The 111,965-nt window shown below is 58.4% G+C and carries 112 protein-coding genes and 5 pseudogenes (1 of these 117 running past the window's edge); 57 read left to right on the top strand and 60 right to left on the bottom strand.

What is annotated here, in order from left to right; genetic code table 11:
* The 6 genes in view from trbL to ACQZ5H_RS26205 are tightly spaced (at most 42 nt apart) and all read left to right on the top strand, a layout consistent with a single transcriptional unit that may run on beyond the window.
* Positions 1–260, top strand: the final stretch of a protein-coding gene (gene trbL / locus ACQZ5H_RS26230) for a P-type conjugative transfer protein TrbL (protein ID WP_449099406.1). The gene continues 922 nt to the left of window position 1, outside the view; only the last 260 of its 1,182 coding nucleotides appear in the window; the start codon falls outside the window, past its left edge; its stop codon occupies positions 258–260.
* A gap of 21 nt (positions 261–281) precedes the next feature.
* Positions 282–944 carry a conjugal transfer protein TrbF gene (locus ACQZ5H_RS26225; RefSeq protein WP_449099405.1) on the top strand — a complete coding sequence of 221 codons (663 nt, stop codon included), beginning with the start codon at positions 282–284 and terminating at the stop codon, positions 942–944.
* A 14-nt stretch (positions 945–958) separates the two neighbouring features.
* Positions 959–1,789: a P-type conjugative transfer protein TrbG gene (gene trbG, locus ACQZ5H_RS26220; RefSeq protein WP_449099404.1), complete on the top strand. Its 831-nt coding sequence runs from the start codon at positions 959–961 to the stop codon at positions 1,787–1,789.
* A gap of 3 nt (positions 1,790–1,792) precedes the next feature.
* The gene (gene trbH / locus ACQZ5H_RS26215) at positions 1,793–2,239 is read left to right on the top strand and encodes a conjugal transfer protein TrbH (protein WP_449099403.1); all 447 of its coding nucleotides are present in this window, start codon (positions 1,793–1,795) and stop codon (positions 2,237–2,239) included.
* A gap of 15 nt (positions 2,240–2,254) precedes the next feature.
* Positions 2,255–3,553, top strand: coding sequence for an IncP-type conjugal transfer protein TrbI (gene trbI, locus ACQZ5H_RS26210; protein ID WP_449099402.1), 1,299 nt, complete (start codon positions 2,255–2,257; stop codon positions 3,551–3,553).
* Positions 3,554–3,595: 42 nt separating this feature from the next.
* Positions 3,596–3,865 (top strand): hypothetical protein, encoded by a 270-nt coding sequence (locus ACQZ5H_RS26205; RefSeq protein ID WP_449099401.1) that lies wholly within the window; start codon positions 3,596–3,598, stop codon positions 3,863–3,865.
* A gap of 38 nt (positions 3,866–3,903) precedes the next feature.
* Here the strand turns inward: ACQZ5H_RS26205 and ACQZ5H_RS26200 are convergent, their stop codons facing one another.
* A complete protein-coding gene (locus tag ACQZ5H_RS26200; RefSeq protein ID WP_449099400.1) occupies positions 3,904–4,140 on the bottom strand; it encodes a hypothetical protein in 237 nt (78 codons plus the stop codon).
* Between the two features lie 531 nt (positions 4,141–4,671).
* Between ACQZ5H_RS26200 and ACQZ5H_RS26195 the strand changes: the two genes are divergently transcribed.
* Positions 4,672–4,968 (top strand): transcriptional repressor TraM, encoded by a 297-nt coding sequence (locus ACQZ5H_RS26195; RefSeq protein ID WP_449099399.1) that lies wholly within the window; start codon positions 4,672–4,674, stop codon positions 4,966–4,968.
* Here the strand turns inward: ACQZ5H_RS26195 and ACQZ5H_RS26190 are convergent, their stop codons facing one another.
* The gene (locus ACQZ5H_RS26190) at positions 4,969–5,673 is read right to left on the bottom strand and encodes an autoinducer binding domain-containing protein (protein WP_449099398.1); all 705 of its coding nucleotides are present in this window, start codon (positions 5,671–5,673) and stop codon (positions 4,969–4,971) included.
* 266 nt (positions 5,674–5,939) lie between these two features.
* Here ACQZ5H_RS26190 and ACQZ5H_RS26185 point away from each other — a divergent pair, with 266 nt between their 5' ends.
* From ACQZ5H_RS26185 to ACQZ5H_RS26170, 4 genes are all read left to right on the top strand, one after another.
* Positions 5,940–7,565 carry an RcgA family putative transporter gene (locus ACQZ5H_RS26185; RefSeq protein WP_449099397.1) on the top strand — a complete coding sequence of 542 codons (1,626 nt, stop codon included), beginning with the start codon at positions 5,940–5,942 and terminating at the stop codon, positions 7,563–7,565.
* The gene (locus ACQZ5H_RS26180; protein ID WP_449099396.1) at positions 7,555–8,550 is read left to right on the top strand and encodes an RcgR family putative quorum lactone hydrolase; all 996 of its coding nucleotides are present in this window, start codon (positions 7,555–7,557) and stop codon (positions 8,548–8,550) included. The genes ACQZ5H_RS26185 and ACQZ5H_RS26180 overlap by 11 nt, the downstream gene beginning before the upstream one ends.
* Before the next feature lie 146 nt (positions 8,551–8,696).
* The gene (locus tag ACQZ5H_RS26175) at positions 8,697–8,876 is read left to right on the top strand and encodes a hypothetical protein (protein WP_174000954.1); all 180 of its coding nucleotides are present in this window, start codon (positions 8,697–8,699) and stop codon (positions 8,874–8,876) included.
* A complete protein-coding gene (locus ACQZ5H_RS26170) occupies positions 8,873–9,496 on the top strand; it encodes a hypothetical protein (protein WP_449099395.1) in 624 nt (207 codons plus the stop codon). Before ACQZ5H_RS26175 ends, ACQZ5H_RS26170 begins: the two co-directional genes overlap by 4 nt.
* A gap of 17 nt (positions 9,497–9,513) precedes the next feature.
* On the opposite strand, the gene ACQZ5H_RS26165 is transcribed toward ACQZ5H_RS26170, so the two are convergent.
* From ACQZ5H_RS26165 to traA, 4 genes are read right to left on the bottom strand one after another with little or no spacing between them, the layout of a single operon-like run.
* Positions 9,514–10,131, bottom strand: coding sequence for a TraH family protein (locus tag ACQZ5H_RS26165; protein ID WP_449099394.1), 618 nt, complete (start codon positions 10,129–10,131; stop codon positions 9,514–9,516).
* 17 nt (positions 10,132–10,148) lie between these two features.
* Complete coding sequence (locus ACQZ5H_RS26160; protein ID WP_449099393.1) at positions 10,149–11,315, bottom strand: conjugal transfer protein TraB; 1,167 nt, start codon at positions 11,313–11,315, stop codon at positions 10,149–10,151.
* Positions 11,305–11,871, bottom strand: coding sequence for a conjugative transfer signal peptidase TraF (traF, locus tag ACQZ5H_RS26155; RefSeq protein ID WP_449099392.1), 567 nt, complete (start codon positions 11,869–11,871; stop codon positions 11,305–11,307). The genes ACQZ5H_RS26160 and traF overlap by 11 nt, the downstream gene beginning before the upstream one ends.
* Entirely contained in the window at positions 11,868–15,443 is a 3,576-nt protein-coding gene (gene traA / locus ACQZ5H_RS26150) for a Ti-type conjugative transfer relaxase TraA (protein WP_449099391.1), read from the bottom strand. Before traA ends, traF begins: the two co-directional genes overlap by 4 nt.
* Positions 15,444–15,694: 251 nt before the next feature.
* On the opposite strand from traA, the gene traC reads away from it, so the two are divergent.
* The 6 genes from traC (at position 15,695) to ACQZ5H_RS26120 (ending at position 19,295) form a co-directional block, all read left to right on the top strand.
* Positions 15,695–15,967 (top strand): conjugal transfer protein TraC, encoded by a 273-nt coding sequence (traC, locus tag ACQZ5H_RS26145; RefSeq protein WP_449099390.1) that lies wholly within the window; start codon positions 15,695–15,697, stop codon positions 15,965–15,967.
* Between the two features lie 4 nt (positions 15,968–15,971).
* Complete coding sequence (gene traD / locus ACQZ5H_RS26140; RefSeq protein ID WP_132280347.1) at positions 15,972–16,184, top strand: type IV conjugative transfer system coupling protein TraD; 213 nt, start codon at positions 15,972–15,974, stop codon at positions 16,182–16,184.
* Positions 16,174–18,126, top strand: coding sequence for a Ti-type conjugative transfer system protein TraG (traG, locus tag ACQZ5H_RS26135; protein ID WP_449099389.1), 1,953 nt, complete (start codon positions 16,174–16,176; stop codon positions 18,124–18,126). The genes traD and traG overlap by 11 nt, the downstream gene beginning before the upstream one ends.
* Positions 18,127–18,143: 17 nt before the next feature.
* Complete coding sequence (locus tag ACQZ5H_RS26130; RefSeq protein ID WP_449099388.1) at positions 18,144–18,341, top strand: hypothetical protein; 198 nt, start codon at positions 18,144–18,146, stop codon at positions 18,339–18,341.
* A 208-nt stretch (positions 18,342–18,549) separates the two neighbouring features.
* Positions 18,550–18,858 carry a WGR domain-containing protein gene (locus ACQZ5H_RS26125; RefSeq protein ID WP_449099387.1) on the top strand — a complete coding sequence of 103 codons (309 nt, stop codon included), beginning with the start codon at positions 18,550–18,552 and terminating at the stop codon, positions 18,856–18,858.
* Positions 18,855–19,295 (top strand): thermonuclease family protein, encoded by a 441-nt coding sequence (locus ACQZ5H_RS26120; RefSeq protein ID WP_449099386.1) that lies wholly within the window; start codon positions 18,855–18,857, stop codon positions 19,293–19,295. The genes ACQZ5H_RS26125 and ACQZ5H_RS26120 overlap by 4 nt, the downstream gene beginning before the upstream one ends.
* Before the next feature lie 46 nt (positions 19,296–19,341).
* Here ACQZ5H_RS26120 and ACQZ5H_RS26115 read toward each other — a convergent pair whose 3' ends face one another.
* The 3 genes from ACQZ5H_RS26115 to ACQZ5H_RS26105 all read right to left on the bottom strand — a co-directional run bounded on the left by ACQZ5H_RS26115 (position 19,342) and on the right by ACQZ5H_RS26105 (position 20,620).
* Positions 19,342–19,515 (bottom strand): hypothetical protein, encoded by a 174-nt coding sequence (locus ACQZ5H_RS26115; RefSeq protein ID WP_449099385.1) that lies wholly within the window; start codon positions 19,513–19,515, stop codon positions 19,342–19,344.
* A 305-nt stretch (positions 19,516–19,820) separates the two neighbouring features.
* Positions 19,821–19,991, bottom strand: a complete 171-nt coding sequence (locus tag ACQZ5H_RS26110; RefSeq protein ID WP_449099384.1) for a hypothetical protein — start codon at positions 19,989–19,991, stop codon at positions 19,821–19,823.
* Between the two features lie 317 nt (positions 19,992–20,308).
* Positions 20,309–20,620, bottom strand: coding sequence for a DUF736 domain-containing protein (locus ACQZ5H_RS26105; RefSeq protein ID WP_011654735.1), 312 nt, complete (start codon positions 20,618–20,620; stop codon positions 20,309–20,311).
* Between the two features lie 446 nt (positions 20,621–21,066).
* Between ACQZ5H_RS26105 and ACQZ5H_RS26100 the strand changes: the two genes are divergently transcribed.
* Entirely contained in the window at positions 21,067–21,243 is a 177-nt protein-coding gene (locus ACQZ5H_RS26100) for a hypothetical protein (protein ID WP_449099383.1), read from the top strand.
* Positions 21,244–21,265: 22 nt separating this feature from the next.
* Here ACQZ5H_RS26100 and ACQZ5H_RS26095 read toward each other — a convergent pair.
* From ACQZ5H_RS26095 to dsbD, 15 genes and pseudogenes are all read right to left on the bottom strand, one after another.
* Positions 21,266–21,943 (bottom strand): annotated as a pseudogene (locus ACQZ5H_RS26095) (ArdC family protein); the annotation flags it as partial.
* A gap of 73 nt (positions 21,944–22,016) precedes the next feature.
* Positions 22,017–23,708: a group II intron reverse transcriptase/maturase gene (gene ltrA, locus ACQZ5H_RS26090; RefSeq protein ID WP_312223675.1), complete on the bottom strand. Its 1,692-nt coding sequence runs from the start codon at positions 23,706–23,708 to the stop codon at positions 22,017–22,019.
* 576 nt (positions 23,709–24,284) lie between these two features.
* Positions 24,285–24,512 (bottom strand): annotated as a pseudogene (locus ACQZ5H_RS26085) (ArdC-like ssDNA-binding domain-containing protein); the annotation flags it as partial.
* A 219-nt stretch (positions 24,513–24,731) separates the two neighbouring features.
* Positions 24,732–25,796, bottom strand: coding sequence for a Fic/DOC family protein (locus ACQZ5H_RS26080; RefSeq protein WP_449099382.1), 1,065 nt, complete (start codon positions 25,794–25,796; stop codon positions 24,732–24,734).
* A gap of 65 nt (positions 25,797–25,861) precedes the next feature.
* Positions 25,862–26,068, bottom strand: coding sequence for an antitoxin VbhA family protein (locus tag ACQZ5H_RS26075; protein WP_113460381.1), 207 nt, complete (start codon positions 26,066–26,068; stop codon positions 25,862–25,864).
* Between the two features lie 119 nt (positions 26,069–26,187).
* Positions 26,188–26,520 (bottom strand): DUF736 family protein, encoded by a 333-nt coding sequence (locus ACQZ5H_RS26070; RefSeq protein WP_149740632.1) that lies wholly within the window; start codon positions 26,518–26,520, stop codon positions 26,188–26,190.
* A gap of 394 nt (positions 26,521–26,914) precedes the next feature.
* Complete coding sequence (locus ACQZ5H_RS26065) at positions 26,915–27,418, bottom strand: thermonuclease family protein (protein WP_449099441.1); 504 nt, start codon at positions 27,416–27,418, stop codon at positions 26,915–26,917.
* Positions 27,418–28,698, bottom strand: coding sequence for a plasmid replication protein RepC (gene repC / locus ACQZ5H_RS26060; protein WP_449099381.1), 1,281 nt, complete (start codon positions 28,696–28,698; stop codon positions 27,418–27,420). The genes ACQZ5H_RS26065 and repC (ACQZ5H_RS26060) overlap by 1 nt, the downstream gene beginning before the upstream one ends.
* 582 nt (positions 28,699–29,280) lie before the next feature.
* Entirely contained in the window at positions 29,281–29,460 is a 180-nt protein-coding gene (locus ACQZ5H_RS26055; RefSeq protein WP_102022169.1) for a hypothetical protein, read from the bottom strand.
* 68 nt (positions 29,461–29,528) lie between these two features.
* Positions 29,529–31,457: a ParB/RepB/Spo0J family partition protein gene (locus ACQZ5H_RS26050; protein WP_449099380.1), complete on the bottom strand. Its 1,929-nt coding sequence runs from the start codon at positions 31,455–31,457 to the stop codon at positions 29,529–29,531.
* A 928-nt stretch (positions 31,458–32,385) separates the two neighbouring features.
* Positions 32,386–33,144, bottom strand: a complete 759-nt coding sequence (locus ACQZ5H_RS26045) for a L,D-transpeptidase (protein ID WP_077549660.1) — start codon at positions 33,142–33,144, stop codon at positions 32,386–32,388.
* A 104-nt stretch (positions 33,145–33,248) separates the two neighbouring features.
* Positions 33,249–33,860: a DsbA family protein gene (locus ACQZ5H_RS26040; protein WP_077549659.1), complete on the bottom strand. Its 612-nt coding sequence runs from the start codon at positions 33,858–33,860 to the stop codon at positions 33,249–33,251.
* Complete coding sequence (locus ACQZ5H_RS26035) at positions 33,861–34,556, bottom strand: L,D-transpeptidase (protein ID WP_097142929.1); 696 nt, start codon at positions 34,554–34,556, stop codon at positions 33,861–33,863.
* Entirely contained in the window at positions 34,553–35,368 is an 816-nt protein-coding gene (locus ACQZ5H_RS26030) for a TlpA disulfide reductase family protein (RefSeq protein WP_077549658.1), read from the bottom strand. Before ACQZ5H_RS26030 ends, ACQZ5H_RS26035 begins: the two co-directional genes overlap by 4 nt.
* Positions 35,365–37,209, bottom strand: a complete 1,845-nt coding sequence (gene dsbD / locus ACQZ5H_RS26025; RefSeq protein ID WP_097142928.1) for a protein-disulfide reductase DsbD — start codon at positions 37,207–37,209, stop codon at positions 35,365–35,367. Before dsbD ends, ACQZ5H_RS26030 begins: the two co-directional genes overlap by 4 nt.
* Positions 37,210–37,313: 104 nt before the next feature.
* Between dsbD and ACQZ5H_RS26020 the strand changes: the two genes are divergently transcribed.
* Together ACQZ5H_RS26020 and ACQZ5H_RS26015 are read left to right on the top strand one after the other, a co-directional pair.
* Positions 37,314–37,976, top strand: a complete 663-nt coding sequence (locus ACQZ5H_RS26020) for a response regulator (RefSeq protein ID WP_077549657.1) — start codon at positions 37,314–37,316, stop codon at positions 37,974–37,976.
* Positions 37,973–39,340: an ATP-binding protein gene (locus ACQZ5H_RS26015; protein WP_077549656.1), complete on the top strand. Its 1,368-nt coding sequence runs from the start codon at positions 37,973–37,975 to the stop codon at positions 39,338–39,340. The genes ACQZ5H_RS26020 and ACQZ5H_RS26015 overlap by 4 nt, the downstream gene beginning before the upstream one ends.
* A gap of 31 nt (positions 39,341–39,371) precedes the next feature.
* Here ACQZ5H_RS26015 and ACQZ5H_RS26010 read toward each other — a convergent pair.
* Positions 39,372–39,820 (bottom strand): annotated as a pseudogene (locus tag ACQZ5H_RS26010) (hypothetical protein).
* Between the two features lie 119 nt (positions 39,821–39,939).
* Here ACQZ5H_RS26010 and blh point away from each other — a divergent pair.
* The 6 genes from blh to dsbG all read left to right on the top strand — a co-directional run bounded on the left by blh (position 39,940) and on the right by dsbG (position 44,194).
* Positions 39,940–41,238 (top strand): bifunctional sulfur transferase/dioxygenase Blh, encoded by a 1,299-nt coding sequence (blh, locus tag ACQZ5H_RS26005; protein ID WP_109707831.1) that lies wholly within the window; start codon positions 39,940–39,942, stop codon positions 41,236–41,238.
* The gene (gene bigR / locus ACQZ5H_RS26000; protein ID WP_097142925.1) at positions 41,229–41,576 is read left to right on the top strand and encodes a sulfite-sensing transcriptional repressor BigR; all 348 of its coding nucleotides are present in this window, start codon (positions 41,229–41,231) and stop codon (positions 41,574–41,576) included. Before blh ends, bigR begins: the two co-directional genes overlap by 10 nt.
* Positions 41,573–41,983 (top strand): YeeE/YedE family protein, encoded by a 411-nt coding sequence (locus ACQZ5H_RS25995; protein WP_077549654.1) that lies wholly within the window; start codon positions 41,573–41,575, stop codon positions 41,981–41,983. Before bigR ends, ACQZ5H_RS25995 begins: the two co-directional genes overlap by 4 nt.
* Positions 41,980–42,411 (top strand): YeeE/YedE family protein, encoded by a 432-nt coding sequence (locus ACQZ5H_RS25990; RefSeq protein ID WP_077549653.1) that lies wholly within the window; start codon positions 41,980–41,982, stop codon positions 42,409–42,411. The genes ACQZ5H_RS25995 and ACQZ5H_RS25990 overlap by 4 nt, the downstream gene beginning before the upstream one ends.
* On the top strand, positions 42,393–43,190 hold the full coding sequence (locus ACQZ5H_RS25985; RefSeq protein WP_077549652.1) for a sulfite exporter TauE/SafE family protein: 798 nt from the start codon (positions 42,393–42,395) through the stop codon (positions 43,188–43,190). The genes ACQZ5H_RS25990 and ACQZ5H_RS25985 overlap by 19 nt, the downstream gene beginning before the upstream one ends.
* A 200-nt stretch (positions 43,191–43,390) precedes the next feature.
* Positions 43,391–44,194 carry a thiol:disulfide interchange protein DsbG gene (gene dsbG, locus ACQZ5H_RS25980; RefSeq protein WP_077549651.1) on the top strand — a complete coding sequence of 268 codons (804 nt, stop codon included), beginning with the start codon at positions 43,391–43,393 and terminating at the stop codon, positions 44,192–44,194.
* A gap of 222 nt (positions 44,195–44,416) precedes the next feature.
* Here the strand turns inward: dsbG and ACQZ5H_RS25975 are convergent, their stop codons facing one another.
* From ACQZ5H_RS25975 to ACQZ5H_RS25965, 3 genes and pseudogenes are all read right to left on the bottom strand, one after another.
* Positions 44,417–44,614 (bottom strand): hypothetical protein, encoded by a 198-nt coding sequence (locus ACQZ5H_RS25975; protein ID WP_449099379.1) that lies wholly within the window; start codon positions 44,612–44,614, stop codon positions 44,417–44,419.
* Between the two features lie 459 nt (positions 44,615–45,073).
* Positions 45,074–46,096 carry an alpha/beta fold hydrolase gene (locus tag ACQZ5H_RS25970; protein WP_449099378.1) on the bottom strand — a complete coding sequence of 341 codons (1,023 nt, stop codon included), beginning with the start codon at positions 46,094–46,096 and terminating at the stop codon, positions 45,074–45,076.
* Positions 46,086–47,697 (bottom strand): annotated as a pseudogene (locus tag ACQZ5H_RS25965) (RcgA family putative transporter). The gene ACQZ5H_RS25970 and the pseudogene ACQZ5H_RS25965 overlap by 11 nt, the downstream one beginning before the upstream one ends.
* A 312-nt stretch (positions 47,698–48,009) precedes the next feature.
* On the opposite strand from ACQZ5H_RS25965, the gene ACQZ5H_RS25960 reads away from it, so the two are divergent.
* On the top strand, positions 48,010–48,162 hold the full coding sequence (locus ACQZ5H_RS25960) for a hypothetical protein (RefSeq protein WP_449099377.1): 153 nt from the start codon (positions 48,010–48,012) through the stop codon (positions 48,160–48,162).
* A gap of 180 nt (positions 48,163–48,342) precedes the next feature.
* Here ACQZ5H_RS25960 and ACQZ5H_RS25955 read toward each other — a convergent pair whose 3' ends face one another.
* The 4 genes from ACQZ5H_RS25955 to ACQZ5H_RS25940 form a co-directional block, all read right to left on the bottom strand.
* Positions 48,343–48,648, bottom strand: a complete 306-nt coding sequence (locus ACQZ5H_RS25955) for a hypothetical protein (RefSeq protein WP_449099376.1) — start codon at positions 48,646–48,648, stop codon at positions 48,343–48,345.
* 292 nt (positions 48,649–48,940) lie between these two features.
* Complete coding sequence (locus ACQZ5H_RS25950; protein ID WP_113465165.1) at positions 48,941–49,387, bottom strand: hypothetical protein; 447 nt, start codon at positions 49,385–49,387, stop codon at positions 48,941–48,943.
* A 27-nt stretch (positions 49,388–49,414) separates the two neighbouring features.
* Positions 49,415–49,930, bottom strand: a complete 516-nt coding sequence (locus tag ACQZ5H_RS25945; protein ID WP_449099375.1) for a hypothetical protein — start codon at positions 49,928–49,930, stop codon at positions 49,415–49,417.
* Positions 49,927–50,382: a DUF3846 domain-containing protein gene (locus ACQZ5H_RS25940; protein ID WP_449099374.1), complete on the bottom strand. Its 456-nt coding sequence runs from the start codon at positions 50,380–50,382 to the stop codon at positions 49,927–49,929. Before ACQZ5H_RS25940 ends, ACQZ5H_RS25945 begins: the two co-directional genes overlap by 4 nt.
* A gap of 727 nt (positions 50,383–51,109) precedes the next feature.
* On the opposite strand from ACQZ5H_RS25940, the gene ACQZ5H_RS25935 reads away from it, so the two are divergent.
* Both ACQZ5H_RS25935 and ACQZ5H_RS25930 read left to right on the top strand, forming a co-directional pair.
* Positions 51,110–51,598, top strand: coding sequence for a helix-turn-helix domain-containing protein (locus ACQZ5H_RS25935; protein ID WP_449099373.1), 489 nt, complete (start codon positions 51,110–51,112; stop codon positions 51,596–51,598).
* Positions 51,599–51,965: 367 nt separating this feature from the next.
* The gene (locus ACQZ5H_RS25930; RefSeq protein ID WP_449099372.1) at positions 51,966–52,307 is read left to right on the top strand and encodes a hypothetical protein; all 342 of its coding nucleotides are present in this window, start codon (positions 51,966–51,968) and stop codon (positions 52,305–52,307) included.
* On the opposite strand, the gene ACQZ5H_RS25925 is transcribed toward ACQZ5H_RS25930, so the two are convergent.
* Positions 52,301–52,648, bottom strand: a complete 348-nt coding sequence (locus ACQZ5H_RS25925; RefSeq protein ID WP_449099371.1) for a hypothetical protein — start codon at positions 52,646–52,648, stop codon at positions 52,301–52,303. The genes ACQZ5H_RS25930 and ACQZ5H_RS25925 overlap by 7 nt on opposite strands.
* A 177-nt stretch (positions 52,649–52,825) precedes the next feature.
* Between ACQZ5H_RS25925 and ACQZ5H_RS25920 the strand changes: the two genes are divergently transcribed.
* Positions 52,826–53,257: a LexA family protein gene (locus ACQZ5H_RS25920; protein WP_225246477.1), complete on the top strand. Its 432-nt coding sequence runs from the start codon at positions 52,826–52,828 to the stop codon at positions 53,255–53,257.
* Positions 53,254–54,525, top strand: a complete 1,272-nt coding sequence (locus ACQZ5H_RS25915; protein WP_449099370.1) for a Y-family DNA polymerase — start codon at positions 53,254–53,256, stop codon at positions 54,523–54,525. The genes ACQZ5H_RS25920 and ACQZ5H_RS25915 overlap by 4 nt, the downstream gene beginning before the upstream one ends.
* 27 nt (positions 54,526–54,552) lie before the next feature.
* Here the strand turns inward: ACQZ5H_RS25915 and ACQZ5H_RS25910 are convergent, their stop codons facing one another.
* From ACQZ5H_RS25910 to ACQZ5H_RS25890, 5 genes are all read right to left on the bottom strand, one after another.
* On the bottom strand, positions 54,553–54,717 hold the full coding sequence (locus ACQZ5H_RS25910) for a hypothetical protein (protein ID WP_449099369.1): 165 nt from the start codon (positions 54,715–54,717) through the stop codon (positions 54,553–54,555).
* Positions 54,718–55,304: 587 nt separating this feature from the next.
* Positions 55,305–58,565: a DEAD/DEAH box helicase family protein gene (locus ACQZ5H_RS25905; RefSeq protein WP_449099368.1), complete on the bottom strand. Its 3,261-nt coding sequence runs from the start codon at positions 58,563–58,565 to the stop codon at positions 55,305–55,307.
* Complete coding sequence (locus tag ACQZ5H_RS25900) at positions 58,565–61,975, bottom strand: DNA methyltransferase (protein WP_449099367.1); 3,411 nt, start codon at positions 61,973–61,975, stop codon at positions 58,565–58,567. Before ACQZ5H_RS25900 ends, ACQZ5H_RS25905 begins: the two co-directional genes overlap by 1 nt.
* A 39-nt stretch (positions 61,976–62,014) precedes the next feature.
* Positions 62,015–64,903 carry an SNF2-related protein gene (locus tag ACQZ5H_RS25895; protein WP_449099366.1) on the bottom strand — a complete coding sequence of 963 codons (2,889 nt, stop codon included), beginning with the start codon at positions 64,901–64,903 and terminating at the stop codon, positions 62,015–62,017.
* Complete coding sequence (locus ACQZ5H_RS25890) at positions 64,900–65,106, bottom strand: type II toxin-antitoxin system Phd/YefM family antitoxin (protein WP_449099365.1); 207 nt, start codon at positions 65,104–65,106, stop codon at positions 64,900–64,902. Before ACQZ5H_RS25890 ends, ACQZ5H_RS25895 begins: the two co-directional genes overlap by 4 nt.
* Before the next feature lie 297 nt (positions 65,107–65,403).
* Between ACQZ5H_RS25890 and ACQZ5H_RS25885 the strand changes: the two genes are divergently transcribed.
* Positions 65,404–65,958 (top strand): recombinase family protein, encoded by a 555-nt coding sequence (locus ACQZ5H_RS25885; RefSeq protein ID WP_092938736.1) that lies wholly within the window; start codon positions 65,404–65,406, stop codon positions 65,956–65,958.
* 128 nt (positions 65,959–66,086) lie between these two features.
* On the opposite strand, the gene ACQZ5H_RS25880 is transcribed toward ACQZ5H_RS25885, so the two are convergent.
* Positions 66,087–67,163 carry an FAD-binding protein gene (locus ACQZ5H_RS25880; RefSeq protein ID WP_449099364.1) on the bottom strand — a complete coding sequence of 359 codons (1,077 nt, stop codon included), beginning with the start codon at positions 67,161–67,163 and terminating at the stop codon, positions 66,087–66,089.
* Here ACQZ5H_RS25880 and ACQZ5H_RS25875 point away from each other — a divergent pair.
* Positions 67,135–68,313, top strand: a pseudogene (locus ACQZ5H_RS25875) (amidohydrolase family protein); the annotation flags it as partial. The gene ACQZ5H_RS25880 and the pseudogene ACQZ5H_RS25875 sit on opposite strands and share 29 nt — an antisense overlap.
* A gap of 181 nt (positions 68,314–68,494) precedes the next feature.
* Here the strand turns inward: ACQZ5H_RS25875 and ACQZ5H_RS25870 are convergent.
* The 5 genes from ACQZ5H_RS25870 to ACQZ5H_RS25850 form a co-directional block, all read right to left on the bottom strand.
* Positions 68,495–69,520, bottom strand: a complete 1,026-nt coding sequence (locus tag ACQZ5H_RS25870) for a LacI family DNA-binding transcriptional regulator (RefSeq protein WP_449099363.1) — start codon at positions 69,518–69,520, stop codon at positions 68,495–68,497.
* 113 nt (positions 69,521–69,633) lie between these two features.
* Entirely contained in the window at positions 69,634–70,524 is an 891-nt protein-coding gene (locus ACQZ5H_RS25865; RefSeq protein WP_449099362.1) for an NAD-dependent epimerase/dehydratase family protein, read from the bottom strand.
* A gap of 33 nt (positions 70,525–70,557) precedes the next feature.
* A complete protein-coding gene (locus ACQZ5H_RS25860) occupies positions 70,558–72,060 on the bottom strand; it encodes a sugar ABC transporter ATP-binding protein (protein ID WP_449099361.1) in 1,503 nt (500 codons plus the stop codon).
* An 80-nt stretch (positions 72,061–72,140) separates the two neighbouring features.
* Positions 72,141–73,085, bottom strand: a complete 945-nt coding sequence (locus tag ACQZ5H_RS25855) for a sugar-binding protein (RefSeq protein WP_449099360.1) — start codon at positions 73,083–73,085, stop codon at positions 72,141–72,143.
* 64 nt (positions 73,086–73,149) lie between these two features.
* Positions 73,150–74,157 carry an ABC transporter permease gene (locus ACQZ5H_RS25850; RefSeq protein WP_449099359.1) on the bottom strand — a complete coding sequence of 336 codons (1,008 nt, stop codon included), beginning with the start codon at positions 74,155–74,157 and terminating at the stop codon, positions 73,150–73,152.
* 342 nt (positions 74,158–74,499) lie between these two features.
* On the opposite strand from ACQZ5H_RS25850, the gene ACQZ5H_RS25845 reads away from it, so the two are divergent.
* Positions 74,500–75,561, top strand: coding sequence for an aldo/keto reductase (locus tag ACQZ5H_RS25845; protein WP_449099358.1), 1,062 nt, complete (start codon positions 74,500–74,502; stop codon positions 75,559–75,561).
* 311 nt (positions 75,562–75,872) lie between these two features.
* Here the strand turns inward: ACQZ5H_RS25845 and otnI are convergent, their stop codons facing one another.
* Entirely contained in the window at positions 75,873–76,649 is a 777-nt protein-coding gene (gene otnI, locus ACQZ5H_RS25840; RefSeq protein ID WP_449099357.1) for a 2-oxo-tetronate isomerase, read from the bottom strand.
* Positions 76,650–76,653: 4 nt separating this feature from the next.
* A complete protein-coding gene (ltnD, locus tag ACQZ5H_RS25835) occupies positions 76,654–77,571 on the bottom strand; it encodes an L-threonate dehydrogenase (RefSeq protein ID WP_449099356.1) in 918 nt (305 codons plus the stop codon).
* 192 nt (positions 77,572–77,763) lie between these two features.
* On the opposite strand from ltnD, the gene otnK reads away from it, so the two are divergent.
* From otnK to ACQZ5H_RS25815, 4 genes are read left to right on the top strand one after another with little or no spacing between them, the layout of a single operon-like run.
* Entirely contained in the window at positions 77,764–79,038 is a 1,275-nt protein-coding gene (gene otnK, locus ACQZ5H_RS25830; RefSeq protein ID WP_449099355.1) for a 3-oxo-tetronate kinase, read from the top strand.
* 1 nt (position 79,039) lies between these two features.
* A complete protein-coding gene (gene otnC / locus ACQZ5H_RS25825; protein WP_449099354.1) occupies positions 79,040–79,681 on the top strand; it encodes a 3-oxo-tetronate 4-phosphate decarboxylase in 642 nt (213 codons plus the stop codon).
* Positions 79,682–79,720: 39 nt separating this feature from the next.
* The gene (locus tag ACQZ5H_RS25820; RefSeq protein WP_449099353.1) at positions 79,721–80,617 is read left to right on the top strand and encodes an NAD(P)-dependent oxidoreductase; all 897 of its coding nucleotides are present in this window, start codon (positions 79,721–79,723) and stop codon (positions 80,615–80,617) included.
* 22 nt (positions 80,618–80,639) lie between these two features.
* Positions 80,640–81,332 (top strand): aspartate/glutamate racemase family protein, encoded by a 693-nt coding sequence (locus tag ACQZ5H_RS25815; protein WP_449099352.1) that lies wholly within the window; start codon positions 80,640–80,642, stop codon positions 81,330–81,332.
* A 323-nt stretch (positions 81,333–81,655) separates the two neighbouring features.
* Here ACQZ5H_RS25815 and ACQZ5H_RS25810 read toward each other — a convergent pair whose 3' ends face one another.
* A complete protein-coding gene (locus ACQZ5H_RS25810) occupies positions 81,656–82,708 on the bottom strand; it encodes an IS110 family RNA-guided transposase (protein ID WP_449099351.1) in 1,053 nt (350 codons plus the stop codon).
* Between the two features lie 427 nt (positions 82,709–83,135).
* Between ACQZ5H_RS25810 and ACQZ5H_RS25805 the strand changes: the two genes are divergently transcribed.
* Together ACQZ5H_RS25805 and ACQZ5H_RS25800 are read left to right on the top strand one after the other, a co-directional pair.
* Positions 83,136–84,284, top strand: coding sequence for a tyrosine-type recombinase/integrase (locus ACQZ5H_RS25805; protein WP_449099350.1), 1,149 nt, complete (start codon positions 83,136–83,138; stop codon positions 84,282–84,284).
* A gap of 304 nt (positions 84,285–84,588) precedes the next feature.
* Positions 84,589–84,870: a hypothetical protein gene (locus ACQZ5H_RS25800; protein ID WP_230175186.1), complete on the top strand. Its 282-nt coding sequence runs from the start codon at positions 84,589–84,591 to the stop codon at positions 84,868–84,870.
* Positions 84,871–84,896: 26 nt separating this feature from the next.
* Here ACQZ5H_RS25800 and ACQZ5H_RS25795 read toward each other — a convergent pair whose 3' ends face one another.
* The 6 genes from ACQZ5H_RS25795 to ACQZ5H_RS25770 form a co-directional block, all read right to left on the bottom strand.
* The gene (locus tag ACQZ5H_RS25795; RefSeq protein ID WP_449099349.1) at positions 84,897–85,319 is read right to left on the bottom strand and encodes a hypothetical protein; all 423 of its coding nucleotides are present in this window, start codon (positions 85,317–85,319) and stop codon (positions 84,897–84,899) included.
* A 9-nt stretch (positions 85,320–85,328) separates the two neighbouring features.
* Positions 85,329–85,916 carry a hypothetical protein gene (locus tag ACQZ5H_RS25790; protein WP_449099348.1) on the bottom strand — a complete coding sequence of 196 codons (588 nt, stop codon included), beginning with the start codon at positions 85,914–85,916 and terminating at the stop codon, positions 85,329–85,331.
* Between the two features lie 148 nt (positions 85,917–86,064).
* Positions 86,065–86,268, bottom strand: a complete 204-nt coding sequence (locus ACQZ5H_RS25785) for a hypothetical protein (RefSeq protein ID WP_449099347.1) — start codon at positions 86,266–86,268, stop codon at positions 86,065–86,067.
* Between the two features lie 54 nt (positions 86,269–86,322).
* On the bottom strand, positions 86,323–87,027 hold the full coding sequence (locus tag ACQZ5H_RS25780; protein ID WP_449099346.1) for a thermonuclease family protein: 705 nt from the start codon (positions 87,025–87,027) through the stop codon (positions 86,323–86,325).
* Positions 87,024–87,560, bottom strand: coding sequence for a thermonuclease family protein (locus ACQZ5H_RS25775; protein ID WP_449099345.1), 537 nt, complete (start codon positions 87,558–87,560; stop codon positions 87,024–87,026). The genes ACQZ5H_RS25780 and ACQZ5H_RS25775 overlap by 4 nt, the downstream gene beginning before the upstream one ends.
* Positions 87,557–88,165, bottom strand: a complete 609-nt coding sequence (locus ACQZ5H_RS25770; protein WP_449099344.1) for a hypothetical protein — start codon at positions 88,163–88,165, stop codon at positions 87,557–87,559. The genes ACQZ5H_RS25775 and ACQZ5H_RS25770 overlap by 4 nt, the downstream gene beginning before the upstream one ends.
* A 159-nt stretch (positions 88,166–88,324) precedes the next feature.
* On the opposite strand from ACQZ5H_RS25770, the gene ACQZ5H_RS25765 reads away from it, so the two are divergent.
* From ACQZ5H_RS25765 to ACQZ5H_RS25705, 13 genes are read left to right on the top strand one after another with little or no spacing between them, the layout of a single operon-like run.
* Positions 88,325–89,299, top strand: coding sequence for a lytic transglycosylase domain-containing protein (locus ACQZ5H_RS25765; protein ID WP_449099343.1), 975 nt, complete (start codon positions 88,325–88,327; stop codon positions 89,297–89,299).
* Between the two features lie 10 nt (positions 89,300–89,309).
* Positions 89,310–89,657, top strand: coding sequence for a TrbC/VirB2 family protein (locus tag ACQZ5H_RS25760; protein WP_449099342.1), 348 nt, complete (start codon positions 89,310–89,312; stop codon positions 89,655–89,657).
* Complete coding sequence (locus ACQZ5H_RS25755) at positions 89,657–89,956, top strand: VirB3 family type IV secretion system protein (protein WP_081950740.1); 300 nt, start codon at positions 89,657–89,659, stop codon at positions 89,954–89,956. Before ACQZ5H_RS25760 ends, ACQZ5H_RS25755 begins: the two co-directional genes overlap by 1 nt.
* Before the next feature lie 3 nt (positions 89,957–89,959).
* Complete coding sequence (locus ACQZ5H_RS25750) at positions 89,960–92,419, top strand: VirB4 family type IV secretion/conjugal transfer ATPase (RefSeq protein WP_449099341.1); 2,460 nt, start codon at positions 89,960–89,962, stop codon at positions 92,417–92,419.
* Positions 92,416–93,507, top strand: a complete 1,092-nt coding sequence (locus ACQZ5H_RS25745; RefSeq protein ID WP_449099340.1) for a lytic transglycosylase domain-containing protein — start codon at positions 92,416–92,418, stop codon at positions 93,505–93,507. The genes ACQZ5H_RS25750 and ACQZ5H_RS25745 overlap by 4 nt, the downstream gene beginning before the upstream one ends.
* A gap of 14 nt (positions 93,508–93,521) precedes the next feature.
* On the top strand, positions 93,522–94,220 hold the full coding sequence (locus tag ACQZ5H_RS25740) for a type IV secretion system protein (RefSeq protein ID WP_449099339.1): 699 nt from the start codon (positions 93,522–93,524) through the stop codon (positions 94,218–94,220).
* Positions 94,213–94,449 (top strand): hypothetical protein, encoded by a 237-nt coding sequence (locus tag ACQZ5H_RS25735; protein ID WP_449099338.1) that lies wholly within the window; start codon positions 94,213–94,215, stop codon positions 94,447–94,449. The genes ACQZ5H_RS25740 and ACQZ5H_RS25735 overlap by 8 nt, the downstream gene beginning before the upstream one ends.
* A 4-nt stretch (positions 94,450–94,453) precedes the next feature.
* A complete protein-coding gene (locus ACQZ5H_RS25730; protein ID WP_449099337.1) occupies positions 94,454–95,482 on the top strand; it encodes a type IV secretion system protein in 1,029 nt (342 codons plus the stop codon).
* 33 nt (positions 95,483–95,515) lie between these two features.
* Positions 95,516–96,208: a VirB8 family type IV secretion system protein gene (locus ACQZ5H_RS25725; RefSeq protein ID WP_037093755.1), complete on the top strand. Its 693-nt coding sequence runs from the start codon at positions 95,516–95,518 to the stop codon at positions 96,206–96,208.
* Positions 96,205–97,017, top strand: a complete 813-nt coding sequence (virB9, locus tag ACQZ5H_RS25720; RefSeq protein ID WP_449099336.1) for a P-type conjugative transfer protein VirB9 — start codon at positions 96,205–96,207, stop codon at positions 97,015–97,017. Before ACQZ5H_RS25725 ends, virB9 begins: the two co-directional genes overlap by 4 nt.
* A complete protein-coding gene (virB10, locus tag ACQZ5H_RS25715; RefSeq protein ID WP_449099335.1) occupies positions 97,017–98,228 on the top strand; it encodes a type IV secretion system protein VirB10 in 1,212 nt (403 codons plus the stop codon). Before virB9 ends, virB10 begins: the two co-directional genes overlap by 1 nt.
* Complete coding sequence (virB11, locus tag ACQZ5H_RS25710) at positions 98,209–99,231, top strand: P-type DNA transfer ATPase VirB11 (RefSeq protein WP_449099334.1); 1,023 nt, start codon at positions 98,209–98,211, stop codon at positions 99,229–99,231. Before virB10 ends, virB11 begins: the two co-directional genes overlap by 20 nt.
* Positions 99,228–101,315, top strand: coding sequence for a type IV secretory system conjugative DNA transfer family protein (locus ACQZ5H_RS25705; protein WP_449099333.1), 2,088 nt, complete (start codon positions 99,228–99,230; stop codon positions 101,313–101,315). The genes virB11 and ACQZ5H_RS25705 overlap by 4 nt, the downstream gene beginning before the upstream one ends.
* Before the next feature lie 7 nt (positions 101,316–101,322).
* Here ACQZ5H_RS25705 and ACQZ5H_RS25700 read toward each other — a convergent pair whose 3' ends face one another.
* From ACQZ5H_RS25700 to ACQZ5H_RS25690, 3 genes are read right to left on the bottom strand one after another with little or no spacing between them, the layout of a single operon-like run.
* The gene (locus ACQZ5H_RS25700; RefSeq protein WP_052642558.1) at positions 101,323–101,535 is read right to left on the bottom strand and encodes a hypothetical protein; all 213 of its coding nucleotides are present in this window, start codon (positions 101,533–101,535) and stop codon (positions 101,323–101,325) included.
* Between the two features lie 7 nt (positions 101,536–101,542).
* Entirely contained in the window at positions 101,543–104,020 is a 2,478-nt protein-coding gene (locus tag ACQZ5H_RS25695; RefSeq protein WP_449099332.1) for a relaxase/mobilization nuclease domain-containing protein, read from the bottom strand.
* Between the two features lie 3 nt (positions 104,021–104,023).
* Entirely contained in the window at positions 104,024–104,428 is a 405-nt protein-coding gene (locus ACQZ5H_RS25690) for a DUF6290 family protein (RefSeq protein ID WP_449099331.1), read from the bottom strand.
* A gap of 544 nt (positions 104,429–104,972) precedes the next feature.
* On the opposite strand from ACQZ5H_RS25690, the gene ACQZ5H_RS25685 reads away from it, so the two are divergent.
* The 4 genes from ACQZ5H_RS25685 to ACQZ5H_RS25670 all read left to right on the top strand — a co-directional run bounded on the left by ACQZ5H_RS25685 (position 104,973) and on the right by ACQZ5H_RS25670 (position 107,341).
* Positions 104,973–105,677, top strand: a complete 705-nt coding sequence (locus ACQZ5H_RS25685; RefSeq protein WP_449099330.1) for a ParA family protein — start codon at positions 104,973–104,975, stop codon at positions 105,675–105,677.
* Positions 105,678–105,753: 76 nt separating this feature from the next.
* Entirely contained in the window at positions 105,754–106,125 is a 372-nt protein-coding gene (locus tag ACQZ5H_RS25680; protein ID WP_244618125.1) for a hypothetical protein, read from the top strand.
* The gene (locus tag ACQZ5H_RS25675) at positions 106,122–106,544 is read left to right on the top strand and encodes a hypothetical protein (RefSeq protein ID WP_313293282.1); all 423 of its coding nucleotides are present in this window, start codon (positions 106,122–106,124) and stop codon (positions 106,542–106,544) included. Before ACQZ5H_RS25680 ends, ACQZ5H_RS25675 begins: the two co-directional genes overlap by 4 nt.
* Positions 106,545–106,798: 254 nt before the next feature.
* Entirely contained in the window at positions 106,799–107,341 is a 543-nt protein-coding gene (locus ACQZ5H_RS25670; RefSeq protein ID WP_245408071.1) for a helix-turn-helix domain-containing protein, read from the top strand.
* A gap of 49 nt (positions 107,342–107,390) precedes the next feature.
* Here ACQZ5H_RS25670 and repC (ACQZ5H_RS25665) read toward each other — a convergent pair whose 3' ends face one another.
* From repC (ACQZ5H_RS25665) to ACQZ5H_RS25650, 4 genes are all read right to left on the bottom strand, one after another.
* Positions 107,391–108,629 carry a plasmid replication protein RepC gene (gene repC, locus ACQZ5H_RS25665; protein WP_449099329.1) on the bottom strand — a complete coding sequence of 413 codons (1,239 nt, stop codon included), beginning with the start codon at positions 108,627–108,629 and terminating at the stop codon, positions 107,391–107,393.
* 191 nt (positions 108,630–108,820) lie between these two features.
* On the bottom strand, positions 108,821–109,834 hold the full coding sequence (repB, locus tag ACQZ5H_RS25660) for a plasmid partitioning protein RepB (protein ID WP_449099328.1): 1,014 nt from the start codon (positions 109,832–109,834) through the stop codon (positions 108,821–108,823).
* The gene (gene repA, locus ACQZ5H_RS25655) at positions 109,831–111,045 is read right to left on the bottom strand and encodes a plasmid partitioning protein RepA (RefSeq protein WP_102022175.1); all 1,215 of its coding nucleotides are present in this window, start codon (positions 111,043–111,045) and stop codon (positions 109,831–109,833) included. Before repA ends, repB begins: the two co-directional genes overlap by 4 nt.
* A 180-nt stretch (positions 111,046–111,225) precedes the next feature.
* Positions 111,226–111,965 (bottom strand): ArdC family protein (locus ACQZ5H_RS25650; protein WP_449099327.1); only part of this gene is annotated, 740 nt, incomplete at its 5' end.

Raw genomic sequence — 111,965 nt, 5'->3', positions numbered from 1 at the left:
GTGCGGTCGGAGCTGGTTTTGCCGCCGCGCAGGCAGCGCGAGCCGGTGGATCCTCGGCCGCAGGCTCCGTGCTCAAAGGTATGGGCGCAAGTTTGAGCTCCGGCGCCATGGCTGCCGGATCCGCCGCCAGGGAGAAGGCGATCGGATCGCCCGGTGCCTATGCTGGCTCGCTTCTCGGTTTGGCCAACGCCAAGCTCGATCAGTCAAGGGGCAATCCGCCCACTCCAACGCCGCCCCCGGAAAGACCGGACAAACCATAGTTCACGGACAGGATCACACACATGGCAGGGCATCCCGCACCTGAGAACCCGTACCTTGCCGCAAGGCAGGAATGGTCGGAACGCTACGGCTCCTACCTCAAGGCGGCCTCCGCCTGGCGGGCCGTTGGCATTTTGAGCCTGGGATTGGCCGTTATCGGCGTCAGCTACGCGCTCTATCTCAGCACACAGGTCAAGCTTGTTCCTTACATCGTCGAGGTCGACAAACTCGGGAACACGGTTTCCGGCGGCTTCCCGCAGCAGATCGAATACGCCGACACGCGGGTCGTTCGCGCGACCCTTGGGAATTTCGTGACCAGCTTCCGTTCGATCACGCCGGATGCGGTGGTCCAGAAGCAATATATCGACCGCACCTATGCCCTGCTGCGGACGAGCGATGCCTCGACGCAAAAGGTCAACGCCTGGTTTCGCGGCAACTCGCCGTTCGAAAAGGCGGTCAACGCGACAGTGGCGATCGAGGTGAACAACATCGTCGCGCTTTCGAACCAGACTTATCAGATCGACTGGACCGAGTACGAGCGTGATCGCAAAGGCAAGGAGGTCGCAACCCGGCGCTTCCGCGGAATCGCGACCGTGTCGATCACGTCACCACAGGACGAAGCAACAATCCGGCTCAATCCGATCGGCGTCTATGTGACCGATTTCGACTGGACCGCGCAACTTTAAGGGCAGGATCTGCAATGAGGATCAAACACAAACACGCCGCTCTTCGCTGCATGCTGGCGCTTGCCTTATCAGCCGCGGTTTCGACGACGGCTATTGCTCAAAATCTGACGGGCAATGAGGTGAAGGGGACGAACCTTTCCGGAAAATGGCGGGGACAGGCCGGGCTGGTGACACGCGGACCGGACGGTAAGGTGATCTTTCTCTTCGGTGAGACGCAGCCGTCTGTCGTCTGCTCGCCCTTGCAGGTCTGCGATATCGAGCTGCAGGGCGGTGAAATCGTCCGCGACGTGCTGGTTGGCGATACTGTTCGGTGGAAGGTCGAACCGGCAACCTCTGGCGCCGCAGGCGGTCAGGCGATCCACCTGATCGTCAAGCCGTCCGAGCCGGGGCTTGTCACGTCCATGGTGGTGACCACCTCTCGCCGGACCTATCATATCCAGCTGAAGTCACATCCCACGCAATACATGGCCCGCGTCGGGTTCGAGTATCCCGAGGATGCCGCCACAAAGCTCTCCGACATCAACGCCCGCCTCCAGGCCATGACTGGGCCGGAGGGCGGTGTCGCTCCCGAACAGCTGGCATTCTCCTATGCCTTGAGCGGAAGCGCTCCCTGGCGCCCCAAGCGCGTCTATTCCGATGGGCAAAAGACCTACATTCAGTTCCCCCGTGCAATCTCCGGTCAAGATGCACCGGTCCTGTTCGTCGTCTCGGGCGGCCAGAACCGCATCGTCAATTACCGGATGAAGAACGACATGATGATCGTCGACTACAATATCGACAAGGCGGTACTGATATCAGGGGTCGGCTGGAAACAGCAGAAGATCACGATCCGGCGGGGAGGATGAACCATGCAGCTCCACCGCCTGATTCCGATTGCAATCGCTTTCGCCCTAACTGGATGCCAGACGGCAACCGACGGGCTCTCCACAGCTGCTGCACCCGCCGAAATCACCGGGCCTGCCGCTGGCGCTATTGCCGGCGACATGGCAGGACGGTTCGCCGAGCAAGCCGGATCGACGACCACTCCCATCAAACTGCACAAGGACACGTCTGAATACTCCGTTGCGCTCGAGGCGGCGTTGAAGGGTTGGGGCTTTGCAGTCGTTACGGATGACAAGAGCGCGGGCGCGAAGGATTCAAACAAGCCGGTAGAGCTGGCCTATTCGATTGCTGCGGTAGACGGGCAGGTCCTCGCGCGCCTGTCGACGGACACCATGTCGCTCGGCCGGGCATATTCAGTCAGCAATGGTATTGCGACGCCGGCAAGCCCTCTTTCCCTCATGAAGCGAAACTGACAGGCGGAGACGATCATGGTCCAATCGCTGCAACTGGGAACGTCAAATCAATCGGCTGACGACAAAGGGATGAAGCGCCTCAACCGCGTGCCTCTATTTATCGGCCTCGCGATCCTGGTGCTGTTCCTCGCCGTACTCGTTTACGGCCTTTCCTCGCGTGGGCTGAGGTTTGGTCAGCACGACCCGAACGACGGTGCTTCTGGCACGCCGGCTTCGACCTTCGCCGATCAGCTGAAGCGAGGTGTCAAAGACGGAATTATCGGCGATCGAGAGGAACAGCCGCCGGTGTTTCAGCCAACGCCGGTCCCTCAGCAACAGGCCGCCGCCCAGCCGGCGGAGGCAGCGCCAAGGGTCGAACCACGGGAGCCGCGCAGGTCTCGCATGGAATCGGACGAAGAATGGAATGCGCGGATGCTTCGTGAGCAGCGAGAGCAGATCTTTCGCGAACAGCAGCGGCAGCGCATGGCGAGCCTACAGGCGAGGGGGGCGGCTCTCGATTCGCCGTTAAAGGTCGACATATCAGAGGTCTCGGCCGAAGTGCCGAGGGCCGCATCTACCGGAGCGCGTCAATCGAACACCTCGCCGAGCGGCGCGCAGGATCTTTATGCAGCAGCGTTGAGAGCGGGCGCGGCCGGTCAAGTCGATCAGAACGGACAAACATCCAAGGAAGATTTCTTCAACGCTGATATCAAGGAGCTGGGCTATTTGCCCAATCAAGTCGTGCCTCAGCAGTCACCTTATGAACTGAAACGTGGGTCCGTAATCCCCGCGATACTGATATCAGGCATAAACTCAGACCTGCCGGGCCGCATCACCGCCCAGATCAGCCAGAACGTTTATGACAGTGCGACTGGCCACTATAAACTTATACCTCAGGGCACGAAGCTTCTTGGTCGTTACGATAGCAAAGTGTCTTTCGGCCAGAACCGTGTCCTCGTTGTCTGGACCGACGTCATCTTCCCGAATGGCTCCACACTTCAGATCGGCGGTATGGCCGGGACCGACTCTGAGGGTTACGGCGGCTTCAACGACAAGGTCGACAACCACTATATCAGGACCTTCGGCTCAGCTGCGCTCGTCGCGCTCATCGGGACTGGGATCGACATGTCGATGCCTGAGAGTTCAACGCTTGCCACACAGGACACGGCCTCGGACGCGGCGCGTCGGAATTTTGCCGAGACTTTTGGGAGGGTCGCCGAGCAGACCATCTCGAAAAACCTTAATGTCCAGCCGACGATCAAGATCAGACCCGGATACCGGTTCAATGTGCTCGTAGATCAGGACATCATTTTCCCGGGCAACTACGGGGGGTAAAGTGCCAGTCCGACGGGGTTTACACGAAGGAGGAGATAGTCGATGGCCGACAGGATGTCAGAGCGTGCGAAAGACGCTCTCGATCGTATAATACGACAACTCTACGCTATCGCGCCCGAAGTCGATACGATTGCCACAGACTGCGCGAATGCGCTGCAGTCAAACGGTAATGCTGACGGCGACTACATCTCAAAGCGGACCATGAAGGCGTTGTCTGAAATTCGAGAGGCAATTGCGGAACTCTATGCGGCAGGCCACGCCGTCATGGAGGAGCGGAACCGTTTTTTCGGAAGGCCTAGGGTAAGGCGATAATCTGCTAGTCTTCTCGTTCGCAGTTTCTCTAGCGAACGCTATTGCTTTCCGGCCAAGAAAGTTTTCGCTTCGTCGGTCAGGATCAATGCCGGGCTTCCGCCGAAGGCGACCTCGCGAACAAGGTCTTGCTGCTCCAACCGTTCAATCGTCTTGGTCGTGACCCGACGGTCTCCGATAAGCCAAACTCGACCCAAGCGCTTTTGATGCCTAAACCTGGCAATGGCAGCCAATACATCTAGCGAAGTCTTCGTGATGGATGTCGCGTCAGGTTTCATTACACCGATCCGTTTCCATAGTATCACGTAGGAGTCAGCCTGTTCACCTTCAAGATGGTGACCTTCCCGTGTAAGGCCTCGGGATGTTAGACCGGAAGAACGAGTCGCGGGGGAACAGCATGCCGTTTTACAGAGTGACTTCGCACACCTTGCTTATCGAAGCCGGCAATCCCACCGATGCAGCGATGACTGCTTACCGGATGTTCGAAGATCGAACGCCCACAGATTTTGAGGTTGTCGGTCCAGACACGGAGGTCAACGAGGTCCGCCTAACCTCGGAGCAACAAGACGAGGCCATCACAATCGCATTCACGAGGCGATCTGCGTCTTAGAACTCAGCAGAGCTGTCGAAGCTGCGCGGCGAACTTCATCATCACATGAAACATCGCATAGTCCATCCTGCAAAACTGCAGTGGAAGTGCCATCAGCCAGTCGCTAAAATTAACTCTCAAGACAGTACGCGCTATGTTGCTCGATTCTCATACGAGCAACCTGTTAGCGCAAAGCAGTGCGTGGATTTTGGGAGAAACTATGGATCGCGAGAGAAACGACATTACCGCGGAAATCGACTTGCGGCCGATTGTCGGACTGCTCTCGAATGAGCCCGACCAAGTTATCGAAATCCTGACGATCGATGCGATCAAGAAACATCGCATGTTGGTTGATCGCGCAGAAAGACTGTTCCAAATCGCCCAAGGAGGTGACAGTGACGCCAAGGAGCCGCGTGAAGCACATATAGCGTATCTGGAGGCGACGATCGAGATGCACGCTCAGATGTCGGCGCTCACAACACTTCTCACCATTTTGGGCCGAACGCCGAAGGTTTAATCAAATCAAGCCGCGGCGGATCGCCAGGGCCACGAGCTGCGTGTTGTTGCAGAGGTCATAACGGCGCCTTGCCTCTGCGAGCGCAATGCGGACGGTATTGTATTTGACGTGCTCAATTTCCGCCGTGTCTTCTACCGTTTTGCCCAGCGAGAGCCATCGTGTGTAGGTCGCCTCCTTTGGCGAAAGATAAAACGGCTCCTGGATCGAGGGAGTTACCTTCAGTTGCTCGATGCGGGCATGGAGCTGCCCGACTGCAGAAGATGCAGCGATAGGATCGATCTCGTCCCAGGCGCTCAAAGCTGCCTTTGGTGAGACGAAGCTGAGTACTGAAATACCACCATTAGAAATCGCAATGGGCATGGTAACGCCTGAGCGGATTCCGAATTGCGATGCTGTTTCATAAAATGTCTGATCCTCCTCCAGCGTAGTCCCGCTTTCTGAAGCCCCTGACCAGATGAAGGCGCGACGGGATTGTTGAGCTCTCTTCATGATCGGGTGTCGTCGTTCGAGGTCCAACTTTCTGCTACGTTTCAGCCAATCTGAAGACAGGTTTGATATCACGTAAAAGTCGCCTGGCAGCAGTTTGGCGTAGTCATAGCCCGTAAATTCGAACCGTTCTGCCAAATCTGCCAATGCGGTCTTCAGCGTTGCTTCATCGTGTGCGACAGCGCCGATCTCCAAGAGCCCCGCGACGAGTTGGTTCATCTCAATCCCCTCCATTCAGTGCTCATCCCCAGACACCGCGCCTCATCGCGGTACCGGTGGAGCCTGGATGTTACTGCCCAACCCTTTGCTATCATCAACGAGCGCCGACAGCTCCAGGTTGATTCATTTGGTAACGCATGTCGATCACCCGCTATGCGTTTATGGAAAATTTATCCAACCTGAATTCGGTAATAGGTGATTGAGTGATTTGGCACGATGTAATATGAAGTGCAGCGAAACGAAACGAAATCAGAACTGGTAATCGATTGTTTCAGAACGGAAAATTATTTCTACCACCGCCGAATGATGGCAGTGATTGGAAGGAATTGTTCAAGAAACTGGCTGCAGCAGGGGCAGGCAGGACAGTCGGTGAAGACGGATTTCCTGCGGGCCCGTGGACGCCAGAGCTGCTTGCAGAGGCGATCTCACAGATCGATTCAAACCGCGCTGGGGTTGATTTGCGAACCGTTCAACTTTGGTTTCAGGAGAACGACCGGGGAATTAGCGCGGCCAACATCCGTTGGCTTGCCAGGGTTTTCGGGTGTGATGATCCGGAGGCCACGGCTGCATGGCAGGTCGAGCTGAGTGGCGCTCAGACGCGGCTTCAGGCCAAGCGACGCGAGGCGAAAAAGGCAGACGACCGTGCGACAGATCGGCCAGAGCCTCCACCGGAACCCGAAGGTTACGTTGAGCAGTCGTCGGCGGTTGAGACCGCACCGGATGCCGAACCCGTACGGAACGCCGATCGGAAGATGCAGCGGATCGGGTTAGCGCGAAGATCGGAGATGCTTTTTAACGGCGGTTCGCCGTTGAACCTGCCCGCGGTAATCTTTGCCGGGGCAACCGCACTCGGTTTTCTATCCTACATCTTGGGGATCCACAGCGCCGTGTACCTCCGGGCGGACAATGTTGCGAAACAGGTTGGGTTTCTCTGGGCACCGAATTGGACGTTCCTATTCATGGTGCTCTTGCCGCTGTTTTTTGCACTGGTCACCGAACTGCTCGCCTTTTGGACGAGGGAGGGGCGCTTAAAGCTGTGCGCAAAGAGCGATAGGACAACTGGCCACCACAACTGGTCGCAAGCTGTGGAGGGCTCCTCCTTTTCATATTGGGCAGTTTTCGTGATCTGTGTGTTGTTCGCTGGTATTCTTCAATGGATCGGCGTCTGCCTGATCCCACTGCTGAAAGGCGGAGCAGACTACGCGACAAGCTGGGGCACGCTGGCAATTGTGCGACCGGAGGTCATTTCGGTCCCGGTGTCGATCGGATTCACCGCTCTCGCTTATCTCTATATGTGCCTTTGCTTTTACCTGTTTTTCGCCGGGCTCATATTGCTCCACACGATGATCCACGATCTCAGGAGGATGGGTCTGGATACAACCGTCGTTCAGAAAGGTGGATCTCAAGGCGAGGCCTATGAGCTGTGCTTGAAATTAATGCGCGGGATATTTCGTTGCACAATTCTAGGCCTTCTGGTCGCGCTGTGCATGAAGGCTCAAAGCTCGTATCTGACATCGAACGCCAGAGACATCCTCGACTGGTTGGCCGGGGATTTGACTTCAGCTCTGTCCGGACGTAATGGCGCCAGCAATGGGTTCCACTATCGGATGCCTACCCATTATAGCAGCCTGCTTGTTGCGCTCTCGACGATCGTCGTTTTTGTCTATGGCTCGATCTGCCTGCGAGGCATCGGCTCGCGATTTAACAAACCTCTCTGGAAGATGGCAGCGGTCGTGACATTGCTGTTTGCCGCTTACCTATTGATTGATGCGTTCGTCGGGTTCTCCATCTTGTTGGGCATCAGTATGTTCGTCGCGGTGTTAAGCCTGGTTGACCCCCGCCTAGGCAGCCGGCGGTCCAACGACATAGGAAGCAGACAAATTGTATCTTAGCTGGCTCGATCGGTGGGATGAACAGCGCGCGCGACGCGGAGAGGACGGGAAGGAAACGACGAGTTTCGTCCTCGATGCAGACCGTGCGTTTCCGGGAGAGAGAATCGCCACCTTCCGCGAGTTTTGTAACCGAGCCGAGGAAGCGTCGACGGATCGGTCGTTTTTTGACGAGCAGAGCAGCGGCGATCAACGCTTCGACGTAAGCGATCATCGGATCAAGTTCCCATCGGGCATTTACACCGATGTCGCAGAGAACAATATCGTCTGGGCGAAAATCACAGAGAGCGGAAATCGGAACAAGGCACTGGTGATTTTTCACCATTGGAACGCTCGCGGCCGCAACGTTCAAATTGCCAGCTTCTTGTCACGACGAGGCATCACAGTCATCGAGATCGCGATGCCTTACCACTTCGAGCGTAGCCGACCCGGCTCATTGCACGCGGATTATATGCTGAGCGCCAACCTTGGTCGAACAATCCAGGCCGTGAGGCAGGCCGTCTGTGATGGAAGAAGACTCATCCGTTGGCTGAAAGGCAAGGGCTATCGAGAAGTCTCGGTGCTCGGCATGAGCCTTGGTTCCTGGGTCGCAGGATTGATTGCCGCGCATGATGCGAACGTTTCGAAGGTTTCGCTATTTCTGACGGGTGGGAGCCTCGCGGATATGGTGTGGACCGGTCGGGCGACACGATCAATCCGTAGGAGCCTCGAGCCCGAGATCGACCTGACTGATCTCAGACGGGCATGGAGCCCACTCAATCTCGAGAACTATGTGCATCGTTTGGCTCGGCGAGATCTCGAGATTCAGATGGTATTGGCCAAAAGAGACACGGTGGTATTGCCTGAGCTATCGGAGAGCCTGATACGCGGTTTGACGAACGCTGGCGGCCGACCGCAAATTCTGAAGCTAAACTGTGGACACTATTCCCTCGGTAAATTGCCATACATTGTATCCGCAGGCTTGAGTCTGAAGCGGTTTCTGTCCTGATCTGTTCGGCCATCGTATAGGCGGAAATGAATGTTCGCAGCGTGTCGGCGTTACGATCTCACGCTTGTTGCCCAAGCTCCGAGGTTTGCGCTTTAGCGGGAATCCGTGTAATAAACGGCAAGAGTTGGCTCAGGAGGGCCTCGACGATGACAGACATCCAGCTGGAGGCGCTTATCGCGCTCATGGAAAAGCGTGCAGAAGACGCCGCCAAGTCTCCAGAGGATGCACGCCGTCATCTGATGGACGCCGGCATTGTGTCTGCCGATGGCAAGCTCGCTCCGGAATACGCGCGCGACGACGACGCTGAGGAAGCGGCCGCCGCTTGAGTTCCAATTATCCCGCTTACGTGCTCGGCTACCACGGTTGCGACAAGGCTGTTGGCATGGCTGCGCTAACTGGCGCATCGCCCCTCCGTCCGAGCGAAAAAGCGTACGACTGGCTCGGCTCCGGCATCTATTTTTGGGAAAATGATCCTGAACGTGCCCTCGAATGGGCGACGCAAAAAGCCGAATCCGGCGCGTATGAAGAGCCATTCGTGGTCGGCGCGATCATCGATCTCGGCAACTGCCTGGACCTCATCACACGCAAATACGTTCCGCTGATTCAGACCAGCTACCGCATGCTGAAAAGCCAGATCCAGGCCACCGGCGGAACCATGCCGGTGAATTCCGATGCCAGAGGCGATAAGAATTCCGACAAACTGGTTCGGAAGCTGGATTGCGCTGTTATCAACTACGTTCACCAGCTCGCCCAGGAAGCCGCCCTTCCAGCATTCGACACGGTTCGAGGGCTGTTTCCAGAAGGAGACGAAATCTACGATGGCGCTCGCTTTCACGAGCGTACCCATACGCAGATCGCCGTTCGCAACGACGCGTGCATCAAAGGGTTTTTCCTTCCGCGGGGAGACGCGCCGGCGCTGACTTTTCCGGTTTCGCCACAGCGTTAACTCATTTCCACCGCTCGTTATTTTTGTCCGCCTATCCTTGAGAGATCGATCCTAATTCCTGCCTCGGTGGCCTTACCCGGCTCGGCTGATTGGGACCTATCTTCACTCTCGGGAGAAGATGCTGTAGCTTCACCATCGTCAGCCGGCTTTTCTGAGCTTCTATTCATGAAGGTCGGACCACCGGGATCGTTGGCTCGGAACACGTTGTCGCCCTCGAAGGTTCCTGTCTTCCAAGCGTAGATCGTATCATCGACCAACTGCGGAAGGAGCTCGCTGTTCGTGGGACGGCCATACCACTTGGTGACGATGCGGGCGACCTTCGCAAATATGCCTGTCCCCGTTCGCAAGTTCGCGCAAGTGTCGAACATGTCTGGCTGAAGCTGTGACGGGTCGCCAACGCCAACGCCCGCGGGAAACTGTGTGATGCCGACGCGAACGATTGCATGACCGACATAGTCCTTGACCACAGCCATCGCCTCGTCGGGAGAGCGAGGTTTGGGAATGAGAACAAGCCGACCATCCGCCTTCACGGTTACGGCCAGTGGATCGTCGGAACCGACGGCCGAGATGAACTGTTCGACGATAGCAGGGGCAAGGCTTGGGTCGGCGCATTTCGCGATAATGGCAGCGTCCATGACGATGGCTCCAAGGATCAGGTGTTGAAAGACATCACGAAAGGCTTGCCGAACAGCCGTGCCCAGGCTTCTGTGCTGGCACGCTGGATGGCGATGATCGAGGTTTCTTTGGTCCACCAGCCATTCCCGATTGCTATGATGAGATCAGGATCATGAAACATCGACTGCAGGATGGGCCAAGTGACCAGCTGCTCGTAGCAGATGAGTGGGGCCAAGCGCTGGCCGCCAACTGATACGATCGGATTTGCAAAGAAGTCCGCTCGGGCTCCGCCGCTCCTTCCAATCAGAGGCAACCAGGGCTGCCACATCGAGCCAGGCACTGGCATACGTTCGCGGTAGAGGATCTCGCCTTCGGTGGCCGAGACGTGTACTAACACATTTTCATAGCCTTCCGGATCGACAACGGCCGCGCCGGCGATGACGTCCACATCAGTCCCCGTGAGCTGCTGTTGCCACAGGCGATCGACCGATGGCGTCCAGAATCCGAGGGCGCTTTCAGGCAGGAGCATGTGGGCAGCGCTGGGCCTGCGTTGTGCGCGCAGCGTTGCAGCAAGGTCACTATGCCTGGCAAGACTGATATTGCGACCCAGACTATCTGCGAGCTGCAAGTCGACACCCTGCCAGCCACGCCCTATGTCCGGTGCGGTCCAGAATGCGGCGGACCAGAGCCAGAAGCTTACGAGGGCTATGGCTGCAGCCGGTCTATATCGCGTCGTCATGATCGCAAGACCGGCTGCCACTGCCCCCAGTCCGGCCCAACCCCATGCAGGGAAAAGTACGCCGGCCGCCGTTACTGGATGCGCCCACCCGACAATCCCGAACGGTGGAACCGCCATGAGGGCCATCGCGATCGTGTATCGCAGGGCTTTCCACCCCCCTGAATGGGCCGACCACAGGGCGGTGTGAACGAGAACGAAGCCGCTTGACGCGACAAGCCACAAGATCAACCCCGGCCAGATGTCGGAATGGTAGAAGGCAGCCACGCCTTGCGGGAGACCGCGCGACGCCGCCAGAAAGTAGGCAGCGGCAACGGCGCTTGCGGCGCGACGATTGCGTGCCATTGACCAAAGCGCCGGGAACACGATTGCCGCAGGCAGGGCCAAGACGTGTCCACTCCAGGCGATATAGCCCGTCGCCGCTGAAGCGAGGACGAGGGAAAGGGGCTGGAGCCAATCACGGCGCATAGGTGAGCACCTGTTTTGCGAGGCCAAGGACACCGGAGGCAGGGACCGGCCCGAAGTATCGCGAGTCCCAGGATCCCGGAAATGGCGAGTGGAGGAACAGGAATCCGGCGGGGACCGTTCCTCCTTCGTATGGGTACAATGGCCGTCCGCGTCCGTCCCAAGAAACGAGGTTCGAGCCTGCGATCTGTCGCCCATCGATCGTGAGGCCTCCAGCAACTTCGATGCGCGCTCCGGCAACTGCAGCCACCGTCTTGATTAGGGGACCAAAGCCGCCTGGGCAAAGGCCCGAACGCAGGTAGCCTCGCTCAATCCCCTCTGAAATGGCGTCCGTCTGTGGCGGGCAGACAAACACCATGTCGCCGACCTGAACCGGACGATCGAGGGGCGCGACACGCCACAATCCGAGCGGTTCGCTGGGTGTGGTGTTGATCCGCAGGCCGCCTATGGTGCCGCTGATAATCACCACCAGGGCAGCACCGGTTGACGTTGCGAGAAGGGCGAGAGCCAGGCGCCTTTGGCGTGCGACGGCAGGGGTAAAGAAAATATAAGACCTCATTTCAGCGACAACCCTTTCGTCTGGCTCAGCCGCATGGCTTCCGCCTGTTTCAGCGCCACAGCTGTCCGTTCATGCGCGGCCAATTGCTGAACAGTCCGGATCGTGTCCCAAGCCGACCGCAGCTCTTGTCTCTGCGCTGGCTGCATGCCCGCAGACGCTGCCTCGAATGCCATCCCGTCCGCGGTCTTCGCCGCAAGCGGCAGGAAGGTTCGTTCTCCGAAGCGCCCCGACACGGCCTTGGCAAACCCTTCAAGCTCAGCCTTCACCATCTTGTCTGCCAAGGCGAACTCGAGACCGGCAGGGACATCGTTTCGATCGATCGCATCGCGCACCCGCTCGAGGACTTGCTTCGCCGATGCGGAGAGTGCTGGAATGTCAAGCGAGAGCTTGGTGCGGACCGCGCGTTCCTCGTCCTCATAGCGGCTGGCCGCCTCTGAGCGTTGCGCGATGAAGCCCTCCAGGTCGCGGGCAAGGGCTGGCGCGTTGACAAGTGCAGTATCGCGCGCCTGCTTCTCGGCGCTGCCGGCGAACAGCCCCGTCTTCCCCTTCAACGCGCCGAAGCTTTCCGGCTGCTCTGCAATCCGCATAAGCGTCGTTGCGGCAACCGATCCATTCGCCAGCATGGCATCGACATTGACTGCCTTGAAGGCGGCCTGCGGATCCGCAAAGACGTGATGGAAGCGAGCGGAAACCTCCTGCCAGCTATCCTTCAGGCCAGCGTCGGCCGAGAGCCTGTCTTCAACCGCCTGACCGATCGATCTGGGGAAGGTCTTTGTACCTGAGACCATGGGTTTTGCCTCCTTGATTGCAGATGATGTCGATGCCTTCGTTCGACCAAGACCGAGCTTCACTGCGGCGGCGGCAAGGCGCGTGCCGAGCTCGGCGAGTTTCGATGATTGACGGACGGTCCATTGGATCTGATCGTGCGCGATCGTGCGGGCCACGTTCATGAGGTGGAGGCCCCGCGCCTCGGCGAACCGAAGCGCAGCGCGATAGTGCGAGGCGTCCTGATAGTCGAGCGTCGTTTCCTTCGATCCGACACGCGCGAGCCGCTCATGAAGGCGGGCCATCGCCAGCTCCTCGATCGGCACAACCTTCCAGGAATTCCTGTCGACTTCTGTTCCGTCGGGAAGCGTGACCCGCTGCGATCCGATGTGCTTCAGGCCGATGCGATCACCGATTTCGGCTTTCGATTCATTCATCGCCCGCGCGAGATCGACGCCCCAGACGGTGCGCTCCTGGCCATCAGAGTAACCGAGCGTCACATAATAGCTGTCCCGGTTGCCCGGCTTGTGCTCGTAGGGCGCTTTGCCGTGGTCTATCAGCACGCCGCCGCGCCGTTGCGCGAATTCCTCCAGCCCGACATAGAGCTCTGCCGTCTCGCGGTGGCGGGTCATGGCGACATAGGAGAGATGCCGATCGAGGGTGTTCGACGCCAGCATCTTGACGCGGTCGACGGTGGCGCCCTGACTCTTGTGGACCGTGGTGGCGTAACCGTGATCGACATTGGCGTAGAAGCGCTGTTCGACGACGACCTGGCGTCTATCTTCGCCGCTGCCAATCTCAGCAACGATCCGCCCTGGCTGGGCCCCGACAACGCGCGCCAACATGCCGTTCTTGACGCCGAGCGATCCTTCATTCTTCAGGAAGACGATCTGATCGCCGGCAGCAAACTGCCTCGTCCCGTCTTCCGTCTTGAACGCATGACCGGCCTCGATCACGCCCCGGTCGACCAGCGTGCCACGTGCCATCTCGTTCAACAGCCGCACATCGACACGGCGATGGGCAAGGATCAGGGTCGCCTTGGCCGGATCGTAGTCGTGGTCCCAGTCGGCAATCAAAGAGGTTATCGCCTCGTCCCTGGTCCAAGCAGTCCGCACCATATCGCGATCCGCGTAAGCGTCGAGCGCAGCCGACACGTTTCCTCGCGCCAGATCGAGTGAGGCATCGCGCATCCATTGTTCGCGCTGGCGGTAGATGGTCCCGAGTTCCGCATAGCCGATCAGCTCGGAGATGGCGCGAAAAGCAGCACCGGCTTCGATTGGCTGCAACTGCTCGGGATCTCCGACCAAGACGAGTTTAGCCCCTCTCTCTGTGACAGCATCAACGAAGCGCGCCATCTGCCGGGACGAGACCATGCCCGCCTCGTCGAGGACGAAGACGGTCTTCTCATCGAGCCGGTCTCGCTGCTGATCCCATCTCAGTTCCCAGGCCGATAGCGTGCGGGAGGCGATGCCGGCTTCTTTCTCCAGTCCTTCCGCCGCCTTGCCCGCCAATGCACCGCCAACGACGCGGTATCCGGCCGCTTCCCAGGCTTCGCGCGCCGCCTTCATCATCGTCGTCTTGCCGGCGCCGGCGCGGCCGATCACGGCGGCAATCCGCTGCGGACCGGCGACATGCTCGATCGCAGTCTTCTGCTCGTCGGACAGGCGGTGATGGCGAGAGAATACGCCGTTCAGGACCGCTGGTTTGACGGCATGAGGCGATCGCTGCGAAAGCCAGATCGCCTGGTTGGCCATCTGCGCTTCAACACGGATCAGCTCCCGCGTCGTAAACTTCGCCGCTGCCCTGACGCCGGTGGTGAGATTCGTGCGCTCACGGTCGAGCCGCAGCGTCTGCGGGCTCTGAAGGATCCGCGCCATCAGGTTCTGGAACAGCGCCGCATCGTCGATATAGCGATAGAGTACCTTGGCGACATCGCGCTCTTCGAAGACGCTCTTTTCGCGGCTGATGAGGTCCAGCACGATCTCCGGATTGCGCTGAATCCGCCGCGCGTTTTCAACGCGGCGTCCCTCCTGCAGCTCCAGCCGCTCGAGCGCGACCGTCTCCTCCGCAGCGTCGCCCTTCCGCTCGATCGCCTTCGTCCCGACGCCGAGATGGATGGTCGGTGTCAGCTCGATCCCTTGCTTTTCGAAGGACCGTCCATCGATACGGATATCGAGGCCCGCCAGCGCCAGATGCTGATTTTGGATCGCAAACCATCCGTCGCGAAAGGCGTTGAAGTCGTCGGCTCCGCCGGCCCAAAGCTCGTAGACGATCTTGCCGACATCGTTACGGACAGGATGGCCGTCCAGTGCCAAAACCGCGACCTTCTTGGCGCCGAACCCTTCCTCGGTCAGCGGCCGCAAAGTCGTCATCAAATGGATGTGCGGGTTGCCCGGGGCATCGTGAAACACCCAGTCGGCAACCATACCCTTGGCAATGATATGCCGCTCGACAAAATCCCTGACCAGCGCGATGTTCTGATCTGCGGAAAGCTCGATCGGCAGGGCGATGGTCACATCCTTGGCGAGCTGTGCGTCGCTCCGTTTCTCGAATGCCTCGACCTTGTTCCAAAAGGCCTCAGAGGCACCAGAGACCGAACGATCGGCAATCATCGCCTGCAGCCATTCCGGTGCATCCTCGGGAACGACGAACTCCTCATGCAGCAGCCCCTGCTTGCGGCTGTAGTCGATCGTGCGGGCTTCCCGCTCGAACTCCATCTTGGCGCAATGCCGATAGGCCGCCGACAGCACGGCGCTGCGGCCGGAGCCGCGAGCAACGATGCTGACTGAAAAATGCGGCACGGCCACGCTTAGAATTCCCTCTTACATCAACGAATCCAACCGCTTCGGAGATCGCTGCGGCCCCGCCAGGCCGCTCTTTCGAGCACGTCGCGTCAGCGACGTATAATTGCGCCCTTGGATCCGCTTCTTCGAAACGGCGGGATCATTCGCCAAAAGCTGGCGCTTTGGCGAGGTGCAACATTGCACCTTTCCAGTGGGAGAAAATTCGGGGCAGGTTTCGTCTTCATCGAACCATCAGCAATGAGGAAGCCACGCCCATGAAGAAGCCAACTGCCAAAATCCGGGAAGAAATTGCTCGCCTGCAGGAGAAGTTGAAGGAAGCGGAAACACGTGACGCTGAGAGGATCGGTCGGATCGCAATACGTGCAGGGCTCGGAGAGATCGAGATCGAAGAGGCTGACCTTCTGTCGGCATTCGAGGAGGTTGCCAGCCGGTTTCGAGACGACACGAAATCGGCTCCGGGACGCAAGCCCACGACCGCGGCGCCGAACGGCGCTGGCGAGGCTGCGGGCCAATCTGCTGAGGCTTGAGCGCATGCAGAAGATGACAGCGACCGAAGCCCGCAAGAAGGACGCGCGGGAGAAAATCGAACTCGGCGGCCTGATCGTCAAGGCAGGTCTGCGCTACGAGAAGCGTGCGCTGTTGCTCGGGCTCCTGATCGATGCCGGCGCGCGGATCAAATCCGACGAGGCGGAGCGAAGCCGCCTGAGTGAACTCGGTGCGAAGGCTTTTGCCGATGACGCCTAGGAAGGTCCTTGTCGCAAGCATTCCGGCCATTGCCATGATTGTCATTTGCTTGAGCCTGCCCGGCATCGAACGGTGGCTCTCGGCGTTCGGTACGACCGATCAGGCAAAGCTGACGCTCGGGCGGAGCGGGCTGGCGTTGCCCTATGTGCTCGCCGGCGCCTGCGGTCTCCTGTTTCTCTTCGGAACCAAGGGGTCGATCAATGTCAAGGCGGCTGGTTGGAGCGTCGCCGCGGGCGGCGCCGGCGTGGTCGTCGTCGCAGCGATCAGGGAGGCGTCGCGCCTGCTGGCGTTTGCCGAGCAGGTCCCGACGGGAAGGACGCTTGTGTCCTATGCCGATCCTTCGACCATCACAGGAGCGGGCGCGGCATTGCTCACCACCGTCTTCGCCCTGCGCGTCGCGAGGATGGGCAATGCGGCCTTTTCGCGAAGCGAGCCGCGACGCATCCGTGGCAAACGCGCCCTTCATGGAGAGGCAGACTGGATGACGATGCAGGAGGCTGAGAAGCTCTTTGCGGAAACAGGCGGTATCGTCATTGGCGAGCGATATCGTGTGGACCGGGACGATCCGGCGGCGACGGCATTTCGACCGGGTGAGCGAACAACCTGGGGCAAGGGTGGCTCTGCACCGCTGTTGTGTTTCGACGGCTCATTCGGTTCCTCGCACGGGATTGTCTTCGCCGGTTCGGGCGGTTTCAAGACCACCTCCGTTACGGTTCCGACCGCACTCAAATGGGGCGGCTCGCTCATCGTCCTCGATCCATCCAATGAGGTGGCACCGATGGTGATGGAGCACCGGCGCAAGGCGGGCCGGCGCGTCATCGTCCTCGACCCGAAAAAAACAGGCTCCGGCTTCAATGCGCTCGACTGGATCGGTCGCCATGGCGGCACCAAGGAAGAGGATATCGCCGCCGTGGCGTCATGGATCATGAGCGACAGCGGTCGCGCGACTGGCGTCCGCGACGACTTCTTCCGTGCATCGGGTCTTCAGCTTCTGACGGCGATGATCGCCGACGTCTGCCTTTCCGGACATACGGACGCGAAGCACCAGACTTTGCGGCAGGTCCGCGCCAATTTGTCGGAGCCGGAGCCAAAGCTCCGCGCACGCCTGCAGGAGATCTACGATAATTCCGGATCCGCCTTCGTGAAGGAGAATGTCGCCGCCTTCGTCAACATGACGCCGGAAACATTCAGCGGGGTCTACGCCAATGCGATCAAGGAGACGCACTGGCTGAGCTACATGAACTACGGCGCGCTGGTGTCGGGATCGAGCTTCTCCACCGATGCGTTGGCGGATGGCGAGACCGACGTGTTTATCAATATCGACCTCAAGACCTTGGAGACCCATGCCGGGCTGGCGCGCGTCATGATCGGCTCCTTCCTCAACGCGATCTACAACCGGGATGGAGCGATCAAAGGCCGGGCATTGTTTCTCCTCGATGAGGTCGCAAGGCTCGGTTATATGCGGGTGCTGGAAACGGCGCGTGATGCCGGCAGAAAGTACGGCATCACGCTGACGATGATCTATCAGTCGATCGGCCAGCTGCGGGAAACCTATGGTGGGCGCGACGCGTCCAGCAAGTGGTTCGAGAGCGCCAGCTGGATCTCATTCGCCGCGATCAACGACCCTGAAACAGCCGACTATATCTCGCGCCGGTGCGGCACGACCACGGTCGAAATCGACCAGGTCAGCCGCAGTTTCCAGTCGCGCGGATCATCGCGGACACGTTCGAAACAACTTGCCTCACGCCAGTTGATCCAGCCCCACGAGGTTCTACGGATGCGCGCAGACGAGCAGATCGTCTTCACGGCGGGCAATGCTCCGCTGCGATGCGGTCGCGCGATCTGGTTCCGTCGTCCGGACATGACCTCGTGCGTGGCGGAGAACAGGTTTCAGCAACGCGAAGCAGGTGTCGATGACCCTGTTTCTCCCGAAACAATCTGAGCGCAGGAGCATCGTCGATGCGATATTGGGAAGCCTGCGAGGCACAGGTTACGGCAGACGAGGCCATTGAGGAATGCCGCATCCACGAAGTTGCGGCTACGGTCCGCGGCGACGATAAGGCATTGGTCGATGAAGCCACTGGCGAGGTCATCGCTCATGCCGACGAAGAGGGTGAATATTATGGCGAGGATATCCTCGGATACCTTGGGTATTGAAGGCTGCCGCAGTGCCCGCGAGAGGATCGTGACCCGAATGGGCGAAGACCGCTTGCGGGCTTCGTTCGCCTCGGCGAATAGAGCCGTACGCCGAAGGCGGATCGCCCAACATCTCCCTCTTAGAATGCTTCACCGGATTGAATCGATCATGCGAGACCGATTCATAATTGTCGTTGGACCGCAGATTCGAAACGCGCGAGTCTCGGTCATGATCGCACAGCCCTATCAGCTCTATGTGGAACGGAAGGATCGCGCCAGGAACATGGCCCGCTTCTACTCGATGTCGATAGATGCCAATCTCTTCGGAGAGCTCTGCCTCACACGGCGGTGGGGCAGGATCGGCGCCAAAGGCCAGACCTTGATCCACCATTTCGAGCGGGAACAGGATGCCGTTACCCTGTTCCTGGATCTGACCCGACAGAAACGAGCTCGAGGGTACCGAACCAAATCGTCGACGGCTCATGACTGTGATAGAGCGACGCATTCAACCGAAATCGAACTTGGGACAGTCCGTTGAAACGAACCCCGACGGGCCTCACAGCCGTCGCGATCATTCTCTCTGCAGTATCGCTTGTCCCTGCTGTCGAGGCAGCGCAATCCAGCGTCACCACGAAGTTTGTAAAGTGCTCCACCGGTGTCCGGAAAAACTGCGTCGTGGACGGTGATACGCTTTGGATCAATGGTGAGAAGGTGCGGGTTGCCGATATCGACGCTCCTGAGATCAGCACGCCGAAATGCTCCTCGGAGCTGGCGCTCGGGAACGAAGCCACACGCCGCCTGATCGAGCTCGTCAACGAGGGACCTTTTCAACTTCAGGCGTGGCCAGGCCGCGATATGGATCGCTATGGCCGTAAACTCCGGGTGCTCGTCCGCGATGGCCAAAGTCTCGGCGACCTTCTTGTCAGAGAAGGCCTCGCGCGAACTTGGTCAGGCCGCCGCCAACCCTGGTGCTGAGGAACCGGCCCGCCGGAGCGGGCCAGATCCTCAGCGGTGTGGCGCTTTACGGGCGCCGGTTCCAGTCGGTCTCGAAGTTGACCTCGATGTCGACGAAGAAGGGGATCTTGATCGCGAGCTTGAAGCCGAGCTTCCCTTTGCGGAAGAAGTGACCGACGACTTTGCCGAGAGTGCGCAGACGACGGCCGGTGGCGGTAAGGAACTTGGCGAGCTGTTGCATGGTGGTTTCTCCTGTTGATTGCGTTTCATCGCGGGGATGAAGAGCAGACCGGGAAAGGAGCGCCGTACCGGGACGGCCGAAGCGAAAGCGGAGGACCTGGAGGCAGCTGAATTTTGTTTCGCGAGGAAGCTGAAGGCTGGGGAAAATTCTGATGCCGGAAGGTTGCGGCGTGACGACCGGGTTGCACCATCCCTGATGTCGATGAAATGGGATCAACAGAAGAAACGTTGCTGAGAGCCAAAGGCGTTGCCGCCACTGCAGTCTCAATTTGAGACTTGATTTGCAGGTATGTGGATCGGCACCTCTCAGGAAGGCGGTTCTTCCGAAAGCATGGCGTCAAGCTCTGCGTTGGCAAAGGCGAGCTCCTGCCTTGAGCCGGCCAAGGCCGCTTCGATCTGAAGGCGCTCGTCCCAGTCCGCGCAATTCGCAAGCTCGGCCCGCAGTTCTTCGATGTGCTGTTCCAGGGAAAACGTCATCGTCTCATCTCCTTGAGTTTGTGAAAGACGAGGCCACCAGCCGGGAGGGGATGGCGGTGTCAGGGATCGCGAATGCGACCGGCAGGGCCGGGGAGTGGGGGAGCCGATTTTCGGAAGGCGCCACGGGCGGCTGGAGAAAATTGGGGGAACCGCTCATCCTTGAAGCCGGTATGCGCGAGCGGCACACTCCAGGTTCCTGAGCAGCTATCCCTCCCTCTCGTGTGCCACCAAAAAAGCCGGACCAGGCTCAATGCCTGATCCGGCTTTCGATCTTCGCTGAAGGAATGACCCCGCCCTTTCGGGCGGGGCCGGGCTTCTTAGTCCCGATTCGGGCGGGACCAGATCAGCTGGTAGCCATCTTCACCTTCGACCTCGGAGAGCGTCGCGTAGATGGGAGCTGGGAAGCTCGGGTCGTCGAGCTTGACCGAGAGGTAGTCGCGGTCGGTCTGTTCCGAGCGCTTCTGCCAGGCGGCGCCGAGTTCAACGGCTCCCGCGAAGATGCGGAACTGCGGGCCCTTGTCGGAGGGATTTTCGATGCGGGCAATGCGGGCCTTTACGTTGAGGGCCAGGGTGCGGATCGAGCCGGTGAAGCCGTTTTCGGTGGAGGTGAAGGTGCCGATGGTAGCCATTGTCGTATTCCTTTTCGCTGTTTCGGGCCGCTCCATTGCGGCCTCGATGGCAGTCGCAAAGGCCGGGGACGATCGGACCGCACCCATCGGGCCGAAACATCGTGGAGGGCGGCGTGGAGAGACTTTCTTGTTTCGCGAGGAATGACGGCTTGAGCCGGCAGGGGATGAAAGTCTCGCAGCGCCGTTGCGGGAGTACGAGCGAGGCGAAGCCGTTCTCCGGCCAGACATGCCTCATCGAGCCCGCGAATGGAGCCCTGTCGTCAAGGGAAAGGGATATGGCAATGGCGTCCGACAACACCATACCCCGATTGAATGCCCTACTGGGTCGGCCTGATCACTGAGTTCACTGCTTAGGCACCTCATATTCGCGATCTCCCGGCCAACCAGGCTTGCGGCTCCAATCCTTCTCGGTAGAGTTTCCGGGCGATTCGTCGCCTGGAGGATTTATGGCAAAGCAGACGAAACCGTTCATCGTCGAAATCAAGCAGTCCCGGAAAGTGAAGACCGGCGTTCAAAAACCGTCGATCTGGGGTTCGCTGGACCTGCGGATGGCCGATGATCGATTAGCCGAGGTGGACCAGACAGACGAGCCGGCCGCCATCGTCGCTGGCGACCGGTCCTAGCGCATCTGTTCAGACAAGCCGATCACGCTGCATCCCTGATTTCGGATCCGGTGGCCTGAAGACCATGCAGGAATGTGACCGCGCGTTGCGCGTGGGCCGCCGCCTGGAAAATCGCCCGCTTGTCGTCAGCCAGCACCGACAGCCAGGACTGTAGGTACGCAGCGTGATCCGGCCGGGGCTCGAGCTCGGGAACGAGACCGAGATCGGCACACAAAAAGCAACTTCCGAGTTCGGCGATCAACTCTTCCCGTGCCCTCTCGCTGCGGTCCTTGCTGTACCGCGACAGGTCACGCCCGACCCGATCTTTTGGCGAAGTCCAATGGGTCGTTTCATGGCTCAGGGTCGCGTAATAGCTGGCCGCGTCCTTGAAGGCCTGAAGCGGTGGCATCTGAATGAAATCCGATCCCGGTGCGTAGAAGGCCTGATTGCCGCCGTGGCGGATGATCGCGCCGGTATTCCGGAAGAAGTGCTCGGCAGCGTCAATCCGTTCGACCGGATCGAGATCGGGCGTTGGCCGGTCATGGAAATGGTCGGGCAAACCGTCGATTTGCTCGATATTGAAGACTGAGTAGGCCTTGAGGAACGGAATTTCCCGATCGATGGCGCCTCCATTTCCATCCGCCTCGGACTTCGTGAACCGACTGGCAAAGACAACCGTCGAGCCTGTTTCGCCCTTGCGGACAGCGGCCCCCAACTCGAGGTCGGGTAGCGGGGCAGCGTCGCCGCTGCCCCGCCCCCTCAGAACCGTGCTTGCGAGTTTCCCCGCACACGGCTCAAGCAAACCGCTTGCGATCCCGTACACTCCTCTCCGCAGCAAGAGCCTGGAGATGGCAGTAGAGGTGCATGAGGCGCTGATTATCGAGCGTGCGTTTCCCACCAAGGCGAGGTGCCGTGATGTGGTGAACGCACAGGGCCTCGTCGTTGTGCAGGGTCTCACCGCAGCGGAAGCACATGCCTCCTTGTTCTTTGGCGAGAGCCTGTTGCCGACCGGAAAGCTCGGCATGCTGACGCGATCTTCGCCGCACCCAATAGTCTCGGAGGGCTGGATCATCTGGCGATGCGCCCCCTTTCACAAGGATATGTCGAACGATCGGGGTCCACGCAAACTTGATGAGACGACCGCCGTCTCCGGCAGCATCGCCGAAGACCCAGTAGTCCATTCTCTTGGGGTGTAACTTACCCCAGTATTTGCGCGTGACCCAGTACCATGGCTTTTGCGGATGTGTCTTCCGCGCCCAACGGACCTCTTTGCCAAAGATCCAGCTGTCGAGTTGGGCGAATAGCCGTTTCGATACCACGCTCCGGTAATAGTTGCTCCAGCCTCGAATGATCGGGTTTAGCCGAGTAAGGACGGTGACTATGTTCTGACCGTCCAGTCCTCGCCATTCCCGTATCATCCTGGCTTTAAGCGATTTCACCGATTTCCGGGAAGGCTTGATCAACAGCTTCCAGCCCCATCGGGTTTCCGGACTCCGATATTGGCGGATGTTGAAGCCGAGGAAGTCGAACCCATCGGATAGATGCACTATCCGCGTCTTCTCGTCTGAGAGGACAAGGCCCCGCGCTGCCAGCCAGGCGGATAGTTCCACCCGAGCCTGACACGCATCTTCTTCGCTATCGCAGAAGACGACAAAATCGTCTGCGTAGCGGATCAAACACCGCTTGCCGACATTGTCGCCGCGGGTGATGTATTTCACACCAACCGCGGCCTCCATGCCGTGCAGGGCGATATTGGCGAGCAGAGGACTGATCACGCCACCTTGCGGCGTACCACTATCGCTGTCGTGAAAGACCCCGCGCTCCATGTACCCCGCTTTCAGCCACTGACGAATGAGCTCCTTTGCAGGGAACCCTTCGATGGCGTTGAGCAGGAATTCATGGTCGATGTTATCGAACGCCCCTTTGATGTCAGCATCGAGAACCCATCGGCGGCGGCGCACTGGTGCGGCGACATTGTAGATTCTCGCTATGGCATCGTGGCATCCCCGTCCCGGCCTGAACCCATAGCTGCAAGGCTCGAAGCGTGCCTCCCAGAAGGGTTCGAGCGCGTTTTTCACCCGCGCCTGCAAAGCTCGGTCACGGATGATTGGGATTCCAAGGGGGCGCAGTTTCCCGCCTGCCTTCGGAATATACACCCTACGCGCTGGCGCTGCTTGCCACGGCTGAACCGACATGAGGCTGTCGGCCAACTCGTTGCGAGCCTCGACGGTCGTCGTGACGACGCCGTCTACGCCAGCAGTGTATTTTCCCTTGTTCTCCTGAGTGACCTGTCGCACGCTTTTCAGCGTGTTTGAGTAACTCCGAAGCATCAGGTTCTGTAAAGAACGCACCTTGGCAAGGTCGTTCTCACGGGACGCCCGGAAGATGCGCTGTCTCAGATTGCGGACGCGCCGATTGACTTGCCGCCAGTTGACGGCATTCCAGTCGGTCTGTCCCTTGGTTCCGTTTGCAGAAGAATTCCGCACCTAACTTTTCCCTCGGTTAGCAATCATCACAACGTCTTCGGGCGGTTCACCAAACCCACGTCAGCAGCCTTTCGGCTTGAGCATTGCTCTATCCGGCAGGTTATGGATTCCCTTGATCTTTCGATCTGCCGGCATTCGCTTCTTGGGTCTTCCTGTTCCCGCTGGGCATTCAGCTTCCCTTGCGGTCGGCCTACCGGCGTTGCCACCGGTTCCCATCGGGGTTTCCGTGTTCCACATGAAGGAGATGCGGTCGGGGCGGGCGCTCTCAGTACGCCGGGGCGCGGTGTTCGCGGTGGGGCCAAGCTCACCCCAGTTCGCATTTGCCCAGCTCGGCCGTGTCAACCAACGGTTACGGCCTTACTACCTCACGGCGCGTTTCGATGAGAATTCACTCGCGTTCGCCCTTCCGACCTTCGCCTCGCCCGACAAAATGCGTTGGCTGCATTTCCATCTTGGGCTTTCATTCCCGCTTCACACCACGCCGTTACCGACGTCGCATGGGGAATGTGGCGACAGAGTTGAACACTACTCATGGACCCATGGGGTCACTCCTTTCATGCGACTTTCACGTCGCACAGCCTGCCGGTACGTCATCCATGTGTTTTCGTCGTAGCCTGCGAGTTGCCCGGAAAGCCACAGCATGACCACGTTGATGCCGCGATAGCTTTCGCCGGAGGCGCGCAGCGGCATAACCGACCTGCGACTGTTGCCGCGCCACGGCCGGATCCAAGGCTTGGTGCCGGCCTCGAGCTGCTGGATGATGGTGTCGGTGATCCGCTGGTAGGTGTCCTTTACGCTCTGCATTGCCGTCTCCTGTTCGTTGGTTGACGGCAAAGATTCGAAGATAGCGAAACGAGCCCATGCACCCGTAGGGCCGCAACGGAGTGTAGGACCGCGCAAGCGGTTGAATGGGTGAGGGGCTATCGTAGTTTGTCCGTCAAACCATCCAACGGACAGAAGAGGGCCCTGAGCGTTGGCACCCCGGCCGACGACACGGGCCTCACTGCAGCGACAAGGCCCAGATCAGCGCTCTCGGTCGTCGTGGTCGCGGTTTCGCTGGCGATCGGCAAGCTGCTGCGCTTCGATAGCCTTAAACTCGGCATTGATGTGCTGCGACTGAGGCTCTTGGGCCTTTTGCTGACCTGGTTGCGAATGGGCATCTTGGACCTGTTCCGGCCGACCCAGAGTCTTGAAATCAGATCTTGCGGTGAACTTAAACTCCTCGTCGTCAGGAGGCATCCGCTCGGGAAGGTCAGCGCGGTCAACGGCCACGATCCCTCTGTCGGTCACGAGGCTCGCCACGCGATTGTCATGCCCAAGAACCTGCCCTTCGATCACTTCGCCCGGGCGGGCCGTGCGGATGTTGTGCTCGAACGGTTTCTCGCCAGCCTGCTCAAGATCTGACATGGCACTGCGGATCGCCTCGCGGCGGTTAGGCTCCATCGCATCCTGGATGAGGTGCTTCATCGCCGGACTGGACGGATCGTTCGTGGTCTCAATGGATGCCTCGATCATGCGAGGCTTGGTGATGACGGTAAGATCAATGTCATGACCGTAGGTGCGGCCCAATGAGACCACCAGCGCTTCGTTTGCCCTTCCGTTGCCTTCACGAAAGGCATGAACGTAGTTCAGCTCAGATAGGACGTGAGCGGCCTTCTCGGCGAATTGCTCAGGTGTGGCGGCTCGCAAGCCCTGAACGTCTTTGGTGGGCCGCAGTGCCTCGTTGAGCCCCATTTCGATCCGCGATCCGGGCAGGAAGGTCGTGTCACCCTTCGAAAGCCCCCCTACCGGCTCTACCCGCTGTCCATCGACGACAGGACTTTCGTTGCGCGTATGTCCTGCCCATTCATAGACATCTTGGAAGATGTAGCCGTGCAGAGCCTTCAGATGCGCTGCATCGTGATTACCGACCGGGCCTTTTCCCTCGGCCAGCTCCGTTTGCCTCAAAGCTGTGAATGCGTATTCGGCTTCACGCAGCGCAGATTGGCTCCTGATATCAAGCTTGTTCTTCAGAACATCCTTGAAATCCTTATCCTCTGACGTGTTGGGATAGGTGTAGGAGCCTTTGGCTTCATCGTCGCGCGCCAAGCAAAACCTCATGCAAAAAAGCCGCCTGAGATCACAGGCGGCCGCTACAAATCTCTAGGCGATGATCAAGCCCGCTTAAAGCGTGCCAGAAGCTCTTGGCGCATTTCGTCGGAGGTGATGTCTCCGGCAACGTAACGGCTGTTTGCTTCTTCCAAAACCGGATCGCCGGTGTAACCCTGCCGCATATTGGCGGCACGAGCCTGATCGACGGCTTTCTTTCGGGCAGCAACAGCTTCCGGAGAGCGATCGGGGCGGGGGGCATGAACGTTCATTGGCAGAGCCTCCAGTTACTATTCAACGTAGCACAAAAGGAGCCAAATATCCAGCGAATGCGGGGTAGTCGGCTCTTTTATGGTGGGAGCCCGATCAGAGATCGGGCCTCCCAGAGCGATCAATCGCGGGGTTCCCATTCAATGATGGCCTGCAGCGCCAGGTCATCTTGGCCGGGGTAGCGGCCCAAGTTGGCGTTGAAGCCGAGGCGTTTTATAGAGAGCGTGTAATACGGCTTCCCTTCTCCGCTAGTCTTTTTCCAGATGCCGCCAACTTCGATGTCGTGGCCGCGAGGTGACTTGGCATAGACGCGATGCGTCGGAGCCTTTTCGTTGGCGGAGTCGAACGGTGTGACCTTGATGTCCAGGTCCCGGTCGATGGTGGAGATGAGGCCGGTTCCCTTGGCGTTGTCGATGTCGTCTTTGTCGAACTGGATGAAGTTGGTCATGCTCATGTTAATCACTCCTCTTTGGTGGTTGCGATGATCGTTCATAGGGCACGGGGATAAGCGGTGCGCACCGTAGGCCGGAGCGCAGCAAAGGAGGCTGGATGGGGACAAATTTTGCTTCGCGAGGAAGCCGAAGGCGGGGAAAATTTGGAGACGAACAGCTTTGCGCCAACCGCGTCGCCGTGCGAACGGGCATCAAGAGCAACCACTTTGGAGGTGTGGGGCCTGAGCGCTTGCAGCAACACGTCACCTCGACAAATGAGACATCGGCACAGGTCAAGGGCGCGATCGTGCGGAATGCAACCGAACCGACACCCCGAAACAAGTGGCTGGGGGAACCGAGAGTTCCGCAAAACGTGAGATCTCGCCATCTGTTGCCCACAGCAGCGCCGGTAGTCGTTCAGTTGCCGGAATGGCTGCGGCGATAGGAGGAGGGCGTTTCGACATTGGCACCCCACAAGCCTTGGCCGAGCTGTCGGGCTAGATTCTCGGCGCGGCGGTACTGGCTCAGGTCGATCGGGTGGGATGTTGGCAGATATCGCAACAAGAGGGTGGCTTGGCCCGCCTTCACCATCTCGAGGCCAATATCCGAGTTCTCGACAAAGCACTGGCCGACAAGGCGTTTGTACTGGTCTCGATCGACTTCAATGCAGCGGACATGCTTGCCATCGATCATGCGGGCGAGGAAGCGACGTGCCTCAATCCCGCAATTCCATGTCACACCGTTTTTGGAGCCGGTCTGGTCCCGCTCACAGGCGTCAATGGCCGCGATACGGATCCTCTGTTGGCGAATGCTGAAGGTGTCACCGTCGATCACTCGCGCTCGGCCTGAATAGTCGGCCGCTGCAGAAGACGCGGTGAACAGAAGCGCGGCCAGCGCGGCTCCAATTGAGCGATTTTCTATCACGAGTGTGCCTCCATTGAGTTGCGGGCTACCAGCCCAAATACCGAGCGGTTTAGATGAAGCTCTCCCCTCGCGGCACGGTCTGTCATGGCCCGCAAATAGCCGCCCGGCGAGCTGATTTCGGCGCGCGTGTATTTCTCAAAGGTAAGAGCGATCGCAACGGCAGCCGCCTGCTGGCCCATTCGGTCTACGGCGCGCTGGCGCGCATCCTCGGACACGCCGGCGATGCGGCAAAGTTTGGGAGCGATCCGGTCCAGGTCCGCCCAACTGCGCGGGGGGTGGTAGCCATATTCGGCAAGGCTTGGCGTAGCCCGCCACACATCCTCCAGCGCCACAAGTGAAGGCCGCACTTGCAATTGCTTATTGCTTTGGCTCGAACGGCTGCCCAGGCTTTTCTCAAAAGCCCTCTTGCTGGCGGAGCCAGCTCCTCGTGAACTGACTTGTTCGGCGTTAGCCGAACGCCGTTCATCATTACGAGGTCCAAAAGGTTTCGTGGTTGTAATCTGTATGTGCATGTCGTTCTCGACATCCGTGCATGTCATATTTGTATCTATGTCGGACCCTTGGGGTGCCCGATTCACGTTGCGCAGGCGGTCTGCAAGCCACTCCAAAAGCATTGTTGCCTTCCGGAGGACGTGGGCCGATGCGTGCCTGGCTGATCCAATGAAGGCTGCGACCCTTTCAACACGGGACGCGATCCGCCCAAGAATGACTTCGCCGCGATCGGTCGAGGACACGAGAGCATACCTCGCGGCACGCAGAGCGTCCCGGAAGCGACGCGCCGCGTTGTCGCGAACTCGAATCTCTTCCCGCTTCTGGCGCACCAGCTGATCAAGCTCGTGGTACCGAGCGATCAGGACGCGCAGATCAATGCCGCAGGCGTCGGCAATATCTCCTTCGCCATCGCGGATCGGATAGCGCTTGAAATTCGCACTGTCCTGCATGGTGACAAGGCCGAGGTCGTACAATCGGGAGAGAATTCGGCTTACGCGTCCCGGTGACTTGTTGATGTCGTACCCCAGCTGTCGGTTCGACTTGTAGACGATCGGGCGCCCGCCTTTGTCAAAGGCATCGGCCTTGGCGGTCGTTATGATAGCCTCGAGCAACGCATATTCTGAGGTCGTGATCATTCCGATCGTCATCAGATTCTTAGCGAGCACCGCAAGCTGGCCACGCGTCACCGCTCCGATTTCCGTTGACTGCGCCAGTCGCCGAAATTCGGCTCGCTCCTTCGTCATTCTGCGACCAGTCGGTCGCTTGTATTGGGTGGGTTCCCCCATCGTCCGTCTCCTGTCAGAGGCCAGACAAAGCTCCGCCGTTCACCGAAAAGGCGTTTTGATTATTGACATCGGAGGGGAGGTCTGCGAGAACGATGGTGCTTTTATATTTTCGAACTGCAGACCGCTTCCGGATTTTTCGGGAGCGGTTTTTCTTTTCTGGGCCGGTTGCTATCTCCACAAACTGTTAGAATGTGTGAGTCGGAATCGGTTGTGGCTCCGCTCATTGCGATTTGTAGCCTGAGATACCAATTTGATGCAAGTTGTCACATTTCTGCGCTGCTGCGTCGGCTCAGCCGGCATATAAAAAGCGCTATTTTTCCAGTATTTTAGAGCTGCACTCTGCTTCTAACCCCGCTTCACGTTCAAGACCGGGACGTTTCCAGACGATGATATACCCCCCGTTATTGTTGGATAAATTCAACGGGTGGGGAGGAGAGTTTGAGAGGAGGGGGCTAGGGCCTCCTCTCAACAAGCGGCCTGATCTGCCGTCCCCCGATACGTTTCTGCCTCCCACGCACCTGCGAAAGCGCCCGCATTGGCTCGATGCCAAGGCGGGCGCTAAAGTGCGATCTTGAAGCAGGCTCAGCCGCGCTGAGCAGCATCCTCAAGATAGGTCGGCGGTAGATCGAAGGCCTTTAGCGCTGTATCGAGTGCTTTTTGCACTTCATCCCAATCAACATGCTCCGGGTCGCTCAGATAGGCGTTGATTAGCTGACAGCAGCTTTCGGCGGCAAGGGTCGGATCAGGATCGGAAGCGAGCACGGCTTATCCTCGGGAATAGTGGAGCCGGTCACGCTGGAGGACGTGACCGGGGACAAGCAGCGGCGGGATTATTCCGCTGCCATCGGGAACGAGTGTTCGCTCTTTTCCTCAGAGGTTTCAGTCTCACCCTCTGCGTCGGGGTCAGACGCGATCCGAACGTGAGGCGGAAGCCAACCGCTGTCCTTAATGGATTTGGCGGCATACTCCGCAGCCTCGCCCTTCTTCATGTTGCCGACACCAGCGGCGAAATCCTCGCCGCGCACCTCGGCAACAACGGCTTGGATGGTTGGTCTGTTGACGTGGCTGAAATAGCTTTCCGCCGTGGTCTCGAACCAATCCCGCATATCGACATTCAATGCGCGGCCCATTTGGTCGGCATGTGCCAGCGCATGGCTCCGACTGCTGAACTTCTTCTCAACTGCATTGACGGAATGGGCGGCGGCATAGGCCAGAAGCTGCAACAACTCGCTCTGCGATTGATCCATCAGCCATTCCCAAAGGTCAGCAGGATCGCCGGGAAGCCGGTGCCCGTAGTTTTCCTCAAGGCTTCCCCACGCCTCAAGGGCCTTGTTCTCGGCGGGACGCTTCATCGAACCGTCCAGCACTTCATGAGTGACAGAGATTTCAAGCGCGCTCTGGTGGCCGGGAATGCCCCATGCGGTCCGATACTGCACTTTGAGCAACATCGCATGGACGACTGCGACAAGCGCGATTTCGGGATTGTTCGCCAGCTCGACTCGAAGCGCCGCCGTCTTCTGAGCGGTCAGGTCCTCGATCAAAGCCGCTGAGTGAGTAAGCGCCGTAGATTTCAAAGCGCCGTCAGCGTCCTCGGTCGTCCCGCCTTGCTTTCCTTCTGTGGCTTCGGCCTTCTTCTTGTCCTCGTCTCGGACAAGGCCTCTCAGCACCGATACCTTGCCCCAATGGTCGATGGTAACAATTGCCCCTGCAATCGCGAGGTCTTCGCTCCGATAGGCTTCTTCACGCTTCTGCAGGACGGCGATTTCCTGCTCGACGGCGGACAAGGCGGCCTCTGCACCTTCATCCTTCTGATCCGCATCGATCTGCGCCGCCAGTTCGTGATAACGCTCGGTCAGAGCGTCCAGCTTGGCTTGATCCTCGTCGCTGAGGTCCACGCGCTGCGGGTAAACCCGGGCCATCTGATAGATATTATCCGGCTGCTGAGCGCACCACTCGAGCCATTTCCAGCCTTCGGCCTTCACGGCTTCCGCCTCGACCTCCAACTTCTCGGCAACCAGCTTTTCAAGCAACCCGCTATCGCATGCAAAGCCTCCTCCCTGCTCGGCAAACAGGTCGCGGCGCACTGGACCGCCAGCCGCTTCATAAACCTCCAACCCGCCGATCAGCGCGAGCCGCTTGTCGCTTGCAGGGACTTCATCCACGGCGAGACGGCGCTTGATTGTGTTGGCGCTACGATCCCATGAGGGGAGGGCATTCCAAACCTCTTCCTGTCGAGCGTGATCGTCGGTGATGGTGAAGGCGGCAAGCTGCTCAAAGGTCATATTCTCGGCGCGGAACGCCGCGAACAGGACAGGGGAAACCTTCGCCAGCGCAAGACGGCGGTTGACGATGATTTCGGTTGTCCCGAACCGGGCGGCGATGTCCTTGATGGACTTGCCCTCATCGAACAACGCCCTGAATGCCTCGAACTGGTCGGCGGGGTGCATGGCCTCGCGCATCACGTTCTCGGTCAGGCTTAACTCTGTTGCGTCACCCGCCTCCCGGACAATGACGTTCACGGCGTAGTCGGCCCCGATCTCGCCCCGTTCGACCAGAAGATTGAGGGCTGCGAGGCGGCGACCGCCAGCCGTCACGAGGTATCGGCCTTTGGTTGCTTTGCGCACCACAAGGTTTTGAATGACGCCATTGGCGAGAATGGACGCCGACAGGCTCTCGATGCTCGTCTTGATGTAGGTCTTGCGGACGTTCTTGGGGTCTGCGTCCAGCTTGTTAAGTGCTACCGCGATGATGTCGCTCATGGTTCCTTGCTCCAGTTTTTCCCGTTTCCCTTGGGAGCAAGCCCCGCTAGTGGGCGAAGCCTCTGCCTTCGTTCTCGAAGGATGTGCCCCCACATCCGGCGGAACGAAGGGGGAGGGCTTGAGCCCGCTCCCGTTAGGACGCCGATCGGGTCATGGGGCGGGAGGAAGGAAAAAAGGAAGGTTTGCCGGCCCGACGGCGAAAGCCGTTTTTCCTGACGAGCGACAGCGCTTGCGCGCTTGCCCATTGGCGCGATCGGCGACCTATCGTAAGAGCGGTACAGGGCAGGGTAGATGGGCGGCCGATCCTGGCCGCTCCTTGCGGATGTGAACCGGCGACGCCGGTTCTCCGTCTTCTGATCCAGGTTATAACACGATGGATCTGCCCGCTGCGCTCCGAGTGATGAGCGCTCCGCTCCTCGGGAAGATCTCCATTTCAACTTGATTCAACGTGTCGATAGCGGCAGCAGCGGCTCAGCTCGGATCGATCGGCGCCAGTCCGAGATCCGAGAAGGACAATGAAGAACATCGGAGCTTTCAGCATAGCGCCGCCCCTCCTTAAAGGGCGGGAAAGCGGGAATTCTCGACACGGTTTTGAAGGATAAAGGGAAGCCGCAGGAGGCTTAGCATAGCGCCGCGAAGCGGAAGCCGGGACCGACTTCCCCCGGCAAAACCGTTCCGTGCTTCTACAGCCTGGGCGTTGCGTTCATGATGTAGTGGGCGATCTGAAACAGCTGCTCAACAGTCGCAGCCAGACTTCAGTTCATCTGGGACAGCTCGCATCTGGCCGCTTTGCGCCAACAGCGGACATTGCAGTCCAGCGCATACGGCTGCGTTGCGGCAATTTCTAAAGCGAGCCGAACGCGGCGATTCCTGCCCCAGGATCACAGGTTGACCCGCTGGTGATGTGACACGCGGGTCAACCTGAAGTTCATCCCACAAGCAGATGGCTCATCGCCGGGTCGGGAATGACGACGATGCGGCTGCCATCTCTTGCCTCGTCGTGAAGATGGATCACATCCTGATTGATGAGCCGAATGCAACCTGAGGAAACGGCCTTCCCGATGCTGAACGCCTCAGGCGTGCCGTGTATCCGATACAGCGTGTCCTTCCCGTTTTCATGGATATAGAGGGCGCGAGCACCGAGTGGATTTTTGAGTCCGGGATCCATGCCTCCATTTGCAATGCTGTAGGGCTCCAGCCCTGGCTGCCGCGCAACCATTGAATCAGGCGGTGTCCAGCGCGGCCATTCCCGCCTGTAAGCCATTATGGCCTCCCCAGCCCAGGCGAACCCCTCCCGTCCTACTCCGATTCCATAGCGGGTCGCGCGGCCACCTGCCTTAACGTGGTAGAGATATTTGGCTGGCGTATCGACGACGAGGGTGCCTGGCTTCTCGTTCGTCGGATAGTCCACCTCGGTTCGCCAGAACTGCGGCGGTAGCTGGCTGATGTCGACCTCCGGGATCGGAAACCTCTCATTGGGCATTGCATAGTACATCGGCGGCACCACCGGCGCAGGCGCTGGCGGAGGTTCGGCGATCGTCACGACGGGCGGCGGTTGGGTCGATACACAGCCAGAGACGGCGATCGCCCCTACACCAAGGATGAAGGAGCGCCTTGGCAAGCCTGCACCCACCCACCGTCCATTTGAGCTGCTCGTTCTCTCTTCAGTCTGACTGTCATAGGCCATGTCGGTACTCTCTGTTAATCTCGCGGGCTGCTTCCAAGCCTGCCCGCCTTAGGGCAACCTTAAGTGACGAATGGCGGAGGCCAGTGCGCCGTGGAGCCACCCGCTCAGGCCGCGCGGGCCTCTGCGATCGCCTTCTTCAGCCCCTTCTCATCCAGCACACCTGCGAACGTGGTCCGGCCGATGACGAAGGAAGGCGTACCTGCGAAGTTGAAGGCGAGCGCCTGGCTGTAGTTGCGGTCGAGCAGCCCCGAGATCTTGGTGCTGTGCTTGTTCACGGCGGCAGCAATTTCCTTCATCGTGAGGCCGGTGCTCGTGAGCGCCTTCTCCACGGCTTCTTCAGTCAGTTTGCCCGTCGTCTTCATCAGCGCCTCCATTGCAGGCTCGTACTTGCCGATCTGGGCGGCTCCGAGAACTGCCTGGGCAGCAAAGATCGAGGCACCGCCGAAGACGGGCCAGTCCTTCAGCACCAGCCGGACATTGCCGTCCTCGCGAACGACCTTCTCGAGCATGGGATGGATCTTCTTGCAGTAGGGGCACTGGTAATCGAAGAATTCGACGACCGTGACGTCCCCTTTGGGATTGCCGAGAACTGGTGCGTCCGGATCATGGAAGACGGTCTTTTCGGTGATCTCCTGGCCGAACGCCAGGCGCGGGAGGACGGCAGCCACTGCGGCAGTGCCCGCGGTGACGGCGAGCAGGTTTCTGCGGGTAATCATTCATACTTCTCCTTTTCGCGATTCTTCAGGTCCGAGCACGACGACCTTGGAGCCCTTCGGCACGCGGCGATGCAGGTCGATGATGTCGTGGTTCAGCAGCCGGATGCAGCCGGACGAGACCGACTTGCCGATGCTCCAGGGTTCATTGGTCCCGTGGATTCGATAGAGCGTGTCCTTGCCGCCCTGGTAGAGGTACAGGGCACGTGCTCCCAGAGGGTTCTTGATGCCACCCTCCAGGCCCGATGCTAAAGGGCCGTAGCGCTCCGGATTGCGCTTGATCATGTTCTGGGTGGGCACCCAGCCCGGCCACTGCGCCTTACGGGCGATATCGGCCTCGCCCTCGAATTCCATGCCGGCCTTGGCGACGCCGACGCCGTAGCGCATCGCCTTGCCACCCTCCATGACGAGGTAAAGAAAACGGGAGTGGGGATCGACCACGATAGTGCCTGCCGGATAGCCGGTCTTGTAGTCCACAACCTGGCGGACATTCTTCGGATCCATCTTGGAGACGTCGACGCCGGGGATGGTTTCGTCTCCATCCTTGATCGGCGCATACATACTGGCCAACGACGGGTCCGCTTTCGGGGCTTCGACCTTTGCGGGCTCCGCGGCGGTCTGCGCGCAGGCCGACAACCCCATGACGAAAAGCGAGGCGGTCAACGGTCGCCACAGATCGGCCGCTCGGGCAGGGATCATTCGGATATTCCTTCTTCAGATTTGAGTTCCTGGATCTTCTGCGCGAGAACCTCGCGGGAAATCTCGCCGAGGTGAGAGCCGGCCAGCGTGCCGTCGGCTGCTAAGAAGAGTGTTGCGGGCAGACCGACCGCCGAATAGTGGCGGCTGAGCAGAAGCTGCGGATCGAGCACCGCCTGCGGCAGATCGAGGTTCGCACTCCGGAGGTAGTCAGCGATCTTGGCCGCCTGCTCGCCCTGGTTTGCAAAGACGAAGTCGACATCGGCCATGTTGGCAGCGAGTTCCGCCATCATCGGCAGTTCGCGGCGGCAAGGCGGGCACCACGTCGCCCACAGGTTCAGAACCGTAGGACGACCGTTGGCACCGATCCCTCTTTCGGCACCATCAAGTGTCCGGAAGCTGGAGGTGACGGGCGCTAGCTGCGGGTCAGAATAGGTCAACGCCAGCGTCGCCGCTGTCGCAACCATGCCAGCGGCAAGGCTAGCCACGGCCCATCCGACAAGCTTTCGGCTCTTCAGGAACAGCAGGACCAGCACCACGGCGACGCCTGCGGCCCCTCCGCTCCAGGAGAACCCGCCTTGCCACACCGCAAGGATCCGCCAAGGCTCCGAAGCGAAGCTCCCGGCATGCTGCAGAACATGCCCCAGGCGCGCCGCCGCCAGTCCGACCAGAGCCGTCCAAGACGACCAGCGTCCGAGCCTGTCGTCGACCCGGTGGGCAAGAACGGACGCTGCAGCGAGAAACACGACCATGCCCACGATGGCAGCGAAGCGCTCGGCGTCGAACGCGAAGGGACCGAAGGAGACGGCGTTCATCGAAGGGCGCTCTTGGCTGCTGATGCAGACGTCGTAACGGTGTCTGCACTGATCTCTCCCACCAGCCTGCTGTCGGCAATCTCATCGTTGTTGCCGTCGAGGAACAGCATTGTCGGGGGCCCGACGACCTGAAGGTCCTTCATCAGCGACTGGTTGGCCTCGGTGATCTCACTGAGATCCACCGAGATCAGGCGGATGCCGTCCAGCGCGTTCACCACCGTCGGGTCCGGAAAAACGGATCGCTCGATCACCCGGCAGGTGACGCACCAGTCGGCCGTGAAGTAGACAAGCGAGGGGGTGTCTCCCGCGTCGGCTGCCAGCAGCGAGGACAGTTCGGAGGAGGAGGCAGCGAACTGGAAGGAATCCTTGTCAATCGCTTTCGTTGGTGTTGCGTCTCCGGAGCGCGCGACAGTGATGGGCGCGAGAGGCTTCAGAGGATCGGTTGCGCCCGAAAGGCCGCCAATCGCTAGCATGACGCCGTAGAGAGCGGCCAACATGCCAGCAGATTTGGCAAATCGTGCAGCGCTGCCGGCCTCAGGTCTCATCTGATCGAAGGCTCCGATGAAAACCCCGAAGGTGATCGCCAGGATAGACCACAACAGAAGACCAGTTCCGGCAGGCAGCAGACGGTCCACGAGCCAGACCGCGGTGGCGAGGAACAGGAAGCCGAAGACCTGCCGGACCCGTTCCATCCATTGTCCTGCACGCGGAAGCAGGCCCGACCCGAAGGTCCCCATCAGGATCAAGGGGATGCCCTTGCCGATGCCGAGCGCGAACAAGGCCGTCGCGCCGAGGACGACGTCTCCGGTCTGCGCAATGTAGAGAAGCGCGCCGGCGAGCGGAGCCGTAACGCAAGGTCCGATCACCAGAGCGGATGAGAATCCGAGCGCTGCCGAAGACGCCAGTGAACCTCCTGAATCGCGGCGTGGGGCGAGCCGGTTCCTGAGAAAGGAGGGAAGCTGGAGTTCGAATATCCCGAAGCTTGAAAGTGCCAGAGCCACGAAGATGGCTGCAACGACGAGTGTGGCAGCGGAAGACTGGAGCGCGATCTGGAAGCTCTGACCCCACCATGCAGCGACCACGCCGAAGAGACTGAAGGCAGCCGCCAAAGAAAGGACGTAGGTTGACGACAATACAAATCCACGTCCAGCCGACAGGCTCTCGCCCTCCCTCGAAAGGGTCGCGGCGAGGATAGGGTACATGGGAAACACGCATGGCGTGAAGGCCAGCAGGACGCCGAGCCCCATGAAGCCGGCGACCAGCAACAGCACTCCACCGCGATCGAGCAGAGATCCCACGAGTCCGTTGGAGGACTGGTCAGAGATACGGATTGCAGCCGTGTCGGCGGGTTCCGGCGCGGCTTTGGACACCAGAGGAAAGGCTGCCTGTGACTGAAGCGCAGTCTGAAGACCAGCCGGTTTTTTGCTGGCTACAGGCGTCAACGCAGCAGGGTCGAGATCGACCGTGGTCGGAGGATAGCAGAGACCGCCATCCTGGCAGCCCTGGTAGGTGACCTTGACGAAACCAGTGACCGGTCCGGCGATCGTTGCCGTAGCCGTCCCATAATAAACCTCGGTGCTTCCGTATCCGGGATCCTCCTTGATGACGCCCGGCGGGGTTGTCATTTCGAGAGGTCTGCCGTCGGCGTCTTTCACACTCAGGTATTCTCGGTAGAGATAGTAGCCGTCTTCAAGCTGCCATCTTAATGCGATGTCAGGACCGTCGCGTCCTGCCTCCATGCGAAAGGCCTGATCCATTGGAAGCGGCGGTTCGATAGCTGACGCCACCGCCGAGACGGCTAAGGCCACGATGAAAGATGAAACCGACAGGAAGAAACGCAAGGTCCGCTCCGTTGCTTGGGTTGGAGCGGCGGTCTCTCCTCCCAACCTTAAGGCAGCCTTAAGGTAGCCGGCGCAGGGAGGACGCGAAGTCAGATGAGGATGTGATGCGCCTGCTGGTCGTGGAAGATGACGAGATCCTGTTGGACGGCCTGAAGGTCGGGCTGCAGATGTGCGGCTTCACGGTCGACGCCGTGACATCGGTTGCCGATGCCGACGCTGCGATCGAGGCCGACAGATTTGATGCCGTCATCCTGGACCTGATGCTCCCGGACGGAACTGGCCTCGATGTACTGGCAAGGATGCGACGGTCCGGCGACCGCACCCCTGTTCTCCTGCTGACTGCGAAGGACGAAGTTGCCGATCGAATAGCAGGGCTGGACTCGGGAGCCGACGACTATCTCGGAAAACCTTTCGATCTCGACGAGGTCGCTGCCCGGCTCCGTGCCATCGTCCGTCGTGGACACGGCAGGGCCACAGGGCTTCTCGAATGGAAGGACGTGAGCCTCGACCCGGCGCGCATGTCCGCATCGCGTGACGGCATGGCGATCTCCCTCTCGCGGCGGGAGTTCGTCATCCTGCAGGCGCTGATGGAGACGCCCGGCGTCATCCTGTCCCGGTCTAATCTCGAGGAGAAGCTTTATGGATGGCAGGAGGAGATCGAGAGCAATACGGTGGAAGTTCACGTCCACAAGCTCCGATCCAAGCTGGGCGCGAGCTTCATCGAGACCGTTCGGGGCGCAGGCTATCGATTGAGGGCGGCACAATGAACTCCATACGGATCCGGCTGTTTGCAATCCTGATTGCCACGACCGGCGCGGTGTGGCTCTTCGCTGCCGCCTGGATCTATGCGAGCACGCAAGCCGAAGTCGAGCGCGTACTGGACGCGCGCCTGATGGAAGCGGCACGCATGGTGAGTTCGCTGATCACGGATCACCAGATCGATCCCTCCGCGGCAGCCAATGCGGCAACTGCCGATACTCCCCCTCCGCCATTTAAGGAAGCCGGCGGCGGCTATAGCCGTCAACTTTCCTGCCAGATCTGGTCGCTTCAGGGCAGCCTCGTCAGCCGCTCTGAAAGCGCGCCTGCAACCTCGCTGGCGAGCCATACAGATGGCTTCGAAGAAACGGAGATCGAAGGAGAACGGTGGCGGGTCTACGCCGTCGTCAATCCCACGCTTGGCGTCCGTGTGCTGGTCGGTGACAGTCTTGAGATCCGAGACCGGCTGATCGGCGACGTCATCAAGGGACTGCTTCTCCCCGGGATCGTCATTCTCCCCGTCCTGGCAGCGTTGATCTGGTTGAGCGTCGGGCGTGGCCTTGCTCCACTGACGCGTATTGCCGAAGGGCTTGCCGGCCGTTCTGCATCCGAACTCCACCCGGTGGATGCGGGATCGGTTCCGCGGGAGGTTCGGCCGGTCATCCGGGCGCTGAACAGCCTGTTCGGTCGCGTGGCTGAAGCGCGCGACCGCGAACGGAGCTTCACCGCCTATGCAGCGCATGAACTGAAGACGCCGCTCGCAGGTCTCAAGACCCAGGCGCAGGTGGCCCTTCGAACCGACGAACCGAGCGTCCAGCGTGACGCGCTGTCTCGCATCTCCACCAGCGTCGACCGAACCAGCCGGATGGTCAGGCAGCTTATCGATCTTGCCGCCGTAGATGCGTCGCAGGACGTCACGAGCGATGAGGAGGTCGATATCGCAGTCCTTGTCGGGGAAGTGGCCTGGGAGTTGGAGAACCAGCTCGCAGCGAACGACGTCCATGTGGCGATGGAACTTTCAGACCAGGCTCAGCCACCCACCGTCATCCGGGGCGACAGGATCCTTGTTCGTCTGGTCCTCCGCAATCTGCTTGAAAATGCCATCCAGCATTCCCCAAAGGCCGGCGAAGTCAGGTGCCGCGTCCTGGCGAGGACAAACGAAGTCTGCGTTGAAATCCTGGACCAGGGACCGGGAATTAAGCAGGAGGACGAAAAGCGCGTCACGGAACGCTTCTTCCGGGGATCAAAGGCGCATGGTCATGGTAGCGGGCTTGGATTGTCGATCGTCCAGATGGCGCTCGCCCGTCTAGGCGGAAGCCTGACCTTCGAGAGAGGTGCTCGCTGGTTTGTTGCGAGGGCGTCGTTTCCGATCTGAGCCCTTGGCGGCTGGCCCTGTCCTGTTGCGCTTATGGACCCCGTCTGACCCCGACGGCTCGTAGCGCAGCATCGAGCCTGTTGCCGCCCTTGGCGTCGAAGTCACCTCTGAGCGCTTTCAACGCATATCGCTCCTGGTTGATTTCCTCCGCCGTCCGAAACCCCATGCGGCGCAATACCGGCAGGGGCGGACACCAGCCTTGGATGGCGTGCTGGAACAGGAAGCCGGTTACGATTGCCGGCAATGCAGCCATCGTTTGTCTACTGTCGCCGCCAAAATGGTCCCTGTGAATGCCAAAGAGGAGGCATTTGCTTCGAGCGTCCGCTCGATGTCCCACTCCCGATCAAGTTCCGCGAGCCTCGCTGCGATCTGGTCGGGGTGGGCTTCGTAGTAGGCGAGCCTCTCTTCCATCTGCCAGCGAAGGCGGTTGTTGATCTCGTCGGATGTCTGGGCGCTGACCCGGTTCGCTGTCGTGGCCATGGTTTTGATCTCCTTTGCGCGGGAACCCCAGGGGAAGCACAAAGTTCCGTGACCGGCCTTGAAGGTAACTCACTATATAATATATTAGAACGTATAACGATATTTACGCGGAGCTAGTTATGCCTGTCACCAGTGTATCCGAGAAGCTTTCGGTCTCGTCTCAGCCAAGCGTCGAAGACATCCGTTCGCTGCGCGCGAACGGGTTCAAGACACTTATCAATAATCGCCCGGATGGCGAGGAGCCCGGACAGCCGGGAACCGAAGCCGAAGCGCAGGAAGCAAAGCACTGCAACCTGTCCTATGCGTTCATTCCAGTCACCGGAGCCACCATCACCGAGGCGGACGTGCGCGCCTTCCAGCGCGCGATCGATGAATCTGAGGGCCCCGTCTTCGCCCATTGCAAGACCGGCACCCGGTCGCTGAACCTCTATGTGATCGGAGAGGTCCTCGACGGCCGCCTGCGTGCCGACCAGGTCATGGACTTCGGACGTGAACGCGGCTTCGACACAAGGGGCGCTGCAGCCTGGCTGGAGAAGCAGGCCCCCCGCCGACCGCAGGTCAAGGGCTTCTTCGACAAGCGCACCTGGAGCGTCCAGTATGTCGTCTCCGATCCGGAGACGGGCAAGTGCGCCATTGTCGACCCGGTTCTCGACTTCGATGAGAAGGCAGGTGCGACGGCGACGCTCAATGCCGACGCCATCCTCGACTACGTCCGCGCCCAAGGACTGACGGTCGAGTGGATCCTGGACACCCATCCGCATGCCGACCACTTCTCGGCCGCCCAGTACCTGAAGGAGAAGACCGGCGCGCGCACCGCCATCGGCGAGCGCGTCGTGGACGTGCAGAAGCTGTGGAAGGGTATCTACAACTGGCCCGAGCTTGCCACCGACGGATCGCAATGGGACCAACTGTTCGCCCACGGCGATACGTTCAAGGTCGGGTCTATCGATGCGAAGGTGATGTTCTCGCCCGGACATACGCTCGCCTCCATCACCTATGTGATCGGCGACGCAGCCTTCGTCCACGACACGCTGTTCATGCCCGACAGCGGCACGGCGCGTGCCGACTTCCCCGGTGGTGATGCACGGGTGCTGTGGAGGTCGATACAGGACATCCTCGCGCTCCCGGACGAGACGCGGATCTTCACGGGCCACGACTATCAGCCGGATGATCGGGCGCCTCGGTGGGAAAGCACCGTGGCCGAGCAGAAGAAATCCAACCCGCATCTTGCCGGCGTGAGCGAGGAGGAGTTCGTCGCTCTCAGAACCAAGCGTGACAAGACGCTGCCTATGCCAAAGCTCATCCTGCATGCCCTGCAGGTGAACATCCGCGGCGGGCGTCTGCCGGAGCCGGAAGCCAACGGCAAGCGCTACCTCAAGTTCCCGCTCGATGCATTGCAGGGGGCGGCATGGGAATGAGCACCGACCTGAAGGCAATGTTGAAGGCAGGGCTTTCCCCGGTCGAAATGGCGAGCCGCGCCGAAGAGGTGGCAAACCTCCTCAAGACGCTGTCCCATCCGGCGCGGCTGATGATCGTCTGCACGCTGGTGGAGGGAGAATACTCGGTCGGCGAGCTTGAAGAGAAGCTCGATCTGCATCAGCCACATTTGTCGCAGCACCTCACGGTGCTGCGTGGCTCCGGCATCGTCGAGACACGGCGGGACGGCAAGCAGATCTTCTATTCCCTGACCGAGGAGAAGGCGGCCCAGCTGGTCGCCGCCCTCTATGACATCTTCTGCGTGAAGGACCACACATGAGCCAGTATCTCCCATCATTGACCGGCGGCATGCTGATCGGCCTGTCAGCGGTCATGCTGCTGCTCCTCAACGGCCGGATCGCCGGGATCAGCGGCATCGTCGGCCGTCTTGCCCAGGGTGTCGGCCTGACCACCAACCTGGCCTTCGTGCTCGGCCTGCTGCTCGGGCCATTGGCCTACCTCGTCATGTTCGATGGTTGGCCAGAGGTCGAGATCACTGCAGGCTGGCCGCTGATCATCGTCGCCGGGTTGCTGGTAGGATTCGGCTCGCGGATGGGATCCGGCTGCACCAGCGGGCATGGCGTCCTCGGGCTGGCCCGCCTGTCGCCGCGCTCGATGGTGGCTGTCGCCACCTTCCTGACAGCCGGCGTGGTTGCCGTTACCCTTCTGCGAGGTCTTGGATCATGAACCGGAATATCTACCAGTTCGCTGCCGCGCTCGCATCAGGCATCGTCTTCGGTTTCGGCCTGTCCCTCTCCGGGATGCTGAACCCGGCACGCGTCCAAGGCTTCCTCGACATCTTCGGCACGTGGGATCCAAGTCTTGCCTTTGTTCTCGGCGGTGCCGTCGTCGTCGCCTTCATCGGTGTTCAGGTGATGAAGCGGATGCGACACCCGGCCTTCGGCGACAGCTTCCATGTCCCGACCAATCGGCAGATCGACCCGCCGCTCATCATCGGATCCGCCCTGTTCGGCCTCGGCTGGGGGATCGGTGGCTTTTGTCCCGGCCCGGCGGTCGCGTCGCTGCCCATCGGCATCCCCCAGACGGTACTGTTCGTCATCGCCATGCTGGTGGGCATGACCTTGCACGACCGAGTATGGAGCAGACGGACGTGACCACCTCAATTCTTGCGGCAGTCGGCTCCGGCGGGATCGTCGGCTTCATGCTCGGCCTGCTCGGCGGCGGTGGGTCGATCCTGGCGACGCCGCTCCTCCTCTACGTCGTCGGCGTCACGCAGCCGCATGTTGCCATTGGAACGGGCGCGCTTGCGGTTGCCGTGAACGCCTTTGCCAACTTTGTGAGCCACGCGATCAAGGGGCATGTCTGGTGGCGGTGCGCGGCCGTCTTCTCCGCGCTTGGCGTGGTTGGCGCGCTTGCCGGCTCAAGCCTCGGCAAGGCGATGGACGGAGACCGACTGATCTTCCTGTTCGGCATCCTGATGGTGGTTGTGGGCGCTCTGATGCTCAAGCCCAGGAAGGCAGTTGCGGTCGAATGCCGTCCTGTCGACCTCCGGATGTGCCTCGCCACCGCGGCCGTCGCATTGGCCGCGGGCGCGGCATCCGGCTTCTTCGGCATCGGCGGAGGCTTCCTGATCGTTCCCGGCCTGATGCTGGCGACCGGCATGCCGATGATCAACGCGATCGGTACCTCGCTCCTCTCCGTCGGCGTGTTCGGGCTGGCGACCGCCTTGAACTACGCCAGCTCCGGTCTGGTGGATTGGTGGCTTGCCGCCGAGTTCATTGGTGGTGGCATCATCGGCGGCGTGCTCGGAATGCTCCTCGCCACACGCCTCAGCGCCTACAAGAACATCCTCAACCGCCTGTTTGCCGCGCTGATCTTCGTGGTCGCAGCCTACATCCTCTATCGCAACTGGGGGACGTCGATGATTGGCTGAGGGCGGCCAATCTCAATGTGGCGACCTCCTGGCGCCTCATAGCGGTGCCGGCGCCGAGTGAACGTCTATTCAGGACGCCGTTAACAAAGCGACACTTACTCGGACAGAAGCAAGGACCGGCGCTGCCACATGCACAGGGGCCGCTCCTTAAGGCTGCCTTAAGGTGAGCAGGTCAAGCGACAGCTTTTGAAGGAACTCCAATGCGCCTCTTCATTGTCACCAATCTCAGACCCACCCTGATGCTGTTCACAGCGCTGCTGTTCGGTTCTGCACCACAGATCGCCGCAGCCGAGGATGTCCCGCAGCCCCAAGAGTATCCCCGGATCCTGAAGGCGATCGAGCAGCAGGGACTGACAATCCTTGGAGAGATGAAGGTGCCAGGCGGTCTGAGAGCATTCGCCGCAAAAGCTGGCGCTCAACCTCTGGCACTTTACCTCACCCCGGATGGCGAACATGTGGTCGTTGGCACACTTGTCGACGCAGCAGGACAGGACATGGCGGAGACCCAACTCAAGGAGATGGTAGAAGCGCCGATCTCGGAAGAGGGCTGGCAAAAGCTTGAGCGATCCACATGGGTGAAGGACGGAAGCCCAAACGCGCCAAGGATCGTCTACGTGTTTACCGATCCAAACTGTCCCTACTGCCACCAATTCTGGAAGTCTGCCAGACCATGGGTCGAAGCGGGCAAGGTGCAGTTGCGGCATGTCATGGTCGGCGTGATCAGACAGGATTCGCCTGCCAAGGCGGCTGCCATTCTTGAGGCTAAGTCTCCTGAGGAGGCATTGGCCGAAAACGAACACAAGTACGAGGACGGCGGCATCGCCCCTTTGGAAACGGTCAGCCCCGCAATGGCGGAAAAGCTTGAGCACAATGCCACCCTGATGACCGAGCTTGGCTTTTCCGGCACCCCTGCGATTGTCTTCAGGAAGGCAGATGGCAGCATCGGACAGATGGCTGGTCTGCCTCAGGATGCCGCGCTCGAGATGATCTTGGGTTCGAGATAGCTTAACCCGCTCCGCTCTTCTATGTCTGCAATGGGCCGAAGGCTGACTACGCTCGTTAGCGTGTCATTTCGCCCTCAGCCCGAACCGACCCCAACCTCCTCTGACGGAAGATAAGGCGCCGCTGCGAAGCGGCCGCCTGAGAGCTCGCGCCCCTGAACAAGGCCGCAGGTTCGGGATCACGACGGATAGGCCGCACCCTGCAGGGCAGGGTGCGGCCGCACTTCAATGAGGCTTGTTGTCGTTTCCAGCCTTGCTGTTGAGCTCGACTTGATAGCTGAACTCGACCTTGGCGAGGAGCGGAAGCATCACGGCGATGGAGAACCGAAGTTGGCCCTTATGGGACAACTTCGCGATTTGCCGGTTGATGAACTGGCGGAGGCGACGGCCGGTTTTCTGGCAGAAGGTTACGAGCGTTTTCATCAGAGGTTCCTCCTTAGTGGTTGTGCGTAATCGCGAAGCTCGAATACGGCTGGAACCGCCGAGTGCATCGCGTAGTGATCGCAACGGAGCGACGCGGAGAGGAGAACCCTTTAGGGTTGCACGCTAAGGCGGGGCCTGCCGTATCGTGCGCAGCATTAGATTGCGTACGGCCACTAAGGAGCGGCCTGAAAACGCGGCCTTCGTAGCCCCGGCCGTCGTCTTTGTCGTCAACCGGCAAATCGTGATCCGGCCGCCAGGTCGGATCTCCATCCCCGTGATGCTGCAGCAGTGGTTGCGCTCGCGTCGACGCTCCTGGCCGGAAACGACAACAAGCCTCAGTGAGCCGTCCCGCTTGCGGGGCGCGCCCGTCGTGAGGGGGAAGGGGAGTTTGAGGGGAGGGGCCGAAGGGGGCTCCCCTCATTGCGGTTGGGTGCCGCTCGATGCGGCGCTCAAGCGCTCCTAAGCCTGGGCGGCCTCGCGCTTACGCAACAAAAACCGCTTCAGGCTCCATCCGGCTCCCAAGATGTAGGGTGGCCGTCCAAGAGAGTAGTGCCCGCAATTCAGCCGCAGCACGCTCACTGTGGCTCCGGCATTCTTCAGCCGTTCTAGCAGGCGTTCTGACACGTCCGGCAAAACAACCGTGTCCCTCGATGCCAGAATGACATGAAGTTCGAGGCCTGGCCGCGCCAGCCTGTCCGCATGGTTTTCGAGGCTGAGTGGTGCCCACGCTCTTTGCAGCTGGGCAAGCGTAAGATACGGCTCGAGGCTCTTTCGGATCGATCGGGTTGCGCGCCCGGTCCATACCATTTCGGCAAGGCTTCCTGCCGTGAGGAAGAGCGACGCCCGAGAAACGGCGGGCTCATGTGCCGCGACCAGTCCGGCTATCCATGAACCAAGGCTCATCCCGAGAACGGAAACATCCCGATATCCCTCGCGCTTCAGCCAACGAGTGAGCTTGCGCCCATCCCATACAGCCTGTCTGACGGCTTGCACCGTGCGGCCGAGATTGGCGCTGAGCATGTAATCGGCATAGAGCGAGCCGGGCCGCTTGCGCTCCAAGTGGTATGGCATGGCGATCTCGATGACCGTGATCCCTTGCCAGGAGAGGAACCCGGCAATCTGCCGGTTCCGACTGGTCGCGTTCCAGTGATGGAAAATCACCACCGCCTGATCGCGTTTTCCGCTTTCGGTGATCCTGGCCCACACGATGTTGTTTTCGGCAACATCGGTTGCAACGTCTGAAGGGAATTTCAGCCAGCCATCCCGCAGCTCGAAGCTATGATCGCTCGCATCAGGCGGCTCAAAAAAGTCCGGATCAGCGGCGGCCGTTTCCCCGAGAACGCAAAACTCCTCCACCGTTTCAGCCGCCCCCGTGCTTGGGAATGCACGATGCGCGTCCAGAATGAGGTCCGTGATCTTCTTGGCCTCTTCGCCGCGCTGTGCGCGATCCTCGTCCCAACGATCAAGCCATTCATGAAACATGGCTGTCGCCTCCTATCTGACGGGTGCGCCAAACTGGCCTGAACGCCGGATCGAACAGACCATAGGTTGCGATCAGACCGGCAACGAGCAGCAAGACCGAGAAGCCATCGAATGCGTCGATCGACATGTATGAGACGAACAACAGACCGATCACAGCGGACATCTTCCACAGTGGCGCCCGGAGATGGTGATCATCACCCAAGCGGATGGCCCCATAGAGAAAGACGCTGCAGGTCGAAAGCACGACGAGCAGGCTGCTGTAGTGGGTGGGCATGATGTAATCGAAGCTTCGATCTCCATCGTCGTAATTTGCCAGCGCAGCCCAGACATCGCGAACCAGCCATGTAACAAAATCGGGGCCTTGCGAAGCGAGATAAGCGCTCTGTGCCTTCATGCAGATGGCGGCAAGGACGACGAGGACGGCATCTGAAGACCCCCCGCATGATCCGCAAACCGATTTCACTGACATCTGGCCCGTGACCCTGCTCGCCCCGAAGCGTAGTTTCGCGTTTGAGCTTCCATAAATCATGGAGGATTGTGTGCAGCAGGATCAGGCCGGCGAAGAGAAGATAAAAGCTGACGGACATGTAGAGATAGGCAAGGGCGGTAAACACGATTGCCGCCGGCGTCGACAGGATATCGGGTCTGGTGATCCCGATCGTTCCCCAGCTTGGGGCAAAATCCTGTCTTTGCTCAAGCAGCGGGATGAGCTGCACGCCGATCCATTGCACCACGCCCGCGAACAGAACGCAGATGACGAACACCGCCCAATAGGTGTGGGAGTTGGCCTGCAGATTTCGCGTCCAGGCTTCGCCGCTTTTCGGGCGATCAACCTCTGTCAGGAGCCGGAGGCGGCCATCATGCTTCCAGAAAACCAGAAGCTCGATGACGATGGCAAAGAACAGCGGCAGCAGCACCATGAACAGGAAGGTCCAGTTCGGTGCCCAGAGGAAGCCAACCTGCTTTTCGATGCCGTCTTCCCGCATGTAGGTGATGCTGTGGATGCCGAGGATGTAGGACAAGAACCCCAAGGCAGAAGAGCCAGCAAATATCGAAGCCGGCAAGTTCAGATCCGACCGTTCAGCAAAAATCGCTTCCGTCTTGATTGCCAGACCCGATCGCTCCGCCGGCATCGGTTGGAGGTCGACGGATAGCAGTGGCGTCACCTGCACCGAGTCATCGACTAAATCTGGTGGTGGCATGTCGGGCACGCGAAGGGCAGCGACATTGCCGGTTTTCTTCTGCTCGCGTCGCTTGGCCGCCAGGCGCGCTTGGGCTGCAGTGAGCTCTTTCAGCCACTCATTCGTTGCCTCACGATCGTCGCAACCGAAGATGCGGGCAAGCCAGCGAATGTTGGCCGGGCTAATGCCTTTGTCGTTCTCCTGAAACCAGAGCTGGACCGTGCGAAGATCCACCCCGACACGGTTGGCGTCGATCTTTGAGATCGCCTCCGCCAGCAGCTCCGGGGTCCACGGGCCTTGGGGAAAACCGTCTTCACCCAACAGGCGTCCTGCACCCGCAGCAGCCATTTTCTTGAACAGTTCCTTGAAATCGCTTGCATCAGCAGGGGGCGGAACAAAAATCTTACCGTTTTTTTCCAATGACTTACAGCCCAAGATTTCGTCTTGTTTCGTATCCTATCGTGCGTTGTGGACGATTTGATGGTCTGAGACGATCCCCAATGCAACTAGATCGGTGAGGCATCCGCCATGCTACTGTCGTCATCCAGTTCGCGTTCGTCCCCCGAAACAGTTGCGGCTCGATGCAACAAACCGACACGGGTATTACCGACGCCCAGGAAAGCGGGAACGGAGGTCGCAGTCAGTGCGACAAGAGAAGGACCCTCGCTTCGTGAGTTGATCGATCAGCATGCAGCCGCGCTTCAAGGGGGGAAAAAGGCGAAAGCACGTCGCATGGCAATCCTCAATTATCAGCCGAAAGACGACGGAGAAGCGAAGCTGAAGCTGACCTATCTTGCGGCCTATCTGATCGCGACGAGAGGCACGCTCACGGCTCAGGAAATGCAGTCGATCTCACACACCACCAACAACGGGTCAAACGTTTGACGTCCAGATCCTGCCCCTTCGTCTGCGGTAGCAATCGGGCGGGAGGGGAGCCGAGGGAGGGGAATGGGCTCCCTTCGGGCGAACCGCAGTCCGCTCGATGCGGCCAGGTTCGCAACGGCCAAAACGATGACGGGGCCGGCTCTTTCGAACCGGCCCCGCAACAAAAGCGTCAGACTATTGTCAGCGTAATAAGCCCAATCGATCGCCAAGGCTAAGCGGCGTCGGCGTGCCCGCCTCCTTTGTCATGGCGATGATGGCGTTCTGTGACAGCCCTTCGATCTCATAGCCAAAACGGCGCGCGCTCTCGATGATCGATTCAAGGCTTGGGTGCTGATCAAGAAGCGTCCCGAACCACAGCGCGTATTCGTCGGTTTCCTCATCGGGAAACGCCTGCAGAAAGAAGGTGCGCAACGGCGGATCATAGCCGATTACGGCATTCTCGTCAGTTTCTCCGTCGGTCTTCACGGTCACGGTGTAGCGGCTCAATGGTGTCCCTCCTGATGTCGGGCCGCCTCGAAATGCGGCCCAGGTCCTATTTGAACAGCGGCATTGACCGCTTGTTGGTCAGGCTGGCGCATTCGGTGTCAAAGCGGTAGCCGTCCCAATCCTTCCAGGCTTCCCAACCTGTCGCGGCGGCGCGTCCACACCAGACGCGACCCTGACCTTATCGTCTCCAAGGTTCTCGACAACCTCAACCGTGTGGCTCCCCCCTAAACCGGAGGGCGTGTCGAACACCTCGACGCTTCGGCGCTGGCCTTTGCTTTTCATGCTTCGCCTCCTATAGCCGGAAATGTGCAACCAAGCCCTGATTGGCTCGGTGGCTTGCCAGCGCGTAAGCGCAAGCCTGGGCCAGCAGGTCGGGGTTCGCGGTCATGCCCGATTTTGCGCGCCCCTTGATGTCGGCTTTCAAGTCGTCATCACTCGTCCCGACGTGCATGTTTCCGACAATCCAGCGCAGTTGCGCATAGGGGATCTCATCGACGCGCCGAACAGGCAGGGCAGAGATCAGGCCCTTGCGCTGGCTGGCCGCCTCTCCGGCTTCACTCGCTTCCTCCTTGGTCGGGAAATAGGCTTTCACCAGCTGGCGGCGCTGCGCGTCGGCGGCGCTCATGAAAGCGTTTGAGCCGTCTTCTTGGGTGTATAGGCTCCAATCGGCGGCACTACCGCCGAACATGGCATCGCCTCTGCCGGAAAACTCCATGACTGTAAAAATCTGCTCATTCATGTGGGGAACCTCTTTTTCCGGGGCTGATCAAGCGGCGCTGTCGCCGCTGATCGATTTCAAAACTAGACTTGCCGCATAGCGTCCGGCCTCGTTCAAGTTGCGCTGCCAAGCCCCCTGCGACGGCGACCAGCGGAACCCGTGAGATTTCAGGGTGCGCCGCGTCTGTTCGTCCGGCTTGCCGGGAAACAGCAACTGAATGCGGGCCATGTCGGTATTTTCCTTGACCGTGACGGCTCCTGCCTCCGTCTCGACGTCATCGGCGCGGTCACCGCGCTTCTTCATCGCAGCAAGCGAAGCGAGGCGGGTTTGCATGCGGCGCAGCTCGGCGCGGGTGTTGGTGGTGGAAAAGCCGCGTCGGTTCTGCCAAGGGGCAAGGGTGACGCCACGCGATGCCCTATCCTCGTCCATGCGGGTTTCCGCAATCACTTGGGCCAGAATTTCGGCTTCGCTCGCCTGATCCTTCTCCATTCGGCGAATGATGACATTCGCCCGTTTCATCCGGTCGATGGACAGGGTGCGGTCCTCGACAACAGCGATGATCATCGGACTACCCCCGCCATGACGGTTGGCTGTGTGCGGGTGATGCGAGTCTGAAACCCGATCAAAGCGCCGCCTAGAATAACCCCATGGGAAGAATCCTCGTCCGCCTTGGCAAAGACCGGATCAAGAACCGGCTTGCAGACGTTCAGGCGGGCTGCTGCTTCTTCAATACTGATCTGCGGCGGTAGGACATGCGAGCCGTCCAGACTGGCAAGAACGATCTTTCCGGCCAATGGCTGCGGGTAGCCGTCAAAGACAGTGAAAGCGGTCAAGCCGTCGCGCAAACCCTCCTCATCGACGATAAGAACGTGGTTCGTGTCGAATGGCACCACCTCGACAAGCTGGCATCCAATCAGCCCGTAGGTCTGAGAGAACGCGCTCGGTGCTGCGACCTGTGCGGCTTGAATGGTCCCGGCTTCTGGGTCCAGCAGGTAAACGGTTGCGGTTGTAGTCATAGTTCTCACCCTTTCTCCATTTCCGCGAAGCGGTCTTCTCATGCCCCTCGTGGGCAGGAGCCCCGCTCCTGTTCCCGAGTTCGCGCGGAGCAGCGGGGGAGAGGGTGGCAAGGGGATAAAAACGGAGGGGGTTCGCCCGCCCGAGGCAAAGCCGAAGGGGCGTCGCGTCAGCGGCGCTCCTGCACAAAGCGCTGCCCCAAGGCTGCGCGAAGGAAGGACGGGGAGACCGTTTTTTCCCCTTGTGAGGGAGAGGGGACAGCGCTCCTCTTTCCCTCATCAAAGAAACAGACAGGACGCCTCCGGCGTCACTGCTTTATCCTGGCCGAGACCCGGCAAACCGTGCTGATGCGGATGACTTTGAAGAGCAGTAGGGGAGGGGAAAGGCCGCCCCGATACGAGGCAGGGCGGCCTCCGTAGGCACATGACAGAAAAGGGCTAGAGATCTGCCACGACCTGACCTGATAAGCGGGCAATATGTGTCGATTGCGGAAAGCTGTAAATGTTCCGAACCGATTTTTGCCCAAGATGCATGGGATTGAAAGCGAAGCCGCAGCGCAACCGATCGTTACCCGAATGGGCGGAGACAGCGGCTGCTGGCTCCGTGCCGAAGGCATAGAGCGGGGTCGCCAAGCGATGCGCCAAAGCAGCCATTCAGGGTAGACTTTCGAGGCGCCATCTTTAATTGTCCCGGAGGAACAACGATGAAATTCCAGTGTGGTTGGTGGCAATGGCAGGTTTCGGACTCGAGCAGTGGGTAGGCCATCTCGGACTTGAACGCGTTGACGACCCGAACAAAGATCATCCGATCTATCGCAAACGGCTCGACGGAAAGATCATCGACCTCAAGGAACTGGATCAGCTTGTCGCTCAAAGGCTCCGTGAGCTGCGAACCGACCGACAAATTGCGCAAGCGAAAGTCGCGACCCTCCTGGGCCTAAAGGAGGCAACCTATGCCCGATATGAAAACGCCTCATCCTTGATGACCGTCGGACGCCTGCTCCACGTGTTCGAGGTCCTCGATATTACTCCGGAAGAGTTCTTCGATCCTTTCATCAAAGAACGGCCCCCTCAATCCGAAGGCAACTCACAGGAAGCAGAGAGAAACAAGCTGATGGGAGAAACGGTCGACCACCTGCAGAAGCTCGACGATACGACCTTGAAGATGGTCCATGACCTGGTGATCGCCATGGAGCCCCGGACGATCGGAAGGCAGTAAACGAATGGCGCGGCGAAAGCCGCGCCATGACACTCAGCGGGTTGGGTTTGGTTTCCACCGCGCGCCGGCCGCCTTTGGCGAACAGCCGGCGCTCATGCAGCGTCCTTTCCGGCCCCTCTGGCGAAGCCATCGCTCGGATCGATCGGCGCAAGTCCGAGATCCGAGGAAGACAATGAAGAACATCGGAGCTTTCAGCATAGCGCCGCCCCTCCTTCAAGGGCGGGAAAGCGGGAATTCTCGACACGGTTTTGACGGAAGAAGGGAAGCCGCAGGAGGCTTAGCATAGCGCCGCGAAGCGGAAGCCGGGACCGACTTCCCCCGGCAAAACCGTTCCGCTAAATTCGACAGTGACAGAAAAGGTGATGCAATGACCAATGCTTTTGACCAGGCACTGCAAAAGGCAACCGGCGGCTACCCAGTCGATACGTTGATCGTAACCAAAAATGAAGATGGCGAACCCGAAGTGTCCATGTTCGTCCTCGATGCGGACAATCAGCTGCTTCACGTTTCCTATGACCCAGAGGGCGGTATCATATTCAAAACCGCTCAACAGGACGAGCTGCTATTCTCGCGCCAACTCCTTGAGACCATCGCGAAGATGCAGGTTTCGGCGGACAGAAGATGGAAAAAGCTTCAGCGTCATTGGGTGGACGACAAGGCGACCTGGGAGGGCTTTGAACATCTTCTCGATACACCAAATATTCAGTGAAGCGAGCGCGTCGGCTCCGGCAGCAGCTTTACCATCTGCTTTACGACTGTTCGCAATTTCCTCCAGTCTCGCAGATCGCCTTCGTTCACGCGCTCCTGGATCGCCGTTAGGATCCATCCAACGCAGGCGATATCGTCCGCAGCGCGATATTTGTCTGACCTGTGGAAGCACGCGACGATACGAGGCCGCGCGCCTTCCTCGGTCTTTGGAATGTGCGAAACCAGATCCTGCGCTTCTCGATAGGCATTTGCCACACGTTTGAGGTCGTCTGGCCCGGCTTGGGTGATCATGCCGACGGTCCACATCAGCGTGTTTGACAGGTGTTCCGTTTCGTCAGTCATGGCGATCCCTATTCCTCTCCATTGTGACAACGCCTCAAAAAGTTAACACCACGCGGACACTCGCGTCAGGTGCAAATCTGCAGATTAGGCTCGCGTCATGTTCCATCTTGACTTTTAGCGGCCCATGCGTTCCCTGTTTGTTCCTTTCATTCCGTATCACGAAAGGACCAGTTTGAAATGCTCGCCGGCCTGAAAATCGAGGCAGAAGTCTACGTGCCTCTCATGCTCCACGGGTTATGCGCCGGCTTTCCATCACCCGCTGATGACTACATCGAAGAATCGATTGACCTCACAAAGCTCCTGATCCGGAACCCGCCGGCGACGTTCTTGTGGAAGGTCGACGGAAATTCGATGCGAGACGCGGGAATCTTCCACGGGGATTTGATCGTGGTCGACCGCAGCCTGCGCCCGGTCGACGGCGATATTGTCGTAGCGACCGTTCATGGCGAGCGGTCGTTGAAGCGGCTGCGCATGACGGGTGGTCGCCCGCGGCTGATGTTCGAGAATTCGGACATGCCGCTGTTCGACCTTCCGGAGATTGCAGAAGTCGAGATCTGGGGCGTGGCACTCTGCAACGTTCATTGGCTGCGACCGAGGAGCAAGGGATGACTTCCTTCGCACTGATTGACGGCAACTCGTTCTATTGCTCGTGCGAGCGCGTTTTTGACCCTTCCATTGCAAGGCGCCCGGTGATTGTCCTGTCCAACAATGACGGTTGTGCAGTTGCCAGGACGTCGGAGGCCAAGGCGCTCGGAATTGGCATGGGCGAACCATACTTCAAGATCCGTGACCTCTGTCGCGATAACGGCGTGGCGGTCTACTCCAGCAACTACACCCTTTATGGCGACATGAGCGCTAGGCTGAATGCGATCTATCGGCAATGGTCTCCGGATGTTGAGGTCTATTCGATCGATGAAAGCTTTCTGGATATGACCGACATCAGGCCCGCCGATCGCGTTACTTTCGGCCGCGATCTTCGGTCCACGGTTCAGCAATGGACCGGGATCCCGACATGTGTCGGCATTGGCCCGAGCAAGACACTGGCGAAGTTCGCAAACCACGTTGCAAAGAAGAACCCGGAGCTTGGCGGCGTCTGCGATCTGACAGATGCAGCCGTTCGGCAAAGCTGGCTCGATCGCGTCGAGGTGGGGGAGGTTTGGGGCGTTGGATCGGCATCAGAGCGAAAACTATTCGGCCTGGGCATTGAGACAGCCGGCGACCTGGCCCGCGTTGATGCGCGGCTTGCTCGCAATCTCCTGAGCGTGGTGGGCGAAAGGACGGTTCTGGAGCTGCAGGGCATTTCATGTCTTCCGCTCGAAGATGTACCGCCACAACGGAAGGGCTGCGCCGTAACCCGATCCTTCGGATCGCCGGTTACGGATCTGGCCGGAATGCTCGAGGCGGTCGCGGCCTATGCGATGAGGGCAGGAGAGAAGCTGCGCCGGCATGGTCTCGAGGCAACACATATGGCGGTCTTCATGCACACGTCGCGCTTCAATCAGAAGGACAAACCTCACTCGGCACAAACGACAGTCCATTTCCCCGAGGCTTCCAACGACACTTTTGACTTGATCCGGGCCGCTCAGAGCGGAGCGCGCAAGATCTTCAGGGACGGCCATCGTTACACGAAGGCCGGCATCATTATGAATGATCTGGTGCTGGCCGCATCACAGCCGCGGCCCCTGTTCGACGCGCGGGACCGTGACCAGTCGGAACGGCTGATGACGGCGCTGGATGCGGTCAATGGGAAATTTGGGCGTGGTTCGCTTATCCCGGCCTCGGCCGGCGTCAAGCGCGATTGGCAAACCAAGTTTGACCGCCGATCGCCGCGATACACAACCAATATAAAGGAGCTGCCAGTCGCGCTGGCAAGATGAGGTCGAGGCCATGAATGAGAAACCGCCCTAGTGGGGCGGCTCGTCGCTGATCAGCGCTTCGAAAGCAGCATCCTCTTCGGCAAGCTTCGCTTCGGCCAACGCTAGCTCCGCTGCGATCTGCTGGCGCTCGGCCTGGTCGATGGACGCTGCAAGTTCGGCGCGCAGTTCGTTGATGTGGTCGTAAGTGGTCATCGTCGGCTCCTTTGAATGAAAACAAAGGTGCCGGACCGATAAGGGGGGGGTGGGTCAATGACCGCCGAAGGCGGCCTACGGGGCGTGGGGGAGCCGATTTCGTTGCGCAGCAGCGAAATTGGGGGAACCGCGTATCATTGACGCGAGTCCTCCCTTGTCGGTGTAATTGGCCAATGTTGAGAGAGAAAATTCCTGTCCGTTGTTGGTTGCTTTCCCTTCCTCCCCACAGTCTCGACTTAATTCCTATCGAGAAGGCCTGCCCGAAGCTTAAAGTTGTCTTCCGCGCCAAAGCCGAACGGATAGGAGGGTTTGTGGAACACCGTCTGAGAGATCGTCACCCGGTTCTAATCGCAAGAATACGCCAACTACTTCAAATCATGCGGAAATGACCTCGAGTAAAGCGCACGCCCTCTAGGCCGACCGCCGGCTGCGGCTTACGACCGCGCCTACCAGGCGCGGCTTGCCAACAAAATCCAACGCCTGCGACCCGGCGCGGGACTGAAAAGGGCGCTGGACTATGCCTGGCTACGCAATCAGGCGCAGGCTTGCTCGGACGCGATCAGCAGTGCTTCTGCAGCATGTTCGTTTCAGCTGAGACCTACCGGCGCCGAAGCTATCTGCTCCATCATCTTGCCGACGTAGGTCGTCTTGTCTTCCTCTTGGAAGAGGATGTTCCGTGCCTCCATCGCTGGCTTGTCGACACCCCATTGCAGTCTCATGACGTGCGAGGGCGTGTTCGACACAATGAAGCTGCTTAACTTCACGGAAGGCTCACCAAGTCGTCGCTCGATATCCTTGATGGTCTGAAAGAACTGAATTTTGGGATCATTGAACCCGATGTTCCGAATTCCTTTAGGATCGACGAAGGCGATGAACTGCTTGCTGCCTGAAATCAGCCAGAGGATAAAATCCGGATGAAAGTTGCCGGCTTCGAAAAAGCCAACGCCTCTACCCTTACTCAAATTGCGCAGCAGATAGAGCTCTTTGTCAGCGAAAAACGCTGGCGTCTTGTCATGGAATGACTTCACGTCCTCGATCAGATTTCGCTCGCCTTTGTTGAGCGGGACTGGACTGACTTCGACCACGTTCTGATCGAGATAAAGAAGCGGTTCATAGAGATGCCGCCCGAACCAGACCGCCTTCATGCCGCTGAATTCCCACGGCTTCAAATCACCTTTCTCGATCAGGTCCTTCAGCTCAGTGAGCTTCGTCACAATCTCTTCCTGCGACCGGTCGAGTAGGATGCGGTAGTATCCTTCGCCGTCTTCATCTCGGCCCTTGGGGAAGTTCGGATCGTTTTCCGTCAGTTCCTGAAATTCGAGATGCGGCAACTCCCATTCACGCTTGCGGAACGTGTAGTAGCGCTCCGTGAACTTCTTCAGCAGCGACAGGGCGATTTCTTCCCAAAGTCGAACTTTCTCGAAAGAGTCACACGCCAGTTCTTCGGCCGGGATGAGCAGCTGATACCAGCTCTGATCAGCAAGCAGATCGGCAATGCCCTCTGCAGACAGGTTGAGATTGTACCAGCCGCGCTCGGCCTTGAACCGCTCAAGCTCGAAGTAGAGCCGGTCAAGGTCAAGGAACGCGATATGCCTTGTGTTAAGATGGGCCGGGTTTGGTGCTGCCTCGACATCCCCGCCGGAGACGCCGCCCGATTTCATGGCCTGTATTTTCGGATACCAGTTCAGGACGACTTGGTTCTTCTGAAGGTATTCGGTAGCCTCTTCCTTGGCAGGATCTGGCTTCGACAGCGTGGGAATTGGCCCCAATCGCCGAAACGCATCTCCGAACTCGGTGCTGACGCCGTTGATCGTATTCTTAAGGCGGATCATCTTGAGCTTCTGGGTTCCCAGGTTCTTGATGATCGGCAGCATGAACTCGATACGGTCATCGTTGACCGGCAGCCCTTCCTCTTCAAGGAAGTCGCGGAATTGGGACATGTAGTCAGCTCGAATCCCGAAGATAGAAAGTGTCTCCAGCAGTCCGATGTGCTTGGGGCGCTCGATCTCGTCGGGCAACTGCGCCTTGCCGCTGCGCTTGAGGCTCGCACCATAACCCTTGAGCCGCACGCCGCGGCCGAAGAGCTGGATGATCTGCGAGCCTTCGGTCTGACCGACATTCATCAGACCCATTGTACTCACGCGCCAGCTGTTCCAGCCTTCGGTGAACTTCTTTGAGCCGATTAGTAGGTTGACGGTCGACTGCGGCGTGTTGATCCCATGGAAGAGGGAGCCCGCGAACTCGCTGTCCTGGGTCGATATCCCATTGTCTTCACACAGCTTGACCAGCTTGGTGTCGTCGCCAACGTTGATCACACCGAAGGGTTCATTGTCGCCGACACGCAGTGCGATCTCGCCAGTTGCGCCCTTCAGGTTCTCGACATGGAGAGCGCCGCCACCTGTGGCGTTGAACAGGATCGCCAGCGTTTCGTCGAAAACCTGTGCGGAGGAGAGGCCGAGCGTGTTCAGATAGGTGAAGCGACCTGCGAACAGATTCTTCCCGCCTGCGGTGACAAGGCCCTGATTGAGGACGCGCTCGATCCGTTCAATACTTGTAGAGCGGTTGGATAGGTATCGGGAGAGGAACTTCAGGATCTCGATGATATCGGAGGCATCTCGCGAGGCCAGCGTTTTGGTTACGCTGCCACCGACAAAAATCCAAAGCGGCTTCTCAATGTTGAACGGGCGGAACGCAGAGCTCTGCTCCTTGAAAAGCCGCTGCTGCTGAAAGAACGCCAAGAGGCACGCGACCAGATAGGCGTCGAGATGGTTGGCCTGCGTGCCCTCGTCGAGGTTGAGGATCTGGTAGTCTTTTCCGAACCCGTCGCCGTAGAAATAGCGGTATGAGTAATCGAACAGGATGCTCTTGGCGTAGGTGTCTGTGAGCGCCCGATTGCCCTTCACCGCCTGCCCGAAGGTGGCGGAGTATTCGAACGAGAATCCCTTTTCGCAGAGCGCATTGCGGAAGCGCATCCATGCACCTTCCTCCCCACCTGATGCGCCGCGGTGACCCTCATCGACCAGCACCAGGTTGTTGCCCTCGAAGGCGTCGATGGCGATGGTCTTGTCGCCCATTTCGTCCTTGAGTTTGTGGATGTCGAGGATCTCGATTCGCTGGCCGGCGAAGAGCCCGGTACCATCCTTCCGGAACAGTTCGGCCGCGAGCCCCGCTGCCTCGAACTCCCGCAAATGTTGCTGGCTTAGCCCCTCGTTCGGTGTAAGCAGGATGATCCGGTTCAGCTCGCGGCGTCGGCCATGCTTGTCGAGATAGAACTGGTATTGAAGGATGTTGGCATGCATTAGCAGCGTCTTGCCGCTGCCCGTCGCGCTCCAATAGGCAATCTTATTGATCTGTGACCATGCCTCGCCGTCTTCCTTGAAAGGCGCTATGTGGTCTACCTCTGCCTTGTCCGCATTGCACGCGGCGACCTGCTCGTTGATCGCGCTCAATAGCGCGGTCGGATCGCTGAAATAGCGATCAAGATAGATCTCGGTGAAGAGCAGCGTCAGGTACTGGAAGTATTTCCAGACGATCGGCGGTTCGCCGCGCGTGATGCGCCGCTCGTTTAGGCGCTGGGTGTGCTTGACGATGTTCTGGTCGTATTCCAGCAGGAGCTCGGTCGGCAGCTTGGTTAAATTGAAAAGCTGCGCCGTTAGGGCATGGTGAAAGTGATGGACGTTGTTCTCGTCCATGCCTTCCAGCTTCTCGTTGCGCAGATGCTCCGCCAGCTGCTCGAACCGCTTCACTTCGAACAGCGATAGCAGCCACTGGTTCAGAGCCAGCTTGTGAACAAACTTGATTTGGGGCTTGCCAACGCGCGGCTTTGATTTGGTCGCGGTGCGGGCCATCACAGGCCCTCCGCGTCGAACATCAGCCGGTGAAAGTCCTCTTCGATCAGGCGGACCTTCCATCTGTCATCAGCCGCCTTCAGGTTCTCTAGATTGTTGTCGCCGTTGACGTAGATGAGGCCGAACTCGCTGTCCTTGGCGGAATAGCCGGCGCGCGTGAACCAGGTGTCGAGCATGAGGTTGTCCTGCTGGGGATTGCCGGTGAGCTTGCGCCAAATGATCAGCGCGCGGTGCCCTTCCGGTGTGGTGCCGGTCACGGTGCGGAACCACCATGGACCGGCTGCATCTTGGCGCAACCGCCCCTTAATGTTGAGCCGGCCCTCCGTGTCGCGCTCGAACTCAGCCGTGAAGGACTGCGGCGCTGCGACGCCCTGCACAGTGAGGCCGATTAGCCAATTGAACGTCTCCAGAAGATCGACGTTCACCTCCCGGCTTTCGTCTGATCCCGGACGCTTGACCTTCAGCTTGTAAGCAGTCGGATCGGCAAAGGCCTTCACATTCAGAAGCGACTGACTGCCGCGCGTCTCCACGTCGAGCATGTAGCGGAGCATATACTGCTCCTTCAGGCGATCGGCGCCCTGCGCTTCGGCGGATGCCAAGAGATCATCCTGTTGCGGCAAGCGCTGCGGGGCCAGATTGTTGAGGGCGTCTTCGTAGGATTCGAGACGCACAACCTTGTAAATGGCGCTCACACCGTCCCCGGACCGGGGCATACCATCCTTCCAATCGCTAGCATATGTCGCCTTGAGAATGCGTGGCTTGGTAAGCGTGTCAAAATGCAGGCCCATCTCAACGGTCAAGAATTTCCGGCGCCCGCCATCTTCGCGGTTCGCTTGAATGACGGCATGAGCCGAACTCCCGCTTCCACCGAAGAAATCGGAGAACCAACTATCTGGCTTGGTGGATTGGAGAACGAATTTCTTGACGAATTTTGAGCTCTTTGGCGAAAGAAAGAGTCCCGATTCACCAAATAAATTATTCAACTCAGCTTCACCGTCATTGTATTCATAAAAGACGCTTGTTCCAATGTTGGTCTCTACCTCATGTAGAAACCCTTTTGTCTGTGGGATTTTTGTCTCGTCGTCGCCCCAGGCTATACGCTTCTCAGCCTCAAGGGTTTCGAATGATCGGCGATCGCCGTTGTTTTTGTCTGGCTTCGCAGGAAATTTCCATCCTGTCAGTGGATGCGGGCAAGGCTTGCCTGTCGCAGGATGAATTGGCTTATAGTATCGGTAGTTGGGGTGGTTGGGGTCCTTGGTGGTCGGCGACTGTTTGGAAGCAGGCGCTCCGGTCGGCATTTCGCGCCAAACCCATAGCTTCGCTTTGCGCTGCCGAGCCTCCTCTTCCTGGACATAGACACCGGAAGCGTCGCGATACTCCGCGCGATTGTAAGGGTACAGCCCGCGCCAAGGGTCTTGCCGCTTGGCGTCGGCGTCCCACTCCTGTCCGTTCGCCTCGACTTCGGCTCTATACTCTTGCCTGTGCTTCTCGAAGAGCTCCTGTATCGCCTTCGACACATCGCTCAGCGACGGATAATCGGCATCCAATGCAGCGATCAGTTCCATCACCTCGGAGAACCCTGGCTTAGGTTCACGGAACATGGCTTTGTCGGCCTCCACGGATGTGCGGTCCCTGGCATAGACCTCAACGTATTCGTGGTTGGTGGAATAGTTAGGAAGCTGACTATTGGCGGTCGCCTGCGTCCAAATAAGTTCTTCAATGTGGTTCTCAGCGCCAAAAACATCATCAAGAGCGTGCTCAAGAATAGTTCGCTCGGTCTTATCGATGCTAACAAAAATTGCCCCATCCTGCCTTAGGAGTGGATGGCAGGCGGCAATTCGGTCTCTCATCAAAGTCGCAAACGAGGAGTGCTTGTAGTTGTTCTTGTAGGGGATCGAGCTGCTGGCAGTGTTGTATGGAGGGTCGATGTATATGGATTTGACAACGTCACTAAAACGCCGGTTCGCCAGCGTTAGTGCGTGAAAATTGTCCGAGTGGACCAAAATTCCACTCAACATAGCATCGATTGCATCTTGCAGGACAACGATGCTTTCTACGAAAGCGGCATCGAAGAAGGAGGTATCCAGAACAAGAGAAGTATTTTGCTTAAGAAACTCGACAGATAGGGGAATTGAAAAACCGTCCTTGTTTCTGATCCCGAACAGCCGCACCCACTCCTCGCGCTGTGCGTCGTTGGCGGCGATCTCCGGGTAAAACTCCTCCGGAATCCGATCCAGCGTGATGCAATAGTTCGTCTCGACAACGAACTTTTTCTTCAGCCACAGCTTCTTCTGGAAATCCTCAAGCTGTGCGATGAAGTTGATGACCTTGCCCGCAATCCGGCGAATCACCTTGATCTTTGAAAGATATTGCTCGACGCGCGGCGCAGTATCGCTCTCGATGTCGTCGAGATGCATCACCTCGTTCTTGACGTAAAAATCCAGCTCGCGTCGCAGGAAGCCGCCCAGATCCTTGTGGATGAAATAGTCGAAGGTGTTACGGGCGGTGTATCGCTTCAGATGCCCCTCAACGCGCGAGTGGCCGGGCGCTTCACCGTTCAGGTTCACATGCGGCTTGGCGAGTTCGGCAATCCACGACGTAAAGGCGGCATCGGTGACCTTCAGGATGCGGCTCACGGCTGACGACGTGAGGTCCTTCTGCGCCGGCGGCTTCTTCTTGCCCTCGCGCTCGGTCTCCGGCCAATCTGTCAGGGTCGCCGGACGATAAGCAAAGCGCAGAACCAGATCGCCGTCTTCCTCGGCGATGAAATCCTCGGCCGCCAGGATGAAGACGCGGTCCTTGCCCTCAGCAGCCTTGATGTTACCGTGCTCACCCTCCGCGGCATCCACCAGCCGGAAATGGACACGCATGGGATTGGTCACATCGTCCGGCTTCAGACGGAAGGCGTAGTCGCGCAGATATTCGCTTGTCTTGATGTAAAACTGGTCGCGGTTGGCCCAATGGAGTTTGACCTCCTCGCCCTCATATGGGATCGCGTAGACGCCCGGCCGATAGACGCGCTTGGCCAGAAAATCACCCTCGGAATAGTAGCGGCGAAAGAAGCTGTAGAGATGGTCGTAGACCTCGTTCTCAAGCACGCCGATATCGACCGCGTCGTTGGCCAGCTTGGCGCGCAGGTCCTTGACCTTCGGCAGCGTCTCGGGATCGGCGCCGAGGCTCTGCGCCTGCTCGATCGCCTTGGCAAGTTCCTTCTCAAGTTCCGCCTTGTCGGCCGTCTTGTAAAGGCCGAACGCTTGGCGGACCTGCGGTAGCAGGTCCTTGTCGAGGAACTGCGTCACCTCGGCGCTCTTGGCGTGCATGATCCGGTAAAGGCCGAAATCCAGGTCGGGCTGATCGAGCTGGAACAGCTCCTTCAGCAGGGTTTTCAGCTTCTCAAATTTCTGACTCATACGCGTCTCATCTCTTGTTCAAATTGCATTCGCGGCGGATCAAACGACCCGCCAGCGGATGGTGAAAAGATCTTCGGTCTCTGTCCGCTGGGCGAGCCGGCGCTCAAGCTGGTCGATCAACATATCCCGCTTCTCTACGATCTCGTCTTCCACCGTAAAAATGTCCTGCCGCTGACGGCGCTGCTGGCGTTCTAGCTTCTGGATTTTCTCCTGGATAGAGTGCTGCTCCTCAAGCGTCACGGCCTGGCGCGCCTGGCGGCGCAGCACCTTGATCTGCTCTTTAGTGTCGGCCAGCGCCTTTTCGGCCGAAAGCACCATGTCGTCAGCCCATTTTTCGAGCTTATCGCGCGCCTGATTGAAGTGGGCGCTGTTCTGCTCAAGAGAGAGGCTGATCGTCGCCTTGGCATGGCGCTGCGCTTCAGCCTGAAGCCGGCTGGCGACCGCGTCGGGGATGTCTATCAACGCATCGACGTGGCCCGAGCAGCCAAACAGCTTCTCCATGGTTTCCTGATCCAGCATCGCGCCATCGTCGTCAACGCCGGAAAACAGGAGATACTCCTCCCGCTCATATGACTCGATCTTCAACCGCGTCAGAACGAGATGGCCGGATTTGCCGCGGAGTGCTTCGACGACGTGGAGGCGCGTGGCGTGGTTCGTGACGTCGAAAGTGATGACGGCCGTGGGCGCTTCGAGAGATTTTCCGCCTTGAACCACCTTTTCTCCGAGAGGGTGCGACAGGCGATAGAGGAAACGGCTCGGTTCCTCGCTCCGATCATGTCCGGGCTCCGGCTGAGATTTCGAAATGAGATGATATCGGCCCGGCGAAATCTCGGGGCTCGGCGGGACCGTGAGATCGAACGCAAGCGCATCATCATCGAAGCGGGCACGATCCGCCAGAATGAATCGCGTCAGCGACCAGAAGCGCTGGCCGACCCGGTCGAGCTGAGCTTTAGCGTCGGCAAGCCGAATTCGCAGCCGCTGGTGAACATCGTCATCAAAACGCTCGAAGAGCTTGCGGCGCGTATCATCCATGCGGGCACGGATGCTCTCGTCCATCTCCGCCTGGAGTTTCTGGAATGCCGCTTCGATCTCGCCCGAGGTCCGGCATTCCTGATAGATCGCCAAGATGCGCTTCTCGAAATCGACACCGGATTCGATACTGCCCAGCACGTCGTCCGATGCACCGAATACACCATTGAAGAGGTTGAACTTCTCGCCGAGAAGTTCGAGGACACGGCGATCAGCCTCGTTGCGCTCGTTTAGGAAATTGATCACGACGACGTCGTGCTTCTGCCCATAGCGATGGCATCGGCCGATTCGTTGTTCGATCCTCTGCGGGTTCCAGGGCAAATCGTAGTTGACGACTAGCGAGCAGAACTGAAGGTTTATGCCCTCGGCTGCTGCCTCGGTCGCGAGCAGGATCGTCGCACTATCGCGAAAGTGCTCGACCAATGCGGCGCGCACGTCAATAGCGCGCGAACCCGAGGAGCGGCCGGTTAGCCTGTTCTTTGCAAGCCAGGATTCATAGATCTGCGTCGCTTCCGGACTGGTGTTGGTCCCATTGAAGACGACGACCTTGTCCTTGTAGCCGTGGCTTTCCAGGAAGCTCTTGAGGTAGTCCTGCGTCCTGCGGGATTCGGTGAAAAGGACGGCTTTCCTCGCAGCGCCTGTTTCAGCCATCTGCGCAAAGCCAATGTCCAAAGCCTTGAGAAGCGTCTCGGTCTTCGTGTCGACAGGAATACTCCGCGCCCGCGCACTCAGGCGTTCCAAGAGTTCGATTTCTTCCTTCAGCTTCGCACGGTCGATCGGCCCGGCGACGGGTTCGGATGGATCTTTATCGGCGTCATCTGCGAGGATGTCGTCGAGCAGCTCGTCTTCGATCTCTTCTGCTTCGATAAGCCGTTCGGCAAATTCCGGATCATCCTTGATCTGCTCGTCGCGGAGCGTTTCCAATCTCGCGCGCAAGGTGTCGAGCGTGCCGGCGATGGCCAGCGACGACGAGGCCAGCAACTTCCTCAGGATAAGAGCCGTAAGGTGTCTCTGGCGCTGTGGGAGTGCGTAGCTGTTGGGGCGCTGCAAGAAGGCTGAAACCGCCTCATATAACGAATGTTCGGCGTCGCTCGATGTGAAGGGGCGCGTGATGGCACGCCGCTCGGTATAACGAACGTATTCAACGACCTGGTTGCGCAGCGTCCTTTTGCAGAACGTCGCAAGCCGTTGTCGCAAGTCGGTCATGCTGCTTCCGGCGCTGGCATAACGCGCTCGGAACGCATTGATGTCGCCGAACAGGTGATCATCGATGAGCGTCGAGAGCCCATAGAGCTCAACCAGCGAGTTCTGTAGCGGCGTCGCCGTCAACAGCAGTTTCCGGCAGTCCTCTGTGGCCCAGCGGATACTCTGACCGACCTTGTTGCTGGGACGGTAGGCGTTACGGAGCTTATGGGCCTCATCGATGACAACCAGGTCCCATGCAATTGCTTTGATCTCATCACGCAAAGCACTGGCATAATTGAACGAGACGATGAGAACACCCTTCTCGTTCAGTGGCGCACGGCCGAGCCGGAGTTCATCCCGATAGGTCTTCGCATCTAGAACCCGGGACGGAAGATTGAACTTCTCGGAAAGCTCCAAGGCCCATTGCTTCCTGAGCGAAGCCGGGCAGATTACCAGCAGCCGACGCTTTCGCTCGGCCCAAAATTGGCAGAGGACAATTCCCGCCTCGATCGTCTTCCCCAGGCCGACCTCGTCAGCGAGCAAGACGCCCTTTGAAAGAGGCGATTCAAGCGCGAACAAAGCCGCCTCGATCTGGTGAGGGTTCAGATCGACAGCTGCGTCGAAGAGCGACATCGAAAGCCGATCCAAACCATTGACGGCTCGGCGGGTCAGATCGTGGGCGAAATATTTTGCGTGGTAAGCAGTGAGCGTCATTGCTCACCTTTCGCCGGACGGCCCACAAGCTTCACGTCTCGTCCTTTCGCGTCCTCATGTCCGACTAAGCGTTCATATTCTTCGAACGCGATCACAACCACGACCGCTCGCCCATGTTTTTCGATTGTGACGGGCTCCGCACGCGCCATGTCGATTAGGCGCCCGAACCCGTTCTTCGCTTCACGTGCCGAGATACGTTGCATTGTTAGCCCCTAGAATTGGAGCCATTATAGCTATTTTAGTTGCAGCCGGAACCCCGCGCTTTGCTTATCCACGTTCGTCGCGGTTCGGTCTGCAATCGTACGCTGATCGACGTCCGCAGACAGCCGAGACACCGGGCATCGTCAACTGAACGGCAACGAGCGCAGGACCTACCTCGCCTCTTTAGGGTATACCTCTTGAGACAACCTCGGTGAGACGCCAATCAGTGTATCATTTGGGTTGATTTTGCTTTTATGAGACGCTACTCATTGAAGGTCTAGAACCTATTGAGACGTTTCATGGCTGTTTACGGGTATGCGCGGGTCAGCACGATCGATCAGGATCTTGCTATTCAAGAGGCGGCTCTGAAGGAGGCCGGGTGCACGGTCATCCGGGCGGAAAAGAAATCTGGATCGACCAAACAGGATCGGAAGGAGCTCAATACGCTCCTGGAATTCATGCGCGACGGAGACAGCCTGGTCGTGACGCGGGTCGATCGGTTAGCGCGGTCAGTTGGGGATCTGCAGGACATCGTACGGCTGCTCAAGCAAAAAGGGGTGACGCTAAAAGCGACCGAACAGCCGATCGACACCAGCTCAGCGGCCGGCAAAGCTTTCCTTGATATGCTCGGCGTGTTTGCTGAGTTCGAGACGAACCTTCGCAGAGAGCGACAGATGGAAGGCATCGCTGCTGCCAAGCACAGAGGGGTCTATAAAGGAAGGAAGCCCCACGTCGATGTTGCCGAGATCTGCCGTCTTAGATCCGAAGGAATCGGGCCAACAGATATTGCAAAGAGGCTGAGCATAGGCCGGGCGAGCGTGTATCGTGCGCTTAGAGAAGTCGCATCCTCCTAGTCGCGGGCGACATCGCCCCAGCAAGGCGTCGCATCTACACCGCATCGTTAATATGTTCTGATATAACATATTGCATAATCAGAATTATGGAACCCGGCGGAGCTGGCGGCGGAGTGCATGATACGCCGTTACTGCACCGGCTCGTGAGCGGCGAGAAAGCGGGCAATCCGCCAGCCGAAGACGATGGCCGGTCCGAGGGTTGTTCCAGGTCCCGGATAGGTGCCGCGAAAAATCGAAGTCATGTCGTTACCGCAGGCATAAAGCCCCGGAATGGGCCGCCCTTCCTCGTTCAGAACATGGCCATTCGTGTCGCCACGCAATCCGCCGGAGCTGGCGAGGTCGGCAGGCCACACCGCGACAGCATAGAACGGGCCTGGCCCGACTGGACGAAGGCAGGGGTTGGGCTTGTTGCTGGCGTCGCCGTTGAACCTGTTCACCACGGTGGAGCCGCGGCCGAACGCAAGGCCGGTCGCATCCACGCCGATCTTCTGCGCGAGTTCGTCAAGCGTCTTTGCTTCGATGGCATAGCCGGCCTTAACCATCTGTCGCAAAGCGCGCGCGCCGGGAAAGACCAGACCGACGCCGTAATCCTTCATGAAGCTCGCATCGCAGATCAGGTAAGCCGGCACCGTCGGCACCGTTTTGTTACTTTCCAGCATGCCCATCACGAAATCATGGTAGGAGTTGGCCTCGTTGACGAAACGTTTGCCGGCCTTGTTCACGGCGAGAAGTCCGGGCTTTGCCCGGTCCAGAATGATATGCGGCCAGCGCGACGTTGAGCCGTCCGGATGCTTCAGGATCGATGTCGGCATCCACAGCGCCGCGCTGTCATGACCCTCGTCGACGACTGCGCCGACCTGTTCGGCGATCCGTGCACCGTCGCCCGTATTGCCTTCGGGCGCCAGCGAATGCGGCCTGGCGGCTTCCGGAAACAGGCGAGCGCGCAGTTCCCGGTTATGCGCGATCCCTCCGGTTGCCAAAACGACGCCACGGCGCGCCCGGATCGTGCGCCGGCCGGAAGGACCTTGGACCACGGCGCCGACGACGGCGCCATTTTCCATGATGAGTTCGGCAAGCCCTGTCTCAAAGAAAACCGGCACCTTGTTGCGGCGCAGGCTGTAAAACAGCCGGGCGGCAAGCGCATTGCCCACGACAAGCCGCGTCCCGCGCTTGTAGCATCTCGACCAGCCCTCTGGAGAAGGCATCGTGATGGCGGATGACTTCGACAGCGGGACTCAATCGGCCGCGATCGGCGGCAATAGCACGGTTCTCTCATTCTGCATGCAGGAGAAGGGCCAGTCTCTGCGCGAGGCGCTGAAAGTCTATCACGCCAAGGCGGAGGGCAAGTGCCATGTCGACGTGTACTTCCATCTCGTCATCACCGACCCGACCGCCGAAGTGCTGGGCCAAGAATTGCCTGCGCTCGTCGAGGACGGCTACACGTCGCTGAAGGTCTTCATGACGTATGAGGGCTTGCGGCTCCGTGACGACGAAATTTTGGCGACTCCGGATACGGCGCGGCGCACGGGCGCACTCGTTATGGTTCATTGCGAGAATGAAGACGCGATTCGCTACCTGGTCGGTCGGCACGAGGAAGGCGGCAAGTTTGCGCCAAAATACCACGCTTCGACCCGGCCCATCGCCGCTGAACGGGAAGCGACCCACCGCGCCCTCTCGCTCGCCGAAATCGTCGACGTTCCCATTGTCATCGTCCATGTATCCAACCGCGAGGCAATGGAAGAGATCCGCCGCGCCCGCCAACGCGGCCAGAAGATCGCTGGCGAAACCTGCCCGCAATATTTAATGCTGACTGCCGACGACCTCGATCTGGAGGGGCTAGAGGACGCCAAATATGTTTGCTCGCCGCCCCCACGCGACAAGGCAAGCCAGGATGCCTGCTGGGAAGGCATTGAGCAGCGTGTGTTTCGAACTCTTCTCCTCCGATCACTGCCCTTTCCGCTTCGATGATCTCGAGGGCAAGTTGAACGAAAAGGGCAAGCGGCATTTCCGATGGATTCCGAACGGTATACCGGGGGTCGCCACCCCAAGCTCTACGGGCTCTATCCGCAGAAGGGGACAATTGCGATCGGGTCAGACGCCGACATCGCGCTTTGGGACCCGGCAGCAAAGGTGACGCTGACCAACCATATGCTCCCTCACGGAGCCGATTACACGCCTTATGAGGGGCTGGACGTGAAAGGCTGGCCGGTGCGCCTTTTGGCGCGCGGCAGGACCATAACACAGCGGGGCGTTCTCGTGGATAAAGCTCAAGGCAGATACCAGCGCCGCTCAATCTCCAACCTTAGAGCAAGCGACGCAAATGGCGTGAAATCCGGTTTGAACGACAGCTATTAGGTCCATCGCGCTAGTAACGATTTCCGACCTGAGACATGGGTGACGTTTTTGCACCGGAGAAATGGGTAACACTTTCCGTTTCGGGGAGGTGTTGATGCCGTGGAGAGAGACTTCGGTGATGGATGAGCGTATACGCTTTGTTGTGCGTCTTTTGGAAGGCGAAAGGATGAGCGATGGAACCCTAAGCAGTCGCGCCTTCGAAAATCTCAAAGCCTGTATCAATGCGCACTGGCTCTTTACCGCGCTCATCGCTTTCGAACGCCTTTTCAATGGAAATCTTGCCAATCATAAACCGATTGGACCTTACGGTCGAAAGCGGAAGAGGCAGAGCACGTCCGATGTCGAGCCCGTTGAATCCGAAGATTGCCATTTCATCGGGGATTTTTATGCCAGCTTCCAAGCAATGAAAGACGCCGCCGACGGCCATGTCGTCGTTCGAATAGATGACAACATCCGCTTGGCCGGGCAAACTGCATAACTTGGCAGTCAGTTCCTTGCCCAGCCCTATCGAACTCGGACGGTCGTCAATTGCATGCGCCATAATGCCCAGACCTGCTTCCCTCAGGGCATCGCTCAATCCCTCATAGCGTAACCGGGCTCGCCGGTCGGCCTTCCAGTCATGCCCGACATAGCCGAACCGCTGATAACCCTTTTGAATGAGGTGCCGCCCTGTTTCATAGCCGGCACCGCGATGGGACATGCCGACCGCGATATCGATAGGCGTGCTATCGATATCCATCATTTCAACCACCCGCACGCCGCTTTCTTCAAGCATGCGCGTGGTGGCGCGGGTATGGTCGAAGCCGGCGATCAGGATAACCGCCGGTTTCCAGGATAAAAGACCGCGCACGGTGTTTTCCTCCACGTCCTTATCATAGTCGGTGATACTGATGACAGGCTGATAGTCAGTGCCCTTGAGTGCGGCATTCACGCCCTGCAGAACTTCAGGAAAGACGATGTTGGAGAGCGACGGAACGATCACGCCAATAAGCCGAGAATCGAGCGAGGCAAGCGATCCGGCAATTCGATTCGGCACGTATCCGGTTTCCTGCACGGCTTCCATCACCCGCGCACGCGTTTCCTCGGCAACCGGTCCCTTGTTTCGCATGATGCGCGAAACCGTCGATTCACCGACGCCGGCCCGCGATGCAACGTCGCGAACGGTTACCTTGGCCTTCTTGGATGGCAGTCGTTTCTTTTGATGCATCGATTTCTCACCTTCACCGTGTGATAGCGGTGAAACACTCCAATGCCAAGTGCAGGACGCCCGCGCACGGCGGGCATCCAATGTTGCGCCTTTGGAGGATGCCGAGCCCTTGTCTACTTCACATATTTGCGCCAGCTGTGCTGCGGCCTGAAGCCTAGAACCTCGCGCGTCTTGCGGTTCGACAGAAGTGTTTCAAACTCCCCTATTTCGCCCTTGATCGGCGTCCCGGGATAGAAGCGGTCAACCAGTTCGCGGCTCGGCAGGTCGGAAGATGTCTCGTCATTGGCGGCGTTGAAGATCTGGAAGCCGAGGCCGTCGCGCTCCACGCCGAGATGAACGATCTGACCCAGGTCGCGCGCATCGATGTAGCTCCATGCGATACGCTTGCGGAAGCCGGGATCTGCAAACCATTTTGGAAAAAGCTCGTACTCGTGCGGCTCAATGACATTGCCGATGCGGATGGGATAGATGTCGATGCCGCTGCGCAATGCGAAAGCCTGCGCCGTCTTTTCATTGCAGATCTTTGACAGCGCGTAGCTGTCCATCGGATCGACGGGATACTCTTCGTCGAGCGGGAAATAGACGGGGCTGCGCGGCTCGTTGGCAAAGACCAGGCCATAGGTCGTTTCCGACGAAGCTATAATAACCTTCTTGATCCCAAGCTTCACCGCCGCTTCTATGACATTGTAGGTCCCCATCGTATTGATACGGAAAACCTCGTTGTCCGGGGTGATCATGATACGCGGAATAGCGGCGAAATGGACTACCGCATCGACCGGCTGGGCACGAAGCGATGGATCGAACTCATGCAGACCCATGTAGCTCGAAAAGGCGTTGAAGACCTGTCCGCTATCGGTAATGTCCGTGATCAGCGTGCGGACCTTGGGATTGTCGAGCGGCTTCGTATCGATGTTGAGAACCTGATGCCCCTGTTCAACCAGATAGTTCACGACATGCTTGCCGGCCTTGCCGCTACCGCCCGTGAACATAATTCTCTTGCCCATGGCAAACTCCTTTACTGTTGATCTTGAAATATGTCAGCCGGTTGCCGCCAGCATCACTTTTTCCTGCGTGGCCTCGCTCCGGTCGAAATCGCCGGTGATGCGTCCTTGCTTGAGAACGATCAGACGGTCCGAAATCGCCAACGCTTCGGGCAGGTCGGACGAAACGACGACAACCGAAACACCCTCGCTTGCGAGCCGATTTAGCAAGGCATGCACTTCGGCCTTGGCGCCAATGTCGATACCGCGGGTCGGCTCGTCGACAATCAATACCCTGGGCCGGCGCGCCACCCATTTGGCGATCACAACCTTCTGCTGGTTGCCGCCGGAAAGATTGACGACCTTCTGCTCGGTTCCGGGCGTCTTGATGCCGAGGGTCTTGATGAATTCCCCACACCGCGTGCGTTCGCGGCCACGGTCCACGAAATCGAACCGGCAGTAGTCGGCCAGATGCGTCAGACTGAAATTCTCGCGCACAGTCATGCCGAGCACCAGGCCCTGTTCCTTTCGGTCTTCGGTTACAAAGCCAATGCCCGCCTTGATGGCGTCGGCTGGCGCGTGGATCGCGGCCTTCCTTCCCTCAATCCAGATTTCTCCCTTCGACGGTCGGCACCCGAAAATCATTTCCATGATCTCTGTGCGCCCGGCTCCGACGAGGCCGAAAAAGCCGAGGATTTCGCCCTTGTGCAGCGTGAAATTGACATTCTCGACACCGGCGCCATGTTCATCGCGTCGCGACATTGAAAGATTGCGGACTTCCATCATCACGTCGGGCCTGACGTAGCTTTCCTCACGGCCGAACAGTTGTGACATTTCGCGGTCGACCATCTTGCGCACCAGAAGATCGCGGGTCATCTCGCTTGCCGGGCGCGTGTCGACGGTTTGGCCGTCGCGCAACACCGTGATCCTGTCGGCGATCTCGAAAATCTCGTCGAGTTTGTGGGAAATATAGACGACCCCGATTCCCTGTGCGGCGAGCTTCTTGACCAGCCCGAGCAGAACCGTGGCCTCGTGATGGCTCAACGACGCGGTCGGCTCGTCCATCACGATGATCTGCGATTTGTAGGAAATGGCACGCGCGATCTCGACGAGCTGCTTCTGACCGACGCTCAATGTGCCGACCCGTGTCGCAGGATCGATCTTGAAATCAAGCTCGGCGAGAACGTCTCTAGCATCCGCCACCATCTTGCGGCTGTCGATAAGCCCGGCCGAGGTCAGTGGTTCGCGCGCCAGAAAAATGTTTTCGGCAATGGTCAGATTATCGAGAACCGAGAGTTCCTGATAGATGATCGTGATTCCGAGATCGCGTGCATGCAGGGGATTGCGGATCGAGACAAGCTGCCCGTCGATGCGTATTTCGCCGCCGTGATCCGCCCGATAAACGCCCGTCATGACCTTCATCAGCGTTGATTTGCCGGCGCCGTTCTCACCCGCCAAAACGTGAATTTCACCGCGCTCGAGCGTGAGTTCGACATTGTCGAGCGCCTTTACGCCCGGAAACGCCTTCGAAATATTGCGCATTTCAAGAAACGCGGTCACGCGACTTCCTCCGCGGCTGGATAAATCGGGGATGCGGCCCTGACCGCATGGATCCGGCTTCGCATCCCCCTTCTCGCATTTTACTTGGTGTAGCTTCCGAGGTTGGAAGCATTGACGACGGTAACGCCCGTGTCGATGTCCTTCGGATGCTCTTCCTTGCCGGTGATCTGGGCGACCAGGTGCTCGACGGCGAGCTTGCCCATCGTGACCGGGCGCTGGACCATGATGCCGGTGATCATGCCATCCTTGACACCCTTGATGGTGTCGGGAAGATCGTCGAATGCGAATACGGCGAGCTTACCCTTACGATCGGCAAATTCCTTTTCTGCCAGAACCTTGGCTACGGCCGGGCCACCGACCTGGCTGATGCCGAACACGCCCTTGAGATCGGGATTTGCGCGCAGAATTGCCTCAGTGACCGATACACCCTTGGCCAGATCGTCTTCCGTGCCTTCGGTCGCGACGATCTTGATCTTCGGATACTTGGCAAGCGCCTTCTTCACGCCGGCGATGCGCTCATTGAGGTTGGACGCGCCGAGCTGACCGGTCACAATGGCAACCTTGCCTTCGTCGGCGATGGCTTTGGCCATTGATTCGCCCATCGTCACGCCAGCCTGCTCGTTGATCGTACCGATATACATACTGCGGCCGCTGTTGGCGCTGTCGCTGTCAAAGGTCAGAACCTTGATACCCGCCTTGACGGCCCGCTTGATAACACCTTCTACCGACTTCGGCTCGTTGACCGAGATCGCAATGCCGTCAACATGGCGTGCCATCAAGTCTTCAATGATCTTGACCTGGGTGGAACCCTGCGTATTCTGCGGAACAACCCACTGATACTTGACACCGAGCGCCTGTGCCTCCTTCTGGGCGCCGGTATTGCAGTCGTCAAAAAACGGAACTGCAACCTTCGGCACAACAGCGACAGTAATGTTGGCCAGATCCTTGGCGAGCGCTCCTCCCGCCATGACCACGGTCGCCGCACCCAGCAGGGCTGCCGCAACAGAATTCTTCAAGAAATTCATGCCATTCTCCTCCGTTTATGGGCCAATCGGGCCCGGTTCCAATACACTTCGGGCGACCATTGGTTCAGGCGCGGCCACCGAAGAATTTGTTGCGCAGAACGTCCATGCTCACCGCGATCAGAATGACGCCGCCGGTGATTGCCTGTTGCGCATAGGTGTTGATGTTCAAAAGAACGACGCCGTTGCCGATGACGCCGACCAAAGCCGCACCGATGACCGCGCCGGAGACGCTGCCGATGCCGCCTGACAGGCTCGCCCCACCGATCGCTGCGGCCGCGATCACGTCAAGCTCGGACCCGAACCCGGAAGCCGGTTCAGCCGACAGGTAACGTGAAAAGCCGATGACGCCGGCAAGTGCGGCAATCGTCGACGAGATCATATAGACCGAAAGCTTGATGGCGTTGACTTTGACGCCGCTCAAACGCGCTGCATTTTCGTTTCCGCCCGTCGCATAGATGTAGCGCCCGAAACGGGTGCGTCGCATTATGATGGCAAAAGCCACCATGAGGACCAGCATGATGACGACCGGCACCGGCACCAGCCCGATATAACCCTGCCCAAGAACTGCAAAGCTGTCCGGCGTGTCAGGGGTGACGGGAACACCATGCGTGATCATGTACATCATGCCGCGGCCAATGCTGAGCGTGCCGAGGGTAGCGATGAATGGCGGCAGCCCGATCACGGTGATCAGCACGCCGTTCGTCAGGCCGAAAAGCAGACCAACAAAAAGACCGGCGGCAATGGCGACCGGCATTGGCAGATTGGCGGCGAAGCACAGCGCCGTTATCAGCGAGGAAAGCCCCATGGCAGAACCGACCGAAAGGTCAATTCCGCCGGTGATGATGACCAGAACCATTCCAATGCTCATGATCGCCGTCAGTGAGAAGGCCCGGAAAACGCCCATAAGGTTGTCGGTCGTGAAAAAGTACGGCGTGAACATGCTGATGCCGATGCCGACTGCAACCAGGGCGAGAAGAACGTTAAATTCCCGAATCTGGAAAAGCGCCTTCAATTCGGTTGTCAGCCACGATCCACTCGCGGGCATCGATTTGTTTTGTTCCACCACAGCCATTCTCTCCTCCTCGGTGACAACCCAGTCGCTACGGCTCGTCACAGCTGCGCCCGTCCATAAAGCCTCGGACAACTCTTTTGTGGCAGCGTTGTCATTTCATGATTGCAAAATCTCAGAATGTCAATCGGGACGTTGTCGGATTTTTTCAAATGAACGGCAACATTCTGAACTATTTTGCTTATTATCAATAGTTTAGATAGGAAATATCGTTTGATTTTGCCTGCCTCGTGATCATAAAAGGAACGACTGATTATTGCGGCAGCGTTTTCATACGTCTATAAGACCGCCGACGGGACGGTCCAATTCAGGATTCACCGCATAACGGTTTTAGGGACGCTGACTATGAAATACAGGACACTCGGACGATCGGGGCTGAAGGTCTCCGAAATTGGCATGGGAACCTTCTCCTTCGGAGGCAAAGGCGATTTCGGCATGATTGCCCAGCAGGATGTCACCGCGGCCAAGCGATTGATCGATGTCTGCGTGGAGCGCGGCGTCAACCTCTTCGACACCGCCAACATGTATTCACGGGGACTGTCTGAAGAAATCGTCGGAGAAGCGCTGGGGTCCAATCGCCAACGGGTCGTCCTGACCTCAAAGGTGCGCATGAAGATGGGCGACGGCCCGAATGACGAGGGCATTTCGCGCTATCATCTGATCAGGGAATGCGAAAACAGCCTGCGCCGGCTGAAGACCGACCATATTGACGTCTATTTCGTCCACGAATGGGACGGCACGACGCCGGTCGAGGAGATGGTTTCCGCCCTCGACACACTGGTTCGGCAAGGCAAGGTGCGCTATGTCGGCTGCTCGAATTTCTCGGGCTGGCACATCATGAAAGCGCTGTCGGCCGCGGACAAATCGAACAGCGAGCGCTTTGTAACCCAGCAAATTCATTACACTTTGGAGGCGCGCGAGGCCGAATACGAATTGTTGCCGATCTCAGTCGACCAAGGCTTGGGCGTCATGGTCTGGAGCCCGTTGGCGTCGGGCCTCTTGACCGGCAAGTACAATCGCAACAAATCGCCGGAAGGCACGCGCTTTGCCCGCGGATGGAGCGAACCGCCGATTCGTGACCGCGAGCGGCTTTGGGATATCGTCGATGTTCTTGATTCAGTTGCGCAGGACCGAGGCGCAACAGCCGGCCAAGTGGCACTGGCATGGGCACTGACGCGCCCTGCCGTCAGTTCGCTGATCGTTGGCGGAACCAGCACTGAACAGTTCGAGCAGAATATTGCCGCCGTCGATCTTACGCTGAGCTCGGAAGAAATCGAACGGCTCAATCAGGTCAGCCGCCCGCCCTATATCTATCCCTATTGGCACCAGCACAATTTCGCAGCCGAGCGTTTTTCAGACGCCGATTGGGCGCTGCATGCCAATTACAGGGACGTCGGCAAGGTCTGATACAGGTCAAGCTCTCTCGGATTCGATAGGGCTTGACGAACATGCATCATTTTAAGGTCTTGTAGCCTCGCCTGCGCGTTCATTTGAACGCGCAGCGCTGTTACCGCGTTGCCTACCAGCACGCAAGACCGATTTTTTCAATTTAAGTCAGTACGTTAAATATCTGTCGCCGCATCTCCAGGTGGCATTTCACACGCCAGAGAACAAAAAAGGCCGCGGGGAAGATGCGGCCTAATTTACTTGGGGAAGGTGGTTGAAGCGCTCCGTCCTTTTAGGGAAAATACCATCGGCAAGCAGTCCGGTGAGACCGGTCACTTGCCGGATAATTCTGAAATCCACGTAAGCCCGGCATCCGTTTCTCCGGCCGGATTATATTCGCAGCCGACATAGCCGTGATAGCCGAGCCGATCCAGTTCGCCGAGAATACGCCTGTCGTCCAATTCTCCGGTCAACGGCTCGTGACGTTCGGGCACCGAGGCAATCTGCACATGCCCGACAATGGGCATGAACTGCCGCAACCCCATGATGACGTCGCCGTGGATAATCTGACGATGGTAGATGTCATATTGAAGCTTGACGTTAGCGTGGCCAAAGCTGCCGATGATGTCGGCCGCAAAGTTGAAATCATTGAGAAAATAACCCGGCATGTCGCGCGAATTGATGGGCTCGATCATGATTTCGATGCCGGCACTCCCTGCAGCTTCGGCGGCGTAATCAAGCGCATCGCGGTATTTCGCGCGCGTCGCTGAAACTGATCTGTCTGCAATTCCGGCCATCATATGCAGTTTGCGAACACCGGTTGCAGCCGCATATTCGAGCGCAAGGGCTACGGACTTGCGAAAGGTTTCGTCGGCGCCGTGCAATGCTGCCAGGCCACGGTCACCGCTGTCCCAATTGCCGGGCGGCAGGTTGAAAAGCGCCGGCTCCAACCCGTTTTGCTGCAGCGAATCTGCAATCACCGAGACCGGATAATCATACGGAAACAGGAATTCAACAGCCCCGAACCCGGCAGCCCGAGCAGCCGCAAAACGTTGCAGGAAGTCATGTTCCTTGTACATCATTGAAAGGTTTGCAGCCAATCTTGCCATAAGTTCAATCCTTTGCGGCAGATGGCAGCTCGAGGCCGGCGATGTTGGCCAATAGGCGTGCAACAGAGGAGTCATCATCATGACCCATTCCGGATGCGGCCGTCATGATGAACATCTGAAGCGCCGTGGAGGCGACCGGCAGCGGGAAATTCAGGCTGCGACCGAGATCCGAGACGATACCGAGATCCTTGGTGAAGATGTTGACCGAGCTGTGGGGTGTATAGTCGCCGGCAATGATGTGCGGCACACGGTTTTCAAACATCCACGAATTGCCCGCCGATGCGGTAATAACATCGTAGACCTTGGCGATATCAAGCCCGAGCGCCTTGGCGAAAGCAACCGCCTCACAGGCCGCAGCGATGTGCACGCCTGCCAGCAACTGATTGACAATCTTGAAAGAAGAGCCGATGCCGGGTTCCTCTCCGAGACGATAGACCTTCTGGGCAATGGCGTTAAGGGCGGTCTCGCATCTGTCGAACGCCGCCGATGGACCCGAGGCCATGAGCGTGAGTTCGCCCTGTGCTGCACGCACGCTGCCGCCGCTCATTGGGGCGTCGATGAAATGATAACCGGCATCTTGCACCTTGAGCGCAATCTCTTTGGCGGCCTGCGGCGGCATTGTCGCCAGGGACAGGATCACACTTCCTTTCGGCAGCGTTTCCGCAGCACCGCCATCTCCGAAAAGCACCGCTTGCGTCTGTGCGGCATTGACCACCACCGTGATGAGTGCATCGGCATCGCGTGCCGCCTTGGCCGGCGATGTCGCGCCCTTGCCGCCGTGGCTGACAAACTGCGCCGTCGCGGATGGGTTAACGTCATAGCCCGATACGGTGAAGCCATTTTGAAGCAGGGAGAGCGCGACACCCATGCCCATCGAGCCCAAGCCGATTACCGCAAGCTTGTCGATCGTTTTTTTGTCCATGCCAGCTCCTCGTTAATGTGTCCCCGCCCCGGCGTAACCGCAATTATTGCTTGTTAATTCCTTTTAGAGCGCTTATGACAGCGTTGCCACTGAAACTGGTAACTCAACCGGAACCGCCAATGCAAGCGAAATTCGAAATGTCATGTCGTTTTGTCGCGATCTGTACATCCTCTTGTTTATAAGGATACAATTATGCTGTTAGGTGCAGTTGCAGACGACGTGACGGGCGCAACAGACCTCTGCCTGATGCTTTCGCGCGAAGGCATGAGGACTTTCCAATGCATCGGCGTGCCGAGCGATATGACAGCGCTGCCGGAAGCGGACGCGATCGTCGTTGCGTTGAAATCGCGGACTTGTCCGGTCGATGAGGCGACGGGCGCATCGCGGAAGTCGGCTCAAATGCTTCTCGACGCCGGCGCCGAACAGATTTTGTTCAAATATTGCTCCACTTTCGATTCAATCGATGAGGGAAACATCGGTCAGGTCATCGAAGTGCTGCAAGATCTCCTGGGAGAGACGGCGACGATCGCGTGCCCTGCCTTTCCGGCCGCTGGCCGCACCATTTACAAGGGCCGGCTGTTTGTCGGCGACCAGCTGCTCTCCGAAAGTCCGATGAAGGATCATCCCCTGACCCCGATGCGCGACGCCAATCTTGTCAACGTGCTCAAGCGGCAGATGAACGGCACGGTCGGCCTCGTCGACTGGATCGTGGTTTCGAAAGGGCCGGAAGCGATCAAGGCGGCGATCGATGCGCGACGCAAAGACGGTTTTGCCGCCGTTATCGTCGATGCGATCACGGATCAGGATTTGCGCACCATCGGAGCGGCGCTCGGCTCGACACGTCTCTTGAGCGGCGGGTCGGGTATCGCAATGGGTCTGCCTGAGAATTTCCGCAAGGCGGGCAAGCTGCCAGCGCGAACCGCTCCCACTTCAATGCCGGCGCCTGCCGGACGGCAAATCGTTCTGGCGGGCTCCTGCTCGCAGGCGACACGCCAGCAAATCGCCACTGCGAAGGCTGCCGGCGCGCCGGCTATCAAGCTTGACATTCGCGACGTAAGAAACGGGCGCCAGACGCCCGAAAGCCTGATGCAATGGGCTCTGGCGCAGCAAGGCAGCCTGCCGCCGTTGATCTATTCCAGCGCGGACCCGGAAGAGCTCGCTTCCATTCACGGCGAACTGGGTCGCTTCGAATCGGGTGCCGTGATCGAGGAAACATTGGCCGAGACGGCAGCGCTTTTGCAGCAACGCGGCTTTCGCCAGTTTATCATAGCCGGCGGCGAAACCTCTGGCGCGGTGATACAGTCGCTTGGCGTGACGATGCTTGAAATCGGTCCGGAAATCGATCCGGGCGTGCCGTGGACCCGGTCGATCACAGGACCAGATCTTGTGCTCGCGCTCAAATCGGGAAATTTTGGAGCGCCCGATTTTTTCCTGAAGTCCTGGGCGCTTCTATCTACGGAACAGTGACATGAGCGACATCAATAGGGTACGCGAGGAAATTTGCCGGACAGGATTGTCGCTTTTCGAGCGTGGACTGACATCCGGGTCGACCGGCAACATTTCCGTACGCCTCGCGGACGGTGGATGGTTGATGACACCAACCAACGCCTCAATGGGCGCGCTGGACCCGGCGCGGCTGTCGCTTTTCGATGCGGCGGGACATTTCGTGTCCGGCGATGCCCCGACCAAGGAATCGTTTCTGCATTTTTCGATGTATAGCCAGCGTGGCGACGCGCAGGCTGTCGTGCATTTGCATTCCAGTCATTCGACAGCCGTCAGCATCATTGCCGATGTCGATCCTGACGACGTACTGCCGCCGCTTACGGCCTATTACGTGATGCGTGTCGGCAAGCTGCCACTGGTGCCATATTTCGCGCCCGGAGACATTGCCCTTGCCGAAGAGGTCAGGAAGCTTGCCGGTCGGCATCACGCGATGCTGCTCGCCAATCACGGTCCGGTGGTAGCGGGCACCAGCCTTGCCAACGCTCAATACGCCACCGAGGAACTTGAAGAGACAGCCAAGCTTTTCCTCATGCTACAACATCACGCCAAGCGCATCCTGACACCAGAGCAGGTCGCCGACCTAAAAAAGCGTTTCAGCCTCCCCTGAGAGGGCGGCCTGAAAAGATCCAGTCGAAAGGGAGGATACATGTCAGCGAACAATGAAACCGTGGGCTTTGTCGGCGTCGGTCTGATGGGCCACGGAATGGCAAAGAATATCGTTGAAAAAGGCTACCCGCTGACCGTTATCGCGCATCGGCGCCGGGAAGCGGTCGATGATCTCGTGAGCCGCGGCGCGGCTGAAGCCTCGTCGCTACCGGAACTGGCAGAGCGTTCGACGATTATCTTCTTGTGCCTGACAAGCTCCAGTGAAGTTGCGGCTGCCGTTGAGAGGATGAAAAGCGGCCTGAAGGCCGAAACGGTGATTGTCGACTGCTCGACCAGCGATCCGACAATTACGGTCAAAATCGCGCACGACCTTGCTGCACAAGGGATCAAGTTCATCGATGCGCCGCTGAGTCGCACACCGAAGGAAGCCTGGGCCGGGACGCTGGATTGCATGGTCGGCGCAGATCCTGAAACCTTCGAACGGGTGAAGCCGGTCATCGAGACCTGGGCAGGCAAAATTGTCCACATCGGAGGCGTCGGTGACGGTCATCGCATGAAGCTAGTCAACAATTTTATCTCGCTTGGCATGGGCGCCCTGTTTGCGGAGGCCTTCGTTCTAGCGCGCAAGTCCGGCATTCCGGCGGAAAAATTCGACGGCGTCATTCGCGGCGGGCGCATGGATTGCGGTTTCTACCAAACCTTCATCGCCTACTCGCTGACCGGCGACAAGACAGCACACCGCTTCACGCTCGCAAATGCCTACAAGGATCTGCGATACGCGGAAAACATGGCCAACGACGCGCAAATGCAGACCTTGATTGCGAGCGCCGTCAAGAATGTCTTCGCAGGCGCCATCAGCGACGGCGGCAACGGCCCCGAAGATTATGTTCCCTTCCTGGTCGACTATGTCGCCGAGCGCAGCGGCCTTAAGTCATGACGCATTCTGGAGCTGCAAAATCATGCCAATGATGGCCTTTCTTCATACAGTGCCTGCGTTGACGACGACATTCGACTCCCTTCAGCAGAAATATCTCCCGGCGTGGGAAAGATTCCATGCCGCCGACGAGAGCTTGCTGCAGAATACGGTAAAAACCGGCGTCCTGTCCGACAAGACCAGGCAGCGCCTGGCACAAATGATCTTTTCGCTGGAAGACGCCGGAGCGGATTCGATTGTCGTGACATGTTCGACGCTGGGCGAAGCTGTTGACACCATAGGCCAGCTTTGCGGCGCCAAGTTGTTCAGAATCGATGAGGGTATGGCCTGGGATGCGGTGAGCCTTGGCCGGCGGATCGGTGTTCTGGCGACATTGCCGACCACGCTTGGTCCGACCAGGCGCCTGATCGAGAAGGTGGCCCGCGAAGGAGGCAGCCAGGTGGCAGTCAAGGATCATCTTTGCCCCGGCGCCTTTGAAAGGCTGACGGCCGGTGACCGCGAGGGACACGACGCCCTCGTGCTCGAGGGCTATCGTGCGCTGGTTTCGCAATCCGACGTTATCGTTCTGGCTCAGGCCTCCATGGCGCGCGTGTTTGCCAAGGGTGCACAGACATCCGACATCCCTGTATTGAACAGTATTGATACCGGGATGTCTTTCATATCAAAGAGATTAGCCGCCCAAGGAACCGTATATTGCCCGCAAGCTGAAGGCGCTTGAGGACGAGAACGCCAAGCTGAAGAAGCTCTTGGCGGAAGCCATGCTGGACAATGCGATCCTGAAGGATGTCGCTTCAAAAAATGTATGGTCCGCCTCGTCCGTGCAAGGGTCCGCGAGATCGTAAATGACGATTCCAGTTGCATAAATGTATCCGGCCTCTCGCGAGTGAGCTGCGGTTGCAGCCAGGCCATGATGAGATCCGCACACGCCGTTCCCAATAAATGGTCCGGGCACGAAGCCCGCTTTTTTGCACAGGGCTTACGGCATGTTGATCCACTGTTTCGTCGTCACTATTCGCGAGCCTTGCAATCGAACCCAGAGCGTCAGGTGCATGCAGGGTCTCTGCGTTCGTAGAGCGCTCCCGGCTTGGTCAGGACAACCCAGACGATCCGAGCCATTTTGGCGGCAAGTGCGACAACAGCTTTGTTCGGGTGCATTCGGGCTTGGAGACCATCCAGCCAGCTTCCCAGTCGATCTTTTGTTCGGTCGAGGTGTCGAAAGCAAGATCGCGCACCATGGATCAGCAATTTACGGACATATCGGTTGCCTCGCTTGCTAATTCCGAGAAGCTTCTGCTTCCCTCCGGTCGAGTATTCTCGCGGTACAAGACCGAGCCAAGCGGCTAGATCACGCGCTTTCTGGAACTGTTTCCCGTTTCCAATAGCAGCAAGCAGTGCTGTTGCGCCGAGAGATCCGATTCCGGGGATTGTCATCAGCCGTCGTGCAACATCCTCTCGATCAGCGATGGCTTCGATCTCGCGTGTGACATCAGCAATCCGCTTTTCCAACTGACGCAGATCGTCAAACAGCTCGCCGAGCAGTTTGCGCATTGCCGGCGATAGATCGTTTGTCGGATCGTTGAGGGCCTCAGGCAGGTCAAGCTTGAACAGACCTGCACCCTGCCGCAGCTCGACACCATACTCGAGGCAGAACGCCCGCATCTGGTTGATCAAGCGCGTTCGTGTGCCGATCATCTGGTCACGCACCCGGTGCAAGGCCTGAAGCTCGGCCTGTTCCTCAGTTTTGAGCGCAGCAAATCGCATCGTTGGTCGCGTTGCGGCCTCAGCTATGGCCTCCGCGTCGATGATATCACTCTTGTTCGACTTAACGTAAGGCTTCACAAACTGGGCTGGGATCAGCCGTACCTTGTGCCCGAGCGCCTGGATCTTCCTCGCAATCCATTGAGATCCTGCGCAAGATTCCATCCCCACAGTCGCGGGTTCTGCCCGCTGGAAGAACTGAAGCAACGTGTCCCGTCGGAACCGAAGCCGTTGGACGACCGTACCGTCGCTGCCCAACGCCACGACGTGGAAGATGTTCTTCCCAATATCAATCCCGTAGACCGCCGCGGGACGCGGCACATTGCGTTTAGGCATGGCAACCTCCTTTGGTTTGACCGCCTCATGATGCGGCAGGAGGAAGAGGCGCACCATCCCATTAATGGTGAGGCCCGATGTGAAGCGGGATGCTTTGGCTCATGTCTGCGTGCAGCACGGGGTGAGCCAGCGTCGGGCGTGCGGGGTTCTGTCAGTGGATCGGTCGAGCATGCCATATCGCAGCGTGTGGCCTGACGATGCGGCCAAAGACGCTGCACTATTGCCTGAGCTGCATAAGCTGATCGGACAGCGGATGGATGCTGGCCAGATTGCACAGCCGAGCCAGATTGTTGGAGAAATTTTCAAGAAAAAGCCTCTGATAAGTACCTCTTATCGGAGGTGATTGATCTCGAGTCGCAAATCAGAAAGAATCCGGTAAATCCCACGGCCGCTCGGCCGTTAAAAGCCGCCGATCCGGAGTTTCTCTGTGGCCAAACCGTCCATTTCCAAGACCGCAGTCGATCGCCGCGCCGACGAACTCGACACCATTGCCAGCGTCCTGCCGATCGACCGGCGCGACGAACTGGCCGAACTGCTGACCGACCAGGATGTCGAAACGCTGCGCCATCTGGTCAATGAGGGCATGGGAGTAAACACGCTGCGCGCGCTCACCTCCGACCTCGCCTATCTCCAGGCCTGGTCTCTCGAAGCGACCGGCGAATCCCTCCCCTGGCCCGCGCCTGAAGCACTGCTGCTGAAATTCGTCGCCCACCACCTCTGGCAGCCCGAACAGCGCGACATCGATCCTCAACACGGCATGCCGGCAGATGTCGAGCAAAGCCTGCGCGAGCAACGCTTCCTTCGATCTTCCGGACCGCATGCGCCCGACACGGTGCGCCGGCGGCTTGCCAGCTGGTCGACGCTGACGAAATGGCGTGGGCTGATCGGCGTCTTCTCCTCCCCTTCGCTAAAATCGGCGATACGCCTAGCCGTCCGCGCGACACCGCGGCCAAGGAAACGCAAGAGCGCCAAGGCGGTGACCGGCGATGTTCTCGCCAAGATGCTCGCCACCTGCTGCACCGACAGCCTGCGCAATGTCCGTGACCGGGCCATCCTGATGGTGGCGTTTGCGTCTGGTGGTCGCCGCCGCAGCGAGATTGCTGGTCTGCGGAAAGAGCAACTGACAGTCGAGCCGCCGATCACCGTCGAGGGCGCTCCTCCCCTCCCCTCTCTCGCCATTCATCTGGGTCGCACCAAGACGTCAGGCTCGGACGACGACGAGGTTGTATATCTGACGGGCCGACCCGTAGATGCGCTCAATGCCTGGCTTGCGGCTGCGAGTATTGAAGGCGGGAGTATCTTTCGGAAGATCGATCGCTGGGGCAATGTTTCCAAGCGGGCGCTGGAGCCGAGTGCGGTCAATGCGATCGTCAAGCAGCGGGCGGCGCTGGCCGGGCTCGAGCCTGGGGAGTTTTCTGCGCACGGTTTGCGATCGGGTTATCTGACGGAGGCCGCCAATCGCGGTATCCCCCTACCCGAAGCCATGGAGCAGTCAAGACATCGCTCCGTTCAACAAGCATCGAGCTATTACAATAGCGCTACAAGGAGAAGCGGCCGGGCAACAAGGCTCCTCTGATGTCCGGTATCGGCCGAAAGGCGACTTTATTCGACCCACTGAGAGGGGAGAAAGGCGCTCTGCCCTCTCTCCCCCACAAGCACTAAACCGGTCTCCCCATGCTTCGGCCTGCGGCCTGCAGCACCGGCCGCATTTCCATGAAATCCGTCTCGGCCCTCCGGGTGGGTGATCCCCCTCCGGTTTAGCGCTTGTCCCCCTCTCTCCAGCTGTTCCGCACGAGCTCGGGAGCAGGAGCGGGGCTCCTGCCCTCCCTTCGATTTCGGGAGGTCAAGGAGTGATCGCTTGCGCTTGTGGAGTGGGAAAGATGACAGAAAAGCTTGAGCTGCAGCCAGACGAGCCATTGTCCGTGAAGGTCGAACGTCACCGGGCGGCTTACCTGGCAGTCCTCAGCGGCATGGGCGGCGCTGACATGGATCAGGAGGCGGAGGCACGTATGGAAATCATCAGGCACGCGCCGTCAGATCCGGATGAGAGAGATCAGAAGCTGCTTTACGTAGCAGGGTATCTGATTGCCTCCAAGGGGAGCCTAAGCCTTGAGGAAATGGAGCTTCTTCTTTCAGGCCCCATCTCACTGTCCGGGCATTGATGATAAACAGGCATCTGGCCCTGAAATCAGTAGTTGGTGGCAACCCATTCGCCGGATGCAGACTTGGCAAATCCAATGACGCGATCGAGAGGAGCTGCGTTTGCATTCCTCTTGATGGCCGCAACGCATGATACGCCTGGACCGCTGGCGTTCTCGTCACACTCTCCCAAGGCAAGGGTTACATCGGCTTCACCGCGGCCGGTCCTCAGAGGGTTCCGGGCATAAGCCTTGCGGTATGCGGCAAGGGCTTCCTCCTCTGTCGGTGTCTCAAGCACAGGAGCCGGAGGTTCGGGAATCAACGAGGGATTGGCTGCGATGAGGGCCGCGATCTCCGCGTCAGTAGGAGCCCGAACAACCGGCTCTGGCTCCGGAATGATGAGATAAGTACCTCCTGCACCGGCGAGAATGCCGATACCGGCTGCTGCCACAATGAGAATGTTGGTGTTCATGTCACCCACTCAGTCATTCAGGTTGAACCAAGCACGCTGCTTGACGCCCTTATCGTTCGGAATGTCGAAATAATAAGGATCCGCGCGGCGAGAGCGGGGCTGAGTGATCTGCACCATGCAGCCATTGTCTCGGTTGAAAACATCATTGTCGTTGTTCTGGTTGATCTGCCGGATCGTGACACCTTTGCGCTCGTTTTCTTGGCTGTCACCAAATTGGGTACGGAACGCGGCACGGTTGCTGCACTGGTTGACGGTTTTCGTGCACTGATCCTTGTCGTCTCGGCCCAAGAACGACCGATCTCCATCGGTGCGGGAGGAAACGGCGGTCATGCCGGCAGGGCATTCCTCGTAAGGTTCGTAGCCCGGCTTTCCGGCTTTTGCTTCATGGCAGATCGGCCAGGAGAAGCCGGGCTTCGCCATAGCTGATATGAGCCTTTTCATCGGGGGAACGCAGTAGGGGACGCCATGCCAGGAGGGGCTTTGTGAGGCTGCGCACAATAGAATCTGGCAACCCCATGAGGCATCCTCGGCCTTGGCAGATGCTGGAGAGATGGCAAGCGCCGCGAGACCGGCTACGGCAAAAAACACTGGTTTCATATCAGGCGTCCCTCTTGATCAATGCTGCTGAAATTGCCGGCTCGGAAAAAGGTCTTTCGAGCGGAGTCCTGTGTTGGATGCGTTCGCCTGCAGCGTAGATGACGGCCGAGATCAATGCGAAGCACGCAAACCAGGAAATGCCGATGCGTTAGAGCAGTGGCTGGTTGGGAATATCCTGAGAATCCGCAGCGAAGGCGAAGAGCCCGACCAGGTAGCTGTCGGAGGACAAGTGACGCTTGTCGTGGAAAGCCAGCGACAGGAAGAGAAGGAAGGTCGCTAGTAGCGCGTGGATCCACCACAGTCTCTGCGCCGGGATTATGAGGGCGATCGAGAGGGAGATGGCAAGCAGCAAGCCAGCCAGGGGATCCGTTGCGAGAGAGGTCGCAATATGTGCGAGGTCTGGTAGCTATCGGTCTGTCCTCTTCGGCTTGTTTCGCGCATCAGCAAAAGTAGGAGAGATCTCGCTTTTCCTTTCGGCCAATAGATTGAAGTCCGCGATCGGATGCCGATCTAGCGTCTTGTCGACGGCTTTGCGGCGCCATTCGTTCATGTCCAACACGTAGGTTCCCCACATCCCATACCGCGCGGCCATCGCGTTGGTCTGATAGGCGTAATATTGGGCGTTGATGTAAGGGGAATCGAGACGAGCCCAACCGACCCGCAGCATTTCGGCGGCGAGATCCACACCGTTAGTCGTGCATTGTGCGACGGGTATCCCATCGTTCGCGTAGGCCAGACTGACGCAAGTCGTAGGTCTGTTTCCGACAGTCCTTTTCAGCCAGGCCTTGGCGAAGGGACCGCATGGAACGGGGGCAGGAGCCTGTTGCTTCTCCCGGTTGGTCCACTTTGGGTTCAAGGCCCATTGAGGAAGCTCACAGGTGTCGATGCCAGCCAACCGTACTTTATAGCCATTGCCAAGCGTGCCGAACCATAGCGTGCGGCCGTCAAGAACGGTTACCGGGCCTTTGAACGTCGGCAACCGAACAGCAGCAACAACTGGAGGCGCAGCCTGACCGCGTAGGGCGTGCCAGTTCTGATAGATCGGATCGGCGGCGAACGCCGGCAAGGCCAAAGAGCTTGCGGCGATAAAAAGGATAAGGCGGTTTCTCATGGCTGGGCGCTCCTCGATCGCTGGTTCGCCTCACGACTAAGCAGGATGGAAGGATGCTGAACGTCGGAGAATTGCCAAAGGCCGGCCTTCTTTTGCTGAGCAAGCTGCTCGGCTATGGCGTAGGGGGCATGATAAGGGAGACCATCGGTCTTCAAGGCAGCGAATGCATAGCCGCTTGTCACCATGATCTGCGCAAGGTCGAGCCTTTGACTGCCAACCGTGGCGTAACAAACGACATATGAGATGCCGTTAAGCTTCGCCACGGGGGCACAGATCGGTTTGGTGTCCTTGATGTAGGCAGCCAACATCGCAAGCGATACCTCGCCGCAATCCTTCTTATTGCCCTGACCATCCGTGTAGGCAGTGCCGCGCAAGCAGGACTGGATGCCATAGAGACGAAACCGTTCTCCGTTCGAGATCCAGGTGTCCCCCGTTTCCAAGGTAATGCCGGGAGCAAGATCAAAGTACCCTTCAGGTGCGGCATTGGCTGCAAAGGGCAGTAGAGTCGCGACGAGTGCAGCAGCAAGCTTCATTGCGCCTTCACCCGAGGATCTGCCCACATGCCGTAGGAACCCTTCTGGCCGATTTCCTGAGCTTCCGTGAGATCAGGACGTTCGAATGAACCATCGGCTTTCTTAGTCAGGCGAACCGCTCCCAACGACAGAAGCTGCTCCTCAAGATTATCAACCGTGTCCATTGCTCCAGGATAGTTATAGTAGCCGTGGCAAGTGACATCCTGAACGGGGGCAGTCTGCTCGCTGATGAAGGCCCTACAGAACAGAACCTTGGGGCTTTGCAGCATCGTTTGCAGCTGCTGCGTACCAAACTCCTCGCAAGTCCCGGAATAGTCCTCCGCGCGATTGACCAGATCGCCGTTGCAGGGCTGAACGCCATACAGATGCAACGTTGTCGATTCATCGACGCGAAACTCAGTCGCCGAAATAGCCTTGAAGCCATTGGCAGTGGCGTAACCTTTGCGATCAGCGACTTTGCCGGTCCCGTCGTAATACTCGACGACAAGAACCGTCTTGCCCGGCGCCGCCAGCGACCTGATGTAGTCCTTGTTCACCGCAGGAGCGGCAAGCGCTTGTGTTGCAAATGCGCAACTTAGAAGCGCGGGAATGATGGCCTGTTTCATAATCTAGCCCTAACCATCCTGAGTCCGATTGTTGACCCTGCAAAATAGGGTTTAACACCGATCAGAAAACTTGTAAGTGTGCATCAAATCGGTATCATATGTGCATTAACTTTAGTCGGTTTTCGTGGCGATCACAACACCGTTTGACGGGCGGGTGCGATGGATAAAAACACTGTCTATGCAGGGTATCTAGGCCCGCGAACCCTGACTAGCGCAGCATTATCCGTGCTGCTCGCGGCCAATACTGCTGCGTCACAAGACCTAGCCACAACAGGACGTATTTCCAGCGATTACAAAGGTTCTGTGACAATCAAAGAGGAATCTCTTGTCACGAACTTCGAAGATCGCTGGAGCGGTGTCGAGACATCAGAGAAGGAATTTGTCCTTGGTGCAAACGGTGTTGTCACGAAGGGTGGAGCTGAAGTATTGGGCGCAACGGCGTCAAACGACGCGAGTGCCAAAAGGCATCAGATTGATGCGTCTGTTAGCGCGTATTTTGATGTCTCGGAGCGCGCCACGGGCCGCATTGAGCCTGCCCAAACTCCCACTCTAGATACTCCATCTAGTAATGCCCCCGAAAATCTAGGGACAGGAACTCCCGTTGAAGAGTGCGGGCCGTCGCCCCTATCACCTGATGAAATTAAAGCTCTGGTTGCATCCATTGCGCGCCGATACAGCGTCGATGAGGGCTTCGCGGTTGCGATTGCCTGGGCCGAAAGCCGCTTCGACGAGATCCGCAATTCACCGAAAGGCGCACGCGGACCGATGCAGCTTATCCCCGAAACGGCGGCTCGCTTCGGTGTTCAGGACAGTTGCGATCCCGCTCAAAACATCGAGGGCGGGATCAAGTACCTGCGCTTCCTGCTCGACGAGTTTCAGAACCCGCTTCTGGTCGCAGCCGCTTACAACAGCGGGGAGGGTCGCATCTACGAATATGGCGGCGTTCCGCCATTCCAAGAAACCGTCGGCTATGTCGCAAAGGTCGTGAATTTCCAGCTTGGCCTACCGATGCCAACCGGCAAACGGAAGGCGAGCGGGATCGTCCGAGACATGGCGGCAAAGAACACCAGCGATGCCGGAGTCATCGCTGTGGAGAAGACCGGCAAGTTCGTCGGCGGCGTGATGCATTTTTAAGGAGAGACCTATGAAGAACGTCGTTTCCCGGCATTCCGGGGCATGGAAGGCAGTAGCTGTCATTGGCTTGGTGGCAGCCCTGCAGGTTGCAGGCGCTGATCAAGCGCTTGCACAGGCTAGCGGTGGCGGCGGCGGTGCATTCGCCCCCCTTCAGACAGCCGTGCAGATGATCGTTGACTTCATCACCGGCCCCTTCGGACGTCTGATGGCAATCATCGCAGTGATTGGCCTCGGCTTCCTTGCCTTTGCCGGCAGGCTTTCGTGGTTCACGGCCGGAGCCGTCGTCATTGGCATCGGTCTCGTGTTCGGCGCCCCTGCCATCGTTGACCAGATGATTTCGTCGGTAGGCGGCGGCTGATGAGCGATTTTCAGGACGAGAAGCCAGCTTTGACGCCCTTGGTGATCGGCTTGACTCGTTCTCCGACGCTATGGGGCGTGCCCTACATGGCGGTCGTCCTGATCATCGGCGTGACAATCATTGGGTGGCTGGTGACGAACCATCTGGCGGCACTGCTGATCGCGCCAGCCGCCTATCTTGTCCTTTTCTCGCTTTGTGCCTGGGACAGCAAGATTCTCGACGTCCTGCAGGTCACGTCCCGCAAGACGCCAAGGACCCCCAACAAACGCTTTTGGGGCACCAACTCATACGGACCATAGTAGATGCTGAAAGTCGTCAAGGAAGAGCTTGGGTTTGGGAAGGTCGCCGGCAACGAGCGGCCTATGTCCGTTCACATCCCCTATATGCGGCATGTGTCTGACACGGTCATCGGGCTCGAGAATGGAACCCTGATCAGCGTCATCAAGCTTGATGGACTGTTCTTCCAGACGGAGGACCAGGCCGAATTAAACATGCGTTCTGTTGTGCAGAACACCATGATCCGAGCTCTAGGTTCGAGCCGCTATTCTCTTTGGTCGACTGTAATCCGTCGTGAGGTCGAGACCGAAATTGGCGGTTCGTTCGATTCCTCCTTCTGCGAGATCCTGAACGACCGCTATATGGACCAACTTCGCAAGAAGCGGATGTTCACGAACGAAATCTACCTGACGATCGTGCGTTCGGGCATGAAAGGGGCGCTTGGCCTCGGCGACTTGCTGAAGCGGATCTTTGAACGCTCGAACAAGGAGGCCAGGTCCCAAGCGACCCGTGAAGACGTGACCGACCTCGAAGAGCTGGTTGGGAACATCGTGAAAGAGTTGCACAAGTACGGCGCAAAGCCGCTTGGCATTACGTATCGCAAGAAATCGGACGATACCGCGAAAAAGGACATCGATGGAGAAGAGGCTAAGGGCGATCCGTATTCGGAGCCCTGCGAGTTCTTCAACACGATCCTGACCTGCGGTGTGCCGCGAAAGATGCGGCTTCCGCGCATGGGAATTCGCAATTACGTCGGCACTTCACGGCTTCACTTTTCAAAGCGGACGATGCAGGCACGAGCGGCGGTGGAAGAAGATAGCCGCTATGCCGCTCTACTCTCGATCAAAGAATATCCTCCATTCACTGGTCCCGGCATGCTGGATGGGTTGCTGCAGGTGAACCACGAGTTCATCCTGACGCAGTCCTTCACCCTTGCAGACAAGCCGATCGCACAAGAGCGGATCAGTCGCCTTCAACGCCAAATCAAGGCCTCCGACGAAGCAGGTAGCTCGGTCGAATCCGACATCGACTATGCTTTGAACAGCCTCCTCAATCAGGAGGCTGTATTCGGCTTCCATCATTTTTCGCTTCTGTGCATTTCGCGGGACCTCGACGGATTAAGCCGTTGCGTGTCGGAACTTGGCGCTTGCCTCACCGACATGAACATCAACTGGCTCCGGGAAGATCTCAATCTTGAAGCGGCGTTCTGGGCGCAGCTGCCGGGAAACCGCTCCTACATCTCCCGTATCGCTATGCTGTCGAGCGCCAACTTCTCCGGCCTTTCCTCGATGCATAATTTCGCGACTGGACAAGCGGATCGCACCCATTGGGGCCTGCCGATCACCATTCTGGAAACGACCTCACAAACCCCCTACTGGTTCAACTTCCACCGTCGCGATATCGGGCACTTCACGGTGACTGGTCCGACAGGATCCGGCAAGACCGTAGGTTTGACCTTCCTGCTGGCTCAAGCGATGCGGGTTTCACCCACGCCTCGCGCCGTGTTCTTCGACAAGGACCGGGGGGCTGAGATCTTCGTCAGGGCGATCGGCGGTGCCTACGAGGTTCTGTCTCCGGGAACGCCCACGGGCTTTAACCCGCTGCAACTGGAAAACACCGGCGAGAACCGAGAATTTCTGGTCCGTCTGCTCAAGGCCATGCTGCGCGGCGATCGTCGCACCGACTTCACGCAAGAGGACGAGGACACGCTGGAAAAGGCAATCGTCCGGATCATGCAGGAGCCGGCAGCTCAGCGGAACCTCCCGAATCTTGCCGGCCTCTTGATGGGAAGGTCCAAGGCCGATGCCAACGATCTATACTCGCGGCTTCGGCCTTGGATCGAAGGCGAAAAAGCCTGGCTGTTTAACGCGCCCCATGACGTCCTGTCCTTCTCGGGTCACAGCGTTTTTGGCTTTGATATGACCAACATCCTCGGAAACGAGGAGCTAAGAACCCCTGCGCTGATGTATCTTTACCATCGGCTGGACGAGCTGCTGGACGGTAACCCCGTCATGTTCTTCATGGATGAAGGCTGGCAGCTGCTGATGGATGACACTTTCAGCGCCTTCATCGTCGACAAGATGAAGACGATCCGAAAGCTCAACGGCATCGTGGGCTTTGGTACGCAGTCGGCCGCTGACATTACCAAATCCAAAGCGTCGCACACGCTCATTGAGCAATCGGCGACCAACATCCACTTCCCGAACCCACGGGCTGACGAAGAGAGCTACATCAAGCGCTTCGGCCTGACGGTGAAGGAGTTCAAGTTCATCAAGAACACGCCTCCTGAAAAGAGAACCTTCCTGATTAAGCATGGCAACGACTCTGTCATTGCGCGTCTCGATCTGTCGACAATGCCGGATCTCGTGAAGGTGCTTTCAGGACGCAAGGAGACGATCGAGGAGTGCGCAGCACTTCGCGAGCAGTACGGAGACGAACCCGAAAACTGGTTGGCGAAATTCTGCGGATGGGAGAAGGCCGAATGAGGAACAGTCGGACTCCGCTGCTGCTGGTTGCAGCCTTGGCTTGGGGAACAGCGCCCCCCGCCTCCTCGCAGGTTCCTGTTACGGATGGCGCCCTCACTTCAACCGATGCAGTGCGCAATGAAACGACGAAGCAGATCGAAGAAACAGACAGTCGCCGGCACTCCGTGAGCAAGAGCGTCACCTGCTCGATGTACCGGCCGGGGCGCGGAGGTGACGCCCCCTCGGCAGCACAAGCCAATCCGGAGATTGTCGGGCTCGTGAAGCGAGTGGCGCGTGAGGAAGGGGTAGACGAAACCCTCTTCATGTCTCTCGTCTACCAGGAGAGCCGGTTCAATCCCTGCGCAAAGTCGCCTGTCGGCGCCATGGGCTTGTCGCAGCTGATGCCGGGCACAGCCAAGGATCTTGGCGTGAACCCTCACGATATCGAGGATAACCTCCGCGGCGGCGCACGCTACCTGAAGCAGCAGCTCCGTACCTTCAACGGCAATACCAACCTCGCCCTAGCGGCATACAACGCGGGGCCAGGCAACGTTCGAAAGTATGGCGGCATCCCTCCGTTCAAGGAAACGCAGGGGTATGTAGCCGCGATCAAAGGCAAGTGGATGCCTCAGTTCGGAGGCTCCGATGTGTCGAACATCCCCGAAAACTTCGGCGGAGGCACGTCGGGCTTTTCAGGTGCGCGCGACGCAACGATCAACTCAATGGCAACCAGCCAGTCGATTTCCGAAAACAGCGGGAACGTCGCGTCATGGCTTCAGCAACTCGGCCAGATGGAAAGCGGCACGGTCCAAGACAGCTGGGACCATAATTCCGGAGCACGCAATGCGAACCTCGAGATGATGAACCAGGTCATCCGCCTCGGAACAACGATGGCGGAGCTTATGAATTCTCAAAATGCACTCGATCTAGGCGGGCTCTCGGGGTCTTCGCGGTCCAGCGACTACAAGCGAGACGAGAAGGAAGACGATCGCGAGGTAGCTGACCTCTGCGACAAGGAACTGCAGCTTGAGTGGAATCCGGAGGAACAGGCCTGCGTTCGAAAACTCGAACCAGAGGCTGACATGAAGTTGATGTTGAGCGCCGAATGACAAGGAGAACGGCCATGAAAAGAGCATTTCTGACTGCGTTTTCGCTAGCGATGGCGTCTACCGCGCATGCACAGGTTCCCGTGATCGATAGCGCCAACCTGAAGATTGCAACGGAAACCTCTCAGACGACTGATCAGATCCTGGATACGAACAAGGAGGTTCTGAAGACGGTAGAAGAGACGCTTAAAGCCGTCACGGGGGATCGCGGGAGCGTTTCCAATCCCATGCAAAACCTCGCCGTTGGTCAGGGGTTCAGCGTTTCTCAGATGCCGTCACTCGACAGCCTCATGCAGGGCGGAGTCCCGAACTTCGGCAGCATGGGCGGTGATATCGGCCAGATTGCCACCACCTTCATCAACGGTCTTCAGCTGGTAAAGAACTTGTCTGGCAAGGCGGACAGCACGTTCTCCGGCGACAAGTCCTACGAAGAGATGATGAAGACCGTCCTTGGAGTTGCTGCCCTAGTAAACGGCTCGCAACAGGCCGTTCAGTCGCGAACACAGGCATTCCAGCAGGCAGGTCAGCAGATCGGCCAGGCCCAAGACATCAAAGGGTCCATCGATCAGAACACGCAGCTGCAGGTTCAAACCGGCCTGACGATCAACGAAATGATTGGCGTGATGAATGGGACCGTCGGCTCCTTGCAGGCTCAAAATCAGCGCCGCCTTGTCGACATCTCCAATACCAAGAAGGCGCTGACCTACGGTGAATAAGACATTTCGAGTGAAAGGCTTTGTGCTCCTCTCCGTTCTGGTTGCTGCCAGCGTAACCGGCTGCGCCGGTGCTCCGAAGGAGAAGACTGCACCATGCAAGAGGCCGGCAAACCTCACATCCTACGCCGAGGATCCGCGACAGGAGTGTGGCCCAATGACCAGCGTGAATGGCAACCCATCAGCAGCGCTGGCGGCGATCGACGCTTTCGCTGCAAGCGGAGAGCAGTGACCCCATGAACTTTCTAGGCGGCCTGCTTGAGGCTCTTGAAGATGCAGGGCGGAATTTCTCGGAGCGGGCTTATGAGGTCGTTGGCGACGAGATCATGCCCTTGCTGACGATCATGCTTATTGCCTACGTCGCCTATTACGGACTTCAACTCGTCATGGGGACCGCGCGAGTGAGCGTCGGCGAGATCGTCGGCCGGGTCGTGCGGATGATGCTTATCGTCGCCTTCATTGATCAGTGGGGCAACTTCCAACTCTTCTTTTACGACTGGCTGAACAACACGCCGGAAGACGTGGGGCGGGCGCTCCTGACGGCTAGCAGTACCGGGATAACTGAGCCGACAGACGGCCTCTCCATGATTTGGGAGACGGCGAATGAGGCAGCAGCAGCATTCGCGGAGCAGTCAGGCTACTTCGCCATTCTCCCGGGCCTTGTAGGGTTCCTGATCATGCTGGCGGTTGGGCTGTTCATTGCCGTTGCGCTTGCCATCCTCGTGCTTGCGAAGGTGATGATGTGGGTGCTGCTTGGCACTGCACCGATCTTTATCGCCTGCCTATTGTTTGATTCCACACGCCAGTACGGAATGGCTTGGTTCCAGCAGGTTTTGACGTACGCGATCATTCCGCTCTTCGTTTACGTCGTCGCCGCCTTTCTCATCACGACCATGGACGCTGAACTGCAGAAGGTCGCAGCGGCAGCATCCGCGAACGAGATCCAGCTAGACGATATCTCGGCTTTCGTCCTGATCTGCGCGGCTGGCGCTTTTGTCCTCTTCAACATTCAAACGCTCGCCCAGGGAATTACCGGGGGCGTGGCAACGGGCGTTGGTCAGATCGCTCGATCGGTTGGCTACGCGACCGGGGTTGCACTGCCGGCACGAGCTTTGACCGCGACACGTGCTGTAGCCGGAAGGGCTGGAGAATTAGGAATGGCCGCACGCGCCAGAACCCATGCCGGCATGAGGGAAAACATCCAAAACGCCGGTGCAGCAGAAGCGATGCAAAACAGAATTACCAACAACAGTCTGCCCAACTAGGCGACTGGTGGCGGGAATTAAGGGCTAGGACACATGGCAGAGAATAACGATGCTCTCCGGAGCTATTTTCAGGATGGGGACCGTTGGGAACAAGAGATCGTCAAGAAGGCCAAACGGTCCAAGGCGTTTGCTTGGCTGATTACGCTGATCTTCGGCGGCATCACGATCCTGTCGCTCTCCGCATTGGTGATGCTCGTGCCCCTCAAGAGCTTCGAGCCGTACATTGTCGAGGTCGACAAGAACACCGGCTATATTGAGGTCAAGACAGGGTTGACCCGAACATCGAACATCACCGATCAGCAGGCGGTCACTCAGGCGAATGTCGTCCGTTACATTCGATCCCGCGAGGGCTATGATCCTTTTGCCATCGAGCAGAACTTTGGAATTGCAGCTTTGCTCTCCACCGGCGACGCAGCGCGCGATCTCCAGGCCCAATGGAGTGCGGCGAACCCTGACAATCCAGCTCGCCGGCTCGGCAAAAATAAGTCGATCACCGTCGACATAAAGTCTGTCACCTTCCCCAACACGACAACGGCGCTCGTCCGGTTCTCGACGCATGAGCGCTCTGATTCAGACGTCATCACGCGCCACTTCATCTCTATCGTTCGCTATCGCTACACGGATACGCCGGAGCGCAACGAATGGCGCTTCGAAAATCCGTTGGGCTTCCAGGTGTATGACTACCGCCGTGATCAGGAAACGGTGACCTCGGGAGGCCAGCAGTGAAATATGGCTTGCCTCTGGCGGCGTCGATCGCCGCTCTCACGATGACTCACGCCTATGCGGCGCAACAGCCCCGCCCTGGCAGTCTGGATGCGCGTGTGACCAGCGTCGTCTATCAGCCGAACAACGTCGTGAAGGTATCTGCGACCTACGGCATCTCAACGATGATCATCTTCGACGAAGATGAGAAGTTTGAGACGATCTCGCTTGGCGACACCGACAGTTGGCAGGTTGCCCCGTCGGAAAAGGGCAACATCCTTTTCGTCAAGCCGATAGCCAAGGACGTTTCCACGAACATGAACGTGGTGACCTCAAAGAGGATCTACTTCCTTGAGCTCAACGACTATGCACCGGAAGCAGGGAAAAAGGTCTTCGGCATTCGCTTCGTTTATCCGGAGAAGAACCTGAACGAGTCTCTGCGGAAGGAGGCTGAGTTTCGAGCAGCCAACCCGAATATTTCGAGCATCGACAAAGCGAACGTCAATATTGACTACTCTTTCTCGGGCGACGCGGCGCTGAAGCCGACAATGGTGTTCGATGACGGAAAGAAGACCTTTTTCAAGTTCGGCCGAGGGACCGTGCCGGCCATTTTTGCCGTTCAATCCGACTTGTCCGAGACCCTGCGGAACTTCCGCAAAGAAGGCGAATACATTGTCGTTGACGGCGTAGCCACGCAATACACGCTCCGAGACGGAAACCAGTGGACGTGCATTTTCAACCTCCGCAAGCCGGACTTTGCGGCACCTGATCCTGACATCATGGCTCCGAAACCGGATCCTGATGCCAGCAAACGCAGGAGGAGCGGCAACTAATGAAGCGCAGCCCTGAACTCGACGCAATGGCGGCGGCCGACGAGGCCGAAATCAGCAATCGAAACGTGAAGCGCAATCAAACGGTCGGCATGGCCACCCTTTTGCTGGCTGGCGTCTTCGCCGCGTACCTGGTGCTTGCCACGTCCGGAGAAAGCCCGCCTGAAAGCCCGCAAAGTGAGGAGGAGTTCCGTACCACGACCTTCCGGCCGCCCGGTTTCGTGCGCGATGGAGAACCCGCTCCCCCACCACCCGAACAGCCTGTCTTGGAACTTCCACCTCCGCCTCCTCCGCCGCCAGCTCCGCCGGTGGACGTCACTGAATTCAACGTGCCTCCCCCGCCCGAAGTAGCTCAACCGGCGAGCGCCCCCCCGCCCGCCGAAGAGGCATTTCCAGAGCGATTTCGGTCAAAGCTAATCACGCTTGACCAGAACCTGGGAGGATCCGCGAATGGTTCGCTCGATGGCTCGAACAGCGGCACGCCTTTGACCGTCGCTGGCGAGGATCGCAACAGCCAGTACCTGTCCTCAGCGAGTGCGATCGGTGACCGTTCCGCCAAGGCCCGGCAGATTGAGCGCATCGACGCCATGATCCCAGAGGGCACGCTGATCCCCGGCATCTTGGAAACGGCGATCGTCAGCGACCTTCCGGGCCAGGTCCGGGCCATCACATCCAAGGATGTCTACTCCTTCGATGGGCGGCGTGTCCTGATCCCAACAGGAACACGCCTGATCGGGGAATATCAGTCCGAAGTTACGCGGGGGCAGAAGCGGGTCTTTGTCGTGTGGACGAGGCTGATCCGGGATGACGGCGTGTCGGTGCGCTTGAACTCCATCGGCACGGACAGCCTCGGGCGATCGGGCCTGACGGGTCATGTCGACAACAAGTTCCGTGAGCGCTTTGGCGCATCAATCTTACTGTCGATCGTCGGAGGCGGTGCAAGCTATCTAACCGGATACGGTAGCGACTCCAGCTCCGGAAACGACGACACTGAGCGAGGTGCTGAATTGGCGCGAGAAACGATCGCGCAGACCTTCAGCGACATGGCGAACACGGTACTTGCCGAAAACCTGAGGATCCCGCCAACGATCAGCGTACCGCAAGGCGAGCGGATCTTTGTCTATGTTCGCCAGGACCTCGATTTCAGCGCCATGGACGACGATCCTGTCACGGAAGCGATGAAGGAGATCAAACGTGAACGTTATGGTAGGTAACACGACGGCTCATGATCCCCACTATTTCCTGAACCGGTCCCTGGAGCCCATCAGGCAATTTCTCGATGACCCGCAGGTGGTTGAGATTGCAGTGAACCGGCCAGGCCAAGTCTATGTTGAGCGCTTCGGTGCTGATCACATGGAGCATCATGAAATCGATGCTCTGACTGCACGCGAGATCGAGAACATTGGCGAGCGGGTTGCCGCAGCGACGAAGCAGTTCCTCAACGCCGCTAATCCGATCCTTAGCGCAGCTCTGCCATCCGGCGAACGTATCCAGGTCGTCTTGCCGCCCGCGGCACCCGACGGTGGGTCGATCACAATCCGTAAGCAGGTTGTGCAGAATTTCTCTCTGCAGGACTACCGTGACAACGGCTCTCTCGACAAAGTCTCGGTTGCTGTCGGGGGCCTAAGCGACGTGGATCGGGAGCTGATCGCCTATCTACGCGCAGAGAAGATCTACGACTTCATCCATACGGCCATCACGAAGCGGGTTTCGATCCTGATCAGTGGCGGCACGTCGTCGGGAAAAACCACGTTTCTGAACGCTTGCCTGAACTCTGTAGACCTGAATGAGCGGATCCTGACGCTTGAAGACACTCGTGAGCTATTCCCACCACAGAAGAACGCGGTCCACCTGATCGCCTCCAAGGGTGGGCAAGGCACCGCAAACGTGACGATTCAAAACCTGCTTGAATCGGCGCTTCGAATGCGGCCGGATCGCCTCTTTGTTGGCGAGATTCGTGGAGCTGAGGCCTTTTCATTCCTTCGCGCCATCAACACAGGGCATCCGGGCAGCATGTCGACAGTACACGCCGATACGCCGCTCGGCGCCTATGAACAGCTTGCCATGATGATGCAGCAGTCCGGCATGTCCGCCGGCTACTCCAAGCAGGATCTGATGTCCTACATCCAAATGGTCATTCCGATCGTGATCCAGCTCAGGCGCGAAGGCGGCAAGCGCGGGGTTTCCGAAATCTACTTCGCACGGGATGCATCATGAGTAAGGGGCTACAGGCCTTCTATCTGTTCTTCTGCCTGTTGATCGCATTTGCAGTCTGGATGCTGGCGTACGGGGCGGGGCTTCAGCTCTTCTACGGTGACGGAAGGATCCTCGAGGCGACAATCACCTCAAACCCATTCGCGCCAATTCAGCAGTTCTGGGCCTATAGCTCCTCCCTTTCCCTTCAAAAGGTCGCGCTCGGCTCCGTAGTGCCCGCGCTGCTCGTATCAGGCCTGATTGCTTACCTTGGGCTCAAACGTACCAGCAATCCATTGGGGGATGCGGCCTTTCAGGATCTTGCAACCCTTCGGCGCGGGAAGTGGTTTAGCAAGAAAGGTCACATATTCGGCCGCATCGGGAGCAACGTCCTCCGCGCGTATGACGATCGCCACCACCTCATTATTGGCCCGACGCGATCCGGTAAGGGCGCGGGCTACGTCATCCCCAACGCTCTCATGCACGAAGGCTCTATGATCGTCACGGATCTGAAGGGCGAGATCTACAAGGCAACCGCCGGCTATCGGAAGCGCAACGGCAGCCAGGTCTTCTTGTTCGCGCCGGGTTCTGAGACGACCAACAGCTATAATCCCTTGGATTTCGTTCGTCCGGAGCGAGGTAATCGCACGACTGACATTCAAAATATCGCCAGCATACTTGTACCGGAAAACACCGAATCCGAGAATTCCGTTTGGCAGGCCACGGCTCAGCAGGTTCTCGCCGGCGCCATCAGCTATGTGCTCGAAAGCCCCTTCTACAAAGGGCGCAGGAACCTCGGCGAGATCAACTCCTTCTTCAACAGCGGGACCGATCTGCAGGCCTTGATGAAGTACATCAAGGAGAAGGAGCCGTACCTGTCGAAGTTCACGATGGAGAGCTTCAACTCATACCTGTCTCTCTCGGATCGGGCCGCGGCCTCGGCACTGCTTGATATCCAGAAGGCGATGAGGCCGTTCAAGAACGAACGCGTTGTGGCCGCAACGAACATGACCGACATGGACCTTCGATCGATGAAGCGTCGCCCCATCACGATTTACCTTGCCCCGAACATTACCGACATCACGCTTCTTAGACCGCTGCTGACGCTATTCGTTCAACAGGTGATGGACATACTCACCCTTGAGCATGATCCCAACTCCGTGCCGGTCTATTTCCTGCTGGATGAGTTTCGCCAGCTGAAGCGCATGGACGAGATCATGACGAAGCTGCCCTATGTGGCCGGCTATAAGATCAAGCTCGCCTTCATCATCCAGGACCTGAAGAACCTGGATGAGATCTATGGTGAGACGTCCCGACATTCGCTCCTTGGCAACTGCGGCTATCAGCTCATCCTTGGTGCCAATGACCAGGCCACGGCAGAGTATGCTTCCCGGGCGCTTGGCAAGAGAACCATCCGATATCAGTCTGAATCGCGCACTATCGAGCTTATGGGCCTCCCGCGACGAACAAAGGTCGAGCAAATTCGCGATCGGGACCTGATGATGCCGCAGGAAGTGCGCCAGATGCCCGAGAACAAGATGATCTTGCTGGTGGAGGGTCAGCGGCCAATCTTTGGAGACAAGCTGCGCTTCTTTAAGACGCAGCCCTTCAAGGAGGCGGAAGCCTATTCTCAGACGCACATACCGACCGTTCCAACTGTCGATTACCTGCCACCTAAACCTGTTCCAGCGACCACGCCAGCCTATGCCAATGCAGGCCAGGAACAGGCTGATGAAGCGGAAGCGATAAAGCCTGCGACTGAGGCGCAAGCGAAGGAGCCGCGGGTGCCTGTCCAGGAGGAGGCTCCGAAAGAGCCAGCGCCCTCCACCTCGCCCGCTCGCGTCGTGAATCCATCCGCCTTGGCCAACAAGAAAGTCAGCGCCGGGGGCACTCTGGAACCTTCAAAGGCAGCTGTGCCCGCTCCCGAAAAGCGCACGACACCTGTCTCAGAGAACGACATCGAAAAAGCGCACAATGATCGAGTTAGCCGCCTTAGGGAGGTCGTCGAACGGGAAGCCGAAGGCAAATCACCGCGCAAGAGGAAGAGCTTGGAAGAGCTATTCGCAGCGACCGTTCCTGATCCAATCATGGAACAGGCCGGCCGCTAATTTAGGTTCAGAAGGGCCAGAAGCTCGCTGCGTACTGACCCGCCTCTGTTAGCCAAGCCACAGAAGCATGATACCAGCCGATCACGGTCCCGTAGACCTTAATCAAGATCGCGAGGATCCCAACGGAGACCATGCCCCACACCATCATCTTGCCGACTATGTCGGCAGACTTGGGGTCGTTCACTTCCACCAGGTAGGTGTTCTGATTACCGTCCTGCATTGCCACTTCAGCGGTCTCGGTCGTCCCGATTACGCTCCCTCTGTTCAATCTGTTCACGCTCCAACTCCTCGATACGAGGAATGTGCTGTTGCGCGGGATCAGTCCGAGTGGTCTCGCCGCCTCGCTGGGCCGCTTCCCTATCTCTATTTACACGATCTTGCTGCCTATGAGTAGCGTCCACGGTCTCAGCGAGCTGGTGAGCCTCACGCTCCGCTTGCCCGATTGGACGTTCCTCTTCCAGATCCACCCTGAGATCGCGTTGGCGATCGTCGGCAGTATCCGCAGTCATCGGCTGCTTGTTTGACTTGTTTTCGTCCCCACGCTCTTCATTACGTTCAATGGTCTCGATCTCCGCGCGCAGTTCCGGATCCTCGTTGGCAACATCCCGGAGATAGCCGTTTCCGGAAGCGGCCAGTTGAGCTGCATGATGAAGCGAGGCCTCAAGGCCCTTCTCATACTGCTCTCGGTTTTCGTCTGAGAGCTCGCCAGCTTCGATATGGGCGAGGCCGGAGCGATAGTGTTCCACATTTACCATCGCATCGCGACCTACCTCAACGACAGCCTCTCCATGCTTGGCAACAGCCGGCTCCCACTGGACGTTTGCATTCGTCTGCTCTTGCACCTCGGATGCCATTCTTTCCGGCGCGGCACCACTTTCTCTGGAGACGTGGCCAGCAGCGTTTCGTCCATCCTGCTCATCAAGCCCACGCTCCTTCATTTCGAGCATCTGCCTGCGCAGATCGACGATCTCGCGAGCGAGGGAGGAAACTTCTTCGAAGCCTGGCCGGTCCTCTGGACCAGCGCTGCGCTGAAGGTTGAACAGAGCCGTTTCAACCGTCTTTTCGTACGCTTCGAACTCCGGGCGTGTCTGTTCGCGCATGTCCTTTGCCTCCGACAACATGTCTCTGATTGCTAACATATTGGAGCGGTAATCACCGCCAAAATCCGCATGAATGACCGAACCAGCAGGCGATTGATCCACTTGGACAAGGCCGTTTTCCAGATAGGAGCGATGCTGAGCGGCGTATGCCGCAACCACTGTGTCGCCGGCGTTGACTGCAATCTTCTGCCAGGTCTCCTGCGCTTTTAGGATGTACTTGCGGCTCCTCTGGCTCGTCGCCACCACGCGTCGACCAGCTCGCTTTGCGTCATATCGCGCCTGTGCCGGATCGCTGGTGCCTACATGCTCGGTTCGACCGTCATGCCTGACGGCGCGAACCTGATTTCGCGTGAAGGCTGGCGGCGCAGCGAACTCACGCCGATCGGTCATTTCCATATTGATGCCGTGGTCACGCGCCTTCTCGGCCATGACCTCACGCCATTGCCGGAAGGTGGCCGGGGTCGTCTCGATCCGGTCGCCCGATTCCGAACGCATGGTAACGATGGCATGGGCATGAACATGCGGCCGCTTGCCCCCCTCACCTGCTTCTTTCGGATCGTTCTCCGGATCGTGCATGGCGAATACATAACCGTGGCCCGCAAACTGCTCAGCCAAGAAGTCGCGAACAGCTCCTTCGAACGCGACAGCATCCGTGCCGGCACGCGCCGACATGATCACGTGCATCACGTCACGGCTCTTGCGGCTGTGTAGCTCATCCCGCCATTCCTTTTGCACCAGGTCGCCCGCAGCCTTGTCATCGGCAATCGAACGACCCCGATCGTCTCGGACGTCGTTCCGCTGCGCGATCAGGTCTCGCAACTTGGCAGCGCCGTATTCCACGCCGTTGCCATAGCCTGTGAACGAGAAAGCCGCAGGGGCCTCTTTCGCAACGGCGCTCGTGTTGAAACGCTCCTGAACCATGGCGGCCGCCTTCACGTCCGCCGTCAGCCGCTCGCCCTGCCCGCTGCGCAACACAACATAGCCCTCGACCTTCAGCGATCCATCGTTTTGGGTTTCGACAGTGTAAGCGTAGCGTCGATCACCAAAGCCGCTGCTGAGAATGTCCCGCACCTTCTCATGCGGGTTCGAGCCGCCGGAAACGCTCACCTCGACGCTAAACGCGCCGATATCGCGGCTCTCGGTCCTGTTTTGGAAAAGGTGATCCCAATCGCCACGCAGACGCGCCAGCTCCTCACGGCCACGCAACGTCTCGCCGTTCTCGTTCTCAACCTTCAGCTCCCCCCCTCTGGAAACATAGTTGAGCATCGAGCCGACGCGGGCGCCGCCACCGTAGGAGGCCAGTTTGACCACGGCGGGCTGGCTCCCTTTGGCAACGCTCGCAAGACGAACGTCCATTGATCGCATAGCACCCGAACCGGCGGCCATCGTCCTCGAAGGCGATGACACGTTGAATGCCGAAGTCCTCACCCCTCCCCTAGATCCCGACCCGCCTTTAGACATCCCAACCTGGTGCTGCAGATTCTTCAGTCTCTTCTCAAGCTCTTCCTCGACAGCGCTCCCACGGCCGCCGAGCGTCATTTCGTGCAATAGCGCCGCGCGCCTTTGCTCCCATTCGCTTGTGAAAGTGCCGAAAAAGAACTCCACGGCCTACACCTCGCCTCGGCGCTCATGCCCGGCACGGCGCGAAAGTGTCCGCAGCTCACTCATTACGGCCGCCTGAATCCGCTGGACGTTGCCAAGGTTGATGTCCAGCTCTGAGGGATGGACACCCTTTCCTGCATTCAGGGAGCGGGCGACCTGATTCAAATTGATGCCGATCATCCGCATGTCTTCGAGCAATGCGGCCATGATCAACCTGTCTTCCGCAGTCAGAATAGGTCGAACGCCAGCACCCTCGAGGAGCAGGGAACGGAAAAGAGCAGACACACTCATACCGGCCGACTTGGCCGCTTCTTCGATAGCCGAATGCTCTGCATCGCTGACGCGGACGTTGATGAGACGCCCCTTGCGTTGCTTGGCTGTCGGCACTTCGATCGTGTCTTTACTCGTCAATCAATTAAGCCTTCCCGGAGCCTTGCGACCGTCATCGTGGGCTTGTCCCACGATCGTGATGCAAAATGTAAAACATTTTTGCGTATCCTGCCACTCTAAACCTAAGGCACTATCTTATAATTTCAACCTAATTTCACCTCTCGACTGGCTCCGCTTCGCTTCGCACTCTTTCCGTTGGAACGCTCACCAGGGTTCACCGCCAAAACCGCTCTCGAAGGCCTTTGTCTGTCCCTCGTACTCAGGTGAAAGGGACGCTTCGCTCTTCACCCTTGCGCCTTCCGTGCGAGCGCCAAGTGAGGCCTCACGCGGCTCCGGGGTTCACCACTCGACCCAGACACTTGTAAAAACCACACGACCAACTCGTGTGGTTTGATAGATGTCCTAAAACGTGCGTTCACACGCATGTTTTGATCTTAACCTGCGTGTGTTCACATGTTAGGTTTGCTTCGATGTGAAGATCTTAACGACGATACTGATGTGCCGATTGAACCCACGTCGGATCGCTAGGGGGCGGGGGAACCTTTAGTCTTGAGAGGATCGTGCAATGGCAATCTGCATATCGCTGGTAAGCGGCAAGGGTGGAGCGGGCAAGACAACCGCCGTAATCCTAGTCGCTGGAGAATATGCGCTTCATGGTAAGCAAGTGCTCTTGGTCGATGCCGATGGCCGACAAAACCTGAATGAGTGGTGGTCCCGTTCCGAGGCGAAAGACAACAGGCCAGACGGCATTGAGCTTCGCACGGCAGTAACCAACGCATCACTTCAGCATATTCTGGAGAACGAAACGCATGGGTTTGATGTCGTGCTGATCGACTCGCCCGGTCAAGACACCGTGCTGCGAGACACGATCATCGCCGGCTCGGACATCGTTATGACCCCGATCCAGCCAAACCAAGACGAGATTCTTGCTGCCGGCCAGGCAGCAATGGACGTGGCTGACACCTGCGATCGTACCGGGCGAAACATTCCACATCTCAACTTCAGAACCCGGATTACTCTCCCGGGACGTTCACTGGAAGCCTACCGCCTGATACGCCCCTTCATCGCAAACTTGCAGGAACAGGGATATGATTCATACCTCTTGGACACTGAGCTTTATGAGCGAAACTCATACCGCGACATCAGACTTGGATATGGGACGCTGCAAATGCTGGAGCTGAGCGACTCAGTCAAAAAGGCCCGGAGCGAGGTCATGACCTTGATGCAAGAAATTGAACGTTTCCTGCCGAACGAGCAGAAGAGGTCGTAAGATGGCTAAAGGGACTTCCAGCATATCTGATTTTCCCGTTGCACCGCGACGGTCCCGGGGGAATGTACCCAATCCAATGTCGCAGCCGGCTATAGACAACGAAGCAGAAAACGCGGTCGCCAGCCATCAACCGGACGAGGTCGCTGTCGAAGAAGCTCCCGCTCAGGTACCAGCCGTTCAGGTGCCCCCAAGATCAAGTTTGATTTTGCCCTCACCGGAGGCTCGCCGGGAGAGAGCGACGAACAAGTCGTTGGAGCGTGAGGCGTCCAGAATACGACTGCAGGAGCTCAAGCAGAACAAGGCGCGCGAGAGCAAGCACTTCGTCAATTGCCCTCTTGATTACGACACCAAGAAACGCTTGGAGCGCGCTGCCTCTGAAAACGACTTAAAAATGACGGTAATCGTCAAGGCCGCAATCGACCAGTTCCTGAAGGATAATGGTTATTGATCCTCGACCTTCGATTTCTGGCCGGGGTGGCCGTGGGCACCACCCTTGGCTTCTTGATCAACCCTGAAGCAGCGGAGAAGGCAGGGATCGACATTCAGTCCATAAAGAGGACTATGCCTGTTATTGGTTCTTCTCCAGCCGAGCCGGTCAAACAAGCTGATTGGCCAACCAACGAACACGCGAAACGGGAGCTGTTCCGGTTTGCGATGTGGGACTTTGAGACATTTGGGCCGAAGTCTGAGATTTTGATCACAAGGTGCATCAGCATCGACCAGCTTTCATTGGCATGCGAAATGCGCGTGAAGCTGAGCTGGATCTCCGAAGAAAGAACGGTCGAAGGCGTTTTTCAATCCAGCGCCCACAGCTGGAACCTGATCGCTGCGAAAGCCGTGAACAGGAATGCTCCCACTGGATCTTGAGGTGATGGACAACGCGCCCTGAGTTGCGGATTTTATATCGAGGAGATCAGCATCCTGGCATTCATTCCCCCCACTTTTGTTAGGGCTTTGTAACTGGCGCGCAGGATGACAGTGCCTTAATGGCACGTTATGGTGCGTGATATCTGCCACAGGCGGATTTGGGGACTGAGGGAATACCGACTGTGCGGAATCTATCCGACTATATCAAATCAAGGGAACTGGTTGAGACTACAGATCCAGATTTCCAGAGACCCTTGTACCGCAAGGAGGGATTCGACGGCATAGTCAGCTTCGGCGAGATCGACGCAAAACTTTCCGCATTCCTACTCGACGAACGCGCGAAAACTGGTCTGACCCAGAGTGATTTCGCGACCCTGGCTGGTCTCGCTCGAGTGGTCTACAGCCGCTACGAACTGAACATTTCGCGACTGACCGTCTCTCGAATGATTCACCTTTCCGAGCTCCTTGGGTTCCTGCCGATGCAGATGATTCATGCCGCAGCACCTCATCTCTACGGTAAAAATCCTGAAGAGGCCGATGATCGGGTTGAACTCTTCAGACTCATTCATGACCTCCCGCATGACACCATACGCAGTTTGATCGGTATAGTTGGCCAACTGACGCCTAAGGATGTTCTTGAAGCTCGGCAAAAAGCGGAAGCGGAGGCCGAAGCAAAAGCTGAGGCCGAACGCCAACGACTGACTAGAAAAGCGGCGAGAGTCAGCAGGAAAGGCCGTCCCCCTGGCCGGCCACCAGGTCGAAAATCATCCAAGGTCGATACCCCGACAGACGATTGAAGAACGGAAAGGGCCGTCAAGTGATGGCCATTTAGGAACGCGTCGTCCCTCACCCCGTTTTCCGATCGCTGTTCGCATTTGCACGCATCAGCGACATCAGCATCGGTCCCAGTCCGAACTCCCCTCCCCTCGCCCGGCGCGTGAGATCGCGGAGATATCCACCTGCCGAATTGATATGCCCTGCCCTCTCCAAGATTGCAGCCATGGCAACCGCCGCGTTCTCCGGCCCCATCACCTCGCAAGCCTCCTGGTAAGCCGACGGGCTAACACCAAGCGTTGATCGTACCACCACCGCGGCGCCCATCAGCTCGCGCCAATGGGAGATCGTCCCGCCGGGCCCGTAGTCCGAAATCTGCGGGCAGGCTTTCAGGACCATCGACAGCGGGAACGCCTTCATCTGTTCCGGCTTTGCCAACGGCTGAGCAACCGCTTTGGGTGCTACTTCCAGCTCGACGGCTCCGCCCTGCTCTTTTCCAGAGCTAGGTTCAAGTTCATAGATGGATTCGGGTTTTGAATTCTGTATGTGGCAGCCATTTTGAACAGCATTGGCGTCCAAATTCTGAGAATCTAACTGATTTTCCAGAAGGTTGAGGATTTCGGTGCGCAAAAGCTGCATCTCGTCGAGGATTGCCTCCACCTGGCGACGGTCCGGATTGCGGGGAAGTCGGCTGACAATGCCGACATACATGTCTTCGATGGCTTCCCAGTCGCCGTCAGCCCCCTCCTCCATCGCGGCGGAAATTAGCTTGCGTACATCACGCCGGCAGATAGTCAGCGCCTCTTTAGTTCGTCTGAACTGCAGGCGCTCAGCAGCGACTTCCTGTGCCAGTGCTGCAAGTTCCGCAGCGCGAGCCAAAAGTGGAGAAAGATCGAATCCAAAGGCCTGCTCGATATCGCCACCCTTGTCACGGTGAGCGTAGCGCTTGCCGTTCGGACTATCCTTGCGCTGGATGAGCCCGGCTTCGACCAAGGCAGCCAAATGCCGCCGCAAGGTCGTTCCGGTAATGCCGTGCGCTCTGACAGACAGCTGGGCATTGGATGGAAAGACCACCAATCCACTATCGCAGTTGAGCTCGCTCTCTGGATAAAACGTCAGCAATGCGTCCAGCACAGTCAGCGCCCTGTCCTGGAGGCCAAGGCGTTCACGGGCCTCACAGGCGTCGCGAAACACTTTCCATTTTTCGACCGGGCGGTTTGGTTTCGTCTCGGACGTCTGGAGCTGCCTCTTTACAAGAGCAAGCACAGCCGGCCGCCGCCCAAAGGGCGTCGTCACATTTCCCGTCTGCATATTCCTTCACCTTTCTTCAGGCAAAAGAAATCCGCTCACCAAAACGATGCCAAAGACTCTTGACTGGGATTCATGGAAATGCGATTCTCGATCTTGCTAGGAATTGAGAGAGGCTTCCATGACGGAAACGTTTTGGGGGCCTTTTTCTTTTGTCGCGGTCTCTCCTCTTGACCAATTAACGAGTGTCTCGATCACACCTCTTGGTGAGTTGGATCGGAATGATTGTTGTATTCGTTTAGAAGATCAGGCATTCGGTCCGCCAGCCAGCGCGCGAAAGCGCGTTCCTGCTTCGGGATTGAGACCGTAGTTCCAGCCGAATTACTCTTCATGCGGCCAAAAACTCGGTCACCCACGGCGAAGTCAACAATCTCTTCAGTTGGTTCCGCAGTCACTTTGTCGGCTGCAGCACTTGCAGCTCGTATCGCTTGAGCAATACGGCTGGAGCTGTCAGCGCCTCGAAACTCGACCGTGTTGATTATCTTGCGAACACGTGCTGCGCTGCTCGGATCTTTCAGCAACTCGGCAAATGCGGTCCATTTCGGTCGACCAACTCCTTTTGCTCTACCGATCGCAAGAATGATGTCTTCGGGAACCGCCTCCGTCACTCGAAACAGATGCGATATTGCCGCTTCTGAAGTTCCCAAGATTGGGCACATGGCGCGATGGGAAAGGCCAGCACTTTTGAGCTGTACTGCCCACATTGCCTGCTCGATCCAGGTCAGGTTTTCCCGAACACCATTCTCAAGCGATTGCTCTTCAATCAATTGCCGATCGGAAAGCTCTCGAACATACGCTCGAATCTTTATGGTCTCCGGTCGATCCGCTTCTGCCATTATGGCCTTGATCGCCGCCCATCGACGGTAACCGTAGGCAAGCTGGTAATGATCCGGTTTCGTCGGATGCGGCCGAACGAGAACCGGAATTTTTTGGCCTTCGCTTGCGATGGAAATCTTAAGCGCCTCGAGCTCTTTGGCCGCATCTTCGTCGCTGCCAAAACGATCTCTATAGGGGGAGCGGTCGATACGGTCAGGATCGAGTGAAATGACACTATCTTCGGTGAGCTGTGTCAGTGCTCGACCCACATTGGAAATGACCGGTGAAGAGTGCCGCCGCGCCAGCGAGGGCTTGTCAGACGCGTCCGACACCACAGTAGATTCTGCCCGGTTTTCGGCGGCCGCCATTCGCTGAAGGATGCTTTTCTTCATGTGCTACGCCCCCAAACTTTGTGAACGAGGTCGAGGATTTCGGAGTTAACTCGATCAGCGCTCTCAATTGCACGCTTCAACGCTTCACGACCGACCTCGCCCGACTCGAGCTCGTATAGGGTCTTCTTCGCTACCGCTGCACCGGCGATTGCCGTCGATTCGAGCGCCTCCGCAACTAGTACATCATCACCAAACAATCGGCGCATGACTCCAGACATGTACTTCTGAGGCCCGTCATTCGGGTTCACGCGGGTGAGCAGGAAACGGAAAAAGTCATGCTCAAATTTTGCTCCAAACTGCCCCAGCACCTCCGATAGATCGGAGATCATGATCAGGAACTGATTGCACGATGCAACGTCGAGCATCGCCGGGTGAACGGTAATGATTAAGGACGTGGCTGCGTAAAGAGCGGCGAGCGTCGAGTATCCAAGGGACGGTGGGGTGTCGATAATAACGATATCGTATCGATCATCGACGCGGGCCAGGGCACTGCTTAACCGCTCGAAAAACAAACCCAAGTCATCTCTGGTTTTCGAGGTCAGATAGGACGGGGTATCAAACTCAAAGTCCATTAGCTCCAGATTGCCAGGAACTAGATCGACACCCGGGAAATAGGTTGGCCGGATCACTTCAGCGAGCGGCCGCCTCTCATTGTCATATCGAATGGCTGCATAGGCTGTTTGATTCTCGCCGAGATCGAACTCGGGCTGAATACCAAATAGCGCAGTCATCGATGCTTGCGGATCAAGATCCAGACACAGGACCCGATAACCCTGAAGCCCTAGAAAATGTGCGAGATGGATAGAAGTGGTTGTCTTGGAACTACCACCTTTAAAATTCGCCGTAGCAATTACCTGAAGCTTTTCCCCTTTGCGACGATGCGGAAGCAGCTCGCCAGCTTCGTCCGGACGAAGTTCGGCTAGGAATGCCCTCAGTTCCTTGACCTGTTCTATCGTGTAGGTTCGCCTGTTGTTTTCTGCACGCTCGGGCAAAGGCCCCTTCCCTTCCAGCGTCAACTGGCGAAGAGTACTTTCCGGAACCTTGAGTAGCCTCACTAGGTCAAGGGTTGAGAATGTCCGACCAAATGTTTTCTGCGCAGAGGGTGGATAAACAGCCTCACGCATATCGTTCAGCTCCGCAGAGAGTTTCGAGGTGTAGACCCCAATCTTCGACGCAGTGTCTCTGACGCTCTGAGAAGCTGGCTGCAACATTCAATCCTCTTGACGGTTCTGACCACTTTACGAGATCATTTCCGTCAGGGATGCCAGACTGACTCCGATTCTTCAAGGCGTTTTTCGTTAACAAGAAGTTAACGCATCAAGGATGCCCGACTTTACAGTTGTAAAGTTTTGGGTCGATGCGCATGAGGCCCGACAGTTATGCCAGGGCCCCTACCCTTTAGAAGAGCTGAACTGTCGCAGATAGTCAGCGACTGTCTGAGCCTTTGCGGCGGCAGTGATTACTGCACGTGAATCCTGCTTGAGCACCTTGAGCCAGTTTCCAACGTAAGTCGCGGTGTTGTCTCGCGGATCATGCTCGATGCCAAGATCGGCGCAGACGAACGCGGCTGAGATCTCGGCAACAAGCTCCTCCATGGCGTAGGCCTCACTGCCGAACCGCCCACTCAGGTCACGGCCCAAACGTGCCTTTGCACCACTCCAATGAGAAATTTCATGAATAACAGTGCTGTAAAGGTGAACCTCGCTGAGGAACCGCCCCCGATCCGGAATCAGAATGTCATCGAGACCAGGGCGATAACAAGCCTGCTTGCCGCCGTAGGTGATCTTCGCGCCAGTGCGATCTATGAAGGATTCGACGTTTTCGAGAACTGGAACGGCATCCATTGGCACATCATCGGCCTGGCTCTTGAAGCGGTCAGGTAGGTTGTCGATCTGCTCCGCGTTGAAGACGGTGTAGCCCTTGAGATAGGGGACTGCGCGATCGTCCGCCTCCTGCTCCTTCGGCGTGAAGGTCCCGTACTTGACGACGAGGGTTCCTTGTTCGCCCTTGCGGACCTGAGCGCCAAGCTCCTGGTCGGGTAGCGGGGCAGCGTCGCCGCTGCCCCGCCCCCTCAGAACCGTGCTTGCGAGTTTCCCCGCACACGGCTCAAGCAAACCGCTTGCGATCCCGT

Source organism: Rhizobium sp. 21-4511-3d, assembly GCF_053522545.1.
Note: the sequence above shows the minus strand (reverse complement) of the source record. Positions and strands in the feature narration are given on the sequence as shown.

Bases quoted from the DNA above. Each gene is read 5' to 3' on its own strand.
- otnI (WP_449099357.1), bottom strand. From the start codon at position 76,649: ATGGCAAGATTGGCTGCAAACCTTTCAATGATGTACAAGGAACATGAC.
- ACQZ5H_RS25850 (WP_449099359.1), bottom strand. From the start codon at position 74,157: ATGGCTGTGGTGGAACAAAACAAATCGATGCCCGCGAGTGGATCGTGG.
- ACQZ5H_RS25925 (WP_449099371.1), bottom strand. From the start codon at position 52,648: ATGACTGACGAAACGGAACACCTGTCAAACACGCTGATGTGGACCGTC.
- ACQZ5H_RS25960 (WP_449099377.1), top strand. From the start codon at position 48,010: ATGGCAATCCTCAATTATCAGCCGAAAGACGACGGAGAAGCGAAGCTG.
- ACQZ5H_RS25920 (WP_225246477.1), top strand. From the start codon at position 52,826: ATGCTCGCCGGCCTGAAAATCGAGGCAGAAGTCTACGTGCCTCTCATG.
- ACQZ5H_RS25700 (WP_052642558.1), bottom strand. From the start codon at position 101,535: ATGCAGGACGGTAATCAGAACACCTACCTGGTGGAAGTGAACGACCCC.
- ACQZ5H_RS25970 (WP_449099378.1), bottom strand. From the start codon at position 46,096: ATGTTTCATGAATGGCTTGATCGTTGGGACGAGGATCGCGCACAGCGC.
- ACQZ5H_RS26070 (WP_149740632.1), bottom strand. From the start codon at position 26,520: ATGAGCATGACCAACTTCATCCAGTTCGACAAAGACGACATCGACAAC.
- ACQZ5H_RS25885 (WP_092938736.1), top strand. From the start codon at position 65,404: ATGGCTGTTTACGGGTATGCGCGGGTCAGCACGATCGATCAGGATCTT.
- ACQZ5H_RS25780 (WP_449099346.1), bottom strand. From the start codon at position 87,027: ATGAGAAACCGCCTTATCCTTTTTATCGCCGCAAGCTCTTTGGCCTTG.
- ACQZ5H_RS25915 (WP_449099370.1), top strand. From the start codon at position 53,254: ATGACTTCCTTCGCACTGATTGACGGCAACTCGTTCTATTGCTCGTGC.
- ACQZ5H_RS26030 (WP_077549658.1), bottom strand. From the start codon at position 35,368: ATGAACGCCGTCTCCTTCGGTCCCTTCGCGTTCGACGCCGAGCGCTTC.
- ACQZ5H_RS25940 (WP_449099374.1), bottom strand. From the start codon at position 50,382: ATGACTACAACCGCAACCGTTTACCTGCTGGACCCAGAAGCCGGGACC.
- ACQZ5H_RS25950 (WP_113465165.1), bottom strand. From the start codon at position 49,387: ATGAATGAGCAGATTTTTACAGTCATGGAGTTTTCCGGCAGAGGCGAT.
- ACQZ5H_RS26050 (WP_449099380.1), bottom strand. From the start codon at position 31,457: ATGAGCGACATCATCGCGGTAGCACTTAACAAGCTGGACGCAGACCCC.
- ACQZ5H_RS26130 (WP_449099388.1), top strand. From the start codon at position 18,144: ATGCGATATTGGGAAGCCTGCGAGGCACAGGTTACGGCAGACGAGGCC.
- ACQZ5H_RS25880 (WP_449099364.1), bottom strand. From the start codon at position 67,163: ATGCCTTCTCCAGAGGGCTGGTCGAGATGCTACAAGCGCGGGACGCGG.
- ACQZ5H_RS25795 (WP_449099349.1), bottom strand. From the start codon at position 85,319: ATGAACACCAACATTCTCATTGTGGCAGCAGCCGGTATCGGCATTCTC.
- ACQZ5H_RS26200 (WP_449099400.1), bottom strand. From the start codon at position 4,140: ATGAAACCTGACGCGACATCCATCACGAAGACTTCGCTAGATGTATTG.
- ACQZ5H_RS25930 (WP_449099372.1), top strand. From the start codon at position 51,966: ATGACCAATGCTTTTGACCAGGCACTGCAAAAGGCAACCGGCGGCTAC.
- ACQZ5H_RS26105 (WP_011654735.1), bottom strand. From the start codon at position 20,620: ATGGCTACCATCGGCACCTTCACCTCCACCGAAAACGGCTTCACCGGC.
- traD (WP_132280347.1), top strand. From the start codon at position 15,972: ATGCAGAAGATGACAGCGACCGAAGCCCGCAAGAAGGACGCGCGGGAG.
- ACQZ5H_RS25935 (WP_449099373.1), top strand. From the start codon at position 51,110: ATGGCAGGTTTCGGACTCGAGCAGTGGGTAGGCCATCTCGGACTTGAA.
- ACQZ5H_RS26125 (WP_449099387.1), top strand. From the start codon at position 18,550: ATGATCGCACAGCCCTATCAGCTCTATGTGGAACGGAAGGATCGCGCC.
- ACQZ5H_RS26195 (WP_449099399.1), top strand. From the start codon at position 4,672: ATGGATCGCGAGAGAAACGACATTACCGCGGAAATCGACTTGCGGCCG.
- ACQZ5H_RS26015 (WP_077549656.1), top strand. From the start codon at position 37,973: ATGAACTCCATACGGATCCGGCTGTTTGCAATCCTGATTGCCACGACC.
- trbG (WP_449099404.1), top strand. From the start codon at position 959: ATGAGGATCAAACACAAACACGCCGCTCTTCGCTGCATGCTGGCGCTT.
- ACQZ5H_RS25945 (WP_449099375.1), bottom strand. From the start codon at position 49,930: ATGATCATCGCTGTTGTCGAGGACCGCACCCTGTCCATCGACCGGATG.
- blh (WP_109707831.1), top strand. From the start codon at position 39,940: ATGCCTGTCACCAGTGTATCCGAGAAGCTTTCGGTCTCGTCTCAGCCA.
- ACQZ5H_RS25865 (WP_449099362.1), bottom strand. From the start codon at position 70,524: ATGGGCAAGAGAATTATGTTCACGGGCGGTAGCGGCAAGGCCGGCAAG.
- ACQZ5H_RS25750 (WP_449099341.1), top strand. From the start codon at position 89,960: ATGCTGAAAGTCGTCAAGGAAGAGCTTGGGTTTGGGAAGGTCGCCGGC.
- ACQZ5H_RS25820 (WP_449099353.1), top strand. From the start codon at position 79,721: ATGTCAGCGAACAATGAAACCGTGGGCTTTGTCGGCGTCGGTCTGATG.
- ACQZ5H_RS25900 (WP_449099367.1), bottom strand. From the start codon at position 61,975: ATGAGTCAGAAATTTGAGAAGCTGAAAACCCTGCTGAAGGAGCTGTTC.
- ACQZ5H_RS25760 (WP_449099342.1), top strand. From the start codon at position 89,310: ATGAAGAACGTCGTTTCCCGGCATTCCGGGGCATGGAAGGCAGTAGCT.
- bigR (WP_097142925.1), top strand. From the start codon at position 41,229: ATGGGAATGAGCACCGACCTGAAGGCAATGTTGAAGGCAGGGCTTTCC.
- ACQZ5H_RS25730 (WP_449099337.1), top strand. From the start codon at position 94,454: ATGAACTTTCTAGGCGGCCTGCTTGAGGCTCTTGAAGATGCAGGGCGG.
- repB (WP_449099328.1), bottom strand. From the start codon at position 109,834: ATGAAGAAAAGCATCCTTCAGCGAATGGCGGCCGCCGAAAACCGGGCA.
- ACQZ5H_RS26045 (WP_077549660.1), bottom strand. From the start codon at position 33,144: ATGGCCTATGACAGTCAGACTGAAGAGAGAACGAGCAGCTCAAATGGA.
- otnC (WP_449099354.1), top strand. From the start codon at position 79,040: ATGAGCGACATCAATAGGGTACGCGAGGAAATTTGCCGGACAGGATTG.
- ACQZ5H_RS26115 (WP_449099385.1), bottom strand. From the start codon at position 19,515: ATGCAACAGCTCGCCAAGTTCCTTACCGCCACCGGCCGTCGTCTGCGC.
- ACQZ5H_RS26165 (WP_449099394.1), bottom strand. From the start codon at position 10,131: ATGGACGCTGCCATTATCGCGAAATGCGCCGACCCAAGCCTTGCCCCT.
- ACQZ5H_RS26100 (WP_449099383.1), top strand. From the start codon at position 21,067: ATGGCAAAGCAGACGAAACCGTTCATCGTCGAAATCAAGCAGTCCCGG.
- ACQZ5H_RS25990 (WP_077549653.1), top strand. From the start codon at position 41,980: ATGAACCGGAATATCTACCAGTTCGCTGCCGCGCTCGCATCAGGCATC.
- repC (WP_449099381.1), bottom strand. From the start codon at position 28,698: ATGGGGGAACCCACCCAATACAAGCGACCGACTGGTCGCAGAATGACG.
- ACQZ5H_RS26110 (WP_449099384.1), bottom strand. From the start codon at position 19,991: ATGACGTTTTCCCTGGAACAGCACATCGAAGAACTGCGGGCCGAGCTT.
- ACQZ5H_RS25895 (WP_449099366.1), bottom strand. From the start codon at position 64,903: ATGACGCTCACTGCTTACCACGCAAAATATTTCGCCCACGATCTGACC.
- repA (WP_102022175.1), bottom strand. From the start codon at position 111,045: ATGTTGCAGCCAGCTTCTCAGAGCGTCAGAGACACTGCGTCGAAGATT.
- ACQZ5H_RS25810 (WP_449099351.1), bottom strand. From the start codon at position 82,708: ATGCCTAAACGCAATGTGCCGCGTCCCGCGGCGGTCTACGGGATTGAT.
- ACQZ5H_RS25725 (WP_037093755.1), top strand. From the start codon at position 95,516: ATGGCAGAGAATAACGATGCTCTCCGGAGCTATTTTCAGGATGGGGAC.
- ACQZ5H_RS25910 (WP_449099369.1), bottom strand. From the start codon at position 54,717: ATGACCACTTACGACCACATCAACGAACTGCGCGCCGAACTTGCAGCG.
- repC (WP_449099329.1), bottom strand. From the start codon at position 108,629: ATGCAGACGGGAAATGTGACGACGCCCTTTGGGCGGCGGCCGGCTGTG.
- traG (WP_449099389.1), top strand. From the start codon at position 16,174: ATGACGCCTAGGAAGGTCCTTGTCGCAAGCATTCCGGCCATTGCCATG.
- ACQZ5H_RS25685 (WP_449099330.1), top strand. From the start codon at position 104,973: ATGGCAATCTGCATATCGCTGGTAAGCGGCAAGGGTGGAGCGGGCAAG.
- ACQZ5H_RS25680 (WP_244618125.1), top strand. From the start codon at position 105,754: ATGTCGCAGCCGGCTATAGACAACGAAGCAGAAAACGCGGTCGCCAGC.
- ACQZ5H_RS25800 (WP_230175186.1), top strand. From the start codon at position 84,589: ATGACAGAAAAGCTTGAGCTGCAGCCAGACGAGCCATTGTCCGTGAAG.
- ACQZ5H_RS26175 (WP_174000954.1), top strand. From the start codon at position 8,697: ATGACAGACATCCAGCTGGAGGCGCTTATCGCGCTCATGGAAAAGCGT.
- ACQZ5H_RS25985 (WP_077549652.1), top strand. From the start codon at position 42,393: ATGGAGCAGACGGACGTGACCACCTCAATTCTTGCGGCAGTCGGCTCC.
- ACQZ5H_RS25905 (WP_449099368.1), bottom strand. From the start codon at position 58,565: ATGGCCCGCACCGCGACCAAATCAAAGCCGCGCGTTGGCAAGCCCCAA.
- ACQZ5H_RS25790 (WP_449099348.1), bottom strand. From the start codon at position 85,916: ATGAAACCAGTGTTTTTTGCCGTAGCCGGTCTCGCGGCGCTTGCCATC.
- traC (WP_449099390.1), top strand. From the start codon at position 15,695: ATGAAGAAGCCAACTGCCAAAATCCGGGAAGAAATTGCTCGCCTGCAG.
- ACQZ5H_RS26040 (WP_077549659.1), bottom strand. From the start codon at position 33,860: ATGATTACCCGCAGAAACCTGCTCGCCGTCACCGCGGGCACTGCCGCA.
- ACQZ5H_RS25770 (WP_449099344.1), bottom strand. From the start codon at position 88,165: ATGAAACAGGCCATCATTCCCGCGCTTCTAAGTTGCGCATTTGCAACA.
- ACQZ5H_RS25740 (WP_449099339.1), top strand. From the start codon at position 93,522: ATGAAAAGAGCATTTCTGACTGCGTTTTCGCTAGCGATGGCGTCTACC.
- virB10 (WP_449099335.1), top strand. From the start codon at position 97,017: ATGAAGCGCAGCCCTGAACTCGACGCAATGGCGGCGGCCGACGAGGCC.
- ACQZ5H_RS25995 (WP_077549654.1), top strand. From the start codon at position 41,573: ATGAGCCAGTATCTCCCATCATTGACCGGCGGCATGCTGATCGGCCTG.
- ACQZ5H_RS26160 (WP_449099393.1), bottom strand. From the start codon at position 11,315: ATGCGCCGTGATTGGCTCCAGCCCCTTTCCCTCGTCCTCGCTTCAGCG.
- ACQZ5H_RS25890 (WP_449099365.1), bottom strand. From the start codon at position 65,106: ATGCAACGTATCTCGGCACGTGAAGCGAAGAACGGGTTCGGGCGCCTA.
- ACQZ5H_RS25855 (WP_449099360.1), bottom strand. From the start codon at position 73,085: ATGAATTTCTTGAAGAATTCTGTTGCGGCAGCCCTGCTGGGTGCGGCG.
- ACQZ5H_RS26190 (WP_449099398.1), bottom strand. From the start codon at position 5,673: ATGAACCAACTCGTCGCGGGGCTCTTGGAGATCGGCGCTGTCGCACAC.
- ACQZ5H_RS25745 (WP_449099340.1), top strand. From the start codon at position 92,416: ATGAGGAACAGTCGGACTCCGCTGCTGCTGGTTGCAGCCTTGGCTTGG.
- dsbG (WP_077549651.1), top strand. From the start codon at position 43,391: ATGCGCCTCTTCATTGTCACCAATCTCAGACCCACCCTGATGCTGTTC.
- ACQZ5H_RS25845 (WP_449099358.1), top strand. From the start codon at position 74,500: ATGAAATACAGGACACTCGGACGATCGGGGCTGAAGGTCTCCGAAATT.
- ACQZ5H_RS26075 (WP_113460381.1), bottom strand. From the start codon at position 26,068: ATGAACGTTCATGCCCCCCGCCCCGATCGCTCTCCGGAAGCTGTTGCT.
- ACQZ5H_RS25705 (WP_449099333.1), top strand. From the start codon at position 99,228: ATGAGTAAGGGGCTACAGGCCTTCTATCTGTTCTTCTGCCTGTTGATC.
- ACQZ5H_RS25765 (WP_449099343.1), top strand. From the start codon at position 88,325: ATGGATAAAAACACTGTCTATGCAGGGTATCTAGGCCCGCGAACCCTG.
- otnK (WP_449099355.1), top strand. From the start codon at position 77,764: ATGCTGTTAGGTGCAGTTGCAGACGACGTGACGGGCGCAACAGACCTC.
- ACQZ5H_RS26035 (WP_097142929.1), bottom strand. From the start codon at position 34,556: ATGATCCCTGCCCGAGCGGCCGATCTGTGGCGACCGTTGACCGCCTCG.
- trbI (WP_449099402.1), top strand. From the start codon at position 2,255: ATGGTCCAATCGCTGCAACTGGGAACGTCAAATCAATCGGCTGACGAC.
- ACQZ5H_RS26225 (WP_449099405.1), top strand. From the start codon at position 282: ATGGCAGGGCATCCCGCACCTGAGAACCCGTACCTTGCCGCAAGGCAG.
- trbH (WP_449099403.1), top strand. From the start codon at position 1,793: ATGCAGCTCCACCGCCTGATTCCGATTGCAATCGCTTTCGCCCTAACT.
- ACQZ5H_RS25975 (WP_449099379.1), bottom strand. From the start codon at position 44,614: ATGAAAACGCTCGTAACCTTCTGCCAGAAAACCGGCCGTCGCCTCCGC.
- ACQZ5H_RS25815 (WP_449099352.1), top strand. From the start codon at position 80,640: ATGCCAATGATGGCCTTTCTTCATACAGTGCCTGCGTTGACGACGACA.
- traF (WP_449099392.1), bottom strand. From the start codon at position 11,871: ATGAGGTCTTATATTTTCTTTACCCCTGCCGTCGCACGCCAAAGGCGC.
- ACQZ5H_RS25775 (WP_449099345.1), bottom strand. From the start codon at position 87,560: ATGAAGCTTGCTGCTGCACTCGTCGCGACTCTACTGCCCTTTGCAGCC.
- ACQZ5H_RS26205 (WP_449099401.1), top strand. From the start codon at position 3,596: ATGGCCGACAGGATGTCAGAGCGTGCGAAAGACGCTCTCGATCGTATA.
- ltnD (WP_449099356.1), bottom strand. From the start codon at position 77,571: ATGGACAAAAAAACGATCGACAAGCTTGCGGTAATCGGCTTGGGCTCG.
- ACQZ5H_RS25755 (WP_081950740.1), top strand. From the start codon at position 89,657: ATGAGCGATTTTCAGGACGAGAAGCCAGCTTTGACGCCCTTGGTGATC.
- ACQZ5H_RS26020 (WP_077549657.1), top strand. From the start codon at position 37,314: ATGCGCCTGCTGGTCGTGGAAGATGACGAGATCCTGTTGGACGGCCTG.
- ACQZ5H_RS25870 (WP_449099363.1), bottom strand. From the start codon at position 69,520: ATGCATCAAAAGAAACGACTGCCATCCAAGAAGGCCAAGGTAACCGTT.